The 115,343-nt window shown below is 71.9% G+C and carries 87 protein-coding genes, 7 tRNA genes, 2 pseudogenes and 1 riboswitch (2 of these 97 running past the window's edge); of the genes and pseudogenes, 45 read left to right on the forward strand and 51 right to left on the reverse strand.

Annotation, left to right across the window (positions count from 1 at the left end; genetic code table 11):
* Positions 1–2,100, reverse strand: the 5' portion of a protein-coding gene (locus FQY79_RS04970; protein WP_186759795.1) for a TonB-dependent receptor. Its footprint begins 813 nt before the window's first position; only the first 2,100 of its 2,913 coding nucleotides appear in the window; its start codon is at positions 2,098–2,100; its stop codon lies beyond the left edge, outside the window.
* Positions 2,101–2,463: 363 nt separating this feature from the next.
* Here FQY79_RS04970 and FQY79_RS04975 point away from each other — a divergent pair, with 363 nt between their 5' ends.
* The 5 genes from FQY79_RS04975 to FQY79_RS04995 all read left to right on the forward strand — a co-directional run bounded on the left by FQY79_RS04975 (position 2,464) and on the right by FQY79_RS04995 (position 11,502).
* Positions 2,464–3,747, forward strand: coding sequence for an MFS transporter (locus tag FQY79_RS04975; RefSeq protein WP_146311359.1), 1,284 nt, complete (start codon positions 2,464–2,466; stop codon positions 3,745–3,747).
* Positions 3,748–3,818: 71 nt separating this feature from the next.
* Positions 3,819–6,683 (forward strand): glycosyl hydrolase 115 family protein, encoded by a 2,865-nt coding sequence (locus FQY79_RS04980; protein WP_146311361.1) that lies wholly within the window; start codon positions 3,819–3,821, stop codon positions 6,681–6,683.
* A 297-nt stretch (positions 6,684–6,980) separates the two neighbouring features.
* On the forward strand, positions 6,981–8,402 hold the full coding sequence (uxaC, locus tag FQY79_RS04985) for a glucuronate isomerase (RefSeq protein ID WP_146311363.1): 1,422 nt from the start codon (positions 6,981–6,983) through the stop codon (positions 8,400–8,402).
* A gap of 357 nt (positions 8,403–8,759) precedes the next feature.
* Positions 8,760–9,872 (forward strand): endo-1,4-beta-xylanase, encoded by a 1,113-nt coding sequence (locus FQY79_RS04990; protein ID WP_146311878.1) that lies wholly within the window; start codon positions 8,760–8,762, stop codon positions 9,870–9,872.
* Positions 9,873–9,903: 31 nt separating this feature from the next.
* Positions 9,904–11,502 (forward strand): glycoside hydrolase family 43 protein, encoded by a 1,599-nt coding sequence (locus FQY79_RS04995; RefSeq protein ID WP_146311365.1) that lies wholly within the window; start codon positions 9,904–9,906, stop codon positions 11,500–11,502.
* Between the two features lie 396 nt (positions 11,503–11,898).
* Here the strand turns inward: FQY79_RS04995 and FQY79_RS05000 are convergent, their stop codons facing one another.
* The 4 genes from FQY79_RS05000 to FQY79_RS05015 form a co-directional block, all read right to left on the reverse strand.
* Positions 11,899–13,209 (reverse strand): GntT/GntP/DsdX family permease, encoded by a 1,311-nt coding sequence (locus FQY79_RS05000; protein ID WP_146311367.1) that lies wholly within the window; start codon positions 13,207–13,209, stop codon positions 11,899–11,901.
* 27 nt (positions 13,210–13,236) lie between these two features.
* Positions 13,237–15,267: a YjhG/YagF family D-xylonate dehydratase gene (locus FQY79_RS05005; protein WP_146311370.1), complete on the reverse strand. Its 2,031-nt coding sequence runs from the start codon at positions 15,265–15,267 to the stop codon at positions 13,237–13,239.
* 387 nt (positions 15,268–15,654) lie between these two features.
* On the reverse strand, positions 15,655–17,253 hold the full coding sequence (locus FQY79_RS05010; RefSeq protein WP_146311372.1) for an aldehyde dehydrogenase (NADP(+)): 1,599 nt from the start codon (positions 17,251–17,253) through the stop codon (positions 15,655–15,657).
* Positions 17,250–18,068 carry a fumarylacetoacetate hydrolase family protein gene (locus FQY79_RS05015; protein WP_146311374.1) on the reverse strand — a complete coding sequence of 273 codons (819 nt, stop codon included), beginning with the start codon at positions 18,066–18,068 and terminating at the stop codon, positions 17,250–17,252. The genes FQY79_RS05010 and FQY79_RS05015 overlap by 4 nt, the downstream gene beginning before the upstream one ends.
* Before the next feature lie 215 nt (positions 18,069–18,283).
* Between FQY79_RS05015 and FQY79_RS05020 the strand changes: the two genes are divergently transcribed.
* Entirely contained in the window at positions 18,284–19,366 is a 1,083-nt protein-coding gene (locus tag FQY79_RS05020; protein WP_146311376.1) for an SMP-30/gluconolactonase/LRE family protein, read from the forward strand.
* On the opposite strand, the gene FQY79_RS05025 is transcribed toward FQY79_RS05020, so the two are convergent.
* The 6 genes from FQY79_RS05025 to FQY79_RS05050 are packed head-to-tail and all read right to left on the reverse strand — an operon-like array spanning position 19,363 to position 30,774.
* Positions 19,363–20,880, reverse strand: a complete 1,518-nt coding sequence (locus FQY79_RS05025; protein WP_246123006.1) for a mannitol dehydrogenase family protein — start codon at positions 20,878–20,880, stop codon at positions 19,363–19,365. The two genes, FQY79_RS05020 and FQY79_RS05025, sit on opposite strands and share 4 nt — an antisense overlap.
* Positions 20,877–23,615: a glycoside hydrolase family 3 C-terminal domain-containing protein gene (locus FQY79_RS05030; protein ID WP_146311378.1), complete on the reverse strand. Its 2,739-nt coding sequence runs from the start codon at positions 23,613–23,615 to the stop codon at positions 20,877–20,879. Before FQY79_RS05030 ends, FQY79_RS05025 begins: the two co-directional genes overlap by 4 nt.
* A gap of 25 nt (positions 23,616–23,640) precedes the next feature.
* Positions 23,641–25,383, reverse strand: a complete 1,743-nt coding sequence (locus FQY79_RS05035; RefSeq protein WP_246123007.1) for a glycoside hydrolase family 43 protein — start codon at positions 25,381–25,383, stop codon at positions 23,641–23,643.
* Positions 25,384–25,406: 23 nt separating this feature from the next.
* Positions 25,407–26,654, reverse strand: a complete 1,248-nt coding sequence (gene manD / locus FQY79_RS05040; RefSeq protein ID WP_027072693.1) for a D-mannonate dehydratase ManD — start codon at positions 26,652–26,654, stop codon at positions 25,407–25,409.
* Entirely contained in the window at positions 26,651–28,639 is a 1,989-nt protein-coding gene (locus tag FQY79_RS05045; protein ID WP_146311380.1) for a sialate O-acetylesterase, read from the reverse strand. The genes manD and FQY79_RS05045 overlap by 4 nt, the downstream gene beginning before the upstream one ends.
* Positions 28,636–30,774 carry an alpha-glucuronidase family glycosyl hydrolase gene (locus FQY79_RS05050; protein ID WP_246123025.1) on the reverse strand — a complete coding sequence of 713 codons (2,139 nt, stop codon included), beginning with the start codon at positions 30,772–30,774 and terminating at the stop codon, positions 28,636–28,638. The genes FQY79_RS05045 and FQY79_RS05050 overlap by 4 nt, the downstream gene beginning before the upstream one ends.
* Positions 30,775–30,967: 193 nt before the next feature.
* Between FQY79_RS05050 and FQY79_RS05055 the strand changes: the two genes are divergently transcribed.
* Positions 30,968–32,023, forward strand: coding sequence for a LacI family DNA-binding transcriptional regulator (locus tag FQY79_RS05055; RefSeq protein ID WP_246123008.1), 1,056 nt, complete (start codon positions 30,968–30,970; stop codon positions 32,021–32,023).
* A gap of 203 nt (positions 32,024–32,226) precedes the next feature.
* Here FQY79_RS05055 and xylA read toward each other — a convergent pair whose 3' ends face one another.
* Together xylA and xylB are read right to left on the reverse strand one after the other, a co-directional pair.
* Entirely contained in the window at positions 32,227–33,561 is a 1,335-nt protein-coding gene (xylA, locus tag FQY79_RS05060; RefSeq protein ID WP_146311384.1) for a xylose isomerase, read from the reverse strand.
* 41 nt (positions 33,562–33,602) lie between these two features.
* Entirely contained in the window at positions 33,603–35,096 is a 1,494-nt protein-coding gene (gene xylB, locus FQY79_RS05065) for a xylulokinase (RefSeq protein WP_146311386.1), read from the reverse strand.
* A 457-nt stretch (positions 35,097–35,553) separates the two neighbouring features.
* Between xylB and parC the strand changes: the two genes are divergently transcribed.
* Both parC and FQY79_RS05075 read left to right on the forward strand, forming a co-directional pair.
* A complete protein-coding gene (parC, locus tag FQY79_RS05070; RefSeq protein ID WP_146311388.1) occupies positions 35,554–37,800 on the forward strand; it encodes a DNA topoisomerase IV subunit A in 2,247 nt (748 codons plus the stop codon).
* A gap of 22 nt (positions 37,801–37,822) precedes the next feature.
* Positions 37,823–38,500 (forward strand): thiopurine S-methyltransferase, encoded by a 678-nt coding sequence (locus tag FQY79_RS05075; RefSeq protein WP_146311390.1) that lies wholly within the window; start codon positions 37,823–37,825, stop codon positions 38,498–38,500.
* A gap of 40 nt (positions 38,501–38,540) precedes the next feature.
* Here the strand turns inward: FQY79_RS05075 and bfr are convergent, their stop codons facing one another.
* Both bfr and FQY79_RS05085 read right to left on the reverse strand, forming a co-directional pair.
* Positions 38,541–39,026, reverse strand: coding sequence for a bacterioferritin (bfr, locus tag FQY79_RS05080; RefSeq protein ID WP_146311392.1), 486 nt, complete (start codon positions 39,024–39,026; stop codon positions 38,541–38,543).
* A 106-nt stretch (positions 39,027–39,132) separates the two neighbouring features.
* A complete protein-coding gene (locus FQY79_RS05085; protein WP_146311394.1) occupies positions 39,133–40,947 on the reverse strand; it encodes a Na/Pi cotransporter family protein in 1,815 nt (604 codons plus the stop codon).
* Between the two features lie 127 nt (positions 40,948–41,074).
* Between FQY79_RS05085 and FQY79_RS05090 the strand changes: the two genes are divergently transcribed.
* Positions 41,075–43,537: a penicillin acylase family protein gene (locus FQY79_RS05090; RefSeq protein WP_146311396.1), complete on the forward strand. Its 2,463-nt coding sequence runs from the start codon at positions 41,075–41,077 to the stop codon at positions 43,535–43,537.
* Positions 43,538–43,703: 166 nt separating this feature from the next.
* The gene (locus FQY79_RS05095) at positions 43,704–44,408 is read left to right on the forward strand and encodes a PP2C family protein-serine/threonine phosphatase (protein WP_146311398.1); all 705 of its coding nucleotides are present in this window, start codon (positions 43,704–43,706) and stop codon (positions 44,406–44,408) included.
* Positions 44,409–44,446: 38 nt separating this feature from the next.
* Here FQY79_RS05095 and dnaQ read toward each other — a convergent pair whose 3' ends face one another.
* The 3 genes from dnaQ to FQY79_RS05110 form a co-directional block, all read right to left on the reverse strand.
* Positions 44,447–45,181, reverse strand: a complete 735-nt coding sequence (dnaQ, locus tag FQY79_RS05100) for a DNA polymerase III subunit epsilon (protein ID WP_146311399.1) — start codon at positions 45,179–45,181, stop codon at positions 44,447–44,449.
* Between the two features lie 70 nt (positions 45,182–45,251).
* Positions 45,252–45,698, reverse strand: coding sequence for a ribonuclease HI (gene rnhA / locus FQY79_RS05105; RefSeq protein WP_146311401.1), 447 nt, complete (start codon positions 45,696–45,698; stop codon positions 45,252–45,254).
* The gene (locus FQY79_RS05110; protein WP_146311403.1) at positions 45,695–46,357 is read right to left on the reverse strand and encodes a class I SAM-dependent methyltransferase; all 663 of its coding nucleotides are present in this window, start codon (positions 46,355–46,357) and stop codon (positions 45,695–45,697) included. The genes rnhA and FQY79_RS05110 overlap by 4 nt, the downstream gene beginning before the upstream one ends.
* A gap of 40 nt (positions 46,358–46,397) precedes the next feature.
* On the opposite strand from FQY79_RS05110, the gene gloB reads away from it, so the two are divergent.
* The 3 genes from gloB to FQY79_RS05125 are packed head-to-tail and all read left to right on the forward strand — an operon-like array spanning position 46,398 to position 49,236.
* A complete protein-coding gene (gene gloB, locus FQY79_RS05115) occupies positions 46,398–47,165 on the forward strand; it encodes a hydroxyacylglutathione hydrolase (protein WP_146311405.1) in 768 nt (255 codons plus the stop codon).
* Positions 47,166–47,185: 20 nt separating this feature from the next.
* Positions 47,186–48,415, forward strand: coding sequence for a lytic transglycosylase domain-containing protein (locus FQY79_RS05120; RefSeq protein ID WP_146311886.1), 1,230 nt, complete (start codon positions 47,186–47,188; stop codon positions 48,413–48,415).
* Between the two features lie 26 nt (positions 48,416–48,441).
* Positions 48,442–49,236: an enoyl-ACP reductase FabI gene (locus FQY79_RS05125; protein ID WP_146311407.1), complete on the forward strand. Its 795-nt coding sequence runs from the start codon at positions 48,442–48,444 to the stop codon at positions 49,234–49,236.
* A gap of 83 nt (positions 49,237–49,319) precedes the next feature.
* On the opposite strand, the gene FQY79_RS05130 is transcribed toward FQY79_RS05125, so the two are convergent.
* The 13 genes from FQY79_RS05130 to FQY79_RS05190 all read right to left on the reverse strand — a co-directional run bounded on the left by FQY79_RS05130 (position 49,320) and on the right by FQY79_RS05190 (position 59,293).
* Positions 49,320–51,296 (reverse strand): peptidylprolyl isomerase, encoded by a 1,977-nt coding sequence (locus FQY79_RS05130; protein ID WP_146311409.1) that lies wholly within the window; start codon positions 51,294–51,296, stop codon positions 49,320–49,322.
* Between the two features lie 171 nt (positions 51,297–51,467).
* Positions 51,468–51,544 (reverse strand) — tRNA-Asp (locus FQY79_RS05135).
* Positions 51,545–51,580: 36 nt separating this feature from the next.
* A tRNA-Val gene (locus tag FQY79_RS05140) sits at positions 51,581–51,655 on the reverse strand.
* Between the two features lie 26 nt (positions 51,656–51,681).
* On the reverse strand, positions 51,682–51,969 hold the full coding sequence (locus FQY79_RS05145; protein ID WP_484177362.1) for an HU family DNA-binding protein: 288 nt from the start codon (positions 51,967–51,969) through the stop codon (positions 51,682–51,684).
* A 198-nt stretch (positions 51,970–52,167) separates the two neighbouring features.
* Positions 52,168–54,660, reverse strand: coding sequence for an endopeptidase La (lon, locus tag FQY79_RS05150; RefSeq protein WP_146311411.1), 2,493 nt, complete (start codon positions 54,658–54,660; stop codon positions 52,168–52,170).
* Positions 54,661–54,848: 188 nt separating this feature from the next.
* The gene (gene clpX / locus FQY79_RS05155; RefSeq protein ID WP_146311413.1) at positions 54,849–56,135 is read right to left on the reverse strand and encodes an ATP-dependent Clp protease ATP-binding subunit ClpX; all 1,287 of its coding nucleotides are present in this window, start codon (positions 56,133–56,135) and stop codon (positions 54,849–54,851) included.
* Positions 56,136–56,240: 105 nt separating this feature from the next.
* Positions 56,241–56,867, reverse strand: a complete 627-nt coding sequence (clpP, locus tag FQY79_RS05160; protein ID WP_146311415.1) for an ATP-dependent Clp endopeptidase proteolytic subunit ClpP — start codon at positions 56,865–56,867, stop codon at positions 56,241–56,243.
* A 78-nt stretch (positions 56,868–56,945) separates the two neighbouring features.
* Positions 56,946–58,250, reverse strand: a complete 1,305-nt coding sequence (gene tig / locus FQY79_RS05165; RefSeq protein ID WP_146311416.1) for a trigger factor — start codon at positions 58,248–58,250, stop codon at positions 56,946–56,948.
* 359 nt (positions 58,251–58,609) lie between these two features.
* Positions 58,610–58,695: transfer RNA gene (locus FQY79_RS05170), tRNA-Leu, on the reverse strand.
* Between the two features lie 112 nt (positions 58,696–58,807).
* Positions 58,808–58,883 (reverse strand) — tRNA-Lys (locus FQY79_RS05175).
* A gap of 85 nt (positions 58,884–58,968) precedes the next feature.
* Positions 58,969–59,045: transfer RNA gene (locus tag FQY79_RS05180), tRNA-His, on the reverse strand.
* A 60-nt stretch (positions 59,046–59,105) separates the two neighbouring features.
* Positions 59,106–59,182 (reverse strand) — tRNA-Arg (locus FQY79_RS05185).
* Positions 59,183–59,216: 34 nt separating this feature from the next.
* A tRNA-Pro gene (locus FQY79_RS05190) sits at positions 59,217–59,293 on the reverse strand.
* Between the two features lie 154 nt (positions 59,294–59,447).
* Here FQY79_RS05190 and FQY79_RS05195 point away from each other — a divergent pair.
* Entirely contained in the window at positions 59,448–60,209 is a 762-nt protein-coding gene (locus FQY79_RS05195) for a Bax inhibitor-1/YccA family protein (RefSeq protein ID WP_146311417.1), read from the forward strand.
* A gap of 67 nt (positions 60,210–60,276) precedes the next feature.
* Here the strand turns inward: FQY79_RS05195 and FQY79_RS05200 are convergent, their stop codons facing one another.
* The 3 genes from FQY79_RS05200 to grxC all read right to left on the reverse strand — a co-directional run bounded on the left by FQY79_RS05200 (position 60,277) and on the right by grxC (position 63,298).
* Complete coding sequence (locus FQY79_RS05200) at positions 60,277–61,608, reverse strand: Na+/H+ antiporter NhaC family protein (RefSeq protein WP_146311418.1); 1,332 nt, start codon at positions 61,606–61,608, stop codon at positions 60,277–60,279.
* A gap of 189 nt (positions 61,609–61,797) precedes the next feature.
* A complete protein-coding gene (locus FQY79_RS05205) occupies positions 61,798–62,805 on the reverse strand; it encodes an isocitrate dehydrogenase (protein WP_146311419.1) in 1,008 nt (335 codons plus the stop codon).
* Positions 62,806–63,019: 214 nt separating this feature from the next.
* Complete coding sequence (gene grxC / locus FQY79_RS05210; protein ID WP_146311420.1) at positions 63,020–63,298, reverse strand: glutaredoxin 3; 279 nt, start codon at positions 63,296–63,298, stop codon at positions 63,020–63,022.
* 173 nt (positions 63,299–63,471) lie between these two features.
* Between grxC and FQY79_RS05215 the strand changes: the two genes are divergently transcribed.
* The 6 genes from FQY79_RS05215 (at position 63,472) to FQY79_RS05240 (ending at position 72,257) form a co-directional block, all read left to right on the forward strand.
* A complete protein-coding gene (locus tag FQY79_RS05215) occupies positions 63,472–65,130 on the forward strand; it encodes a M48 family metalloprotease (RefSeq protein ID WP_146311422.1) in 1,659 nt (552 codons plus the stop codon).
* A gap of 90 nt (positions 65,131–65,220) precedes the next feature.
* Complete coding sequence (gene phoB / locus FQY79_RS05220; protein ID WP_146311424.1) at positions 65,221–65,910, forward strand: phosphate regulon transcriptional regulator PhoB; 690 nt, start codon at positions 65,221–65,223, stop codon at positions 65,908–65,910.
* A gap of 122 nt (positions 65,911–66,032) precedes the next feature.
* Positions 66,033–67,355, forward strand: coding sequence for a phosphate regulon sensor histidine kinase PhoR (phoR, locus tag FQY79_RS05225; protein ID WP_146311426.1), 1,323 nt, complete (start codon positions 66,033–66,035; stop codon positions 67,353–67,355).
* Between the two features lie 83 nt (positions 67,356–67,438).
* On the forward strand, positions 67,439–69,487 hold the full coding sequence (ppk1, locus tag FQY79_RS05230) for a polyphosphate kinase 1 (protein ID WP_246123027.1): 2,049 nt from the start codon (positions 67,439–67,441) through the stop codon (positions 69,485–69,487).
* Entirely contained in the window at positions 69,487–71,022 is a 1,536-nt protein-coding gene (locus FQY79_RS05235; protein ID WP_146311892.1) for a Ppx/GppA phosphatase family protein, read from the forward strand. The genes ppk1 and FQY79_RS05235 overlap by 1 nt, the downstream gene beginning before the upstream one ends.
* Before the next feature lie 110 nt (positions 71,023–71,132).
* Complete coding sequence (locus FQY79_RS05240) at positions 71,133–72,257, forward strand: glycosyltransferase (RefSeq protein WP_146311427.1); 1,125 nt, start codon at positions 71,133–71,135, stop codon at positions 72,255–72,257.
* 86 nt (positions 72,258–72,343) lie between these two features.
* Here the strand turns inward: FQY79_RS05240 and FQY79_RS05245 are convergent, their stop codons facing one another.
* Positions 72,344–73,228 carry a carbon-nitrogen hydrolase family protein gene (locus tag FQY79_RS05245; RefSeq protein WP_027072663.1) on the reverse strand — a complete coding sequence of 295 codons (885 nt, stop codon included), beginning with the start codon at positions 73,226–73,228 and terminating at the stop codon, positions 72,344–72,346.
* A complete protein-coding gene (locus FQY79_RS05250; RefSeq protein ID WP_027072662.1) occupies positions 73,225–73,836 on the reverse strand; it encodes a GNAT family N-acetyltransferase in 612 nt (203 codons plus the stop codon). The genes FQY79_RS05245 and FQY79_RS05250 overlap by 4 nt, the downstream gene beginning before the upstream one ends.
* A 300-nt stretch (positions 73,837–74,136) precedes the next feature.
* On the opposite strand from FQY79_RS05250, the gene FQY79_RS05255 reads away from it, so the two are divergent.
* The 5 genes from FQY79_RS05255 to FQY79_RS05275 all read left to right on the forward strand — a co-directional run bounded on the left by FQY79_RS05255 (position 74,137) and on the right by FQY79_RS05275 (position 80,098).
* Positions 74,137–74,994 (forward strand): 23S rRNA (adenine(2030)-N(6))-methyltransferase RlmJ, encoded by an 858-nt coding sequence (locus FQY79_RS05255; RefSeq protein WP_146311429.1) that lies wholly within the window; start codon positions 74,137–74,139, stop codon positions 74,992–74,994.
* A 109-nt stretch (positions 74,995–75,103) separates the two neighbouring features.
* Complete coding sequence (mfd, locus tag FQY79_RS05260) at positions 75,104–78,586, forward strand: transcription-repair coupling factor (protein WP_146311431.1); 3,483 nt, start codon at positions 75,104–75,106, stop codon at positions 78,584–78,586.
* A gap of 87 nt (positions 78,587–78,673) precedes the next feature.
* Entirely contained in the window at positions 78,674–78,907 is a 234-nt protein-coding gene (gene chaB / locus FQY79_RS05265; RefSeq protein WP_146311433.1) for a putative cation transport regulator ChaB, read from the forward strand.
* A 52-nt stretch (positions 78,908–78,959) separates the two neighbouring features.
* Positions 78,960–79,496, forward strand: a complete 537-nt coding sequence (locus FQY79_RS05270; RefSeq protein ID WP_186759803.1) for a SixA phosphatase family protein — start codon at positions 78,960–78,962, stop codon at positions 79,494–79,496.
* Positions 79,497–79,654: 158 nt separating this feature from the next.
* Positions 79,655–80,098 carry a hypothetical protein gene (locus FQY79_RS05275; RefSeq protein WP_146311437.1) on the forward strand — a complete coding sequence of 148 codons (444 nt, stop codon included), beginning with the start codon at positions 79,655–79,657 and terminating at the stop codon, positions 80,096–80,098.
* Positions 80,099–80,131: 33 nt separating this feature from the next.
* On the opposite strand, the gene FQY79_RS05280 is transcribed toward FQY79_RS05275, so the two are convergent.
* The 5 genes from FQY79_RS05280 to FQY79_RS05300 all read right to left on the reverse strand — a co-directional run bounded on the left by FQY79_RS05280 (position 80,132) and on the right by FQY79_RS05300 (position 84,927).
* Positions 80,132–80,578: a hypothetical protein gene (locus tag FQY79_RS05280; RefSeq protein WP_146311438.1), complete on the reverse strand. Its 447-nt coding sequence runs from the start codon at positions 80,576–80,578 to the stop codon at positions 80,132–80,134.
* 250 nt (positions 80,579–80,828) lie between these two features.
* Positions 80,829–81,689 (reverse strand): pirin family protein, encoded by an 861-nt coding sequence (locus FQY79_RS05285; protein WP_146311440.1) that lies wholly within the window; start codon positions 81,687–81,689, stop codon positions 80,829–80,831.
* 102 nt (positions 81,690–81,791) lie between these two features.
* Entirely contained in the window at positions 81,792–83,927 is a 2,136-nt protein-coding gene (gene rlmKL / locus FQY79_RS05290) for a bifunctional 23S rRNA (guanine(2069)-N(7))-methyltransferase RlmK/23S rRNA (guanine(2445)-N(2))-methyltransferase RlmL (protein ID WP_146311442.1), read from the reverse strand.
* Positions 83,924–84,457 (reverse strand): alpha/beta fold hydrolase, encoded by a 534-nt coding sequence (locus tag FQY79_RS05295; RefSeq protein WP_146311444.1) that lies wholly within the window; start codon positions 84,455–84,457, stop codon positions 83,924–83,926. The genes rlmKL and FQY79_RS05295 overlap by 4 nt, the downstream gene beginning before the upstream one ends.
* Positions 84,454–84,927, reverse strand: coding sequence for an MOSC domain-containing protein (locus FQY79_RS05300; RefSeq protein ID WP_425463185.1), 474 nt, complete (start codon positions 84,925–84,927; stop codon positions 84,454–84,456). Before FQY79_RS05300 ends, FQY79_RS05295 begins: the two co-directional genes overlap by 4 nt.
* A 49-nt stretch (positions 84,928–84,976) precedes the next feature.
* Between FQY79_RS05300 and FQY79_RS05305 the strand changes: the two genes are divergently transcribed.
* Genes FQY79_RS05305 through FQY79_RS05320 form a run of 4 tightly spaced genes read left to right on the forward strand, consistent with a single transcriptional unit; the run spans position 84,977 to position 88,490 of the window.
* Entirely contained in the window at positions 84,977–85,549 is a 573-nt protein-coding gene (locus FQY79_RS05305; protein ID WP_146311446.1) for an N-acetylmuramoyl-L-alanine amidase, read from the forward strand.
* A gap of 57 nt (positions 85,550–85,606) precedes the next feature.
* A complete protein-coding gene (gene tesB, locus FQY79_RS05310; protein ID WP_146311447.1) occupies positions 85,607–86,473 on the forward strand; it encodes an acyl-CoA thioesterase II in 867 nt (288 codons plus the stop codon).
* Position 86,474: 1 nt separating this feature from the next.
* Positions 86,475–87,296, forward strand: a complete 822-nt coding sequence (locus FQY79_RS05315) for a putative signal transducing protein (protein ID WP_146311449.1) — start codon at positions 86,475–86,477, stop codon at positions 87,294–87,296.
* 57 nt (positions 87,297–87,353) lie between these two features.
* Positions 87,354–88,490, forward strand: coding sequence for an RNA polymerase sigma factor (locus FQY79_RS05320; RefSeq protein WP_146311451.1), 1,137 nt, complete (start codon positions 87,354–87,356; stop codon positions 88,488–88,490).
* Positions 88,491–88,698: 208 nt separating this feature from the next.
* On the opposite strand, the gene FQY79_RS05325 is transcribed toward FQY79_RS05320, so the two are convergent.
* Positions 88,699–89,367, reverse strand: a complete 669-nt coding sequence (locus tag FQY79_RS05325; RefSeq protein WP_146311453.1) for an EF-hand domain-containing protein — start codon at positions 89,365–89,367, stop codon at positions 88,699–88,701.
* 156 nt (positions 89,368–89,523) lie between these two features.
* Between FQY79_RS05325 and FQY79_RS05330 the strand changes: the two genes are divergently transcribed.
* Positions 89,524–90,246, forward strand: a complete 723-nt coding sequence (locus FQY79_RS05330; RefSeq protein WP_246123010.1) for an arginyltransferase — start codon at positions 89,524–89,526, stop codon at positions 90,244–90,246.
* A complete protein-coding gene (locus tag FQY79_RS05335) occupies positions 90,243–91,484 on the forward strand; it encodes an endonuclease/exonuclease/phosphatase family protein (RefSeq protein ID WP_146311457.1) in 1,242 nt (413 codons plus the stop codon). Before FQY79_RS05330 ends, FQY79_RS05335 begins: the two co-directional genes overlap by 4 nt.
* 13 nt (positions 91,485–91,497) lie before the next feature.
* Here the strand turns inward: FQY79_RS05335 and FQY79_RS05340 are convergent, their stop codons facing one another.
* Both FQY79_RS05340 and purT read right to left on the reverse strand, forming a co-directional pair.
* Positions 91,498–91,800: a hypothetical protein gene (locus FQY79_RS05340; protein WP_146311459.1), complete on the reverse strand. Its 303-nt coding sequence runs from the start codon at positions 91,798–91,800 to the stop codon at positions 91,498–91,500.
* Positions 91,801–91,837: 37 nt separating this feature from the next.
* A complete protein-coding gene (purT, locus tag FQY79_RS05345; RefSeq protein ID WP_146311461.1) occupies positions 91,838–93,040 on the reverse strand; it encodes a formate-dependent phosphoribosylglycinamide formyltransferase in 1,203 nt (400 codons plus the stop codon).
* A 169-nt stretch (positions 93,041–93,209) separates the two neighbouring features.
* Between purT and FQY79_RS05350 the strand changes: the two genes are divergently transcribed.
* The 4 genes from FQY79_RS05350 to FQY79_RS05365 are packed head-to-tail and all read left to right on the forward strand — an operon-like array spanning position 93,210 to position 95,459.
* Entirely contained in the window at positions 93,210–94,058 is an 849-nt protein-coding gene (locus tag FQY79_RS05350; RefSeq protein WP_146311463.1) for an SPFH domain-containing protein, read from the forward strand.
* 8 nt (positions 94,059–94,066) lie between these two features.
* Positions 94,067–94,411, forward strand: a complete 345-nt coding sequence (locus tag FQY79_RS05355; RefSeq protein ID WP_146311465.1) for a hypothetical protein — start codon at positions 94,067–94,069, stop codon at positions 94,409–94,411.
* Positions 94,411–94,596 carry a type II toxin-antitoxin system antitoxin gene (locus tag FQY79_RS05360; RefSeq protein ID WP_146311467.1) on the forward strand — a complete coding sequence of 62 codons (186 nt, stop codon included), beginning with the start codon at positions 94,411–94,413 and terminating at the stop codon, positions 94,594–94,596. Before FQY79_RS05355 ends, FQY79_RS05360 begins: the two co-directional genes overlap by 1 nt.
* Before the next feature lie 53 nt (positions 94,597–94,649).
* Positions 94,650–95,459: a M15 family metallopeptidase gene (locus FQY79_RS05365; RefSeq protein ID WP_146311469.1), complete on the forward strand. Its 810-nt coding sequence runs from the start codon at positions 94,650–94,652 to the stop codon at positions 95,457–95,459.
* Between the two features lie 93 nt (positions 95,460–95,552).
* Here FQY79_RS05365 and FQY79_RS05370 read toward each other — a convergent pair whose 3' ends face one another.
* The 5 genes and pseudogenes from FQY79_RS05370 to FQY79_RS05390 form a co-directional block, all read right to left on the reverse strand.
* Complete coding sequence (locus FQY79_RS05370; protein WP_146311471.1) at positions 95,553–96,224, reverse strand: DNA-3-methyladenine glycosylase family protein; 672 nt, start codon at positions 96,222–96,224, stop codon at positions 95,553–95,555.
* 5 nt (positions 96,225–96,229) lie between these two features.
* Entirely contained in the window at positions 96,230–96,592 is a 363-nt protein-coding gene (locus FQY79_RS05375; RefSeq protein WP_246123011.1) for a DUF423 domain-containing protein, read from the reverse strand.
* Positions 96,593–96,671: 79 nt separating this feature from the next.
* Positions 96,672–97,820 carry a polyketide cyclase gene (locus FQY79_RS05380; protein ID WP_146311473.1) on the reverse strand — a complete coding sequence of 383 codons (1,149 nt, stop codon included), beginning with the start codon at positions 97,818–97,820 and terminating at the stop codon, positions 96,672–96,674.
* A 421-nt stretch (positions 97,821–98,241) separates the two neighbouring features.
* The gene (locus FQY79_RS05385) at positions 98,242–98,883 is read right to left on the reverse strand and encodes a response regulator (RefSeq protein WP_146311475.1); all 642 of its coding nucleotides are present in this window, start codon (positions 98,881–98,883) and stop codon (positions 98,242–98,244) included.
* Between the two features lie 119 nt (positions 98,884–99,002).
* Positions 99,003–100,142 (reverse strand): annotated as a pseudogene (locus FQY79_RS05390) (sensor histidine kinase); the annotation flags it as partial.
* Positions 100,143–100,442: 300 nt separating this feature from the next.
* Here FQY79_RS05390 and FQY79_RS05395 point away from each other — a divergent pair.
* The 7 genes and pseudogenes from FQY79_RS05395 to FQY79_RS05425 all read left to right on the forward strand — a co-directional run bounded on the left by FQY79_RS05395 (position 100,443) and on the right by FQY79_RS05425 (position 107,145).
* Entirely contained in the window at positions 100,443–101,027 is a 585-nt protein-coding gene (locus FQY79_RS05395; RefSeq protein WP_146311479.1) for a GNAT family N-acetyltransferase, read from the forward strand.
* Positions 101,024–101,791 carry a septum site-determining protein MinC gene (gene minC / locus FQY79_RS05400; RefSeq protein ID WP_146311481.1) on the forward strand — a complete coding sequence of 256 codons (768 nt, stop codon included), beginning with the start codon at positions 101,024–101,026 and terminating at the stop codon, positions 101,789–101,791. Before FQY79_RS05395 ends, minC begins: the two co-directional genes overlap by 4 nt.
* Before the next feature lie 25 nt (positions 101,792–101,816).
* Positions 101,817–102,626, forward strand: coding sequence for a septum site-determining protein MinD (gene minD, locus FQY79_RS05405; protein WP_146311483.1), 810 nt, complete (start codon positions 101,817–101,819; stop codon positions 102,624–102,626).
* 2 nt (positions 102,627–102,628) lie between these two features.
* Positions 102,629–102,892, forward strand: coding sequence for a cell division topological specificity factor MinE (gene minE, locus FQY79_RS05410; protein WP_146311485.1), 264 nt, complete (start codon positions 102,629–102,631; stop codon positions 102,890–102,892).
* Positions 102,893–102,990: 98 nt separating this feature from the next.
* Positions 102,991–103,473, forward strand: a pseudogene (locus FQY79_RS05415) (hypothetical protein); the annotation flags it as partial.
* Positions 103,474–103,597: 124 nt separating this feature from the next.
* Positions 103,598–105,598 carry a M2 family metallopeptidase gene (locus FQY79_RS05420; RefSeq protein WP_146311487.1) on the forward strand — a complete coding sequence of 667 codons (2,001 nt, stop codon included), beginning with the start codon at positions 103,598–103,600 and terminating at the stop codon, positions 105,596–105,598.
* 77 nt (positions 105,599–105,675) lie between these two features.
* Positions 105,676–107,145 carry a trypsin-like serine peptidase gene (locus FQY79_RS05425; protein WP_146311489.1) on the forward strand — a complete coding sequence of 490 codons (1,470 nt, stop codon included), beginning with the start codon at positions 105,676–105,678 and terminating at the stop codon, positions 107,143–107,145.
* Between the two features lie 46 nt (positions 107,146–107,191).
* Here the strand turns inward: FQY79_RS05425 and FQY79_RS05430 are convergent, their stop codons facing one another.
* Positions 107,192–108,439, reverse strand: a complete 1,248-nt coding sequence (locus FQY79_RS05430) for a multidrug effflux MFS transporter (protein ID WP_146311491.1) — start codon at positions 108,437–108,439, stop codon at positions 107,192–107,194.
* A gap of 310 nt (positions 108,440–108,749) precedes the next feature.
* Positions 108,750–108,864: riboswitch (glycine riboswitch) on the forward strand.
* A 64-nt stretch (positions 108,865–108,928) separates the two neighbouring features.
* Between FQY79_RS05430 and gcvP the strand changes: the two genes are divergently transcribed.
* The gene (gcvP, locus tag FQY79_RS05435; RefSeq protein WP_146311493.1) at positions 108,929–111,805 is read left to right on the forward strand and encodes an aminomethyl-transferring glycine dehydrogenase; all 2,877 of its coding nucleotides are present in this window, start codon (positions 108,929–108,931) and stop codon (positions 111,803–111,805) included.
* A gap of 35 nt (positions 111,806–111,840) precedes the next feature.
* Here the strand turns inward: gcvP and FQY79_RS05440 are convergent, their stop codons facing one another.
* Positions 111,841–114,750, reverse strand: a complete 2,910-nt coding sequence (locus FQY79_RS05440; RefSeq protein WP_146311495.1) for a bifunctional diguanylate cyclase/phosphodiesterase — start codon at positions 114,748–114,750, stop codon at positions 111,841–111,843.
* A gap of 426 nt (positions 114,751–115,176) precedes the next feature.
* Between FQY79_RS05440 and FQY79_RS05445 the strand changes: the two genes are divergently transcribed.
* Positions 115,177–115,343 carry the 5' end (the start) of an NADPH-dependent FMN reductase gene (locus FQY79_RS05445; RefSeq protein ID WP_146311497.1) on the forward strand. The gene runs 379 nt beyond the window's last position, so only the first 167 of its 546 coding nucleotides appear in the window; the start codon lies at positions 115,177–115,179; its stop codon lies off the right edge, out of view.

Here is a 115,343-nt window from a genome sequence, read left to right on the forward strand (position 1 = left end):
GGTGAGGGTGCGCGAGCTGGACATGCGCAGCACCCAGTCATCGGCCACGTCCCAGCGCAGGCTCATCGAAGGCAGCCACTCGTCGTAGCTTCCCTCCAGCGTCTGCCACTGGCGATCGGCGCCCAGGGTGACCGGGCCGGAGATCTCCTGGTCGGTGTCGACGTAGCGCACGCCGGCGTTGAAGCGCAGGTTGCGATTCCAGACCTCGGTCTCGCCGTTGACCTCGACGTAGGCGGCGAAGTTGCGCTCGTTCACGCCGCCCGACGCCGCGCCCACCGACTGCGAGGAGTTGACCTCGGGCGCCTCGTCGAAGAAGCGCTGGTAGTCGGTGGCACGCATGAACGCGTCGAAATCGACGGTGATGAAGCCGTACGGGCCGGGGCGCAGGAAGTTCGGGATCTGCGCGTCGGGCACGGTCTCGAACACGTTCGCCTGCCACTCGGCGCTGTTGTCGAAGCCGACGATGGTGCGGTAGAAGCGGTCGTGCGCGACGCCGACCTTCAGGTTGTTCACCTCGTCGCCGAAGCGCAGGTCGGCGCGCAGGCGGCCGGCCTCGGTCACGCGCTTTTCGTTGTTGAGGTTCACGCGGCCGCCGCTCCAGCTCCAGCCGGCGTTCGGATCGTTCAGGTCCAGGCCGCTGGTGAACACCGGATGGTCGCCGTCGTTGACGTACTCGACGGTGGTGAACGGCGAGGCGGGCAGGATCGTGGGCGACTCGCGGAAGAACCAGCTGCGGCTCCAGTTGGCCTGTACATCGAGCTGGATGCTCTCGTCCTCGCCGAACCAGAACGTCGCGCCCGGATTGATGTTCCAGTACTGCACCTCGTCGCGGTACGGGCGTGCCTCCAGGAAGAACTGGGCGTTGACCAGGGTGGCGCGGGTGACGACGTTGTTGGCATCGAGCTGCATGTTGGTGGGGATGAAGCCCACCGGCCCGAAGGTGCGCCCGACCAGGTTCATGTCGATGCGGTCGTTCTCGTAGTTCGCCTGCGAGTACAGCGCATCGACGTAGAAGTGCATCCGGTCGTTCGGGCGCCACTCCAGCGAGCCGACCACGGCGTCGCGCTCGCGGTCGCCGGACATGTCCACCGGGCGGGCCAGGCGCGGGAACAGCGCCTCGGTGATCTGGTCGATGGTCAGCCCCGGGTTCTGCGCCATCAGCCACTCGGCATCGATGGTGTCTCCCGGTGTCATCCCGGCCCCGAGGGTCGAGGCGTTGTCCGGGACGGTATTGGGCATCTGCAGGCTGCCGCCTCCGCCGGGGTTGCACTCGGCCGGGCGGTTGTTGAGCGGATCGACGCCTTCGGGCGCGGCCAGGCCGCACTGCTGATAGTTCAGGGCGGGGTTCATCCAGCCGACCGATTCCCAGCCGCGCACCGCCATCCGGGTACGCACCACCGAGGCGCCGACCATCGCGCCGAAGGTGCCCTCGTCGTTGGTCCAGCTGTACATCGCCGAGCCGCGCGGGTTCCACTTCTCGCCGATGGTGTTGTAGTCGAACTGCCCCGAGTAGTTGAAATGGCGGCCGGGGATGTCGAATGGACGCATGACACGCATGTCGACCACGCCCGAGATGCCGCCTTCGGGCAGGCTCGCCTGCGGCGACTTGTAGACCGTGAGCTTGTTGAAGAACTCGGTCGGGAACAGGTTGAGGTCGACCTCGCGGTTCTGGTTGCCGCGGTTGAGGCCGATCGAGGCGGTGGCGGCCTCGCCGCCGTTGATCAGGGTCTTGGTGAAGCTCTGCGGCAGGCCGCGGATGCCGACGTTCAGGCCTTCGCCGTTGACGTCGCGGTCGATCTGGATGCCGGGGATGCGGGCCAGGGACTCGGCGATGTTGGTGTCCGGGAACTTGCCGATGTCCTCGGAAAAGATGCTGTCGGTGAAGCCGGTGGCTTCGCGCTTGGCCTCGGTCGAGTACTGCAGGCTCTGGCGGTAACCGGTGACAACCACCTGGTCCAGATCGACCGGGCTCTGGCGTGCAGCGGCTGGCGCCGGCGCGTCTTGCACGGCCTGCTCCTGGGCAACGGTCGTACCGGCCAACCCGATCAGGGCCAGACCAAGGGCGTGAGACAACGCTGTTCTTGCAATTCGGACTTGCACGGAACTCCCCTCCCGATACATGGCGCACACTTTTCGGTGACACCGGTGGACTTTTGTGCCTCGTGCCCCCGCAGGGGCGCATGCACGACTCGCCCCGTCGGGAGTGGCCGGCGGATGGTAGCGCTATCAGATTCCACGGCACACGCTGCGTCGCAGCATCGGGCGCCGCTCCACTCCGCGCCCCGGAAAGGGTGTCCGGACGGACAGCGTTGTCGTTCCGGTCCCGTGCCCGCCTGGCGCGCGCGCGCGCCCCGAATGTGTTACTGATAGCGCTATCACGAATCGCGAGGGGGAGAGCGATATGAACCCACGTGGTCGCGGCAGGACGACCCGCAACGCGCCCGCGCAGCGGACGCAGGCGCCGTGAACGCGTCTGCCTCCTCCGCGTCCGGCCGGGCCGGCCACTACCGCTGGGTGATCTGCGCGCTGCTGTTCTTCGCCACGACGATCAACTACGTCGACCGCGCGGTGCTGGGCGTGCTCGCGCCTACGCTTTCGGCGGAGTTCGGCTGGAGCGAGCAGCAGTACGGAGTCATCAGCGCCTCGTTCACCCTCGCCTACGCGATCGGCTTCCTGGTCGCGGGATGGTTCATCGATCGGGTGGGCACGCGCGTTGGCTATGGCGTGTACCTGACGGTGTGGTCGCTGGCGGCCGCCGCGCACGCGCTGGCCAGATCGGTGGCCGGTTTCAGCCTCGCGCGCTTCGTGCTGGGCCTGGGTGAATCGGGCAACTTCCCGGCGGCGGTGAAGACCGTCGCGGAGTGGTTCCCGAAACGGGAGCGGGCTTTTGCCACCGGTGTCTTCAATGCCGGATCGAACATCGGCGCCATCGTCGCGCCGCTGTTGGTGCCCTGGCTGGCGCTGACCTGGGGCTGGCGCACCGCGTTCGTCGTCACCGGCCTCGCCGGCCTGGTCTGGCTGGCGTTCTGGCTACCGGTGTACCGCCGCCCCGCCGAGCATCCGAAGGTCTCCACTGCGGAGCTGGAACTGATCCACAGCGATCCGCCGGACCCGCCGGTCAAGGTGTCCTGGCCGCGGTTGCTGCGCTTCCGCCAGACCTGGGCGTTCACCGCCGGCAAGTTCCTCAGCGACTCGGTCTGGTGGTTCTACCTGTTCTGGTTCCCGATGTTCATGGCCGACCGCTTCGGCGTGGACCTGCGCACGATCGGGCTGCCGATGGTCACCGTGTTCCTGCTCGCCGACGTGGGCTCGGTCGGCGGCGGCTGGTTCAGTTCGTTGCTGATGAAGCGTGGCTGGAGCGCGAACGGCGCGCGCAAGACGGCGATGCTGGTGTGCGCGCTGTGCATCCTGCCGGTGGTGTTCGCGCCGCACGTGGAAGGACAGTGGGTGGCGGTGTGGCTGATCGGGCTCGCGGCCGCAGCGCACCAGGGCTTCTCGGCCAACCTGTTCACGCTCACCTCCGACATGTTCCCGCGCGCCGCGGTGGCTTCGGTGGTGGGCATCGGCGGCTTCGCCGGCGCGATGGGCGGCTTCTGCATGAACCTGGGCGCAGGCTGGCTGCGTGAGTCGACCGGCAGCTACGCGGCAATGTTCATGATGGCCGGCGGCGCCTACCTGGCGGCCCTGCTGGCCATCCACGTGCTGGCACCGCGGCTGGCGCCGGCGCAGCTGGAGCCGCAGGCATGAGCGGCCGGCCCAAGCCGTGCGCCCGGCCGCGACCCGCGCGGACCGGTGCCGTGACGCAATGGGGACGATCGATGGGACGAAAGCGTTTGCTGCTTGCCTGCGTACTGGCGCTGCTGGCCGCCCTGCCCTGCGCCGCGCTGGCCCGGTCCGACTGCGCTGCGCCCGCAGCCGTGTGCGAGGCGCGCACCGGCGAGGCGATGCCGCTGGTCGAAACCGGCGTGCCCGTGCGCGTGCTCGTGGACGACGCCGACTTCCCCGCCGTGCACCGCGCGGCCGAAGCGTTGCGCGAGGACCTCGCCGCGGTGTCCGGCGGTACGCCGGATCCGGCATCGCGCACCGCGATCATCGCCGGCACCCTCGGCCGCAGCGCGCGCATCGACCGTATCGTGGCCGCGCACGGCATCGACACCACTGGCGTCGCCGGCGCCTGGGAAGCCTACCTGCTGCAGGTGGTCGAGCGCCCCGAGCCGGGCATCGACCGCGCACTGGTGGTGGTCGGCGCCGACCGGCGTGGCACCGCATTCGGCCTGTACGAGCTCTCGCGCCGCATCGGCGTCTCTCCCTGGACCTGGTGGGCGGATGTGCCGCCACCGCGCCGCCAGCAGCTGTACGTCGCGCCGGGACGCTTCACCGACGCGCCGAAGGTGAGGTACCGCGGCATCTTCATCAACGACGAGGAGCCCGCGCTCGGCGGCTGGACCCGCGCCACCTTCGGCGGCACCAACCACAGGTTCTACGAGCGCGTGTTCCAGCTGATCCTGCGTCACAAGGCCAACTACCTGTGGCCGGCGATGTGGCAGCCGCGCGCGTTCTATGCGGACGATCCGCGCAACGGAGAACTCGCCGACGAGTACGGCGTGGTCATCGCCACCAGCCACCACGAGCCGATGATGCGCGCCCACGACGAGTGGTCGCGGTTCGGCAAGGGCCCGTGGGACTACGCCCGCAACGACAAGGTGCTGCGCGAGTTCTGGCGCGGCGGCATCGAGCGCCTGCAGGGCCGCGAGGCCGTGGTCACGCTGGGCATGCGCGGCGACGGCGACGAGGCGATGACCGAGGGCACCGCGATCGCCCTGCTCGAGCGCATCGTCGCCGACCAGCGCAGGATCATCGCCGAGGTGACCGGCCGTCCCGCGGAGGAAACTCCACAGGTGTGGGCGCTGTACAAGGAAGTGCAGGACTACTACGACAAGGGCATGCGCGTCCCGGACGACGTGACCCTGCTGTTCGCCGACGACAACTGGGGCAACATCCGCCGGCTGCCGGATCCCGCCGACAGGCGCCCCGGCGGCTACGGCGTGTACTACCACTTCGACTACGTCGGCGGCCCGCGCAACTACAAGTGGATCAACACCACCCAGGTCGAGCGCGCCTGGGAGCAGATGCGCCTGGCCTGGGCCCACGGCGTGGACCGGGTGTGGATCGTCAACGTCGGCGACATCAAGCCGATGGAGCTGCCGATCAGCGCCTTCCTCGACCAGGCCTGGGACCCGGACCGCGCCGACCCCGACTGGATCGCGCGCTACCCGGCCGCGTGGGCGGCCGAGCAGTTCGGACCGGCGCATGCGCCGGAGATCGGCGAAATCCTCACCGCCTACACCCGCTACAACGCGCGCCGCAAGCCGGAGCTGGTCGACGCCGACACCTGGAGCCTGCTGCACGACCGCGAGGCCGAGCGCGTGCTCGCCGAATGGGACGCGCTCGAGCAGCGCACCCTGGCCCTCGCCGGCAGGATCCCGGCCAGCCATCGCGACGCCTGGGTGCAGCTGGTGGAATATCCGGTCCTGGCCAGCGCCAACCTCAACCGCCTGCACATCGCCGCCGCGCGCAACAGGCTGTACGCGGCGCAGGGACGCGCCTCGGCCAACCGCTGGGCGGACGAGACCAGGCGCCTGTTCGAACGCGACGCCGAGCTGCAGCGCCTGTACGAGCACGGGATCGCAGGCGGCAAGTGGATCCACATGATGTCGCAGGCGCGCATCGGCTACACCCACTGGCAGCAGCCCGAGCGCAACGTGCTGCCCCCGCTGGCGCAGGTGGACGTGCCCGAGCGCGGCGTCACCGGCGTGGCGGTGGAAGGCGACGCGCGCGGCTGGCCGAGGCCGGCGCAGTCGCCGCGGGTGCCGCCGCTGGACCCGGTCGCCGCGACCACGCGCGCGATCGTGGTCTACAACCGCGGGCGGCAGCCGGTCGGCTTCACCGCGCGTTCCACGGTGCCATGGTTGAAGGTCGCGCCGGAATCCGGCGAGGTGCCGGACGCGCTCGAACTGGATCTGGCCGTGGACTGGTCGAAGCTGTCCGAAGGCGAACACGAGGCGGTGGTGGCGATCCGCGGCAGCGACCGCACCGAGGTCTACGTGCGGGTGCCGGTGCGCAAACCGCCCGCGCATCCTGGCGCGCGCGGATTCGTGGAGGGCGACGGCGTGGTCGCGATCGAGGCTGCCCGCCATGCGCGCGCGGTGCCGCCGCCGGGCGGCGAATGGCAGGAGATCCCGAACCTCGGGCGTACGCTGTCGGGCGTGACCGCGTGGCCGGCGACCGGCCCTGCACTGGAACCGGGCGGCGACGGCGCGCGACTGGAGTATCCGCTGGTGCTCGACGCTGCCGCCGAGGTCGAAGTGCGCGTGGTGGTCTCGCCCACGCTCGATTTCCGCAACCGGGGCGGGCTGCGCTACGCGGTCTCGCTCAACGACGGCGAGCCGCAGCTGGTGAACGTCCGTCTCGACCCGACCCCGGGCGACCGCGACTTCCAGGCCTGGGAGCGCGCGGTGATCGACAGCGTGCACGTGGCCAGGTCGCGGCACGCCGCGACCGCGGGCGCGAACACGCTCAAACTCTGGCTGGTGGATCCGGGCCTGGTGTTCCAACGCATCGAGGTGGTGACCACGCCACGCGAGTGCGGGACGCTGGGGCCGGTGGAAAGCCGGCGGCGCTGAGGGTTGCTGCCATGCCCCGGTGAAGCATTGATCGACACGATCCCCCGCTTGCGGGGGAAGGCCGGGATGGGGGATGGCCGGCGCGACTTCCCTCCCCCACCCCAACCCTCCCCCGCAAGCGGGGGAGGGGGAGCAGGACAACTCCCTCCCCTGCTTGCGGGGGCGGGCGCTTGCAGATGCCTTCCCGTACGCGGGACGGCTGTTTGAACCATGCCTTCCGCGCAGGCGGAAGGCAGACACGCCGCCCCTCGCCGCCTGCGAGCGATGGGCTCCGACACCTCCTCCATTGCCGAATTCATGACCGCCGCAAGACCGCTGAACCTGCACCCGGACCGCCTGTTCCCGTCGGACCCGACCCAGCGCGCCATCGCGCGCCGCCTGTACGCGGAGGTGGCCGGCCTGCCGATCGTCAGCCCGCACGGCCACACCGACCCGGCCTGGTGGGCCGTGGACGCGCCGTTCGCCAACGCCACCGAGCTGCTGCTGGTGCCCGACCACTACGTATTCCGGATGCTCTACAGCCAAGGCATCGACCTCGACGCACTCGGCATCCCGCGCGCCGACGGCTCGCGCGCGCAGGTCGATCCGCGCGAGGCCTGGCGCCTGTTCGCCCGCCACTACCACCTGTTCCGCGGCACCCCTTCCGCACTCTGGCTCGACCACGTCTTCCACGAGGTCTTCGGCCTGCGCGAGCGCCTGTGCGCCGACAGCGCCGACCGCTACTACGACGCGATCACCGATGCCCTGCAGACCGCGCCGTTCCGCCCGCGGGCGCTGTTCGAGCGCTTCAACATCGAGGTCATCGCGACCACCGAGTCGCCGCTCGATCCCCTCGCCCACCACCAGGCGATCCGCGACAGCGGCTGGCGCGGACGCGTGGTCACCGCCTACCGGCCGGACCCGGTGATCGATCCCGAGCACGAGCAGTTCGCCCAGTCCCTCGAGCGCTTCGGCGAGATCACCGGCGAGAACGTCTACGACTGGGACGGCTACCTGCGCGCGCACCGCCAGCGGCGCGCCTTCTTCGCCTCGATGGGCGCGACGTCCACCGACCACGGGCATCCGACCTGCGCCACCGCCGACCTCCCGCCCGACCAGGCCCGCGCCTTGTTCACCCGCGTGGTCACCGGCAAGGCCGACGCCGCCGACGCCGAGCTGTTCCGCGCCCAGATGCTCACCGAGATGGCGGCGATGAGCCTGGACGACGGCCTGGTAATGCAGATCCACCCCGGCTGCTTCCGCAACCACAACCGCGCCCTGTTCGAACGCTACGGCCGCGACAGGGGTGCGGACATCCCGTTGCGCACCGACTACGTGCACGGGCTCAAGCCGCTGCTCGACCGCTTCGGCAACGAGCCGCGCTTCCGCCTGGTCCTGTTCACCCTCGACGAGAGCACCTACTCGCGCGAACTCGCGCCGCTGGCCGGGCACTGGCCCTGCCTGTACCTGGGTCCGGCGTGGTGGTTCCACGACTCGCCCGAGGGCATGTGGCGCTTCCGCGAGCAGACGCTGGGTACCGCCGGCTTCTACAACACCGTCGGCTTCAATGACGACACCCGCGCGTTCCTGTCGATCCCGGCCCGCCACGACGTCGCCCGCCGCATCGACTGCGCGGTGCTGGCCAAGCTGGTGGCCGAACACCGGCTGGAGGAAGACGAAGCCGCCGAGGTCGCCCGCGACCTCGCCTACCGTCTGCCGAAGGAGGCCTACCGGCTGTGAAGCGACCCACCGCACCCTCGCCGCGCGTCCGCCCCCATCCCAACCCTCCCCCGCCAGCGGGGAGGGACTCGGCACGACGCACGATCGGACGCGACGGAGCGGGAATGTTGCGGACACGGCCTTACCCGATACTGCAGGAACGGCACGGCCACGCCCCTTCCCCCGCTTGCGGGGGAAGGCCGGGATGGGGGCAAGGGCCGCGCAGCGGCGGGCTTTTCAGCGGGACTGCCCCCCACCCGCCGCTCCCCCGCAACGGGTGAGGGCGACGCACCTGCCGCCCGTGACGCCCGCAGACCCGATTCGACGGAGATCCCGATGAGCAAGCGCACAATCTTCCACGCAATCGCCGCCATCCTCATGCTCGCGGGCGCCCCGAACACCGTCGCCACCCCGCCGACGACGCTCAAGGACGCCTACGCAGATGCGTTCCTGTTCGGCACCGCGGTGAACGCCGACATCGTCTCCGGCCGCGACGCGCGCGCCCAGGCGCTGGTGCCGCTGCACTTCAACGCGATCACGCCCGAGAACGTGATGAAGGCGGAGGCGCTGCTGCCCGAACCGGGCCAGTGGGACTTCGCCGACGCCGACGCCTTCGTCGAGTTCGGCCAGCGCCACGGCCTGTTCATGGTCGGCCACACCCTGGTCTGGCACAACCAGACGCCGGCCTGGTTCTTCCAGGACGACGACGGCGCGCCCGCCGGACCGGCCGTGATGCGCGAGCGCATGCGCGACTACATCCATACCGTGGCCGGCCGCTATGCCGGCAAGGTGCACGCCTGGGACGTGGTCAACGAACAGATCGGCGAGGACGGGCAGTACCGCGACACGCTGTGGACCCGCGCCTACGGCGGCGACGGCGACGCCCTGCTGCGCGACGCCTTCCGCTTCGCCGCCGAGGCCGCGCCCGACGCCGAGCTCTACTACAACGACTTCAACGCCTGGCGCCCGGAAAAGCGCGACGGCATCGTGCGCATGGTCAGGATGCTGCAGGAGCACGGCATCCGCATCGACGGCGTCGGCATCCAGGGCCACTGGGGCCTGAACTACCCGTCCACCGCGCACATCGAGGCCGCCATCGACGCCTACGCCGCGCTCGGGGTCAAGGTGATGATCACCGAACTCGAGGTGGACGTGCTGCCGCTGACCAGGGAAGGCCAGATCATCGGCCAGGGCCTGATGCACCCGCAGTTCGAGCTGCCCGAGTTCAAGCGCTTCCTCGATCCCTACCGCAACGGCCTCCCCGACGAGGTGCAGCAGCAGCTCGCCGACCGCTACGCCGAGCTGTTCCGCATCTTCCACGGCCGCCGCGACAAGCTGCACCGGGTGACAGTGTGGGGCGTGGAGGACGGCATGTCGTGGAAGAACGGCTACCCGATCCCGAACCGCACCAACCATCCGCTGCTGTTCGACCGACAGGGCCAGGCCAAGCCCGCGCTGCGCGCGGTGCTCGCGGTTCCGTCCGCACCCTGAGGCCTCTTCCACCCGGACAGGCGACGCCACCATGCCCATTGTCCCGAACCCCGTCCTGCGCGGCTTCCATCCCGACCCGTCGATCGTGCGCGTCGGCGACGACTACTACATCGCCACCTCCACTTTCGAATGGTGGCCGGGCGTGGCCATCGCCCACTCGCGCGACCTCGTCCACTGGCGCACCGTGCGCCCGGCGATCACCCGCGCGTCCCAGCTCGACCTGCGCGGCCGCCCGAACTCCGGCGGCGTCTGGGCGCCGGCGCTGAGCCACGCCGACGGCCTGTTCCACCTGATCTACACCGACGTGCGCGGCTGGACCGGCGAGTTCAAGGACGTGCGCAACTACCTCGTTACCGCGTCGGACATCGAGGGCCCGTGGTCGGAGCCGATCCACCTCAACAACTCCGGCTTCGACCCGTCGCTGTTCCACGACGTCGACGGCCGCAAGTGGCTGGTGAACATGGTCTGGGACCACCGCCCGGGCCACAACAGCTTCGGCGGCATCCTGCTGCAGGAGTACGACCCGTCCGCGCGCGCCCTGGTCGGCCCGATCCACAACATCTTCCGCGGCACCCCGCTGGGCCTGGTGGAGGGCCCGCACCTGTACCACGTCGACGGCTGGTACTACCTGCTGGTGGCCGAAGGCGGCACCTTCGCCACCCACGCCGCCACCGTGGCGCGTTCGCGCCGCATCGAAGGCCCGTACCAACCGATGCCCGACGGCCCGCTGCTCACCAGCGCCCACGACCCGTCGCTGCGCCTGCAGTCCGCCGGCCACGGATCGCTGGTGCAGCACGCCGACGGCAGCTGGAGCCTCGCCCACCTGTGCCGGCGCCCGCTGCCCAATGGCCGCTCCATCCTCGGCCGCGAAACCGCGCTGCAGGACATCGCGTGGGTGGACGGCTGGCCGCGCCTCGCCCACGGCACCCGTACCCCCGCGGACCACTTCACCGCGCCCGACCTGCCGCCGCATCCCTGGCCCGCCGTGCCCGAGCGCGACGACTTCGACGCGCCGCGGCTTGGCCCGCATTGGCAGTCGCCGCGCGCCCCGATCGACGAGGCCATGGCCAGCCTCACCGCCCGCCCTGGCTACCTGCGCCTGTACGGCCGCGAGAGCATCGTCTCGCGCTTCGAACAGAGCCTGGTCGCCCGCCGGCAGCAGGCGTTCCGGATCGAGGCCACGACCTGCGTCGAGTTCTCCCCCGAGGACTTCCAGCAGATAGCAGGCCTGGTCGCGTTCTACAGCACCGACAGCTTCTACTACCTGTTCCTCTCGCGCACCGGACACTCGCGCCGCTGCCTGGGCCTGATGCGCTGCGAACGCGGCCAGGTCACCTGGCCGGTGGAGAAGGAATACCCGCTCGACGACTGCGAGCGCGTGTACCTGCGCCTGGCCATCGACTACGACCGCATCCGCTTCGCCTACTCGCGCGATGGCGAGCTGTGGAGCGCCGTGGGCTGGGAACACGACGCCTCGATCCTGGCCGACGAACACGCCGTGCCCTGCGGCTTCACCGGAAACTTCGTCGGCATCGCCTGCCAGGACATCAGCGGCCGGCGCCTGCACGCGGACTTCGACTGGTTCGAGTACCGGGAGTTGGGTGACGCGGCAGAAAGCGGCACGAAATAGGTGCACTCCCACGCATCGGGCCGGAACCGCCCGCGGCGGCAACCGTGCAAGTGCGGCCATCGGGGCCACAAGGGCGCGGCAGGCTGTTCACTTGCCCGGGACTGCACGACAGCAAGGCCAGGCTCGACTCCGGGATGACCGCGGCCTCACTGACCACTGCGGTCCGCCACCGACCAGCGCGCTGCAAAAGGATATGGGGCGCGGGCGCCCCGTTTGCTTCCGTTGACGTCCATCGCTGCGCACAGCTCTGCCAGAGATGCAGTCAAACGGGCGGCCCGGCACGTGTCGTCAAGCGCCTTCGCAGGTTGCCTGGCTCCGGGAGCCAACGGCTTGCTCCAGTGCCGGAAGAGGTTCCCGCGCCTTCCCGTCCTCGCGGGCGGACGCGACTTCCGGATATCACCCCACCACCAGTTCCAGCAGCAACACCCCCGCCAGGCCCACGATCGAGATGGTCGTCTCCATCACCGTCCAGGAAGCAAACGTCTGCTTCATGGACAGGTTGAAGAACTCCTTGAACATCCAGAACGCGGAGTCGTTGACGTGGGAGCCGAACACGCTGCCGGCGCCGACGGCGAGCACCATCAGCTCGGGCGAGGCGCCGGTGGTGGCGATCAGGGGGCCGACGATGCCGGCAGCGGTGATCACGGCGACGGTCGCCGAGCCGATCATCACCCGCAGCAGCGCGGTGGCCAGCCAGGCGAAGATCAGCGGCGGCATGTGCCAGGCTTCGCTCAACGCGGCGATCTCGGCGCCCACGCCGCTGTCCACCAGCACCTGCTTGAACACGCCGCCGGCGGTGATGATGAGCAGGATCACGGCGATCCCGGCGATGGCGGCATTGAGCCACCTGGTCTGCGTCTCCAGGCTTGCCCCGCGGCGCCAGCCCAGCCACCAGAACGCGGCCAGGGTCGAGGTCAGCAGGGCGATGGTCGGGTTGCCGAGGAACAGCAGCGCGGTCCGCGCGGCGCCTTCCGGCAGCAGCGCGTCGGCCAGCACCGAGACGCTGATCAGCAACACCGGGGAGAGCGCGATCAGGAACGAGCTCCAGGCGCCCGGAAGCTCCTTGTGCCCGGTGTTGGAGGCGAACAGGTCGAGCATCGGCGGGTTGATCACCTGCATCCGCCGGCCGAGGAACGGGCCGGCGATCACCACCGCGGGGATCGCCATCACGATGCCATAGAGCAGGGTCTTGCCCATGTCCGCGCCGAAGGCGTTGACCAGGATCACCGGGCCCGGGTGCGGCGGCAGGAAGCAGTGGGTGGTGCTGAGCGAGGCCACGGTGGGGATGGCCAGGTACAGGATCGGCAGGCCGGTGCGGCGCGCCAGCGAGAAGATCAGCGGCAGCAGGATGATGAAGCCGGCGTTGAAGTACAGCGGGATGCCGACCAGGAATCCGGTCAGCAGCAGCGCCCACTGGATGTTCTTCTCGCCGAAGCGCGCGATCAGGGTGTTGGCGATCTTCTCCGCCGCGCCGCTTTCCTCCAGCACCTTGCCGAGGATCGCGCCGAGCACGATCACCAGCGCCAGCCCGGCGAGCGTGCTGCCCACGCCGTTGTCGATGGTCTTGAGCAGCTGTTCGGGCGACATGCCCAGCGCAAGGCCCATCGGGATGGCGACCACCAGCAGCGACAGGAACGGGCTGAGCTTGCGCGAGGTCAGGAAGATCTGCAGCGCGATCGCCACTGCGATGATCAGGAACATGGTCATGCGGTGCGCCCTCCCCGGCGGCTGCCGTCAGTTCTGGTGCGTGTCCGTGCCTGGTGCGTCGTGGTTGCGCGCGCGCAGCGCCTCGCGGCCGGCGCGCAGGGTGTCGAGAATGCGGTCGACGTCGTAGACGCAGCCGCCCCAGGTACCGCCGCTCGCGTCCTGCAGTGCGGCCCACAGGCGGGTGTCGGCAGGCAGCTTCGGATGCGGGGCGATGGCGGGATGCACTTCGCGCGTGGCCAGCAGTGCCGCCGCAACGCCCGGATCGAGCGGTGCCTCGCGGTCGGTGCCGATGAAGTCGAGCCGGCCTTCGAGGCGGTTGCGGTCGATCTTGATCCGGATCACGTCGCCGTCGCGCAGGCGCCCGATCGGGCCGCCGGCCAGCGCTTCCGGGCCCACGTGGCCGATGCAGGCGCCGGTGGACACGCCGGAGAAGCGCGCATCGGTGATCACCGCCACGTGCTTGCCCCACGGCAGGTGCTTGAGCGCGGAGGTGAGCTGGTAGGTCTCCTCCATGCCGGTGCCGGCGGGGCCGCAACCGGCGAGGACGATGATGTCGCCCGCGCGCACGGCGTCGTCGCCTTTCGACTTGATCGCGCGGATCGCGTCGCGCTCGGTGGCGAACACCCTCGCCGGCCCGGTGTGGCGGTAGACGTTGTCGGGATCGACCACCGACGGATCGATCGAGGTGGCCTTGATCACCGAGCCGTCGGGCGCGATGTTGCCGCGCGGGAACACCAGCGCGCTGGTCAGGCCGGCGGCGCGGGCCACGTCAGGCGCCATGATCACGTTGTCGGGGTCGACGCCATCGACCTCGCGCAGGCGTTCGCGGGCGATGCGGCGCGCGTCGCTGTGCTCCCACCAGTCGAGGTTCTCGCCCAGGGTGCGGCCGGTGACGGTGAGTACGTCGAGGTGCAGCAGCCCCATGTGCCGCAGGTGCAGCATCACCTCGGGCACGCCGCCGGCCAGGAACACCTGCACCGTCGGATGGTGGCGAGGGCCGTTTGGCAGCGCGTCCACCAGGCGCGGCGTGGCGCAGTTGGCGCGGATCCAGTCGTCGACCGTGGGGCGCTGGACGCCGGCGGCGTGCGCGATGGCCGGCACGTGCAGCAGCAGGTTGGTCGAGCCGCCGAACGCGGCATGCACCACCAGTGCGTTCTCCACCGCCTCGCGGGTGACGATCGCCGACAGCGGCGTGCCCTGACCCGCCAGCGCCATCAGCGCCAGCGCGGACCGGCGCGCGATGTCGGTCCACGCCGGTTCGCCCGAGGGCGCGAGCGCGCTGTGCGGCAGCGCGATGCCGAGCGCTTCGGCGACCACCTGCGCCGTGGCCGCGGTGCCGAGGAACTGGCAGCCGCCGCCCGGCGATCCGCAGGCGCGGCAGCCCATGGCCGCGGCGTGTTCGAGGTCGATCAGGCCGTGCGAGAAGCGCGCCCCGATGGTCTGCACGATCGCCGTGTCCTCGGCGCCGCGCGCGGGAAGCGTGACCCCGCCGGGCACGACCACGCCCGGCAGGTCGCCGCAGCCTGCCAGCGCCAGCATCATCGCCGGCAGGCCCTTGTCGCAGGTCGCCACGCCGAGCACGCCGCGGCGGACCGGCAGCGAGCGCACCAGGCGCCGCATCACCACCGCCGCGTCGTTGCGGTACGGCAGGCTGTCGAACATCCCCGCGGTGCCCTGGGTGCGGCCGTCGCAGGGATCGGAGCAGGCGACCGCGAACGGCAGCGCGCCGTGCCCGGCGAAGGTGCGCGCGGCGGTGCGCACCATCTGGTCGAGTTCCCAGTGGCCGGTGTGCAGGCCGAGCGCGACCGGCTGGCCGTCCTCGGCGCGCAGGCCGCCCTGGGTGCTGACGATGAGGTACGGATCGCGCCCGACTTCCGACGCGCGCCAACCCATGCCGGCGTTCTGGGTCATGCCGAACAGGTGCCCGCTCGGCGCCTCGCGCAGCATGCGTTCGTCGATCGGCAGCCGACCGGGCGGCCCTTCGCCGGACGTGCGCGAAGCGGCGATCGCCGACCCGTCGCCGAGCAGGACGTCGAGGGCAGGCGGCGTGGGGGTCATGCGCGGCGATCCATGTGGGTGACCGGCCGGCACGCAAGGCGTGCGCAGGCCCCTTCCCCCGCGTGCGGGGGAAGGCTGGGATGGGGGCAAGGGACGCCTGGCGTCACACGCAGCCCCATGCGCCGCGGGGCCCCCACCCCGGCCCTCCCCCGCAAGCGGGGGAGGGAGCAGGCACGGGTGCGATCAGCGGTCAGGGGCCGCGGATCACGCAGTCGCGCTTCCGCAAGCCTGCATGCACGGCGCAGGCGCACCTCTTCCCCCGCGTGCGGGGGAAGGCTGGGATGGGGGCAAGGGACGCCTGGCAGCACACGCAGCCTCATGCGCGCGGGGGCGTCCCCGCCCCGGCCCTCCCCCGCAAGCGGGGGGAGGGAGTGGGCGCGGGCGCCATCAGACGTCACGCGTGGTCCATTCGCCGTCGACCAGCCGCAGCAGGCGGCCGTCAGGGTTCTTGTCCTGGAGCTCGGACGGCAGCCGGTGCGCGCGCACGTTGTCATAGCTGTGCAGCGCGGAGAACCTGACCAGCGACGCGGGAATGCCGACCGAGGTGAACCCCGGGTGGCCGGTGGCGGGGAACGGGCCACCATGGTTCATCGCCGCGCTCACCGCCACGCCGGTGGGCATCTTGTCGTTCAGCAGGCGGCCGACACGGGTGCGCAGGACGGGGGCGATCGTGTCGTAGGCGGCATCGTCGTCGCCGTCGCCGTGGCTGTAGAGGGTGCCGGTGAGGTTGCCTTCCATGGCCTCGGCCACCTGCAGCATCTGGGCGAGGGAACCGGCCACCACCACCAGGTGCACGTGGCCGAAGGCCTCGGACTGCAGCGCATCGGGATTGGCCAGGAACGCCTCGCCCGACACCCGCAGCAGGGTCGGCTGGAACGCGAACCCCGGGACCTCGTCGGCGATGGCGCCGCCGGCGAGCAGCTCCGCGCCCGCCTCACGCAGTTGCGCCACCGTCGCGGCGATGTCCTTCGGCGCCTGCGGCGAGAGCAGCACGCCCGGCCTGGCCGCCTGCGCCAGCCGCCGCAACTCCTCGACGAACGCTTCGGCCTCGTCGCTCTTCTCGACCACGCTGATGCCCGGCTTGGTGCAGAACTGGCCCGCGCCCATCGCACAGGAGCCGTGCAGCTCGGCGGCGATTGCGGCGCCGCGCTCGCGCAGCGCGCCGGGCAGCACGAACACCGGGTTGACGCTCGACATTTCCAGGTAGATCGGCTTGCCCACCGCGTCGGCCGCGGCCTTGAGCTTCATCCCGGTGCCGCGGCCGCCGGTGAACCCGACCGCGCCCACGCGCGGGTCCGCCACCAGACGCAGCCCCAGTTCGCCCGGGCAGCGGAAGAACATCTGCACCGCGCCCGACGGCAGACCCGCGGCCTGCGCCGCCTCCAGCGCGGCTTCGGCCAGCAGCACCGAGGTGCGCGGATGCGACGGATGCGCCTTGGCGACCACCGGGTTGCCGGCCGCGATCGCGGCGGCGAAGTCGCCGCCGGCGATGCCGTTGAACGCGTACGGGAAGTTGTTCGGGCCGAACACCACCACCGGGCCGCCCAGCGGCGCGTGGATCGAGCGCAGGCCGGCGGAGGTGTCGATGGTCGCGCGGCGCCAGCTGCCGTCGCGCGCGGCCTCCGCCGCCTGGCGCAGTTGGCCGGTGGTGCGCGGCAGCTCGGCGTTGCGAAGGCGCGGCTCCACCGGCAGGCCGGTCTCGCGGTGCGCGGCTTCGATCAGCGCTTCGGCGCGCGCCTCGATGGCGTCGGCGTAGCGCTCGAGGAAACCGGCGATGGTGTCGGCCGGCAGGCGGGCCATGTGCGCGGCCGCCTCCCTGCCCGCCTCGAGCATGGCCTCGATGTCGTCCCAACCCGAGATCGGGTAGTGGTGGTCGACGATGGCCTCGCCGGTGGTGGGGTTCCAGGCGTGGAAGCTGCCGGAGGAACGCGACGGGCGCCAGGCGCCGTCGAGCAGGATCGGTTGCAGGTCGGGGGAGGTACTCATGACACGGGGTTCTCCAGGGTGAGTCCGTCGATGTCGATGCGGACGACGTCGCCGGATCGCAGGGTGAAATCTTCGCCCGGCACGATGCCGGTACCGGTGAACAGGAAGGCGCCGTGTGGCTGGTGCAGTTCGCGCAGCAGCCAGCCGGCGAGTTCCTCAAGGCCACGCTTGATCTGCGAGGTACGGGTGGCGCCCGCGAACACAGTGGCGCCGTCGCGCAGGATCTCCAGCGCCACCGCGAGGTCGCGCATCCGGGCCGCATCGCATACGCGGATGCCCGGGCCGATCGCGCAGCTGCCGTCGTAGACCTTGGCCTGCGGCAGGTACAGCGGGTTCTCGCCTTCGATGCTGCGCGAGGACACGTCGTTGCCGGTGGTGTAGCCGACGATGCCGCCGTCGGCGCCGATCACCAGCACCAGTTCCGGTTCCGGCACGTCCCACTGGCTGTCGGCGCGCACGCGGATCGGCGCGCCGTGGCCCACGACGCGCCAGCCGTTGGCCTTGAAGAACAGTTCGGGACGGTCGGCGCCGTACACGCGCTGGTAGACGTCGGCCGTCTGCGACTCGGCTTCGCGCGCCATGCGGCTGCTCAGGTAGGTGACGCCGCTGGCCCACACTTCCTGGTGGTCCTCGACCGGCGCCAGCAGCGGCGCATCCGCGGCTTCCCCCGGCGGCAGGGCGGCAAGCGCGTCGCGCGCGCCGGTGCTGGACCCCGCCAGCCAGCGCGAGAGCGTGAAGTCCTGCGGCAGGTAGCGGCCGTCGAGCGCCCAGCGGGGCCCTTGGGTCGTGGCATGGCGGGTCAGGAGGCTGTGCATGCGGAATGTTCCGTGGCAATGGAGTGGCGGTGCGCGGGGCCCGGGCGGGCGCGCGCGGGCGCGGCGCGGCTGCGCGGGGCGCGGGCGGCGCCTGCCACGATAGTGGATCGGGCGTGGAGTGCGCGGCAGCGGTTGCGCATGCAACCGCGTCCGCGCCGCGTTGCGCCGCACGCAGCGGCTATGATCACGCGGCCGCCACTTCCAAGGACATGCTGATGCGACCGATGCCCACGTTGCTCTCCGCCGCGCTCGCCGCCGCCCTCGCCGCGTGCTCGCCCCAGCCGGGCACGAACGGCGGCCCGGCCGATGCTGCCGCAGGCGCGGATCGCGAAGCCACCGCGCCGCTGGAAGCCGTCGGCCGGCTGACCACGTGGAATGCCGCGTTCGCCGACGTGGTCGAGGGCGATGCGCGCGTCGAGAAGCTCACCGCCGACACGTTCACCTGGTCGGAAGGCCCGGCCTGGGTGGCCGACGGCGGCTACCTGCTGTTCAACGACGTGCCCGAGAACCGGATGTACCGCTGGTCCGAACCGGACGGCCTGTCGGTGTTCCTCGAGCCCTCGGGCTACGACGGCCCGCCGCTGGAGGAGCTGCGCGAGGCCGGGGCCAACGGCCTGTTCGCCGAAAGCGCCGGCAGCGTGCTGCTGGCCGACTCGGGCTCGCGCCTGGTCGCGCGCCTGAAGCCGGGCGACAAGTCGCGCACCACCCTCGCCGACCGCTTCGGCGGCAAGCGCTTCAACAGCCCCAACGACGTGGTCGCGCGCGCCGACGGCGCGGTGTTCTTCACCGATCCGCCGTACGGGCTCAAGGAGTTCGACCAATCGCCGGCGAAGGAGCTGCCGCACAACGGCGTCTACCGGATCGACACGGACGGGGCCGTGCACCTGCTCGACGACAGCCTCACCCGGCCCAACGGCATCGCGCTCTCGCCGGACGGCAACACGCTCTACGTCGCGAACTCCGACCCGGACCACCCGGTCTGGATCGCCTACACGCTCGATGCCGCCGGCGACGTGGTCGAACGCCGCCAGTTCGCCGATGCCTCCGACCTCGTCGGCGACGACGCGCCGGGCCTGCCCGATGGCATTGCCGTGGCGGCCGACGGCACGATCTTCGCCACCGGCCCCGGGGGCGTGCTGGTATTCGCGCCCGACGGCACCCGCCTGGGCCGGATCGAGACCGGCAGCGCGATCGCCAACTGCGCCTTCGGCGACGACGGCCGCACGCTGTACATGACCTCGCACAAGTTCCTCGCGCGGGTGCGGCTGAAGGTGGCGGGCCTGGGCTTCCAAGGCTAGGCCTGTACGGCGGCGGCGAGCGCGCGCGCCACGGCCGCCGGCCCGCCGTCGCCGAGCGCAGCGTAGGCTTCGACCGCGGCCGCGACGAAGCGGGCATCGGTGGCCAGGGCGCCGAACACGGACTCCAGGGCGAGGAAACCGGCGACGTCGTGCGCGGCGTCGCCGGTGGCGGCCGCGCCGATCCGCAGCAGCTGCGCGGACATCGGATCGGACAGCTCCGCCCCCGCACGCGCCTGCCGGACGACGAAGTGCAGCCAGCCGGCCACGACCAGCGCCAGCCGGTCGATGCGCCCGCCCTGCGCCAGTGCGTCGGCCATCGTGCCCAGCACCCGCACCGGCAGCTTCTGCGAGCCGTCCCAGGCGATCTGCGACAGCAGGTGGGCGATGGCGGGGTTGCGGAAGCGCTCGAGCACCGCGCCGATGTAGGCGTCCGGATCGAAGCCGACCGGCAGCGCCAGCGTGGGCAGGATGTCCTCGCGCATGATCCGCTCGATGAACCCGGCCAGCACCGGTTCGCGCATCGCCTCGGCCACCGTGCCCATGCCGGTCAGCAAACCGAGGTAGGCCAGCGCCGAGTGCGGCGCGTTGAGCAGGCGCAACTTGGCCCGGTCCCAGCCCTCGACCTCGCTGCTGATCACCACGCCCACGCGTTCGAACGGGGGACGTCCGGCGCGGAAGTCGTCCTCCACCACCCACTGCGCATACGCTTCGCGCTGCACGGGCCAGGCATCCTCCACGCCGAGCGCGGATGCGACCTGCGCGCGCAGCGCATCGTCGGTGGCCGGCGTGATGCTGTCCACCATCGAGCGCGGGAAGCCGACGTGGTCCTCGATCCAGCCGGCCAGGCCGCGATCGACGCGGCGCGCGTAGTCGAGCACCGCCCGGCGCAGGCGGCCGCCGTTGTCGGCCAGGTTGTCGCAGCTGAGCACGGTGTAGGGTGCCAGTCCGCGCTCGCGGCGCTCGCGCAGGCCGGCGACCAGCCAGCCGATGGCGGTGATCGGCTGCTCGGGCTGGACCAGGTCGCGGCTGACGTCGGGGTGCGCCGCGTCGATGCCGTCGGCCGACAGGCAGTAGCCCTTCTCGGTGATGGTGAGCGTCACCAGGCGCACGTCGGGATCGACCAGCCGCGACATCACCGCGCGGCGCTGCTGCGGCGCGCACAGCACCTCCCGGATCGAGCCGATCACCCGCAGCGAGGGGCGCTCGCCCAGCAGCGCGAGCGTGTACAGGCCGTCCTGCGGCTGCAGCGCGTCGCGCACGTCGGGGCTGCGCAGCGACACCGCGCAGACCGCCCAGCCCGGGTCGTGCGCCAGCAGGTCGTCGACGTACACCGCCTGGTGGGCGCGGTGGAACGCGCCGGGGCCGAAATGGACGATGCCGATGCGGGTGGCGTCGCGGTCGTACCCGGGTCGCTGCACGGAGGCCGGCAGGCCCGGAAGGGTGGCCGGCGACAGCCGCGCCGCCGGCCCGGTCGCGGCTCCGCCGTCGTGCGCGATGGGCCACACGCTGTTCACGGCGCGCGCACCTCCACCTCGGCGCTGGCGCGGATGTCGGCGCTGGAGGCGCCCACTTCCACCAGGTAGCGGCCCGGATCGACGGCGTAGGCGCCGGCCTGCTCGTCGTAGTGGCGCAGGTCCTTCTCCGGCGCAAAGGTGAAGGTGACCTCGCGCGACTCGCCCGGCGCCAGGTGGATCCGCTCGAACCCGCGCAGTTCACGGATCGCGCGCGGACGCTTCGGTTCCAGCGCCCGCAGGTACAGCTGCACCACTTCGTCGCCGGCGCGCGTGCCGCCGTTGCGCACGCTGACGGTGGCGGTGACCCGGCCACCGGCATCGACCGTCGCACGGTCGAGCCGCACGTCACCGTACTCGAACGTCGTGTACGACAGGCCATGGCCGAACGGATACAGCGGCTCGCCGCGGAAGTACCGGTAGGTCCGGCCCTCCATGGCGTAGTCGTCGAACGCGGGCAGCGGTTCGTCGGCCTTGTAGAAGGTCACCGGCAGGCGGCCGGCCGGGTTGTGGTCGCCGAACAGGACGTCGGCCACGGCATTGCCGCCGCGCTGCCCCGGATACCAGGCGACGAGGATCGCGGGCAGGTGGTCCTTCGCCCAGTCGATGCCCAGCGCGGAGCCGGTGGTCAGCACCAGCACCACCGGCTTGCCGGTGGCGTGCAGCGCCTCGAGCAGCCGCTGCTGCGTCGCGGGCAGGCGGATGTCGGTGCGGTCGCCGCCGGCGAAGCCCGGGAAGTCGACCTTCATCTCCTCGCCCTCGACGTCGCCGGTCAGCCCGCCGACGAAGACGATCGCATCGGCGCTGCGCGCGGCCTCCATCGCCTCCTCGAACGGCGGCTTCGCGCCGGGCAGGTCCCAGGCCAGGCGCACCGCCGCGTCGCGCTCGTGCTCGTAGTACTCCAGGCGGATGTCGTAGGCCCGGCCGCCCTCGAGCTCCACCTCGACCGAGTCCGCGCGCAGGCGCTCGGCGTCCTCCCAGCGGTCGAGCAGCAGCTCGCCGTCCAGGTAGAGGCGGAAGCCGTCGTTGGCGCCGGCCTCGAGGCGATAGCGTCCGCTCACCGGCGGCAGCAGCTGGCCACTCCAGCGGATGCTGAAGCCGTCGTTGGGCACCGCGTTGTCCGGACCGGCCTCGCCGCGCGCCATCAGGTTGTCGGTGGGCGAGCCGCGGTCCCAGCGGAAGCCGATCTGCGCATCCACGCGCACCAGCACCGGTTCGCCGGCCAGGTCCTTGTTGCGGAAGTACTCGCCGCGCAGGCCGCGCTCGTTGGTGCCGGTGCCGGGGCGCAGGTACTGCGGCTCGATCAGCGGCGTGGCCGCCGGGTCCTCGCGTCCTTCCACCAGGTCCACGCCGCGCGCGTACACCACCTCCACGCCCGGCACCGCTTCGCGGATGCCGCGCAGCACCGTGACCGGATCGGCCGGGGTGCCGTAGTAGTTGCCGAGCAGGGCCATGGTGTCGTCCGCGGTCGGACCGATCACGGCCAGCCGGCGGATGTCCTTCGACAGCGGCAGCACGCCGTCGTTCTTCAGCAGCACGATGGACTCCTGCGCCACGCGCCGCGCCAGCGCGTCGTGTTCCGGCGCCTGGTTGACCTCGTACGGGATGTCCGCCCAGCGCACGGACCCGGGCGGGTCGAACATGCCCAGCTCCATGCGCGTGGTCATCAGCCGGGTCAGCGCGTCGTCCAGCTCGGCTTCGCTGATCAGGCCCTTGCGCACCGCCACCGGCAGGTGCTCGGCATAGGTGCTGCCGCAGTTGAGCTCGGTGCCGTTCTTCACCGCCAGCGCTGCCGCCTCTTCGGGCGTGGCGACGATCCTGTGGTTCTCCCAGATGTCCACGATCGCCCAGCAGTCGGACATCACGTAGCCCTTGAAGCCCCACTGCTCGCGCAGGATGTCGCGCAGCAGCAGCTTGCTGGCACTCGCCGATTCGCCGTAGACGCGGTTGTAGGCGCCCATCACCGCCTGGACGCGCCCTTCCCTCACCAGTGCCTCGAACGCCGGCAGGTAGGTCTCCCACAGGTCGCGCGGGCTGGGATGGACGTCGAAGGTGTGGCGGTCGGCCTCGGGCCCGCTGTGGACGGCGAAATGCTTGGCGGTGGCGTCGAGCTTGCGGTGCACCGGGTCGAGCGGCTCGCCGGTGCGCGGATCCATGCCCTGCAGGCCGCGCACGAACGACACGCCCATGCGCGCGGTGAGGAACGGGTCCTCGCCGTAGGTCTCCTGGCCGCGGCCCCAGCGCGGGTCGCGGAAGATGTTGATGTTCGGCGACCAGAAGGTCAGGCCCTGGTAGCGGCCGTGCTGGCCGTTGCGCAGGGCCTCGTGGTGCTTGGCGCGGGCCTCGTCGCTGATGGTCCTGGCGACCTGGTCCATCAGCGGCACGTCGAAGGTCGCGGCCATGCCAATCGCCTGCGGGAACACGGTGGCGGCGCCGGCGCGGGCCACGCCGTGCAGGGCCTCGTTCCACCATTCGTACTCCGGCACCCCGAGGCGTTCGATCGCCGGGGAGTCGTTCTGCATCTGCGCGGCCTTCTCCTCCAACGTCATCCGTGACACCAGCGCGGCGGCGCGTTCCTCGAATCCGAGCGAGGTGTCGAGCCAGGGGCGGTCGCCGTCGTCGGCCTGGAGCGCAACGACCGGGATCGCGGCGAGGAGCGTGGCGGCGCACGCGCGCGCCAGCCGGCGCAGGGCCGGTCCGGTGCGGCGAGCGGATGCCTGTGGCGGGTGTACCTGCATGTCCGTGTCCCTCCCGCGGGTCATGTCACTGCGCGGCGCGTTCGTCGCGCGCGTAGGGGCCGAGCGTGGCGCCGATGAAGCCGCCGGCCACGTCGGTGCTCAGGATCGTGCCGTCGGCGTCGCGCACCAGCCACTGCACGCCCTCGCCGCCGTCGAAGCCGAAGCCGTAGCGGCCTTCGTCGCCCTCGATGTGCAGGACGAGCTGGCCGGGGGCTGCGATCGACTGCGTGGCCACCACCTCCGGATCGCCCTCGCCCGCCTTCTTCTCGAGGAACACCTCGAGCCGGTCGCCGTCGCGGCGCGCGCCCAGGAAGTACCAGTGGTCGTCGCCCTGGAACGCGGCCAGGCCGGCGGCCACGCCCGGCGCCGGCGGCTCCAGCGCGGTGGAGGCCTCGAACACGAGGTGCTGCTGGCGGCGGGCGTAGAAGGACATGTTGACCTTGGCGTCCAGGCGTTCGCGCAGCGGATGGATGGTCAGCCAGCCCGGGCGCGAGCTGCCGTCGTACCACTGGGTCTTCGGCACCCGCGGCGTCATCCAGCCCTTGCCGAGCTCGACCACGTCGAACTCGTCGCGCCAGGTGAAGTTGCCGGTCATCGGCGCCTGGTCGGCCGGCGTCTTCATCCACGACGGACCCGGCAGCACGTACGGGATCTTCTCGCCGCGCGGCAGGATCACCGGCCAGCCGTCCTTCCAGGTCACCGGCAGCAGGAAGGTCTCGCGGCCGGTGTTGTAGTGGTCGCGGCCGTAGTTGCGGCTGGCCAGGAAGGTGGCCCACCAGGTGCCGTCCGGCCCCTGCACCATGTCGGCATGGCCGGCGTTGGTCACCGGCAGCGGGCGGTCGGGGTCGAGGTCGCGCTGGGTGAGGATCGGGTTGTGCTCGTAGGGCTCGTACGGCCCCCACACGTCGCGGCTGCGCAGGACCACCTGCGAGTGCTGCGGGCCGGTGCCGCCTTCGGCGTCGCTGAGGTAGTACCAGCCGTCGACCTTGTAGATGTGCGGGCCTTCGATCCAGATCGGGTTCTCTTCCGGCTTCACTCCGCCGTCGATCAGCACCTTGCGCGGGCCGAACGGCTTGCCGCTGGCGATGTCGATCTCCTGCAGCCAGATCGCGCGGTGGCCGTCGTAGCGCACCGGCACTTCCGGCTCGTCGTTGTTGAGGATGTAGACCTTGCCGTCGTCGTCGAAGAACAGCGACGGATCGATGCCGCCGATGGTCGGCAGCCAGATCGGGTCGGACCAGGGGCCGGCCGGATCCTTGGCGGTGACCATGAAGTTGCCACCGGCGTCGACCGAGGTGTTGACCACGTAGAAGGTGCCGTCGTGGTACTCGATCGCCGGCGCGAACACGCCGCGCGACATGCCCAGGCCGTCGAAGTCCAGCTGCCCGGGGCGATGGATGGCGTTTCCGACCTGCGTCCAGTGCACCAGGTCCTCGCTCTCGAACACCGGGATGCCGGGGAAGAACGAGAAGGTCGAGGCCACGAGGTAGAACTTGCCGTTGGCCGCGGTGATGCTGGGGTCGGAATGGAAGCCGGCCAGGATGGGGTTGCGGAAGTGTCCTTCCGGCAGCGGTTCCTCGAACGCAGCGTCGCGGCCGGTGTACTCGAACCAGTCGAAGTGGACCGGCGGCGCCGGGTCGGCGCTCGCCTCCCCGGCCGCCTGCCCGGCCGCCGGGGTCGAAGGCTGCCCGCTGCACGCGGCGAGCGCGAGCGCGGCCAGGGCGGCGAGCATGCCGGCCGCCAGGCGGCGTGGTTGCGTGATGGTCATGTTCCGTCCTCTCCGTCCAGTGTTCACCAGTCCCACATCGAGCCGTCTTCCAGGCGCGCGATCGGCAGCTGCCTGGGCGAGTACGGATACTTCGCCGCCAGCTTCTCGTCGATGTCGACGCCGATGCCAGGGGTGTCGCCCACGTGCAGGCGCCCGTCGCGCAGCGCGTAGTCGTGCGGGAACACCGCGTCGGTTTCGTCGGTGTGGAACATGTACTCCTGGATGCCGAAGTTCGGAACCCAGGTATCGAAGTGCAGCGCCGCGCCCATGGTCACCGGCGACAGGTCGGTGGCGCCGTGGAAGCCCGTGCGCACCTGGTGCAGGGCGGCGAAGTCGGCCAGCCGGCGGATGTGGGTGATGCCGCCGCCGTGCACGATGGTGGTGCGGATGTAGTCGATCAGCTGGTGCTCGATCAGGTGCTTGCAGTCCCAGATCGAATTGAACACTTCGCCCACCGCCAGCGGGGTGACCGAGTGCCTGCGGATCAGCTCGAACGACTTCTGGTGCTCCGCCGGGGTCGCGTCCTCGAGCCAGAACAGCCGGTAGGGCTCGAGCGCCTTGGCCAGGCGCGCGGCCTCGATCGGAGTCAGGCGGTGGTGCACGTCGTGCAGCAGCTCCACCTCGTCGCCGTGGTCCTTGCGCAGCTGCTCGAACAGCTTCGGCGCGACCTCCAGGTAGCGCGGCGTGTTCCATTCGGTCTCGACCGGCAGCTCGCTCTCGGCCGGCTCGTAGGCACGGCCTGAGGACACGCCGTAGGGCTTCTTCACGCCCGGGACGCCGCACTGCGCGCGCACCGCGAGGAAGCCCTGCTCGATGAAGCGGCCGACCGCGTCGGACGCCTCGGCGATGTCGCGCCCGTTGGCGTGGCCGTAGACCAGCGCGCCTTCGCGCGAGCGCCCGCCCAGCAGCTGGTACACCGGCATCCCGGCCATCTTGCCCAGGATGTCCCACAGCGCCACGTCGACCGCGGCGATCGCGCTCATGGTGACCGGGCCGCGGCGCCAGTACGCGCCGCGATAGAGGAACTGCCAGGTGTCCTCGATCCGGCCGGCGTCGCGGCCGATCAGGTTCGGCACCACGTGGTCCTGCAGGTACGAGGCCACGGCCAGTTCGCGGCCGTTGAGGGTGGCGTCGCCGAGGCCGTACACGCCCGAGCGCGTGGTGATCTTCAGGGTGACGAAGTTGCGCCCCGGGCAGGTGACGATGACCCTGGCGTCGACGATCTCGCGATCGTTCCTCGAACCGTGGGCGGGAGTGTCGTTGGTGTTCATCGGGCGTGGTCGTCGTCGATCATCGGGGGAACGGGCAGTTCGAACGGACCGGCCGGCAGGCCGGCACCGTCGAACAGGGTGCAGACGGGGCTGTCGGCCCAGCAGTAGCGCACGCGCGTGGCGGCATGCGCGCCGGGGGCCTGCAGGGTGACGCGGTCGAAGCGGATCGAGGCCGTGGCGTAGCGGCAGCTGTCCTGGGTCTGGCCGCACAGCTCGAAGCCGATCGGGCCGTCCGCGCCATAGGCGACGAGGCCGTCGCTGGCGTCGCCGAACTCCACCACTACCGCGTCGCCGTTGCGCGCGACCGAGCGCGGCACCGGACCGGAGGGCGGGATCGCCTCGCCGTACACCACGTGGCGGGCGTTGCGCGCCAGGCGCCGCGCCAGCTCCTGCTTGTTGGTCGGGTGGATGTCGTAGCGGTCGCCGATGTCGATGGTGACCACGAGGCCGGTGGCGTCGTCCTCGGCGGCGACCGCACGCTGGGCCTCGCGCATCCGCGCCCAGTCGCTCTCGGTGGGACGGGTCGGCGGCGCGCCGAAGTTCGGCAGCTGCACCACCAGCAGCGGCAGGCCGGCGCCGAAACGCTCGCGCCAGTCGCTGCGCAGCGTGCGCAACAGGTCGCCGTAGAACGCATGCTCGAAGGTGTTGGACTCGCCCTGGTACCAGAGCGCGCCGCGCAGGCCGTAGCGACCGATCGGCGCGATCATCCCGTTGTACAGGGTCGACAGTCCCGCCGCGCTCTGCCACGGCGCGCGGGGCGGATCGCCCAGGTCCGGCGGCACCACCCGGTAGCGCCAGCCGCGGTCGAGCGGGATCCGGGTGCCGTCGGCCAGGCGCAGGGCATGCGCCGACGCGGGGCCGGCGAGGCCACCGTCGCGCCAGGTGTCGAGCACGTTCACCGACACGGTGTTGGCACCGGCGCGCAGCAGGCCCGCCGGCAGCGGATACTCGCGCCCGGCGCCGGCGCCGTAGGTGCTGCCGACGCCCACGCCGTTCACCCAGGTCATGTCGATCTCGTCGGCCGGCCCGAGTTCCAGCACCGCCTCCTGCGCCGCCTGCGCGGCGTCGAGCTCCACCGTGGTGAGGTACCAGACCATGCCATTGAAGTCGGCGAGTTCCGGCACGCCCCAGTGCTCCCAGGCGCCGAGCTGCGCCGGCGCGTCGCGCCACTGGCCGCCGCCCTCGCCCTCCCACGGGCGGTCGTCGGCGGCGATGCCCTCCAGGCCGCTCCACCACGCCTGCCAGAGTTCGCCCCAGGCACCGACGGCACCGACCGGATCGACGGCATAGCGGTCGAGCACGTCGAGTTCGCCGTCGTAGCGGCCAAGGCGGCGCAGCGCCGGCGCGCTGGTCCAGGCCTGGATCCGCGAACCGCCCCAGGCGGCCTCGACCAGGCCCATCGGCACGTCCACGTGCTTCTGCAGCTCACGCGCGAAGAAATAGCAGGCCGCGGAGAACTCGCGCACCGACTCGGGGCTCACCGGCTGCCACTCCACCGGCTGGTCGAAGGTCGCGCGCGGCGCCACGGCGGCCACCTGCGGCACGGTGAACAGGCGGATGCGGTCGTTGCCGGCGCCGGCGATCTCGGCCCGCGCGTCGAGCGCGCGCCAGACCTGCAGTTCCATGTTCGACTGGCCCGAACACAACCACACGTCGCCGACCAGCACGTCGCGCACACGCTGGCTGCGGTCGCCGGCCGTCGCCACCAGCTCGTAAGGACCACCGGCGCGCAGCGCGGGCACCGTGGCCTCCCAGTGTCCATCGCCGTCGGCGCGCGCGCGGACCCGGCGGCCGGCCAGTTCCACCCGCACGCTCGCGCCCGGCGGCGCCTCGCCGTACACGCGGATCGGCCGGTCGCGCTGCAGCACCGCGTGGTCGGAGAACATCGCGTGCAGCAACGGCGGTGCCTCCTGGGCCGTGGCGACGACGGGAAGCAGGACCGCGGCGATGGCCGCGAGCCATGCGTGGAGTGGCCTTCGGATCATTGCGTGTCCCCCGGCGCGTGCGGGAACTCCAGCGCCTTGTAGTACTCGAGCGGATGTTCGGGCGGGGCCTCGCCCTCGGGCAGCGGCAGCCGCGAGAACGTCTGGAAATAGGCGATGCTCGCATCGCGCCACCACTGCGCCTCCTTGCGCTGGATCGCCAGGAAACGCTCGATCTGGTGGTGGCGTTCGGCATCCACATGCCCGCGCAGGCCGTCCCAGGTGCGCTGCATCCACTCCACCTGGGCCACGCCGCGCGAATAGCGGTGCACCAGTTCGTCCCACAGGCTGCGGCCGGAAGAGACGCGGCTGGTCCATGGCCGGTGGTGGAACCAGAGCAGGAAGTCCTCGGGCACGCGCTCCGGATCGTTGAACACCTCCGCCACCGGCGGCGCGTACTGCGACACCGCGTCGCTGCCGGACGTGGTGCGGTCGAAGCCGATGCCCTCGCGGGTGGCACGGTGGTAGTACACCGAGGTCCAGTCCGCGCGCGGGCCGCCCTCCACCCAGGGACCGGGCCCGTAGTGGTGGCCGCGCCCCATCAGGTGGTGCAGGCCCAGCGGTGTCATGTAGTCCACGGCGGCCTGGTGCGAACCCATCATCATCGCCACCACGGGCTCGACGAACGCGGGGTCGGCGCTGAAGGTCATGCGCACCCACTCCTCGGCCACCGTGCGCGAATCCAGGTAGGGGTCCCAGGCCAGGCGCCCGAATACGTACCAGTTGGCCTGGTCGAAGTGGGAGCCGCTCCAGTTGCGGTCGGTGCCGATGTTGGCCACCCCGGCGATGCCGCTGATCGCGTGGCCGTCGAGGGAGCCGTCCACGACCTTCGCCACCGTCGAACCCGGGCCGGCGGCGTGGGTGTCGGCACGCAGCACCTCCTCGTACATCGGTCCCAGGTACACCAGGTGGGTGGCGAAGCCCAGGTATTCCTTGGTGATCTGGAACTCCATCATCAGCGGCGTCTTCGGCATCGCGCCGAACAGCGGATGGAACGGTTCGCGCGGCTGGAAGTCGATCGCGCCGTTCTTCACCTGCACCAGCACGTTGTCGCGGAAGCTGCCATCGAGCGGCACAAACTCGGTGTAGGCCTGCTTGTGGCGGTCGTCGGGTTCCTCGTGGGAATAGACGAAGGCACGCCACATCACCACGCCGCCGTGCGGGGCGAGCACCTCGGCAAGCATGTTCGCGCCGTCGGCGTGGGTGCGGCCGAAGTCCTGCGGGCCGGGCTGGCCTTCCGAATTGGCCTTGACCAGGAAGCCGCCGAAGTCGGGGATGCGCGCGTAGATCTCCGCGGCCTTGTCCTTCCACCAGCGCTGCACCGCCGGATCCAGCGGATCGGCCGTGTCCATCCCGCCGATCTCCATCGGCGCGCTGAAGCGCGCGCTCAGGTACACCCTGATCCCGTACGGCCGCAGCACGCCGGCCAGCGCCGCGACCTTGGCCAGGTACATCGGCGTGAGGATCTGCGCGTTGGCGTTGACGTTGTTGAGCACGGCGCCGTTGATGCCGATCGAGGCGTTCGCGCGGGCGTAGTCGGTGTAGCGCGGGTCGAGCCAGTCGGGCAGCAGGTGCCAGTTCCAGATCGACTGGCCGGAGTAGCCGCGCTCGACGTAGCGGTCGAGGTCGTCCCAGTGGTTGAGGACGCGCAGCTTGACCTTCGGCGCCTGGCGCAGGTCCAGCGCATCGAGCGGCTGCCGTGTCTGCAGCAGCCGCAGCAGGTGGAAGCTGCCGTAGAGCGCGCCGACATCGCTGTTGGCGGCCACCACCGTGGCCGGGCGCCCGTCCAGCTCGACGCTGCGGATCAGGTAGCCCTCGTCGCCGAGCCCCTCCAGGTCCAGCCCGAGCCCCGCCAGCGCCGGCAGCGACGCCGGCGTGCCCACCAGCACCGCGCCCGCGGCCGAGGGCGCGTCGGCCACGGCCGGCGCCTGGCCCAGCAGGCCGCCCAGGCCGCGCAGCAGCTCTTCGCGGGCCACGCGCTGGGTGGGCGTGGACGCCGGCGCCACCAGCTGCGCCAGGTGCGGCCGGTAACGCAGCTGCTGCCCGGCCTCCAGCGGGCGGTAGCGCAGCCACAGCTCGTAACCATCCTCGGCCTGCGCCACGGGCAGCAGAGCCAGCGCCAGCAGCGCCACGGACATCCGGCGCAGCCAGCGCCCGAAACGGCCCCCCGTGCCGGGGCGCGGGTGCTGCCGGCCGTTGACGGTTGTGTGTAACATTCCGCAAGCCCTCATGTCAGGTCGTGTCGCGAAGGACGTCGCGTCCATCCAGCGCACCGTGCCGCGCATGCCGGCTCGATCCACAGACGGCCGCGGCGCGGCAAGGGAAACCACAGTGCAAAAGCCGAGGAAAGCTGCCCGCCGCAAGGGACAGGCGGTCACCCTGGACGAGGTCGCCGCGCTGGCGAAGGTCTCGCCGATGACGGTCTCGCGCGTGGTCAACGGGCAGGGCAAGGTCCGCGACAGCACCCGCGACCGGGTGATGCGTGCGGTGCGCGAACTCGGCTACACGCCCAACCTCGCCGCCAGCGCGCTGGCCACCGCGCAGGACACGCGGGTGGCGATGATCTACACCAACCCCAGCTCTGCCTACCTGCGCGAGCTGCTGGTGGGCGCGCTGCGCGGGTCCACGCGCACCGCCGCCCAGCTGGTCATCGACACCTGGGAGACGCTGGGCGCCGCCGCCCAGCGCCAGGCCGCGCGCACCCTGGCCCGGCGCGTGGCCGGGGTGATCCTGCCGCCGCCGCTGTGCGAGTCCAAGGGCATCGTGTCCGAGTTCCTGGAAGCGGAGGTACCGGTGGTAGCGATCGCCTCGGGCCGCTTCCACCAGGACATCTCCTGCGTGCGGATCGACGACTTCCGCGCCAGCAAGGACATCACCCAGCACCTGATCGCCGCCGGCCACCGCCGCATCGGCTACATCAAGGGCAACCCGAACCAGACCGCGAGCGTGCGCCGTTTCGAGGGCTTCCAGTCGGCGCTGGCGCAGGCCGGCATCGAACTGGACGAAAGCCTGGTCCAGGGCGGCTTCTTCACCTACCGCTCGGGCCTGGAGGCCAGCGAGAAGCTGTTGGCGCACGCCAATCCGCCCACCGCGATCTGCGCGGCCAACGACGACATGGCCGCGGCCGCGGTGTCGGTGGCCCACCGGCGCGGCATGGAAGTGCCGCGCGACCTGTCGATCGTCGGCTTCGACGACACTTCGGCCGCGACCACGGTCTGGCCGGAGCTCACCACCATCCGCCAGCCGATCGCAGCGATGGCCGACTCGGCGATCGACATCCTGCTGCGCAACGTCCGGCGCAAGGACAAGAGCACCCGCACCGTGGTCGACCACCTGGTGCCGCACGAGCTGGTCGAACGCGACTCGGTGGCGCCGCCGGCGCGCTGACGCGCCGACGCCCGCCAGGCCGGCCCGGCGCGCGCCCGACGCGCGCCGGATCCACGGGTCCCGCCTCCCGGCCGTCTCCCGCTCCCGCTCGCGGCGCGCGGGACGCGCGAGCGGGCGTGCGACGCCCCGGCCATGCCGGCAGGGGCGCGCCGGACCGGCAGGCAGGGGCGGCTTCGCTCCCATGACGACCGGCCGCCGCCTCCTCAGCGACGCAGGAGGTACTGGTTGAGCAGGTTCTCGTAGCGCTCCTGCTTGCCGCTGATCTGCTGCGGCTCGCCGTTCTTCGCCGCGAGCGCCACCAGGTCGGCGAGGCCGAGCTTGCCGGCCTCGAAGTCGGCGCCGGGCCCGCTGTCGAAGCTGGCGTAGCGTTCCTTGCGCCACTGCTCCCAGGGCGAATCATTGAGCAGCGCGTGGGCCACTTCCAGGCCGCGGGCGAACGCGTCCATGCCGCCGATGTGGGCCAGGAACAGGTCCTCCATGTCGGTCGACTCGCGGCGCGGCTTGGCGTCGAAATTCAGGCCGCCCGGCAGGCCGCCCTGGCGCAGCACCACCATCATCGCGCCCACGGTGTCGTAGAGGTCGGTCGGGAACTGGTCGGTGTCCCAGCCGTTCTGCGGGTTGCCGCGGTTGGCGTCGATGCTGCCCAGCAGCCCGTGGTCGGCCGCCACCTGCAGGTCGTGCTCGAAGGTGTGGCCCGACAGCGTGGCGTGGTTGGCCTCGATGTTGAGCGAGAAGTCCTTCTCCAGGCCGTGCTCCTTGAGGAAGCCGGCGACGGTGGCGCTGTCGAAGTCGTACTGGTGCTTCATCGGCTCCATCGGCTTGGGCTCGATGAAGAACTGGCCCTTGAAGCCGATGCTGCGGCCGTAGTCGCGGGCCATGGTGAGGAAGCGGGCGAAGTGCGCCAGCTCGCGCTTCATGTCGGTGTTGTGCAGGCTGGCATAGCCTTCGCGCCCGCCCCAGAACACGTAGTGCTCGCCGTCGAGCTCCACCACGGCATCGAGCACGGCCTTCACCTGCACCGCCGCGCGGGCGACGACGGCGAAGTCCGGGTTGGTGGCGGCGCCGTTCATGTAGCGCGGGTGCGAGAACAGGTTGGCGGTACCCCACAGCAGCTTCACGCCGGTGGCCTGCTGGCGCTCCTTGGCCAGGGCCACCATGTGCCTGAGGTTCTTCTCGTAGGTGGCGATGTCGTCGGCGTCGGGCGCCAGGTCGACGTCGTGGAAGCAGTAGTACGGCACGCCGAGCTTGGAGAAGAACTCGAACGCGGCGTCGACCTTGGCCTCGGCCGTGGCCATCGCATCGCCCTTTTCCCACGGGAAGCGGCGGGTGCCCGGGCCGAACGGGTCGGCGCCGGCGTTGCAGAAGGTGTGCCAGTAGCAGACCGCGAAGCGCAGGTGTTCGCGCATGGTCTTGCCGCCGATCTTCCTGTCCGCGTCGTAGACCTTGAACGCCAGCGGGTTGTCCGAGTCGGGGCCCTCGTACGGGATCCGGCCGATGCCGGGGAAGTATTCCTTCGCGCCGATGAATGGATTGCTCATTGCTGTGGTGTCCGTGGAGTCGTGAGTGGTAGGGGGCGCGCTCAATCCGCGTAGAGCGGGCGGATCGCGTCGAGGTGGGTGAGGAACCGCTGGTAGTGGGCTTGGTAGGCCGAGGTCGCCTCGGCGTGCGGCTGCGCGGACAGGCGCGGGTCGGGCTGCACGTGGGCCGCGGCCAGCGCACTGAGGTCGGCATCGCCGCCCGACGCGCGCTCCACCGCCCACATCGCCTGCAGCGCCGCGCCGAACGCCGCGCCCTCGGCCTGCTCGGGCACGTCGACCGGGAGGCCGAACATGTCGGCGGCCATCTGCCGCCACACCGCGCTCTGGCTGCCGCCGCCGGTCAGGCGGACGGCCTCGAAGCGCAGGCCGGCGTCGACCAGCCCGTCGTAGCCGTACTTGAGGCTGTACATCGCGCCTTCCATCGCCGCGCGGTAGAGGTTGGCGCGGCTCAGGTTGGTCGCGGTCATGCCGAACAGGCTGCCGCGCCCGTGCGGCAGGTCGGGCGTGCGCTCGCCGTTGAGGAACGGCAGCATCAGCAGCCCGTCGGCGCCAGGCCGGGTGTTGGCCAGCAGCGCGTCGCCGTCGCGCGTGGAGAAGCCGCACAGGCGGGCGACCGACTCGGTCGCCACGGTGCAGTTCATGGTGCAGATCAGCGGCAGCCAGCCGCCGGTGGAGTCGCAGAACGCGGCCCAGCGGCCCTGGTCGTCGACCACCGCGCGGTCGGCGTAGGTGAAGATCGTGCCCGAGGTGCCCAGGCTCATGCTGAGCACGCCCGGGACCACGTTGCCGGTGCCGATCGCGGCCATCATGTTGTCGCCGCCGCCGGCCGAGACCCGGACCGAGTGCGGCAGGCCGAGTTCGTCGGCCAGCGCGGGCCGGATCTTCGCCAGGTGGTCGGCCGGGACCAGCGGCGGCAGGCACTCGCGCAGGTCGCGGTCGGGATCGGTGGCGGCCAGCATCTCCGGCGACCAGTCGCGGCGGCGCACGTCGAGCCAGCCGGTGCCCGAGGCATCGCCGTGCTCCATCCACAGCTCGCCGGTGAGCCAGTAGTTGATGTAGTCGTGCGGCAGCAGGATCGTCGCCATGCGCGCATAGGCCTGCGAGCGGTGCTTGCGCGTCCACGGCAGCTTGGAGGCGGTGTAGCCGGCCAGGATCGGGTTGCCGGCCAGTTCGATGCAGCGCGCGGGGCCGCCGACCGCGTCCATGATCTCGTCGCACTCGGCGGTGGTGCTGGTGTCGTTCCAGAGCTTGGCCGGCGCCAGCACGCTGCCGCTGCGGTCGAGCGGAACGAAGCCGTGCTGCTGGCCGGACACGCCGATCGCCACCACCCGCGCACGGACCGCCGGGTCGATGCGCGAGAAGCAGACGCGCACCGCGTCCACCCACCAGTCGGCGCGCTGCTCGCGGCTGCCGTCGTCGCCCGCCGCGAGGTCGAGTGGCTGGCCTGCGGTGGCCACGATCTGCCGTGCGTCGGGATCGTAGGCCACCAGCTTGACGCTCTGGGTGCCCACATCCAGTCCTACGAACAGGCCCATCTTCCAGTCCCCGAAAAAGTTAGCGCTACCAAAATATCCGTACGTCGTCCCCTGCAGCGCGAACAGCGGCACGCCGGGGGCGCGGGCGGTGCAGCCCGGCGGCGTGTGGGCGACTGTACACATCCGGAGGGGAAATGCCTTGCTGCAGTGCGCAATCGCCCCCGAGGGGACGCGGCGGCGAAAGTTAGCGTTAACATTTTCTTTCGTTTTCAGGTGCGCTACGGCACAGTTGCGGGCCTGGTCTCGCAGTTCATTGAGACAACCCTTCGCCGCGAAGCCGGGAGGCAGGCCGCGCCCTGCCGGAGTATCGGGATGCCCGTCTGCCGACTGCGGTCGCGCCCATGGCAATCCGGCCGCGCCCCTTCCCGGCTTCCGTCTTCCTGCCGTCTCGCCCCGCGAGACGCGGCCGGGGTGTCCTGCACGGGTAGAATCCCCCGGTTTCCCCGAGCAGTTCCCGATGTCCGAGTCCGTCCGCCCCGTTTTCCACGGTTACGAGCAGATCCCGCTGCGCGAATACGCCGAGCGCGCCTACCTCGACTACTCGATGTACGTGGTGCTCGACCGCGCCCTGCCCTTCATCGGCGACGGCCTCAAGCCCGTGCAGCGCCGGATCATCTACGCGATGAGCGAGCTGGGCCTGTCGGCCACCGCCAAGCCCAAGAAGTCGGCGCGCACCATCGGCGACGTGATCGGCAAGTTCCACCCCCACGGCGACAGTGCCTGCTACGAGGCGATGGTGCTGATGGCGCAGCCGTTCTCCTACCGCTACCCGCTGGTGGACGGCCAGGGCAACTTTGGCTCGGCCGACGATCCCAAGTCGTTCGCGGCCATGCGCTACACCGAGTCGCGCCTGACCCCGGTGGCCGAGGTGCTGCTGGGCGAGCTGGCGCACGGCACCGTGGACTGGGCGCCCAACTTCGACGGCACGCTTGAGGAACCGAGCTGGCTGCCGGCGCGGCTGCCGCACCTGCTGCTCAACGGTACCACCGGCATCGCGGTGGGCATGGCCACCGACGTGCCGCCGCACAACCTCAACGAAGTGGTCAGCGCCTGCGTGCGCCTGCTCGAGGATCCGGACGCGACCGTGGCCGACCTGTGCGAGCACGTGCGCGGTCCCGACTACCCGACCCCGGCCGAGATCATTACCCCCGCGGCCGAGCTGCGGGCGGTGTACGAGACCGGCAACGGCAGCGTGCGCGCGCGCGCCACCTACACGCGCGAAGGCACCAACATCATCGTCACGGCCCTGCCCTACCAGGTCTCGCCGTCGAAGGTGATCGAGCAGATCGCCGCGCAGATGCGGGCCAGGAAGCTGCCGTGGCTGGAGGACATCCGCGACGAGTCCGACCACGCCAACCCGGTGCGCATCGCCCTGGTGCCGCGCTCCAACCGGGTGGACGTCGAGCAGCTGATGGGCCACCTCTTTGCCACCACCGACCTGGAGAAGAGCTACCGGGTCAACCTCAACGTGATCGGCCTGGACGGCAAGCCCGCGGTCAAGAACCTGCGCACGCTGCTGGACGAGTGGCTGACCTTCCGCACCGATACCGTGGTGCGCCGGCTCCGGCACCGCCAGGAAAGGGTCGAGCGGCGCCTGCACCTGCTCGAGGGACTCCTGGTCGCCTTCCTCAATCTCGACGAGGTGATCCGGATCATCCGCACTGAAGACGAGCCCAGGCCGGTGCTGATGGCCCGCTTCAGGCTCACCGAAGAGCAGGCCGACTACATCCTCGAGACCAGGCTGCGCCAGCTTGCGCGGCTGGAGGAGATGAAGATCCGCGGCGAGCAGGAGGAGCTGTCGAAGGAACTCGAGCGAATCGTCGCCACCCTCGGCAGCCGGGCGAAGCTGCGCAAGCTGGTCAAGGACGAACTGCTGGCCGACGCGAAGAAGTACGGCGACGCGCGCCGTTCGCCCCTGATTGCGCGCGGCGCCGCGCAGGCGCTGGACGAGACCGAACTGGTGCCCAGCGAGCCGGTGACCGTGGTGCTCAGCCAGAAGGGCTGGGTGCGCGCGGCCAAGGGCCACGACGTCGATGCCGCCGGCCTGTCCTACCGCGAGGGCGACGGGCTGCTGGCCGCGGTGAAGGGCCGCACCACGCAGCAGGTCGCGTTCCTCGACAGCAACGGCCGCAGCTATTCGACCATCGCCCATTCGCTGCCGTCCGCGCGCGGCAACGGCGAGCCGCTGACCGGGCGCTTCTCGCCGGCCGCCGGTGCCGCGTTCGTGGCCCTGGCCAGCGGCGCGCCCGGGGACCGATTCGTGCTCGCGTCCTCGCACGGCTACGGTTTTGTCACCCGCTTCGAGAACCTCACCGGCCGCAACAAGGCCGGCAAGGCGATGCTGAGCCTGTCGGAAGGCGCGAAGGTGCTGCAGCCGGCCCCGGTGGCGAGCGTGGCCGACGACCGCCTGGTCGTGGTCACCAGCGCCGGCCACCTGCTCGCCTTCCCGGTGGCCGAGCTGCCAGAGCTCGACAAGGGCAAGGGCAACAAGCTGATCGAGATCCCCAAGGCCAGGCGCGGCACCGAGCGCGTGGTCGCGGTGGCCGTGGTGCCGCCGGGCGGCATCCTGGCGGTGAAGTCGGGCGCGCGCACGATGAGCCTGTCGTTCAAGGACCTGGGCGACTACCTTGGGGCCCGCGCGAGCCGGGGCGGGCTGCTGCCGAGGGGGTGGCAGAAGGTGGATGGCCTGTCGATCGAACCGTAGGGTTCGCGGCGCGGCGACGGCCATGCACCCTGACTTCTGGCTCGACCGCTGGCGGGCCAACCGAATCGGCTTCCATCGCGACACGCCACTGCCGCTGCTGGTCCGGCACTGGCCCGGGCTCGGCCTGCCCGCCGGCAGCCGCGTGTGCGTGCCGCTGTGCGGGAAGTCGCTGGACATGGTGTGGCTGGCCGAACAGGGCCACCGCGTGCTCGGGATCGAACTGGCGACGCTGGCCATCGAACAGTTCTTCGACGAACGCGGGCTGTCGCCGCACGTGCGTCCGGGGCCTGGCGGCATCCATTACCGCGCAGGCCCGTGGGAGCTGGTGGCCGGCGACGCCTTCGCGATTCCCGCCGACCTGCTCGCCGACTGCGCCGGCGTCTACGATCGCGGCGCGTTGATCGCGCTGCCGTCCGACATGCGCGCGACCTACGCCCGCACCACCTGGCGGCGACTGCCCGCCGGCTGCCGCGGGCTGCTGGTCACGCTCAAGTACCCGCCGCACGAAAAGCAGGGTCCGCCGTTCCCGGTCGACGAGGACGAGGTGCGCGTGCGCTTCGGGCCGGAGTGGGAGGTCGCCCTGCTCGAACGCCGCGACATCCTCGCCGGCGAGCCGTCGTTCCAGGCCGAAGGCGTGACCGCGCTGTCCACGGCCGCCTACCGCCTGCAGCGCACGCCGGGCAACCCGCCGCCACGGTAGACCCGGCTTCTGCCGCGCGCGGACGGCGCGCCCGCGCACCTCAGTCGTGCGGGGGCGCCTCGCCCATCTGCGCCTGCTGGTAGTTCTCCAGCCCCATCATCTCGATCAGCCTCAGCTGCTGCTCCAGCCAGCGGGCGTGGTCTTCCTCGGTGTCGGCCAGCTGCGCGACGAGGATGTCGCGGCTGACGTAGTCGCCGTGCCGTTCGCACAGCGCCACGCCCCTGGCGAGGTTCCCGCGCACCTGGTACTCCAGGTCGAGATCCTTGCGCAGCATCTCGGGCACCGTGCGGCCGGGCTCGAACGGATCCGGGCGCATGTCCGGGTCGCCCTCCAGGAACAGGATCCGCCGCAGCAGCGCGTCGGCGTGCTGGGTTTCCTCCTCCATCTCGTGGTTGATCCGCGCGTACAGCGCATGCAACCCGAAGTCCTCGTAGCGGCGCGAGTGCAGGAAATACTGGTCGCGCGCGGCCAGCTCGCCGCGCAGCAGGAAGTTCAGGTAGTCGACGACCTCGGGATGGCCCTTCATGGCAATCGGCTCCAGACGGGGGACTGCGGACAGTATGCCCGCGCCGCCGCACGCGCGCCGGATGGAAGCGATGGCGGTTCGCATTCGCAGCCGGCGGCGACGCCGGTCAGCCTGCCGTGTCCTCCTGGCGCGAGAGCCGCCGCAGTTCGCGCAGCGAACCCGGTTCCTCGGTGGCGGCCGGCGCGCGCAGGCCCTGCCCGATCCGGTCCACGTAGCCCAGGTCGTTGAGCAGCGAACCGGCCTGCAGGCCGTCGATCCGGCCTTCGCGCAGCAGCGCCAGCACCTGCGCGCGGAACTGCGCCTCGAACCGGTCCGCATCCTCCTCCATGGCCTGCAGCCGCTGCACCCGGGCGCCGTTGTCCAACGGCTCGCGGTCCAGCGCGTGCAGCGCGCGCATCTGCGCGAACAGGTGCCGGCGCAGGGCGAGGTAGGCCTCGCGCTGCGGCGAAGGCGGTCCGGCCAGGCGCGCGAGCATGTTCTTCTGCAGGTGCTTGGCGCCCTTCACCGCCTCCACCGCCTGCATCGCGGCCATCTGCGCCGCGGTCCAGTAGCGCTGGTGCTCCTCGTCCATCGGTGCCTCGACCCGGCCCATGAAGGCCAGCAGGTCGGCGTACACGCCCTTGACCCGCTGCCGGTAGAGCGCGTCGGCATCCGCCGCTTCGCGCGGCGCCCGGGCCAGGCGCGCCTCGTCGGGCCCGGGGCCGGACAGCGCTTCGGCGGGCAGGTCGAGCGCGTGGCAGACCACTTCCGCGCACAGCTCGCGCAGATGGCGCAGCTCGAGCGCGACCGCGGCCGCCGCGGCGTCGGCAGAGTCCAGCGCCTGGCCGCTGAGGTAGCGGGCGCGCACCACCCCGGCCGCGGCCGGGACCACGGCGTCCGGCGCGAGCACCGGGTCCGCGCGGTCGGGCAGCCAGGCTTGCAGCCAGCGCGCCAGCCGCGCCTGCCAGGGCCAGAACACCGCCACCCCCGTCACGTTGAACAGGGTATGGAACAGCGCCAGCTGCAGCAGCGCGTTGTCGCCGAACCCCAGCAGTCCGCTGGCGGCCACCACCAGCCAGGTGAGCGGCGCCAGCAGCGTCAGCGCCAGTCCCGCGCTCACCAGGTTGAACAGCACGTGCGCCAGCGCCAGCCGCTGGCCGCTGCGGTTGCCGCCCAGCGCCCCCACCACCCCGGTGCTCACGCTGCTGCCGACGTTGGACCCGATCGCCAGCGCCAGGGCGTGGCCCAGTTCGAGCTGGCCGGCCGCCTGCGCGGCCAGGATCAGCATCAAGGTCGCGTGGCTGGACTGCAGCACCACGGTGGCGCCCACGCCGGCAAGCACCAGCAGCAGCACCCCGGACGCGCCGCCCGATGGCAGCACCGACGGATCGAAGCCGCCGCCGACGGCGTCGAACCCGGCCTTCACCTGGTCGATGCCAAGGAATACGAACGCGATCCCGAGCACCACCCGCCCCGCCGCGCGGCCCTTCGGCCCGGCCACGCCGCCGAGCACGCCGAACACCAGCATCGGCAGCGCCAGCGGGGACAGGCTGAAACCCTGCCCGGCCAACGCCAGCAGCCAGATGCCGCTGGTCGCGCCGAGGTTGGCGCCGAAGATGATCGCCAGCCCGCCCGCCAGCTGGATCAGCCCCGAACTGATGAAGGCGATGGTCAGCAACGAGACCAGGGTGCTCGACTGCAGGAGCACCGTGCCGCCGACGCCGAACAGCAGGCCGCGCAACGGCGTTCCGGTGCTGCGCGCGAGCAACTGTTCCAGGCGCCCCCCGGCCAGCTGCCGCAGGCCCTCCTCCAGGCACTGCATGCCGAACAGGAAGATCGCCAGGCCCGCGCACAGCTGCAGCCAGCCCGCATCGCGCCAGAATGACCAGGACAGCGCCGCGGCGGCGGCGACCAGCAGGAGGATACGCAGTTTGGGACCCAAGCCCTTGCTCCATGGAAGGCGCGCCAATTAGACCCCGTCGGCCGGCGTGCGCCTACCCGGGCGGTCCGGCCGCCACTGGCGCGGCGGGGATCGGTTAGAGTCGCCGCCAGGGGGCGAAGGAACGACGATGCTGCGATGGTTCTGGCGGATCGCGCTGCTGCTCGCCGCGCTGGTGGCGCTGCTGGCGCTCCTGGGTTGGTGGCTGCTGTGCGGCAGCCTGCCCGCGCTTGACGGCAGGCTCGCCCTCGCCGGCCTGTCGGCACCGGTGGAGGTACAGCGCGACGCGCTGGGCGTGGTCACGATCGAGGCCACCGACGAGACCGACGCGATGCGCGCGCTCGGATTCGTGCACGCGCAGGAACGCTACTTCGAGATGGACCTGCTGCGACGCACGTCGGCCGGGGAACTGGCGGCGCTGTTCGGCCCGGTCGCGCTCGACGTCGACCGCCGCCACCGCGTACACCGCATGCGCGCGCGTGCGCAGGCGCGGCTCGACGGGATCGCCGGCGACCGCATGCCGCAGCTGCTGGCCTATGTCGAAGGCGTCAACGCCGGCCTGGCGGCGCTGCGCGTGCGCCCGTGGCCCTACCTGCTGCTGCGCAGGCAGCCCGAGCCGTGGCGCCCCGCGGACACGGTGCTGGCCGGCTTCGCGATGTACTTCGACCTGCAGGACGCCGCCAACGCGGACGAACTGGCGCTGTGGAAGCTCAGGCCGCACCTGCCCGGGCCGCTGTTTGCGCTGCTGACCCATCCGGGCAGTCGCTGGGACGCGCCGCTGCTGGGCGAGTCGTTCGGCGACGCGCCGCTGCCCGGCCCGGATACGCTCGACCTGCGGCGCCTGCCGGCTCCCGGCGATGGGGACCAGGGCGGCGCGGCCACCGTCGCGCAGCGCTCGGCCGCCGCGCCGTGGGTGCCGTGGGCGCGCCCCGATCCGGCCGACGGCCTGCTCCCGGGCAGCAACAACTTCGCCGTCTCCGGCGCCCTGACCGGCGATGGCCGGGCCATCGTCGCCAATGACATGCACCTGGGCCTGCGCGTGCCCAACATCTGGTTCCGGGCCCGCCTGCGCTGGCCCGACCCGGCCGCGCCCGGCGGCCAGGTCGACGTCCAGGGCGTCACCCTGCCGGGGCTGCCAGCGGTCATCGTGGGCAGCAACGGCCACGTCGCCTGGGGCTACACCAACAGCTACGGCGACTACGCCGACTGGGCCGTGGAGACGCCGTGCGCGGTATCGGGCGCCGCGCGCCCGGGCGCCACCGCCTGCAGTCCGGTCGAGATCCATCGCGAGCGCGTCGAGGTCGCCGGCAGCGAAGCGGTGGAACTGCAGGTGCGCGAAACCGCATGGGGACCGGTGCTGCACGAACTCGAAGACGGCCGCCTGCTCAGCCTGCGCTGGACCGCGCACCTGCCCGGCGCGCTGGACCTGGGCCTGGCGGGCATGGCCACCGTGGCCGGCCTCGACCAGGCGCTGGCGCTCGCCGACCGCACCGCGATCCCCACCCAGAACCTGGTGGCTGGCGACCGCCATGGCCGGATCGCCTGGCGCCTGCTCGGCCCGCTTCCGGTCCGCGCGCCCGGCTGCGACCCCGTCGCACCCACGCCGCTGGCGACGACCGGTCGCTCGCCCGGGCAGGCACCGGATCCTGCCGAACCGGTCCCCTGCCGGCCTTGGCCGGTCGCCAGCGACCTGTCCCCGCTGGCCACCTCGCCCGCACATGAACGCCTGTGGACCGCCAATGCACGCACCACCAGCGGCCCCGAACTGGCCCGGATCGGCGACGGCGGCTACGACCTGGGCGCGCGCGCCGCCCGGATCCGCGATGCGCTGCTGGCCCGCGACCGGTTCAGCGAGGCCGACCTGCTGGCGATCCAGCTCGACGACCGCGCCGTCCTGATGACGCGCTGGTGGCGGCTGCTGCGCTCGCTCGAAGGCGAGGGCCCCGCCCTGCGCACCCTCGCCGGCGCCGCCCGTGACTGGGAGGGACGCGCCAGTCCCGGCTCGACGAGCTACCGGATCGTCCGCGCCTGGCGGCTCGCCGTGCACCGGCGCCTGAAGGACGGCTTGCTCGCCCCTGCCCGCGCCGCCCTGGGCGGGGAGTTCGACGTCCCCGCCCTGCGCCAGTTCGAGGGCGTGGCCTGGCCGCTGGTCAGCGAGCGGCCGGCGCACCTGCTGCCCAGGGGCCACGCCAGCTGGCCCGCGCTGTTCGAGGAAGCCGCCCGCGAGGTCCGCGACGAGCTGGCCGCGCAGGGACCGCTGCCCGAGCGCACCTGGGGCGAGCGCAACACCGCCGCTATCTGCCACCCGCTGGCCGGCGCGGTGCCGCTGGGGCGCCGGCTGCTGTGCATGCCCGCCGACCCGCTGCCCGGCGATGCGCTGGTGCCGCGGGTGCAGGGTTCGGCGTTCGGCGCTTCCGAGCGCATGGTGGTCGCCCCAGGACGCGAGGCCGACGGGATCCTGCACATGCCGGGCGGGCAGTCGGGCCATCCGCTCTCGCCGCACTGGGGCGCCGGCCACGAGGACTGGGTGCGCGGTCGGGCCGCGCCGTTCCTGCCCGGCCCGGCGCGGTACGTCCTGGTCCTGCAGCCATGACCGTGCCGGGGGCCGGCGCGTATTCCGCGTTCATCCCCCGGCTGATAGCGTTCGGGGTTGGTCTCTCCCGCTTCGCCCCCCACGTGCCCGCCACTGACCTGCCCGCCCCGCTTTTCGCGTACTCCCTCCCGAGAGCCACCCCCTGCCCGCTGCCGCCGGGTCGCGCATGATCGAGTTCGGACACCTCACCCACGTCGGCCTGCGGCGCGAGCTGAACGAGGACACCTATTACGGGGACAGCGAGCTGGGCCTCTGGCTTGTGGCCGACGGCATGGGCGGCCACGAGTACGGCGAAGTCGCCAGCGCGCTGGCGCGCGAGACGATCGTGCGCGAGATCCGGCAGGGCACCCCGCTGCCCGACGCCATCCGGATCGCCGACGAGGAGATCATCCGCGCCTCGCGCCAGCGCAACGATGCACTGCCCATGGGCACCACGGTGGTGGCCGCGCGCGTGCTCGGCCGCCGCTTCGAGGTGGCCTGGGTCGGCGACAGCCGCGCCTACCTGTGGCGCGACGGCAAGCTCGCCCAACTCTCGCACGACCACAGCTACGTGCAGGAACTCATCGCCCAGGGCGCGATCAGCCTCGACCAGGCGCGCAGCCACCCGCACCGCAACGTGGTCACCCAGGCCCTGGGGGTCACCGAGCCCAACGCGCTGAACGTGGAGACGCTTTCGGGCGACCTCGTGCCCGGCTCGCAGCTGCTGCTGTGCAGCGACGGGCTCACCGAGGAGGTGGACGACGAGGCGATTTCGCGGGTGCTCTCGCACATGGAGTGCAGCGCCCAGGAATGCGTGGACGGGCTGGTCGCGGCCGCGCTCGACGGCGGCGGCTCGGACAACGTCACCGTGGTGCTGGTGCGCAGCCACTGAGCCGCGTCCACGACGGCGGCCCGGTCACGGCCGCGCGCTCAGCTGCCGGCGGCGACCGCCTCCGCGATCTCGTCGACCGCGTCCCAAAGGCTGTGCCCGGCGCGCTTGCGGATCGCCTCCAGCCGCGCCCGGTGCAGGGCCAGGTCCTCGTCCGGCACCACCAGGGCCGGGCGCGGGCCGGTCGCGGCCGCCGGCACCACTACCCGCCCGCGTCCGGTCGCAGGCGCCTCGGGCGCGGTGAACCCGATCTCGCTCTGGCCCGACGTCAGCGCCAGCCAGACCTCGGCCAGCAGCTGGGCGTCGAGCAGCGCGCCGTGCAGCTGCCGGTGCGAGTTGTCCACGCCCAGGCGCCGGCACAGTGCGTCGAGCGAGTTGCGCTGCCCGGGATAGCGCTGGCGGGCCAGTTCCAGCGAGTCGGTGACCCGGACCCGGTCGCGCAGCCGCCCCAGGCGGCCGCCGAGGCGTTCGAGTTCGTACTCGAGGAAGCCCATGTCGAAGGCGGCGTTGTGGATCACCAGTTCGGCGCCGTCGACGAACTCGATGAACTCGTCCGCGATCTCGGCGAACCTGGGCTTGTCGGCCAGGAACTCCAGGGTCAGCCCGGTGACTTCCTGCGCGCCGGCCTCGAACTCGCGCTCGGGATTGATGTAACGGTGGAAGGTGCGCCCCGTCGGGCGGCGCTCGACGAGCTCGACGCAACCGATCTCGACGATGCGGTTGTCCTTGCGCCATTCCAGGCCGGTGGTTTCGGTGTCGAGGACGATGTGGCGCATGGGGTCGGTCGGTGGGGCTTGGTCGGTGCGGAACGGGGAAAAGGGGGAAAGGGGAACGGGGGGGCGGGCGCTAGGCGATGGCGGCGCGCTGGCGCATGGCCGCCTCGCGCGCCAGCGCGTCCACGCGTTCGTTGTCGGGGTCGCCGCTGTGGCCCTTCACCCAGCGCCAGTCGATCGTGTGCCGGCCGCAGGCCTGGTGCAGGCGTTCCCACAGGTCGCGGTTCTTCACCGGATCGCCGCCAGCGGTCTTCCACCCCTTGCGCACCCAGTTCGGCAGCCACAGGGTGATGCCCTGGCGCACGTACTGCGAGTCGGTGTGCAGGACCACGTCGCACGGCCGGGTGAGCGTTTCCAGGGCGACGATCGCCGCCATCAGCTCCATGCGGTTGTTGGTGGTGGCCGGTTCGCCGCCGACCAGCTCGCGTTCCCGGTCGCCGTAGCGCAGCAGCGCCGCCCAGCCGCCGGGACCCGGATTGCCGAGGCAGGCCCCGTCGGTATGGATCACCACTTCGCTCATGCTGCTGCCCCCTTGGCCATCGACACCACCCGGCGCGCGCGCACCGGGGTCAGGGGGATCGCCCGCTTCTCCGCGCGCAGCAGATAGGCCGCGCGCAGCCCGGGGCCCTGCTGCGGCAGCGGCGAGGGCTGCAGCGACCAGGCCGGACCCAGGCCCTGCGAGACCGGCTCGGGCACCAGCCCGGCCTCGCGCAGCCGCCGCCGCCAGGACAGGGGCTCGGAGGCGCTGAAACCGCTGCCGCGCCACCGCCAGCGGAAGGGCGCGAGCGGGTTGAGCACCAGCAGCGACAGCCGGCCGCCGTTCACCAGCAGCCGCGCGGCCTCCTCGAGCAGCGGCGTCCCGCATTCGCCGGCGGGCCGCGCCACGTGCTGCAGGACCACCGAGCCGAACGACTCGCTGGGCAGGGGCAACGGCAGGCCGCAGGCGACCGGCCCCGACCAGCGGCCCTCGCCGGCCGGATGCAGGTACAGGCCCCGGCCGGCGCCCTCGGGCAGCGCGCGCGGCAGCGGTCCGAGCCAGAGCCAGGGCAGCCCCGGGCGATCGCCCAGGGCGTGCAGCACCACGTCCTCCTCGCTGCCGAGGATGGCCTGCCCCGCCTCGGAGCCGAACCAGTCGTGGACGTGGGGGCCGGTTTGACGGGCCGGGAGCGGAACGGGCATGGTCGCCATTCTATAGGCTCCCGGGAGGCCACCCCCGCCGATGCAGCCGAGGCCGATCCCCGCGCTCGCGGACAACTACATCTGGATGCTCGCCGATCCCTCCGGGGACTGGCTGCTGGTGGACCCGGGCGAGGCCGACGCGGTCCTAGCCACCGCGGGCGGGCGGCCGCCGCCGCGGGCGATCCTGCTTACCCACCACCACCACGACCACGTCGGCGGGGTGTCCGCCCTGCTCCGGCGCTGGCCCGGCGTCCCCGTGCACGGGCCGGCGGATCCGCGGCTGGCCGGGGTCGTGCAGCATCCGGTCGGCGACGGGGACGTGGTCGCCGCCGGCCCCTGGCGGTTCGACGTGCTGGCCGTGCCGGGGCATACCGTGAGCCACATCGCATTCCACGGCCATGGCCTCCTGTTCTGCGGCGATACCCTGTTCAGCCTTGGCTGTGGCCGACTGTTCGAAGGTTCGCCCGGCGACATGCTGGGTTCCCTCGACCGGCTGTCCGCCCTGCCCGACGCGACCCTGGTTTGCTGCGGGCACGAGTACACGCTGGCCAACGCCGCCTTCGCGCGCGTGGTCGATCCCGACAACGCGGCGCTGCAGCGCCGCCACGAAGAGGCCGCCACCATGCGAGCACAAGGAGTCCCCACCCTGCCTTCCACCCTGGGCCAGGAGCGCGACTGCAACCCGTTCCTGCGCATCGACGCGCCCGCCGTGCGCGCGGCGCTGGCGGCGCGCCGCCCGGCCGCGGCCTCGGACCGGGTCGAGGCCTTCGCCGAACTGCGGCGCTGGAAAGACGGATTCGGCGCGTGAGCGCGCGCACCGCCGCGGCCATGCTGCTCCTGCTGGGCAGCCTGGCCGCCCCGTGCCGCGCGGATGGACCGGACGACGCCGCGGCCACCGCGGCGCCGGAGGACGCCAGGGCCGACCCCGCGCCGGACGGGGCCGCGTCCGCGCTCCCGCCCGGGACCCGCAGCGGCCTGGACATCTATCGCGACTTCCGCGCAGGCCTGGCCGAACCGGTCTGCACGCCCGACGCCAGCGCCCGCTGGCGCGCCCATTTCGCCGACGCGCCGCAGCGCCTGGCCGAACCGGCCAGCGACGTCCTGCCGCTGTTCGGGTTCGTGGTCGAGCGCCTGCGCGAGGCGCACCTGCCCACCGAGTTCGCGCTGATCCCGTTCGTCGAGAGCGGCTTCCGCCCCGGTGCGCGCTCGCGCCAGGGCCCGGCAGGCCTGTGGCAGTTCATCGCCCTGACCGCACGCAACCACAAGGTGCCGGTGCAGGCCGGCTACGACGGCCGGCTCTCGCCGGTGGACTCCACCGAAGCCGCGGTGCGCTACCTCAAGACCCTGCACGGGATGTTCGCCGGCGACTGGCGGCTGGCCGCGATGGCCTACAACGCCGGGGAGTACCGCCTGCTGGGCGCCCTGCGCCGGGCCGGCCAGCAGCCGGCCAATGCCGACCCGCACAGCCTGCCGATGCCGGCGACCACCCACGCCTACGTGCGCAAGCTGCACGCGCTGGCCTGTCTGCTTGAGGAGGCCGAAGACCGGGAGGCATGGCTGCAGGCGCTCGACCGCCCGGTGCCGGTGCTGACCGCGGCCGAGGTGCCGCCCAGCATCCGCAGCCTCGACGCGCTGGCCAGCCGCCACGGCGCCGACGCCACGCGGCTGCGACGCCTGAACCCGGTGTTCGCCGATGGCCGCCTCGCACGCCCCGGCGGGCCGGTGCGGGTGCTGCTGCCGGCCGGACCGGCCGCCAGCCTGCTCGCCGCGCACCCGCCGACCCGGCCCGGCGGGCCGCCCTCGGCCCGCAGCCTGGTGGTCGACGACATTTCCGATGCGATGGCCGACGCGTCGGCCCTGGTCGCGACCGGGCCACGCAGCCACATCGTCGTCCGCGGCGATTCGCCGTGGAGCATCGCCCGCCGCTACGGGGTCCGCCTGGACGAACTGCTCGAACGCAACGGCCTCGACGCACGCGCGGTCCTGCGCCCGGGAATGGTCCTGGCGATCGATGCGGGCGGCCCCGGGGCCGGGACCGCGACGGGCATGGCAGAATAGCGCCCGGTCCATACCACGAGTCGTCCATGGGTTTCCTGCAGGGCAAGCGTGCACTGATCACCGGCATCGCCAGCCAGCGATCGATCGCCAACGGCATCGCCGAGGCCATGCACCGCGAGGGTGCGGAGCTGGCGTTCACCTACCAGAACGACAAGCTCAAGGGTCGCGTCGAGGAGGTGGCGGCGAAGCTCGGTGGCGGTCCGTCGTATCCGCTCGACGTCACCGACGACGCCCAGATCGCGGCGCTGTTCGAGCAGCTCGGCAAGCACTGGAGCGACGGCTTCGACATCCTGGTGCACGCGATCGCCTACGCCCCGCGCGAGGCCATCGCCGGGGAGTTCCTCGACGGTCTGACCCGCGAGAGCTTCGCCATGGCCAACGACATTTCGGCGTACTCGCTTTCGGCCCTGGCCAAGGGTGCGCGGCCGCTGATGCAGGGCCGCAAGGGCGCGATCCTGACCCTGAGCTACCTCGGCGCGGTGCGCTCGCTGCCCAGCTACAACGTGATGGGCGTGGCCAAGGCCGCGCTCGAGGCCAGCGTGCGCTACCTGGCGCTGAACCTCGGCCCCGAGGGCATCCGGGTCAACGCGATCTCGGCCGGCCCGATCAAGACCCTGGCCGCGGCCGGCATCGGCGGGTTCCGCAAGATCCTCGGCCACGTCGAGGCCAACGCCCCGATCCGCCGCACCGTCACCATCGAGGACGTGGGCAACGCCGCCGCGTTCCTGTGCTCGGACCTGGCCTTGGGCATCACCGGCGAGGTCACCTATGTCGATGGCGGCTACAACATCATCGGCATGGCGGGGATCGACGGGGACTAGGCCGATGGCCCACGGCCCACACACGAAGAAGCCCGGCTCGCGCCGGGCTTTTTCGTGGCTGGGCCGGGCGCGGACGGCCGCCGCTAGAGCTGCGCCTCCGACACCGTGATCCGCATCTGCCGGCGCAGTTCGCGCAGCAGGGTGTCTGCATCCTCGCGCCCGAGCAGGCCGGCCATCTGCTGGCGGAACATCTGGCGTTCGGCCTCCTGGGCCTCTGCGGGGTCGCCGGGCGTCACCTTCTCCACTGCGAACACCACGACCGCACCGTCCTCCAGCACCACCTTGCCGGTGGAGACCTCGCCCTCCGCGGGCTCGGGCGCCTTGAAATAGGCTTCGGCCGCGGCCGCCGTGGGCACCGGCGCTCCGCGCGGCATGCCCTTGATGTCCTGCAGCTGCAGCGACCGGGCGTCGGCCACCTCCTGCAGCGTCTTGCCGCCGGCGATCTGCGCGAGCATCGCGTCGGCCTCCGCCTCCACCGCCTTGCGCGCGCGATCGGCGCGGATCGCGGCCACGATCGCGTCCCGGGCCTCGGCGACGGTGAGCGCGCGCTCGGGCTCGTGGCTGGTCACGCGGATCACCACGCTGCGGTCCTGGTCGATCTCGATCGGATCGCTGGCGGTCCCGTCCTGGACCAGGCTCTCGGAGAACGCCGCACGCTGGACCGCCGGCGTGGCCACCAGCCCTTCGCCCTCGCCGCGCGCGAACGGCCCGGCGGTGTGCACCTCCAGGTTCGCCTGCCGCGCGGCCGACGCCAGCTCGGTGGGGTTGCGGTAGACCTGGTCGACGAACGCACCGACCAGGTCGCCGAAGGCGCGCTCGCGCTCGGCCTGCACCACCTCGGCCACCAGCGTGTCGCGCACTTCCTCGAAGGCGGCCTGGTGGCCGCTGCGGACCTCGCGCACGTGCAGCACGTGCCAGCCGAACTCGCTGCGGACCGGATCGCTGATGCTGCCCTCGGCAGCGGCGAACGCCGCGTCCTCGAACGGCTTGACCATGCTGCCGTCCTGGCGGATCCAGCCCAGGTCGCCGCCATTCTCGGCCGAGCCCGGGTCGCCCGGGTTGGCCCGGGCCAGGGCGGCGAAATCGGCGCCGGGTTCGCGCGCCTGGGCGGCGATCTGGCGGGCCTTTTCCTCGGCCGCCTGCTGCGCGGCCGCGTCGGCGCCCGGCTCCACCGGGACCAGGATGTGGGACACGAGCCGCTGCTCGGGCTCGACGAAGCGCGCCTTCTCCTGCTCGTAGCGACGCCGCAGCGTGTCCTCGTCCGGCTCGGAGATCGGCGGCAGGTCGCTGGCATCGAGCACCACGTATTCGATCGAGACCCGCTCAGGGGCGCGGTACCGGTCGCGGTGGGCGTCGTACCAGGCCTGGATCTCCTGCGCCTCGACCGCGCCCGTGTCGGGTTCGGGTGCGGGCAGAACCACGAACGAGACGTCGCGCCGCTCGGCCAGCAGGCGCAGCATGCGCTCGGCCTCGCCATCGGTGGTGAACGCCGAACGCGCCACCTGGCCAGCCAGCAGCGTGGCCTGCAGGTCGTCGCGCACCAGCTGTTCGAACATGCGCGGCGTGTAGCCCTGCGCCTGCAGGCTGATCAGGTAGCGCTGCTGGTCGAACACGCCGTCCACCTGGAACGCCGGGATCGCGTTGATCGCTTCGCGCACGCGGCCGTCGCCCACGACCATGCCCTCGCGCTGCGCGGCCAGCTGCAGCACCCTGCGGTCGATCAGGGCCTCGAGCACCTCGCGCTTGGCCTCGGGCGACTCGAACGCCCGGGCGTCGAACGCCTCGCCCTCGAGTTCGCGCCGGCGCCGGCGCTCGTTCTCGAACGCCTCGCGGAACTCCTCGGCGGTGACCTCGGCGGACTTCCACACCAGCTTGCGCACCGGCCACAGGTCCGGGGCCGAGCGCCACCACGACGGCTGCACTTCGATCTTCGCCGGCTGGCCGGCGCCGGTCTGGAACAGGTACTGCTCCATGCCGAAGAAGGCGAACGGAATGCACAGGAGCGCGACGATGACGATCGCGATCCAGCCGGACATCTTTTCTCGCAGGGTCTGCAGCATGGGCCGACGGGGTCTGGACGTAGCCGCGCAGTTTAACCGTTCACGGCGGCGGACGCGCCGTGCGGCCCCGGCGGCGTGGCGCCCGGGCCGCGCGCGCGGACGGCGGCACGCGTCTTTCGCCAGGCGCAAACGAACGGACCCCGCATCGCTGCGGGGTCCGTCGGGAAAGGATGGCGGAGCGGACGGGACTCGAACCCGCGACCTCCGGCGTGACAGGCCAGCATTCTAACCAGCTGAACTACCGCTCCGCGCCTTGAAACCAGTTGTCGGCTCCAGCGTCCCCGTGGTGGGTGCTGAGGGTTTCGAACCCCCGACCCTCTCCGTGTAAAGGAGACGCTCTACCGCTGAGCTAAGCACCCGATCAGGGAACGAACTCAGGAGCCGCTCAGTTTACTGCATCCTTGAGCGCCTTGCCAGCCTTGAACACCGGATTGTTGGAGGCCGGGATCTGGAGCGGCTCCTTGGTGCGCGGGTTCAGGCCGGTCCGCGCGGCCCGCGCCTTGACCGAGAAGGAACCGAAGCCGACCAGGTTCACCGAATCGCCGCGCTTGAGGGCCGCGGTGATGGCGTCGATCACCGCGTCGAGCGCGCGGCCCGCGTCGGCCTTGGACAGCCCCGCCTTGTCGGCGACCTGGTCGATCAATTCACTCTTGTTCACTGGCATGTTGGACACTCCGTGTGCGGACCGGCGGCCCGCCTTGTGGGAAACCGGGCGGTCCGCGGAGCTACCGCGACGCCTTCCGGCCTGAGGATGAGAATGCGCGAATCCGCGGCATTTTACGCGCTGGCGCGGTCGAATACGACATTGACACGCGCCCGGTCCGCCGGTCCGGCGCCCCGGGCGCGGTTCGTGAGCACGGCGTGAAGCCGGTCAGTGCTTGACGGCCGGGCGGGCGGGCGCGTCCTTGCGCCGGCGCACCACCGCGCGCCGGCTGGCCTTGAGTCGGGGCTCGCCGCGCGGCGACCCGGATCCGGTCAGGGGCCGCTCCAGCGCCAGATCCAGGACCTCGTCGATCCATTTCACCGGGACGATCTCCAGGTGCTCGGTGACGTTGGCCGGGATGTCGGCCAGGTCCTTGCGGTTCTCTTCCGGGATGATGACCGTGGAGATGCCGCCGCGCAGCGCGGCGAGCAGCTTCTCCTTGAGCCCGCCGATCGCGGTGACCTTGCCGCGCAGGGTGATCTCGCCGGTCATCGCCACGTCGGCGCGCACCGGGATCCTGGTCAACGCCGACACCAGCGCGGTGGTCATGGCGATGCCCGCGCTCGGGCCGTCCTTGGGCGTGGCGCCGTCGGGCACGTGCACGTGCACGTCATGCTTCTGCAGGAAGTCCACCTCGATCCCGAGCCGTTCGGTGCGCGCGCGCACCACGCTCAGGGCGGCCGAGGCCGACTCCTTCATCACGTCGCCGAGCTGCCCGGTCAGGATCAGGTTGCCCTTGCCCGGCACCAGGGTGGACTCGATCTGCAGCAGGTCGCCGCCGACCTCGGTCCAGGCCAGACCGGTGACCATGCCGATCTCGTTGTCCTCCTCGGCGCGGCCGAAGTCGTAGCGGCGCACGCCCAGGTAGGCGTCGAGGTTGGCCGAGTCGATCTTCACCGGCTTGGGCTTGCGCCGCGACTTGCCCTTGGCCGCCTTCGCGGCCTTGCCCGTCCCGGCCGGCTGCTCCGGCCCAGCCAGCGCGATCTGCCTGACCACCTTGCGGCAGATCTTGGCGATCTCGCGCTCGAGGTTGCGCACGCCCGACTCGCGCGTGTAGTAGCGCACGATGTCCTGGATCGCCTCGGTGGTGATGGTGATCTCCTCGGGCCGCAGGCCGTTGGCCTTGACCTGCTTGGGCACGAGGTAGCGCGTGGCGATGCTGATCTTCTCGTCTTCGGTGTAGCCGGGGATCCGGATCACCTCCATGCGGTCGAGCAGCGGGCCGGGGATGTTGAGCGAGTTGGAGGTGGCGACGAACATCACCTCCGACAGGTCGAGGTCGACCTCGAGGTAATGGTCGTTGAAGGCGTGGTTCTGCTCGGGGTCGAGCACCTCGAGCAGCGCCGAGGACGGATCGCCGCGGAAGTCCATCGACATCTTGTCGATCTCGTCGAGGACGAACAGCGGGTTCCTGGTGCCGGCCTTGTTGAGGTTCTGCACGATCCGCCCGGGCATCGAGCCGACGTAGGTGCGGCGATGGCCGCGGATCTCGGCCTCGTCGCGCACGCCGCCCAGGCTCATGCGCACGAACTTGCGGTTGGTGGCCTTGGCGATCGACTGGCCCAGCGAGGTCTTGCCCACGCCCGGCGGGCCGACCAGGCACAGGATCGGGCCCTTCATCTTGCGCACGCGCGCCTGCACCGCGAGGTACTCGAGGATGCGCTCCTTGACCTTCTCCAGGCCGTAGTGGTCGGCGTCGAGCGTGTCCTGGGCGACCTTGAGGTCCTTGCGCACCTTGCTGCGCTTGCTCCACGGCACGCCCAGCAGCCAGTCGAGGTAGTTGCGCACCACCGCGGCCTCGGCCGACATCGGCGACATCTGCTTGAGCTTGTTCAGCTCGCTCCTGGCCTTGGCCTCGACGGCCTTGGGCATGCGGGCCTCGGAGATCCTGCGCGCGAGCTCGTCCAGGTCGTTGGGCGTGTCGTCGATCTCGCCCAGCTCCTTCTGGATCGCCTTCATCTGCTCGTTGAGGTAGTACTCGCGCTGCGACTTCTCCATCTGCGACTTGACCCGGCCGCGGATGCGCTTCTCCATCTGCTGCACGTCGATCTCGCCGTCGACCAGGCCGATCAGCAATTCGAGCCGGTCGGCGATGTCCACGGTCTCGAGCAACCGCTGCTTCTCGGCCAGGCGCACGGTCAGGTGCGCGGAGACGATGTCGGCCAGGCGGCCGGGCTCGTCGATCCCGGCGAGCGTCTGCATCAGTTCCGGCGGCAGCTTGCGGTTGGTCTTGACGTACTGCTCGAACAGCGAGACCAGCGAGCGGGCGATCGCCTCGACCTCGCGCGCGTCGCGGGTGGTGGATGACTCCACCACCTCGCCCACGCCGGCCAGGGTACCGTCGACCTCGCGCACCTGCGAGACGGTCACCCGCGACACGCCCTCGACCAGCACCTTGATCGTGCCGTCGGGCAGCTTGAGCAGCTGCAGCACCTGGGCCAGGGTGCCCATCTGGTGCAGGTCTGAGCCTTCCGGGTCGTCGATCTCGGCCGACTTCTGCGCCACCAGCAGGATGCGCTTGTCGCCCTCCATGGCGATGTCGAGCGCGCGGATCGACTTGTCCCGCCCCACGAAGAGCGGAATCACCATGTGCGGGAACACCACCACGTCGCGCAGGGGCAGCACGGGCAGTTCCAGCGATTCGCTACGGTCATGGGTCATTTGTACTGTTCCAGGCTGCAGGTGGGCCGGGCGCGCCGCCGGCGGCGCCCTGGTGGGGTCCGTTATGGGGCCCGCCGGCGGTCGATGCAAGCATTCGGGGGCCAACGCAGCATTCCGCCGGCCGGGCGGCGGCCCGGCCGGCGTTCAGGAGGCATGGCGGGCGGCGCGGGGGCGCCGCGGGGACGTCGCTATTCGGCCGAAGCGACCTTGGCCGAGGGCGGCGGGGTCTGGTAGATCAGGTACGGCTCGGACTTGTGCTCGATCACCGACTCGTCCACCACCACCTTGCTGACGTTCTCCATTGACGGCAGCTCGTACATGGTGTCGAGCAGGACCGCCTCGACGATGGTGCGCAGGCCGCGCGCGCCGGTCTTGCGCTTGATCGCCTTGCGCGCGATCGCGGTCAGGGCGTCGGGGCGGAACTCCAGCTCCACGCCCTCCATCTCGAACAGCTTCTTGAACTGCTTGGTGATGGCGTTCTTGGGCTCGGTGAGGATCTTGACCAGCGCCGCCTCGTCCAGCTCCTCGAGGGTGGCGACCACCGGCAGGCGGCCGACGAACTCGGGGATCAGGCCGAACTTGATCAGGTCCTCGGGCTCGACCCCGGCCAGCACCTTGCCCACGTCCGCCTTGCGTTCGGAACTCTTGACCTTGGCGCTGAAGCCGATGCCGCCGGCCTCGGTGGACCGCTGCTGGATGATCTTGTCCAGGCCGGCGAAGGCGCCGCCGACGATGAACAGGATGTTCTTGGTGTCGACCTGCAGGAACTCCTGCTGCGGGTGCTTGCGCCCGCCCTGCGGCGGCACGCTGGCGGTGGTGCCCTCGATCAGCTTGAGCAGCGCCTGCTGCACACCCTCGCCGGACACGTCGCGGGTGATCGACGGGTTTTCGCTCTTGCGCGAGATCTTGTCGATCTCGTCGATGTAGACGATGCCCTGCTGCGCCTTCTCGACGTCGTAGTCGCACTTCTGCAGCAGCTTCTGGATGATGTTCTCGACGTCCTCGCCCACGTAGCCCGCCTCGGTCAGCGTGGTGGCGTCGGCGATCGTGAACGGCACGTTGAGCAGGCGCGCCAGGGTCTCGGCCAGCAGGGTCTTGCCCGAGCCGGTCGGGCCGATCAGCAGGATGTTCGACTTGGCCAGCTCGACGTCGTCGTTCTTGCTGCGGCTCTCGATCCGCTTGTAGTGGTTGTAGACCGCCACCGCGAGCGTGCGCTTGGCCCGGTTCTGCCCGATCACGTACTGGTCCAGGACCTCGAGGATCTCCTTCGGCTTGGGCAGCGAGCTGCGCGCCGACTGGGCCTTCTCCTCGAGTTCCTCGCGGATGATGTCGTTGCACAACTCGACGCATTCGTCGCAGATGTACACGCTCGGACCCGCGATCAGCTTGCGGACCTCGTGCTGGCTCTTCCCGCAGAACGAGCAATAGAGGATCTTGCTGCTGTCGCCGGAACGGCCCTGACGGTCTTCGGTCATGAACGGATCTGTCTTGCTGGTGCGGTCACGGGGCGAGAATAGCACAGCGCCCGGCGCTGCAACGGTCGCAGCACCGGCGCACAATTCCCGATTATAATCAATGCCTTAGGCTGGCTGGATCGACTCTTCCGGGCGCCGCTCGAGCACCTGGTCGACCAGCCCGTACTCGCGCGCGGCCTCCGCGCTCTTGAAGTTGTCGCGCTCGGTGTCGGCGGTGATGGTCTCGATCGACTGGCCGGTGTGGCGGGCCAGGATCTCGTTCAGCCGCTGCTTCATCGACAGGATCTCGCGGGCGTGGATGTCGATGTCGGTCGCCTGGCCCTGGAAGCCGCCCAGCGGCTGGTGGATCATCACCCGCGAATTGGGCAGTGCGTAGCGCTTGCCGGCCGCGCCGGCAGCGAGCAGCAGGGCGCCCATGCTGGCCGCCTGGCCCACGCAGATCGTGCTCACGTCGGGCTTGATGAACTGCATGGTGTCGTAGATCGCCATGCCGGCGGTGACGATGCCGCCCGGCGAGTTGATGTACAGGTGGATGTCCTTCTCGGGGTTCTCTGCCTCGAGGAAGAGCATCTGGGCCACGATCACGTTGGCGACGTGGTCATCGATGCCGCCGACCAGGAAGATCACCCGTTCCTTGAGCAGCCGCGAGTAGATGTCGTAGGCGCGCTCGCCGCGGCTGGTCTGTTCGACCACCATCGGCACGAGGTTCAGGGCCTTGGTCTCGTAGCTCATCGATTCGTTTCTCGCTCGGGTCGTGGGCGCCCGACGTGCGGGCCCCGGAGTGGCGCGGACGCCGGCCGGACGGACCGGCTAGGGCGTGATCGCTTCCTGGAACGTGAGCTGCTTCTCGGTGTGCTGGGCGCGCTCGGCGATCCAGTCGATCACCTGCTCTTCCATCACCCGGTTCTGCAGTCCCGACATGAGTTGGGGGTCGTTGCGGTACAACTCAATGACCTGCTCGGGCTGCTCGTAGGTGGAGGCGATCAGGCGCAGGTGCTCGTTCAGGCGCGCCGGGTCCAGCTTCAGCTGGTTGCGGCGGGCCACCTCGCCCACCAGCAGCCCCACCAGCACGCGCTTGCGCGCCGTCTCCATGAAGCCCAGGTGGGCGTCGGCCGGGACTTCGCCCGGGTCGCGGCCGCTGCGGCGGGCCTGGTCGACCTGCTGGGCCAGCAGCGCGCGGGCCTCGGTCTCCACCAGCCGCGGCGGCAGCTCGACGTCGGCGTAGGCGGCCACCAGCTGCTCGCCGACCTCGCGCCGCAGGCGGTTCATCAGCGCGCCCTTGAGCTCGCGCTCGAGGTTGGTGCGGATGTCGGCGCGGAACTGCTCGAGCTCGCCACTGCGCACGCCGAAGCTGCGGATGAACGCGGCATCGACCTCGGGCAGGTGCTGCTCGGACACGCGCACCGCCTTCAGGTGCACGGTCGCGGCCTTGCCGGCCAGCGCGGCCACGCGCCAGTCGGCCGGGAACTCGACCTGGACGCTCTTCTCGCTGCCGGCCTCGATCCCGACCAGGGCGTCCTCGACCGCCTTGATCATCCCGCCCGAGCCGAGCACGGTGGTGCCGCGCTCGACGCCCTCGGCGGGCAGCCGCGTGCCGTCCAGTTCGGTCCAGGTCTCCACCTCGACCGCGTCGCCGGCCTGCGCCGGGCGCGTCACCGCGTTCCAGCTGCGGCGCTGCTGGCGCAGGTTGTCGATCATCCGGTCGATGTCTTCCTCGGTGACCTCGGCCGTGTGGCGGACCACCTGCAGCTTGGACATGTCGAGGTCACCGAAATCGGGCACGACCTCGAACGTGGCCACGTAGGCCAGCTCGCCCTCGGCCTTGTCCTCGCTGGGCTCGATGACCGGCTTGCCGGCCAGGCGCAGTTCCTGGTCGCGCACGACCTCGTCGAAGCCTTCGCGCAGCAGCCCGTCCAGCACCTCGGCCCGGACCTGCTCGCCAAAGCGCTGCTCGATCACCCTGGTCGGCACCTTGCCGGGGCGGAACCCCTTGATCCTGGCGGTCCGCGCGATCTCGCGCAGGCGCCCGCCAACCCGGGTTTCGAGCCGCTCGGACGGCAGGCGCAACGTCAGGCGGCGCCCGAGGTTGCCGACGGATTCGACGGACACTTGCATGGGATTGGACTCCTGCCTCGCGGCCATGGCCGCTGCTCTCTCTTGAGAAATTCTGAACCGGATGGGGACCGGCGCCCGGGCCTGCCGTGGCAGGCCGGCGGCGGCCGGCGGAACGGGATATTTTGGCGGAATCGGGGGGCGGCCGCCAGTGGCGGGGCGGATGCGACGGCCGGGCCGGTAGCGGCCCGCGGCAAGACAGGCCGGTGGTCGCGGCAGGCGCGGCGGCTGCCCTCGCCGATGCCCGCGAACCGCAGGGCCGCTGCCGCACGGGCCGGATGGAGCGCGGGCGCGGTGGCGGGATGCCCTGCCCTCGCCAGCGCTCGCGGTCTTCCGCCCCCGCGAGGGGCAGCAAGGAAGGCTGGTGCGAAAGGCGGGATTCGAACCCGCACGACACAAGGTCACTGGAACCTAAATCCAGGGCGTCTACCAATTCCGCCACTTTCGCGCCGGTGCATCTTAGCCCCGGGCCCGGCCGGCTGGCCGGCGCAGCCGCTGCGCGGTCCCGGACGCGGCCCCGGAAACGACAACGCCCGGCGGGGCCGGGCGCTGTTCGACACTGGTGGGCCGTCTAGGATTCGAACCTAGGACCTACTGATTAAGAGTCAGCTGCTCTACCAACTGAGCTAACGGCCCGGGAAAAAAGCGGGCGCGCAGTGTATCCGGAACACGCGCCTTCCGGCAATGCCCTTCCCGCAGGAAGGAAGTCGCCGCGAATGGATGGGGTGGCTGAGGGGACTCGAACCCCCGACATCTGGAATCACAATCCAGGACTCTAACCAACTGAGCTACAGCCACCACTGGAACCACACAGGATACCCGAGTCGGTGCCCGGATGCCCCTCGCCGGGACCGGCGCTGGCGCGCCCGGCAGGACTCGAACCTGCAACCACCGGCTTAGAAGGCCGGTGCTCTATCCGGTTGAGCTACGGGCGCGTGGGCGCATGATAGCCGTCCCGGGAGGAGACGATGGTCGGGGTAGAGGGATTCGAACCCCCGACATCCTGCTCCCAAAGCAGGCGCGCTACCAGGCTGCGCTATACCCCGGCCGGTGACAGGCGGTCCTGCCGCCGGGGCCGGCTGCCCCGGCGGAGCCGGACATTGTCCGGGAGCACGCCGAGCGCTGTCAACGCGCCCGCCCCGGGCCGGCGGACTCCCGTGTATCCTGAGGCCGGATCCAATCCAACGGAACAGGCGACCCATGCGAAGCGGCAACCCCGTACTCAAAGAATCGACCTTCCTGGATCTTGGCAGCGGCGCGGTGGTCACGCGTGACGGCGAGGTCATGACCCTCAACGGCACCGTCAACAAGACCGGCATCCTGCTGCTGTTGACCGTGCTCACGGCGGCGTTCGCCTGGAACCAGGCCATCGGGCCGGACGGCAGCGTGGCCCCCGGGTTCTCGGTCTATGTCTGGGGCGGCGCGATCGGCGGCCTGGTGCTGGCCATCGTCACCGCGTTCAAGAAGGAGTGGTCCCCGGTCACCGCGCCGCTTTACGCGCTGGTGGAGGGCTTCTTCCTCGGCGCGATCTCGGCGCTGTTCAACCACCTGTACGAAGGCATCGTGATGCAGGCGGTGATGCTGACCTTCGGCACCCTGTTCGCGCTGCTGCTGGCCTACCGCAGCGGCCTGATCAAGGCCACCGAGAACTTCAAGCTCGGCGTGGTCGCGGCCACCGGCGGCATCGCCCTGGTGTACCTGGCCACGATCGTGCTGCGGATGTTCGGCAAGGACATCCCGATGATCCACGACAACGGGATCATCGGCATCGGCTTCAGCCTGTTCGTGATCGTGGTCGCGGCGCTGAACCTGGTGCTGGACTTCGACTTCATCGAGAGCGGGGTCGAGCACGGCGCGCCCAAGTACATGGAGTGGTACGGCGCGTTCGGCCTGATGGTCACCCTGGTCTGGCTGTACATCGAGTTCCTGCGCCTGCTGGCCAAGCTGCAATCGCGCGACTGACGCACCCCCGATCGCGGACGGAAGAAGGCGCCCCGCGGGGCGCCTTTTTTCGTGCCGGCCGCGACGCTCACGGCATCGGCGCCGGCGCCACGGCCGGGACCGGCCCGGGACGCCGCGGCCAGGCGATGAACCCGATCGCGACCAGCGCAAGCAGCCAGCAGTACCAGACCCGTCCCGCCAGCGCGATCGGCGGGACTGCCGCCAGCGACGAGGCCAGCAGCAGCTGCGCGCCATAGGGCAGCAGGCCCTGCGGCACGCAGGCGAAGATGTCGAGCACGCTGGCCGCACGGCGCGGGCTGATCCCGTGGCGGACCGCGATGTCGCGGGCCACGCTGCCACCGACAAGGATCGCGACGGTGTTGTTGGCGGTGAACACGTCGGCGGCGGTGGCCAGCGCGGCGATGCTGAACTCGCCGGTGCGGCGGCCCACGTGGCCGCGTGCCGGGCGGGCGATTGCCTGCGCCAGCCAGGCCAGGCCGCCGCTGGCCTTCATCAGCGCCGCCAGTCCGCCCACCAGCAGCGCCAGCAGCAGGATCTCGACCATGCCCTCGAATCCGGTCCAGATGTCCCCGGCGTAGCGTTGCAGGCCGTAGCCCTCCGCCGCCAGCAGGCCGAAGGCCCCGGACAGCGCCAGGCCGATGCCGAGCACCAGCAGCACGTCCAGCCCCGCCAGCGCCAGCATCAGCACCACCAGGTATGGCAGGGCCAGCCACGCCGGCGCGGCCGGCGGCGACTGCACCGGCGCCGGCTCGCCGGCGAAGGCCAGCAGGACCATGGTCACAAGCGCCGCCGGCAGCGCGATGCGGAAGTTCTCGCGGAACTTGTCGCGCATCTGCGCGCCCTGGGTGCGGGTGGCGGCGATGGTGGTGTCGGAGATCACCGACAGGTTGTCCCCGAGCATCGCGCCGCCGACGACGGCGCCGGCCACCAACGCCCGGTCCAGCCCGGCGGCATCGGCCACCCCGACCGCGATCGGCATGACCGCGGCAATCGTGCCCATCGAGGTGCCGATCGCCAGCGACACCGCGCAGCCGATCGCGAACAGCCCCGGCAACAGCAGCGACGGATGGAGCACCTCCACGCCGAGCGAGACCACCGCGTCCACCGCCCCGATCGCCCTGGAGACCTGTGCGAAGGCACCGGCCAGCAGGAAGATCAGGCACATCAGCACGATGTTGGGGTCGCCCATGCCCTGGAGCAGGGTGTCGCCCGGACGGATCCCGCGGCGCCGGGCGATCCAGGCCGCCAGCGCCAGCGCCGGCAGGATCGCGACCGGGGCGCGCAGCTGGTAGAAGCCCATCGGCTCGCCGGCGGCGGTGTAGTACAGGCCGGCGCCGAAGAACACCGCCAGGAACAGCAGCAACGGAGTGAGCGCGAGCGCGCCGGGGCGGAGGGTCATCGCGGGGGTCCGGCAAAATGTCGATTGTGCGGTGTTTGCGCCGGGCGCGTCATGCGCCGGGCGAGACGCTGTATCCGGACGCCTGGCGCCGGCCGGCATCCATGCCCCGCGCCGGGGAACCGGAACGGCTGGAACGGAACGGGGCGCCGAAGCGCCCCGTTCCCACGACCATCGGCAAGCCGCCGCGGATCAGATCCTGGAGGCGATGGCCTTCGCGAACGCCATCGTATTGCCGCTGCCGCCCAGGTCCGGGGTCAGGTTGTCCTGCGCCTCCAGCGTGGCCACGATCGCCCCGCGCAGCCGCGTGGCCTGCTCGGGCTGGCCGATGTGGTCAAGCATCTGCGCCGCGCCCAGCATCAGCGCGCAGGGATTGGCCTTGCCCTGGCCGGCGATATCCGGGGCGGTGCCGTGCACGGCCTCGAAGATCGCCGCGTCCTTGCCGATGTTGGCGCCGGGGGCCAGGCCCAGGCCGCCGACCAGGCCGGCGCACAGGTCGGAGATGATGTCGCCGAACAGGTTGGTGGTCACGATGACGTCGAACTGCTCCGGCCGCATGACCAGCTGCATGCAGGTGTTGTCGACGATCATCTCGGTGCACTCGATCTGCGGATACTGCGCCGCGACCTCGCGCGCCACCTTCAGGAACAGGCCAGACGTGGTCTTGAGGATGTTGGCCTTGTGCACCACGGTGACCTTCTTGCGGCCGGTGCGCACGGCCAGGTCGAACGCGTAGCGCACGATGCGCTCGGAGCCCTTGCGGGTGATCTTCTGCACCAGGGTGGCAGTCTCGCCATCCTCGGTGATCGACTGGCCCTCGCCGATGTAGGCGCCCTCGGTGTTCTCGCGCACCGTGATCAGGTCCACGTTGCCGGGGAAGCGCGCGCGGGTGTTCGGGTACGAGCGCGCGGGGCGCACGTTCGCGTACAGGTCGAAACGCTTGCGCAGTTCGACGTTGATCGAGGAGAAGCCCTCGCCCACCGGCGTGGTGAGCGGGCTCTTGAGCGCGATCCGGTTGCGGCTGATGGAATCGAGCGTGGCCTGCGGCAGCAGTTCGCCGTGCTTCTCGAGCGCGACCAGGCCCGCGTCGGCCTCCTCGTAGGCGAGCCCGACCTGCATCGCGTCGAGCACGTGCAGGGTCGCGTCCATGATCTCCGGGCCAATGCCGTCGCCGCGGATGACCGTGATTGTCTGGGTCATTGGTGGGGGGTGTCCGTGCAGAAAGCGCCGCGCGCGAAGGCGCGGCGTGGGGATTGGTTGAAGATGAAATTATGCCCGAAAGCCGCCGGCCGCCCCAAGCCGACCCGGGTCGGCGACCCCGGCGCGGACGCCCGGCAGCGGCCTGCCTGCGCCGCCGCGGCCGCGCAGGCAGGCCGCGCTGGACCGGCCCATGGCGGCCGGCCCGGGGGTGGGCTCAGCGTCCCAGCAGCGGCTCGAACCCGCCCTGGCGATGCAGCGCCATCATGTCGTCGTAGCCGCCCACGTGGACGTCGCCAACGAAGATCTGCGGCACCGAGGTCCGGCCGGTGCGCGCGACCATGCGTTCGCGCTCGGCCGGGTCGAGGTCGATCCGGACTTCGTTCCATTCCAGCCCGCGGCTGCGCAGGAACGACTTGGCCGCCATGCAGTAGCTGCAGATGGCGCTGGTGTAGAGGGTGATCGGCGGCTGCGCGCCCTGTGCGGAGGCATCCATCGCGGGAACCTGGGATTGCGGGACTGGGTCGAATCTTGGGCGCCGCGTCGCGGCTTTTCCACCGCCCGCGATGGAACGCTGCAAACGATTAACATCGGATTCACTCCCCGCGCGGGACGCCCCGGCATGCTTGCCAGGGGCGGTCCCCGCCCGCCGTGCCCTCCTGGACTTCCATGCGCGCCTGCCTGATCCGCCTCAGCACCCTGTTCGCCACCGCCCTGCTGGTGCTGGTGGGCGCTGCCGGCGCCCGGGCGCAGGAGAACCGCCTGCCGGACATCGGCTCCTCCGCCGGCAGCGTGCTCGGCCCGGCGCAGCAGGCCGAATACGGGCGGATGCTGCTGGCACAGCTGCGCCACTACGGCTACGTGCTCGAGGACCCCCTGGTCGACGGCTGGCTCCAGGCCACCGGCAACCGCCTGGCCGCCGCCAGCGACGACCCCGGGCAGAAGTTCACCTTCTTCATGATGAAGGACCGCAGCATCAACGCCTTCGCCACCCTGGGCGGCTACATCGGCGTGAACGCCGGGCTGGTGCTGGCGGCCGAGACCGAGGACGAGGTGGCCGCGGTGCTGGGCCACGAGGTCGCGCACGTCACCCAGCTGCACGTGCTGCGCGGGGTGGAGCGGGCACAGCGCGACAGCATCCCGCTGCTGCTGGCGATGCTCGGCGCGATCGCGATCGCGCAGTCGGCCGGCGGCAATTCGTCGGACGACGCGGCGATGGCCGCCATCGCCACCGCCCAGGGCCTGGCCGCGCAGCGCCAGATCAACTACACCCGCTCCAACGAGTCCGAGGCCGATCGCATCGGCATCCGCACGCTGGCCCGCAGCGGATACGACCCGGGCGCCATGGCCAGCATGTTCGAGCGCATGCACGCGGTCTCGCGCACCAACCAGGGCGGCGAGCGCGAGCGGCTGCCCGACTACCTCAAGACCCACCCGGTCACCACCATCCGCATCAGCGAGGCCAAGGACCGGGCCGAGCGCCTGGCCGGGCAGTCGGTCCAGGGCACGGTGTCCACGCCCGACGCCAGCATCACCCAGCGCATCCCGGTCACGGGCGCGGCGCTGCCCGAGGGCCTGCGGCTGGGCGACAACCCGCTGCTGCCCGCCGGCCTGGCGCTGGAGGGCGGCCTGGAGGCGACGCGACGCAACGAGTTCGGCTGGGCCCGCGAACGCCTCCGGGTGCTCAGCGCCAATACCCCCGAAGCGGCGGTGCGCGAATACGAGCGCATGGGCAGCGCGCGCGGGCTCGACGACGCGCAGCGCTACGGACTGGCGATCGCGCAGCTTCGCGCCGGCCGCGCCGAGCAGGCGGCCACCTCCCTGGCGGCGCTCCTGGAGCGGCACCCGGGCGACGTGTGGCTCTCCATCGGCCTGGCCGAAGCCGAGGCCCATGCCGGCCGCCACGATGCGGCCGACCGCCGGTTCCAGGCGCTGCTCGAGCGCATGCCGCGCAACCCGGCGATCGCCATGTCCTACGCCGAGGTGCTGGTGGCGCGCAATACGCCCGAAGCCGGGCGCCGGGCCCGCGACGTGCTGCGTCCGCTGCTGGCCACCAGCGGCTCGGACCCCGCGTTCCAGCGGACCTTCGCCCGCGCCAGCGAGATCGCCGGCGACCCGGTGCGCGCCGGCGAAGCCTGGGCGGAGGCGGCCTTCCTCAGCGGCCGCGAGGAGCAGGCCCTGGTGCAGCTCAACACGCTCAAGAAGCGTGACGACCTGGACTACTACGCCCGGGCGCGGATCGATGCGCGCATTTCCCAGATCACGCCGGTGGTGCTGGAGCTGCGCCGCCAGGGCGTGCGCGACCCTGACCTGAACCGGCGCCGCTGAGACCACGCGCCGGCTGTCACAATACGGTCATGGAACTGTCGTCCAATGCTGGCGTCGGCCGCCGTGGCCGGGCCTGGGCTGGAGCCTGAGGTGCAGAAGCGCATCCTGATCATCGACGATGAACCCGCCATCCGCGAGATGGTGGCCTTCGCCCTGCGCAAGGGCGACTTCGAGCCGGCCCACGCCGGCGATGCCCTCGAGGCGCAATCGGCCATCGCCGAACGCGTGCCCGACCTGATCCTGCTGGACTGGATGCTGCCCGGGACCAGCGGCCTGGAACTGGCCCGCCGCTGGCGCCGCGAGGACCCCACGCGCGAGGTGCCGATCATCATGCTCACCGCACGCGGCGAGGAGAACGACCGCGTCGGCGGCCTCGAGGCGGGAGTCGACGACTACGTGGTCAAGCCGTTCTCGGCGCGCGAACTGCTGGCGCGGATCCGCGCGGTGATGCGCCGCACCCGCGGCGAGGACGAGGACGGCAACGTCAGCGTCGGCGAACTGCGCATCGACGGCGCCGCCCACCGCGTGTTCGCCCGCGGCGAACCGCTGGCCATCGGCCCGACCGAGTACCGGCTGCTGCACTTCTTCATGACCCACCCCGAGCGCGTGTACAGCCGCGCACAGCTGCTCGACCACGTTTGGGGCGGCAGCGTGTACGTGGAGGAGCGCACGGTGGACGTGCACATCCGCCGCCTGCGCCGGACGCTCGAACCCTCGGGGCTGGACGGCATGGTGCAGACCGTACGCGGCGCCGGCTACCGCTTCTCGGCGGCGGCCTGACCCGGGCCGCGACGCCTTTCCGCGGCGGACGCCGGCCCGGGCCGGCGGAGCGACCGGGCTAAGATCAGCTGGCCCCGATCCGCCTTCCCCCCGCCACGCGCCCTTCCGCCCACGATCCCGCCATGTCCGTCCCGACCCGACCCGCATGGAGCCGCACCCTGGGCCACCAGGCCCTGGCGCTGGCGGCCGCGCTGGCGGTGGGATGGCCGCTGGGCCATCCGTGGCCGGCGCTGGCGATGGCCGCGCTGGGCGTGGCGGCCTGGCACTGCTGGCGCCTGCACGGCGTGCTGGCGCGGCTGCAGTCGCACCAGTGGCCGCCGTCCGCCACCGGGCGCGGCGCGTGGGAAGAACTGGAGCGGCAGCTGCGGCTGAACCAGGACGGCATGCGCGCACGCAACCGGCGGCTGGTGGCGATGCTGCGCGCCTATGGCGCGGTCGCCGCCGCCCTGCCCGACGCGGTGGTGGTGATCGAGCGCAACAGCCAGCGGGTGCAGTGGTTCAACGATGCCGCCACCGCCCTGCTGGGACTGGAATACCCGCGCGACATGGGCGAGCCGCTCGGCGAACGCCTGCAGGGGCTGCGCATCGCGCACTGGCTGGCCGCCGGCCGCAACGCCGAGCCGCTGCTCGACGTGGCGTCGCCGGCATCGCCGGAGGTGCGGCTGAACCTGCGCCTGATCCCCTATTCCGAGGACATGTGGCTGGTGGTCGCCCGCGACGTGACCAAGATGATGCGGCTCGAGCAGGTCCGCCGCGACTTCGTGGCCAACGTCTCGCACGAGCTGCGCACGCCGCTGACCGTGGTCCACGGCTACCTGGACATGCTCGAGCCCGACGACCAGCCGGAATGGGCGCCGATGCTGCGCGAGATGCAGCGCCAGTCGCAGCGGATGACCCGGCTGGTGGAAGACCTGCTGACGCTATCGCGGCTCGAGGCGCAGGAAGGCGTGGAAGACGCAACGGTGGCGATGGAACCCATGCTGTCCACGCTGCGGCGCGAAGCCGAGGCCTTGAGCCAGGGCCGGCACCGGGTGGTCGTGGAGGACGCGGCCGGCGTCGACCTGGCCGGCTCCACGCGCGAGCTGCACAGCGCGTTCTCCAACCTGGTGAGCAACGCGGTGCGCTACACCCCGGCCGGCGGCACGATCACGATCCGCTTCGCGCGCGAAGGCGGCGGGGCGGTGCTGCAGGTCGCCGACACCGGCTACGGCATCCCGGCCCAGCACCTGCCGCGGCTCACCGAGCGCTTCTACCGGGTGTCCACCAGCCGCTCGCGCGAATCGGGCGGCACCGGGCTGGGCCTGGCGATCGTCAAGCACGTCCTCAACCTGCACCACGCCCGGCTCGGGATCGAAAGCGAGGTCGGCCGCGGCAGCACCTTTTCCTGCCACTTCGGCGCCGAGCGGATCCAGCCGCGCCAGGCCCCTCCGGGAGCAGCGCCTTGAACCGACCCGTGCCACGCCCGGAGCGTCCACCGCCGGGCCCGGGCGGGGAACCGGCCGCGCCCGCGGCCAAGGGGGGCGATCCGCTGCGCGACCCGGCGCTGTACTTCAACCGCGAACTGTCGCAGCTGGACTTCAACTTCCGCGTGCTCGCCCAGGCGCTGGACGAGTCGGTGCCGCTGCTCGAGCGGCTGCGCTACCTGTGCATCTCCTGCACCAATCTCGACGAGTTCTTCGAGATCCGCGCCGCCACCGTGCGCCACGCGCAGGACTTCGGCGCCGTACCCGCCCCGCCCGACGGGCTGGCGCCGGCCACCGTGCTGCGGCGCATCCACGAACGCGCGGCGGAACTGGTCCGGGCCCAGTACGAGTGCTGGAACAAGGTACTGCGGCCCGAGCTCGCCCGGGCGGGCGTGCGCGTGCTCGCCCGCAGCCAGTGGAACGCGCGCCAGGCGCGCTGGCTGCGCGCCTACTTCCGCGACGAGATCATGCCGGTGCTCTCGCCGCTGGGCCTGGACCCGGCGCATCCGTTCCCCAGGATCCTGAACAAGTCGCTCAACATCGTGGTGGTGCTCGAGGGCCGCGACGCGTTCGGCCGGGTCGGCCACCTCGCCATCGTGCGCGCGCCGCGTTCGCTGCCACGGATCATCCAGTTGCCGGAACAGGCCTCGGGCGGCGAGCACGACTTCGTGTTCCTCTCGGCGGTCCTGTCGGAGTTCGTGCACGAACTGTTCCCCGGGATGCAGGTCAAGGGCGCCTACCAGTTCCGGGTCACCCGCAATTCCGAGGTCATCGTCGACGAGGACGAGGTGGAGAACCTGGCCCTGGCGCTGCGCGACGAGCTGGCCGGGCGCGGCTACCTGCGCGCGATGCGGCTGGAGATCGCCGCCGACTGCCCGCGGCCGATCGTGCGCACCCTGCTGCAGAACTTCGAGTTGCCCGGCAACGCGGTTTACCGCATCGACGGGCCGGTCAACCTCAACCGCGTGATCCAGGTCTACGACCTGGTGCAGCGGCCGGACCTGAAGTTCCCGCCGTTCCAGCCGCGGCTGCCGAAGAACACCGAGGCCATGTTCGACCTGGTGTCGGGCGGCGACCTGCTGCTGCACCATCCCTTCGACTCGTTCGCGCCGGTGCTGGAGCTGATCAAGCAGGCGGCCGAGGATCCGAACGTGCTCGCGATCAAGCAGACGCTGTACCGGACCGGGAAGGACTCGCCGATCGTTGAGCACCTCGTCCAGGCCGCGCGCAACGGCAAGGATGTCACCGTGGTCGTCGAGTTGCGGGCGCGCTTCGACGAGGAGGCCAACCTCGGCCTGGCCGACCGCCTGCAGGAAGCGGGAGTGCAGGTGGTCTACGGCGTGGTCGGCTTCAAGACCCACGCCAAGATGCTGCTGGTGGTGCGGCGCGAAGGACGCAAGCTGCGGCGCTACGTGCACCTGGGCACCGGCAACTACCATTCCGGCACCGCCCGCGCCTACACCGACATCGGCCTGGTCACCGCCGATCCGGACATCGGCAACGACGTGCACCTGATCTTCCAGCAGCTCTCGGGCCTCGCCCCGGCGACCTCGCTCAGCCGCCTGCTGCAGGCGCCGTTCACCCTGCACGCGGGGATCCTGGCGCGGATCGAGCGCGAGGCAGAACACGCACGCAACGGCCGTCCCGGGCGGATCATCGCCAAGATGAACGCGCTCAACGAACCACAGGTGATGCGCGCGCTGTACGCGGCCTCGCAGGCCGGGGTCTCGATCGACCTGATCGTGCGTGGCGCCTGCTCGCTGCGGCCCGGCGTCCCGGGGGTGTCGGACAACATCCGCGTGCGCTCGATCGTGGGCCGGTTCCTCGAGCACCATCGCGTGTACTGGTTCGGCAACGACGGTCAGCCGGAGCTGTACTGCGCCAGCGCCGACTGGCTCGAGCGCAACCTGCTGCGCCGGGTGGAGACCTGCTTCCCGATCCTCGACCCGGCACTGGCGGCGCGGGTCAAGCGGGAGGCGCTCGACAACTACCTGGCCGACAACCTCAACGCCTGGGAACTGCACGCCGACGGCGTCTACCGCAAGGTGGTGCCGGCCGACGGCGATCCCCCGCATTCGGCGCAGTCGGCGCTGCTGGCCGGGATCTGCGGATGATGGACGCGCTCGCCCGGGCCGGTTCGCTGTCCACGCCGCTGCGCGACGGCGACATGCTGGCCGCGATCGACCTGGGCTCCAACAGCTTCCACATGGTGGTGGCCGCCTATACCCTGGGCCAGTTGCGGATCGTCGACCGCCTGCGCGAGCCGGTGCGCATGGCCGTGGGCCTGGACGCCAGGGGCGGCCTCGACCGCGCGGTCCGCGACCGGGCGCTCGCCTGCCTGGCGCGCTTCGGCCAGCGCATCCGCGACATCCCGCCCCAGCGTGTGCGCGCGCTGGCGACCAACACGGTGCGACTGATGGCCGCGCCGCAATCGTTCCTGGTCCCCGCCGAGACCGCGCTGGGGCACGGCATCGAAGTGATCTCGGGCCGCGAAGAGGCGCGCCTGATCTACCTCGGGGTCGCCCACGCCCAGCCGCCCAAGCCGGGCAGTCTGCGGCTGGTGATCGACATCGGCGGCGGCTCGACCGAGTGCATCATCGGCCGCGGTTTCCAGACCATCGAACGCGAAAGCCTGCAGGTCGGCTGTATCGCGACCACCCGCCGCTTCTTCGGCGACGGCAGGCTCTCGCCGAAGAAGTGGCGGGAGGCGGTGATCGAGGTGGGCGCGGAGTTCCAGCAGTTCGCCAATGCCTACCGCGCGCTGGGCTGGAGCGAGGCGATCGGCGCGTCGGGCACCAACAAGGAGATCGGCGGGATCTGCGCGGCGATGGGGTTGACCAAGGGCGCGGTGACCGCCGCGGCCCTGCCCCGGGTGCGCGACCGCCTGCTGGAGGCCGGGCGCATCGACGCCATCGACCTCCCGGGCCTGTCCGCCGAACGCCGCAGTACGATCGCCGGCGGCGTGCTGGTGCTGGAGGCCGCGTTCGACGCCCTGGGCCTGGAACGGATGGCGGTGAGCAAGGCGGCGATGCGCGAAGGCGTGCTGTACGACATGCTCGGCCGCGGCAGCGGCCACGACCCGCGCGAGGCCTCGATCCTCGCCCTCACCCAGCGCTACGGCATCGACGAGGGCCAGGCCGCGCGCGTGGAAGGCACCGCCATGCGCCTGTTCGAACAGGCCGCGCCGGCGTGGAAGCTCGATCCCGACGATCTGCTGATGCTGGCCTGGGGCGCGCGCCTGCACGAACTGGGGCTGGCGATCGCGCACAGCCAGTACCAGGTCCACGGCGCGTACGTGATCGAGCACTCGGACATCGCCGGCTTCTCGCGCCAGGAACAACAGTTCCTTGCCGCCCTGGTGCGTACCCACCGGCGCAAGATCCCCAAGTCAGCGTTCGACGCGCTGCCCGACCGCCTGCTGCCGTCGGCGCGCCGGACGGCCGCGCTGCTGCGCATCGCGGCCCTGCTGCACCGTTCGCGCGACTCGGAGGAGATCCCGCGGCTGGACCTGCTGGTCGACGGCCCGCGCATGGTGCTGGGCCTGGACCGGCGCTGGCTGCACAACCGCCCCCTGCTGCGCGCCGACCTGGAAGGCGAGCCCCCGCAGATCGCGGCGCTGGGCGTGCAGCTGGAGATCGCCACCACCTGAGCCGACGCGCAGCCAGGCCGTCGGCACCGTGCGTCATGGGCGGGTCATGCATGCGCCATATGCGCGTCATCGTCTGTGTCTAGCATGAATGGGCCGGAGCGGAGGCCCGCATGCACTACGCCATCGTCACCGACACCTGCCCTGCTTCCCCCGGCCGGGCGGGCGAGACCGTCGAGTTGCTCCATCGTGGGCTGCGGCAACGGGGCCATCGCGTCTCCTGCGTCGAGCCGGGACAGGGAACTGCCGCGCGCAGCCATGCGCCCCGCGCCTTCTGGCCGCGGAACCGCATCCCTTCCCTGGCTGGACGACGCCTGATGGAGGCGTGGACACGCGCGCGCCCCGATGCGGTCTATGTCGCCACCGAGGGACCCTTGGGCTGGTCGGCCGTGCACGTCGCCCGCCGCCTGCGCCTGCCGGTCGCCACGGATTTCCACGCCTGGCCGGATGGCCGACTCCAAGGTGCCGACGCGTGCGCCCGCCTCCCATCGGCCCTGGCGAGGCTTCGCCGCTTCCATGAACAGGGCGACGCCACCCTCGTCCCGACCCGGGTGGCGTGGACGGCGCTCCATGCCGCGGGCTTCCCGCGGCCGTGCCTGCTGCAGCGAGCCGTCGATCCCGACCATTTCCACCCGTGCAAGCGCAGCCCCGAACTGCGCGCGGCCCTGGGCGCGTCGCCCGAGGCCCCGCTCCTGATCCACGTGGGACGGCTTGCACCGGGGCGGAACGTACGGCTGGCCTTGCAGGCATACCGGGTGCTCCGCGGATCGTGTCCGGGCGCCCGCATGGTCGTGGCCGGCGACGGTCCCATGCGTCGCGACCTGGAGCGGGAATTCCCCGAGTGCACCTTCACCGGCTTCCTGGGGCGCGACGCCCTGGCGCGACTCCTGGCCAGCGCCGACCTGTGCATACAACCCTGCCTGGACACCATTTTCGGCAACGTCACCCTGGAGGCCATGGCCAGCGGGGTCGCGGTGGTCGCGTTCGATCGTGGCGCTGCGCGCGAACACCTCGTCGACGGCAGGCAGGGCGTCCTGGTCGATCCGGGCGACCCGTTCGGGTTCCTGGCCGCCACGGCGGAGCTTGGCGGCGACCTGCCGCGTCTGCGCGCGATGGGCGTCGCGGCCCGCAACGCGGTCCGGGCGCTGTCGCCACAGCAGATGACCGCGGAACTGGACCGGCTGCTGGCCAGGATATGCATGCGGCATGCATGGGCCGGTGAGGGGATCGCCGCCTGAGGTGGCCTCCGGCCTGCGTCCTCCCGTCCGGCGGGTCCCCGCCTGCGCCTGCGCATCGGCCCGCTGGCGCCGTGCCCCGGCGCGCCTCAATCCAACCGCTCGACCCGTGCGCCCGCCAGCGGCGGCAGCAGCTGCCCCGGCCAGTCGCGGTCGTTCGCCACCTGCGCATCTTCGCGCGAGGCCTCCAGCGCGAGCGGGTCGATGTCGGCAAGCGCCCACTCCCCCTCGCCGCTCGTGGACGCGAGTACCCCGTCGGCCGGGAAGCCTGCGTCCATCGGCGCGAACACCGCCGCCTCGCCGGTGTTGACGTCGAGCGCGGGGCTCCACGGCGCCTCGCCGGCGGTCACCGACTGGGCGACGAAGAAGCGGTTCTCCAGCGCCCGTGCCAGGCAGCCCACCCGCACCCGGGTCGCGCCGGCGGCGTTGTCGGTGCAGCTGGGCACCAGCAGCAGCCGCGCACCGGCCTCGTACTGCGCACGCACCGGCAGCGGGAACTCGCTGTCGTAGCAGACCGCCACCGCCAACCGCAGGCCGCGGTGCTCGAACACCTTGAGTGCGTCGCCCCCGTCGATCATGCCCGCGCGCTTCTCGAAGCCGGTCAGCTGCAGCTTGTCCTGCCAGCCGTGGCCGCCGTCGGGCGCGAACAGGTCACAGCGATTGCGGTAGCGCCCACCGCCCACATCGAGCAGGAAGGTCCCCGCCGCAACCAGCATGCCGGTGTCGCGGGCGATGCCCGAGAACAGGGCCAGCCAGTCGTCGCGGTAGCGCTGGATGGCGGCCAGCGATGCGGCAAGGTCACCGGCCACGGCAGGCTCGAAGCTGGCGCCCAGCTCCAGCGACAGGTACTCCGGCAGCACCGCGATCTCCGCGCCCTGCGCGGCCACGTCCCCAAGCAGGCGCCGCTGCCTGCGCGCGAACTCGTCGAACGAGCCGGGCGCGCCGATGGCATGGCGGGCGACGGCGATCTTCACCCCGCCGGCTCCAGCGGACGGGTCCAGAACGTGAGCGCGTGGGTCGTCGGACCCACACCCACCTCGTCCCAGTCCAGCGCCATGGTCAGCCCGGGCTGGCGCACGTAGCCACGGCCCCGCCAGAACGCCTCGTTGTCGCGGTGGCCGGCCGGGCGCCTGGGGTCGTCCGGATCGCGGTCGACCGCGGCGAAGGCGGTGGTGGTGAATCCGCCCAGCGCCCGCGCGTGCGCCTCGCGGGCATCGAAGAACGCGTGCCCGACGCCGCGACCGCGATACTCCGGCAGCAGCACCGACTCGCCGAAGTAGAACACCGGGGCCGGATCGAGGCCGCGATCGAGGAACGGGGCCTGGAACGCGGCCGCTTCATCGACCAGGGGCAGCCCGGTGGACGCGCCGACCACGCGCTCGCCGTCCAGGGCCAGCACGAACACGGCGCGTGGCGAGGCGGCGTAGGCGGCCAGATAGTCCTGCTCGTAGTCCAGGTCGCCGGCGTAGAGGTACGGCCAATCCGCGAACACGCGGATGCGCAGCGCGGCGACATCGGCCAGATGCCGCCGCGCGCGATCACCGGTCATGCGGTGGAGGACGAGGCCGCCGAGCGCTTGCATGGCGGCGATTCTACCGCCCGTCGGCGCCGGGACCTGGAACGGCAACACCACGCCGAGCGGCCGCGCATCGTCCTCCGGCCGTCGCGGCCGGCCTGGCAGCGCCGGGCCTGGCGCCCTCCCTGCGCGATGCGCATGGCACGTGCGACGATGGCAGGCCCGCTCGCGACCAGGGGTCGCAGGCATGGAACCCGGGCGGAGTGCGCGGGCGGGGAGCTGACCGTGGACGGCGCGCGATGCCATCATGCCCGCAACGCCGGCGCTCGTCCGCCGCGCCGCACGCCTTTTCGAGTCTGCGCCCCGATGAACTACCGCCACGCCTTCCACGCCGGCAACCACGCGGATGTGTTCAAGCACAGCGTGCTGCTGGCGCTGTGCGAGGCGCTGGCGTCCAAGCCGGCGCCGTGCTTCGCACTCGATACCCATGCCGGGCGCGGGCTGTACTTCCTCGACGACGAGGCCTCGCGCCGGACCGGCGAAGCCAACGAGGGCGTGGAGGCCCTGCTCGGCCACGATGCGCGGCCCCCGGCCCTCGAGCCCTACCGCGCCGCGATCGCCGCCTGCCGCGCAGCCCACGGCGGCAGCGCCTACCCGGGTTCGCCCTGGCTGCTGGCCCACGCGTTGCGCCCGCAGGACGCGATCGCGTGCTGCGAAGTGCAGCCGGAGGAGGCCGCCGCGCTGCGGCGCTGCTTCGCCGGCGACCGCCGCATCGGCGTGCACCAGCGCGACGGCTATGCCGCGGTCGGCGCCCTGCTGCCGCCCAGGCACGGCGGACGGCGGATCGGTCGCGGCCTGGTGCTGGTCGATCCGCCGTACGAAGCCCAGCGCGGGGAGTTCGACCCGGTGCTGGCCGCCCTGCGCGAAGGCCTGGCCCGCTGGCCGCAGGGCATGTTCATGCTCTGGTACCCGGTCAAGCAGCGCGCGGCGCTCGGGCCGTTCCTGCGCCGCGCGGCGCAGCTGCCGGCGAAATCGGTGCTGCTGGCCGAACTGATGGTGCGGGCCGAGGAATCGGTGCTGCGCATGAACGGCAGCGGCGTGCTGGTGTGCAATCCGCCCTGGCGCCTGGACGCCACGCTCCAGGCCCTGCTGCCCGCGCTGCAGGCCGCGCTGGCGCCCGGGCGCGGCGCGCACCGCCTGCAGTGGCTGCGCGAGGAAACGTGACGACCGGGCGGACATGCCCTGACCCCCACGCCCGGGCACGGTAAAATCCGCGCTTTCGCACGCTGGCAACGCCGTTGCCGGCGCAGTCGTGCTTGTCCGGATTCCATTGATGCCCGCGAAGTCCCCCGCCCCGCCGTTGCCCCGCAGCGGCCAGCCCCGCGCCTGGTGGCGCGTTCCCGCCAGCCGCAGCGCCCTGGCCTGGCACGCGGCGCGCGCGGCGCGGGCCCACGGCGCGCCACTGCTGCTGGTCGCGCGCGATACCCATGCCGCGCACCAGCTCGAAGCCGACCTGCACACCCTGCTCGGCCGCGACGCGGACCTGCCGGTGGTGCTGTTCCCCGACTGGGAAACCCTGCCCTGGGACCGCTTCAGCCCGCATCCTGACATCGTCTCGCAGCGCCTGGCCACGCTGCTGCGGCTGCCGTCGCTCGACCGCGCCGCGGTCGTGATCGTCCCGGTGCAGACCCTGCTCCAGCGCCTGCCGCCGCTGCGCTACGCGGTCGGCGGCGCGTTCGACATGAAGGTGGGCCAGACCCTCGACCTCGATGCGGAGAAGCGGCGGCTCGAGGGCGCCGGCTACCGCAACGTGCCGCAGGTCTACGACCCGGGCGACTTCGCGGTGCGCGGCGGACTGCTCGACGTGTACCCGATGGGCGCCGCGGGCCCGTTCCGGATCGAGCTGTTCGACCAGGAGATCGAATCGATCCGCGCCTTCGATCCCGAGACCCAGCGCTCGCTCGACCGGGTCGAGGCGATCCGCATGCTGCCCGGCCGCGAGGTCCCGACCGACGCCGAGGCGCTCGGCGACGTGCTCGACGTGCTGCGCGAACGCTTCGACATCGACACCCGCCGCAGCGCCCTCGCCCAGGACCTGCGCGCCGGAATCGCGCCGGCGGGCATCGAGTACTACCTGCCGCTGTTCTTCGACGACACCGCCACCCTGTTCGACTACCTGCCCGATGGCGCCCTGCCCCTCGTCGACGAGGGCGCGCTGGAGGCGGCGGACGCGTTCTGGACCCAGGCCGGCGAGCGCCACGAGCAGCTGCGCCACGACATCGAGCGCCCGATCCTGCCGCCCAACGAGCTGTGGATGCCGCCTGACGCGCTGCGCGAGCGGCTCAACCAGGGCAGCCGCATCGAGCTGTGCGGCGCCGGCCATCCGCGGCATGCGCAGGCAGCCGCGCCCGGCGACCAGCCCGCGCCCACCCTGCCGCTGGCACTGCGCGAGTCCGCGCCCGGCACCGCCCTGAAGGATTTCCTCGCCAGCTATCCGGGCCGCACGCTGGTGGCCGCCGATTCCGCGGGCCGCCGCGAGGCGCTGCTTGAAATGCTCGACGCCGCCGGGCTCAAGCCGGACGTCGTTCCCGACTTCACGGCATTCGTGGCCGGCGGTGGAGCGTCGCGCTTCGCGATCGCGGTCGCGCCGCTCGACGACGGCTTCGCACTGGACGATCCGCTGCTGGCGATCCTCACCGAGCGCCAGCTGTTCCCCGAACGCGCCGCGCAACCGCGTCGCCGGCGCCGCGCCGGCCGCGAGCCGGAAGCCATCATCCGCGACCTGGGCGAGCTCGCCGAGGGCGCGCCGATCGTGCACGAGGACCACGGCGTCGGCCGCTACCGCGGCCTGGTGACGCTGGAGGCCGGCGGCCAGCCCGGCGAATACCTCGACATCGAGTACGCCAAGGGCGACCGCCTCTACGTGCCGGTGGCGCAGCTGCACCTGGTCAGCCGCTACTCCGGCGCCTCGCCCGAGACCGCACCGCTGCACAACCTCGGCGGCGAGCAGTGGAGCAAGGCCAAGCGCAAGGCGCAGGAGAAGGTACGCGACGTCGCCGCCGAGCTGCTCGAGATCCAGGCCAGGCGCCAGGCCCGCGCCGGCCTCGCGCTGCCGCTCGACCGCGCCATGTACGAACCCTTCGCCGCGGCCTTCCCGTTCGAGGAAACGCCCGACCAGCACGCCGCGATCGAGGCGGTGATCCGCGACCTGGGTTCCAGCCAGCCGATGGACCGAGTGGTCTGCGGCGACGTCGGCTTCGGCAAGACCGAGGTCGCGGTGCGCGCGGCCTTCGTCGCCGCGGCGGCCGGCAGGCAGGTCGCGGTGCTGGTGCCAACCACCCTGCTCGCCGAGCAGCACTACCGCAACTTCCGCGACCGCTTCGCCGACTGGCCGATCCGGGTCGAGGTGCTGTCGCGGTTCAAGAGCACGAAGGAGATCAAGGCCGAACTCGACAAGCTGGCGGAAGGGAAGATCGACGTGATCGTCGGCACCCACCGCCTGCTGCAGAAGGACGTGCGGTTCAAGGACCTGGGCCTGGTGATCGTCGACGAGGAGCAGCGCTTCGGCGTGCGCCAGAAGGAAGCGCTCAAGGCGCTGCGCGCCAACGTCCACCTGCTCACCCTCACCGCCACGCCGATCCCGCGTACGCTCAACATGGCCATGGCCGGGCTGCGCGACCTGTCGATCATCGCCACCCCGCCCGCACACCGGCTGGCGGTGCAGACCTTCGTCCACGCCTGGGACGACGCGATGCTGCGCGAGGCCTTCCAGCGCGAGCTGGCGCGCGGCGGCCAGGTCTACTTCCTGCACAACGACGTCGAGAGCATCGGCCGCATGCAGCGCCAGCTGCAGGAACTGGTGCCGGACGCGCGCATCGGCATCGCCCACGGCCAGATGCCCGAGCGCGAGCTGGAGAAGGTGATGCTCGACTTCCACAAGCAGCGCTTCAACGTGCTGCTGTGCTCGACCATCATCGAGTCGGGCATCGACATCCCCAACGCCAACACCATCATCATCAACCGCGCCGACAAGTTCGGCCTGGCCCAGCTGCACCAGCTGCGCGGCCGCGTCGGCCGTTCGCACCACCGCGCCTACGCCTACCTGGTGGTGCCCGACGGGCGCTCGATCACCAGCGATGCGCAGAAGCGCCTGGACGCGATCGCCTCGATGGACGAGCTCGGCGCCGGCTTCACCCTGGCCACCCACGACCTCGAGATCCGCGGCGCCGGCGAGCTGCTGGGCGAAGAGCAGAGCGGGCAGATGGCCGAGGTGGGCTTCAGCCTCTACACCGAGCTGCTCGAACGCGCGGTGCGCTCGATCCGCCAGGGCAAGCTGCCCGACGTCGACGAGCCCGTGGACCGCGGCGCCGAGGTCGAACTGCACGTCCCGGCCCTGATCCCCGAGGACTACCTGCCCGACGTGCACACCCGCCTGACCCTGTACAAGCGGATCAGCTCGGCCCGCGACGAGGGCGAGCTGCGCGAACTGCAGGTGGAGATGATCGACCGCTTCGGCCTGCTGCCGCAGCCGGCCAGGCAGCTGTTCGCGATCGCCGAGCTCAAGCTGCAGGCCACGCGCCTGGGCATCCGCAAGCTCGACCTGGGCGAATCGGGCGGACGGCTGCAGTTCGTCGAAAAGCCGGCGATCGACCCGATGGCCGTGATCCGTCTGATCCAGGGCCAGCCCCGCCACTACCGGATGGACGGGCCCGACAAGCTGCGCATCAGCCTGGAACTGCCGGACTTCGACACCCGGCTCAAGGCCGCGCGCGGGCTGCTGGTCGCGCTCGACCCCGGCGCCGCGGCCGCCGCCTGACGCCCCGCGCCGCGGCGCGGCGGGCCACGCTCACCGGGCCTCGACCGCCCCGGAGCGAGACTCGCAGGCCCGCCCGGAGCCAGTGCCATGCCCTACAAGCAGCTCGGCGACCTGCCCGACTCGGTGCGCGACAACGTGCCCAGGCACGCCCAGGAAATCTATCTCGAAGCCTTCAACAGCGCCTGGGACCAGTACGCCGATCCCGACGAACGCCGCGGCGACGCCAGCCGGGAGGAGACCGCGCACCGCGTCGCCTGTGCGGCGGTCAAGCAGAAGTACGAGAAGGGCGACGACGGTCGCTGGCACCGCAAGGACGATTGAGCGGGCGGCGGGCACGGCGCCGCGCGGGCGCACCATGCCGCACAATGCCGGGATGGCACCGCTCCGCCCCCTCATCCCGCTGGCCCTCTCCGCGCTGCTGGCGGCGTGCGCCGGCATGCCGGCCACGCCCGGCGACGCCACGGGCGCCACCTACATCGTCGTCCGCCACGCCGAGAAGGAGGACGCACCCGGGCCGGATCCCGCCCTGTCCTCCGAAGGGCAGGCACGGGCCGAACGGCTCGCACGCCGGCTGGCGGGCGAACCGCTGGTGGCGGTGTACGCCACCGGCTACCGCCGCACCCGCGACACCGTCGCGCCGGCCGCGCGCCGGCATGGCCTGGCGCCGCGGACCTACGATCCGCACCAGACGCCGGCCGCCTTCGCCGCCGCACTCCGGGCCGCGCATCCGGCCGGCACCGTGCTGGTCGCCGGCCACAGCAATACCGTCCCGGCCATCGTCGCGGCGCTGTGCGCCTGCGAGACCGGAGCGATGGACGAGTCGGAGTTCGACCGGCTCAGCATCGTGCGCATCGACCGCGACGGGCGGCCCACGCTCTCGGTCACGCGCCAGGACGACGCCGGCCGCTGACGCGGGCGCACGCCGGACGCAGGCCTGACGCACGCGGTCGGTTTGCGCCCTTCCCGGACTGGCACGACAGCGCCGGACAGTGACGGGCTTCAAGTTTTGTGCATTGCGTCATGCCCCCCGCCATGGCAAGGTCGGAACATCACTCAAGGAAGATCCCCATGAGCATCCGACGACTTCTTTTCCTGTACATCGCGGCCCTGCTGCCGCTTCCCGCCCTTGCCCAGGCGCCGGCCACCTGTCCGGAGCTGCCTGCGTCCAGCGGCCTGAGCTGGGAGTCGACCCAGGGCGACGACTTCCTGTTCTGCAAGGCGGTGCGCGAGGACGGTTTCCAGGCCTTCTCGGTGATGTTGCGCGAGGAGTCGACGTTCCGCGAACGCTTCGGCCTGCGCGAGGAGAAGGGCGTGATCGACGGCCACAAGGTGCGCTGGTACCGCGGCCAGCTGCCGAACAGGGACGCCATCGTTCGCGAGACCCTGATCGAGCTCGACGACGGCCTCACCGCCCACATCATGCTGCGCGTGGAGGACGAGCGGCAGCTGGCCGACAGCCTGCGGCTGGCCGGGATGCTGCGGTTCAACGATACCCGCGTCGGCAGCAACTGAGCATTGCCCGCCGCCGCGCGTGGTGGCGGGCCGTCAGTCGCCGCCCATGGCGGTGGCGCGGAACCGCACCCGTTCGGCCAGCATGCGGTTCTCCGCGAGCCGGGCTTCCGAATCCGCGCGCACCACGATGTGCGCCGTGTGCCGGCGGCCCAGCTCGACCAGCGTCTCGCGCACGTGCACGTCGCCGCCGGTCGCCACCTCGCCCCGGTACCAGCGCACCTTGTGGCCATCGATCCGGCCGTCTTCCTCGCGCAGGCTGCGGTCGGCGCGGAAGCTGGAGTCGCGCCCGAGCATTACCGAAAACGCCTGGGAACCGTCGTCGATCCGGATCGCGCGGCAGAACAGGAAGTCGGGACCGTTGACCACGTCCCAGGTCAGTTCCGCCCCGGACGGAAGTTCAGGGCAATTCTCCGCCGCGCCCTGCGCAAGCGCATGGCCCGACCACAACAGGCCGGCCAGCAACAGCCACTTCGATTTCATCGGAACTCACTCCATGTAGCGAAGGGACCACGAGGTCACAGCTCTGCATGGGGGACGTGCTGCACCGCAACAGCATCGTGGCGATCATCGTCCAGCAGGGGGATGAATTCCGTTTCACGATCCACTATACCCCAACGTCCGGTGCGGCCAAGGCGGTGGCGCGCGCCCTTATGCACCCCGCATCCCGCAATTTCCGTGCCCGCGCGCGGGGGCGGCGCGCGGTCGCTCCCGCGCCGCCACCGTGGGCGCATCAGAACCGGCCCTGCTGGTAGTCCACGAAGGCCTGCATGAGTTCCTCGCGCGTGTTCATCACGAAGGGGCCGTGGCGGGCCACCGGTTCGCGCAGCGGACGGCCGGCGACCAGGAGCAGGCGCGCCCCTTGCGCGTCGCCCGCCAGCACCAGGCGCTCGCCGCCGCCGAGCACCGCCAGTTCGCCGGCGGACACCGGGCGCGCGTCCTCGCCCTCGCCCACCGCGAGCGCGCCTTCGAACACGTAGGCGAAGGCGTTGTGCCCGGACGGCAGCCCATGCGTCCAGCGCACACCCGGTGCGAGGCTGACGTCCAGGTACAGCGGATCGGTCGCCGGCTGCACGATCGGGCCGCGGACGCCCTCGACCTCGCCAGCGATCAGCTTCACCCCAACGCCCTCGGCCGGCGCCACCACCGGCAACTGCTCCGGCGGGAATTCCTGGTAGCGCGGCGCGGTCATCTTGTCCTTCGCTGGCAGGTTCACCCACAGCTGGAAGCCGCGCATGCGGCCTTCCTGCTGCTCGGGCATCTCCGAGTGCACCAGGCCCCGGCCGGCGGTCATCCACTGCACGGATCCGGGGACCAGCAGGCCCTCGTTGCCGTGGTTGTCGCGGTGGCGCATGCGCCCGTCGAGCATGTAGGTCACGGTCTCGAAGCCGCGGTGCGGATGGTCGGGGAAGCCGGCCAGGTAATCCTCGGGCCGGTCGGTGCCGAACTCGTCGAGCAGCAGGAACGGATCGAGATCCGGCAGCATGCCGCCGCCGATCACCCGGGTCAGCTTCACCCCGGCGCCGTCGGAGGCGGGAATGCCGCGGACCTTGCGGAGCACGCGGGCGTCGCTGGCAGGCACGGATGCGTTCATGGTGGCTCCCTCGGGAAGGTGGCGACCGATATGGGTACCGCCGCCCGCGGGCGGAACGCTCGCCGGTGGAACGGTACTTGCCAGCCGTGCGGCGCGCCAGCCTCAGCGCGCGACCAGACGCCAGGCGCGGTGGATGCGCGGGTTGCGGGCGAAGTCGGGCGGGATGGTGGCGGCGCTGATGTCCTCGACCTCGGCGAAGGCGGATACCGCGTCGTGGGCGAGCCGGAAGCGGCGGAAGTTGTTGGAGAAATACAGCACCCCGCCCGGCGCCAGCCGCGCGACCGCCAGCCGCAGCAGCTCCACGTGCGAGCGCTGCACGTCGAAATCGCCGGCGCGGGCGGAGTTGGAGAAGGTCGGCGGGTCGCAGAACACCAGGTCGTACTGGCCCCGGTCGGCGCGCAGCCAGGCCATGGCGTCGGCCTGGGCGATGCGGTGGCGGGTACCGCCGATGCGGTTGCCACGCAGGTTGTCGGCCAGCCATTCGAGGTAGGTCGCCGACAGGTCGACACTGGTGGTCTGCGCCGCGCCGCCGACCGCGGCATGCACGGTCACCGCGCCGGTGTAGCAGAACAGGTTGAGGAAGCGCTTGCCGCGCGCCTCGGCCGCCAGGCGCAGGCGCAGCGGGCGGTGGTCGAGGAACAGGCCGGTGTCGAGGTAGTCGAACAGGTTCACCTGCAGCCGCACGTCGCCCTCGCGCACGGTGATGAACTCGCCGCGGTGGGCCATGTGGCCGTACTTGCTGCCGCCCTTGCCGCGGGCGCGGGTCTTCACCGCGATCCGCTCGCGCGGCACCTCCAGCGCATCGGCGGCGCCGGCGAGCAGCTCGCCGAAGCGCCGGCGGGCGACCGCCTCCGGGATCTCCGGCGGCGCGGCGTACTCCTGCACGTGCAGCCAGCGCGCGCGCGAATCGGCCTCGGTGTACACGTCGACCGCGGCCGCGTACTCGGGGATGTCGGCGTCGTAGGCACGGAAGCAGTCGATGCCATCGCGCTCGCGCCAGGCGCGGGAGGCGCGCAGCGTCTTGCGCAGGCGGTTGGCGACCATGCGCGCGCCCTCGGACAGCTCGCGCGGGGCGGCCTGCGTGCGCTCGGGCTGCACCGGATCGCACACGACCAGCGTGCACTCGAGTGCGCCATTGAACATCGCGTACGTCTTCTTCGCGCGCAGGCCGGTGGCGAAGGCCAGTTCGCGGTCGCCGCACAGCAGGCTGGCGCGCCAGCCCGGAACGGCGCGGCGCAGCGCGACGCCGAGGCTGCGGTACAGCGCGGGGTCCGCGGCCAGGCGCGCGTCGTAGGGCGGGTTGCAGGCGACCAGGCCGCGCGGCGCGGCGCCGACGTCTCCCGCACCGAGGCTGGCCACGTCGCGCACCTGCCAGCGGATCGCGTCCCGCAGGCCGGCCGCGGTCGCGTTCTCGCGCGCCGCGCGGATCGCCGCCGGATCGGCGTCGCTGCCGTCGAACACCGGCTTCAACGCTGCGCGGCCGGCGCGCTCGCGCGCCAGCGCCTCGTCGACCAGCGCCTCCCAGCCCGCGACATCGAAGCCGTGCCAGCGCGTGGGCGCGCGGCCGTCGTAGCGCAACAGCCCGGGCGCCACGTCGGCCGCCATCAGCGCCCCTTCGATGAGCAGGGTGCCGCTGCCGCACATCGGATCGAGCAGCGCGCCACCCTCGTGGTACAGCCGCGGCCAGCCGCCACGCAGCAGCACGGCCGCGGCCAGGGTCTCCTTGAGCGGCGCGTCGCCCTGGGCGATGCGCCAGCCGCGGCGGTGCAGCGGGCCGCCGAGGTCGACCGACACGATCGCGCGGCCCTTGCGCACCACCAGGTTCAGCCGCAGGTCGGGCGCCCCGACGTCGACGTCGGGGCGCGCGCCCGAATGCGCGCGCAGCGCATCGACCACCGCGTCCTTGAGCCGTTGCGCCGCAAAGCGCGCATGGGTGATCGCCCCGCCGGAGACGTGCGCGTCCACGGCCAGCGTCATGCCCGCATCGAGGTGCTCGTGCCAGGGCAGCGCGCGGGCGCCGTCGTACAGCGCCTGATCGCCGTCGCAGTCGTACTCGGCCAGCGGCCACAACACGCGGCTGGCCAGGCGCGACCACAGCACCGCGCGCTGGGCGTTCGCGAGCTCGCCCTCGGCGTTGACCCCGGCCACCGCGGCGGTGGCGCGGCGGCAGCCCAGCGCGGCCAGCTCGTCGGCGAGCAGGTACTCCAGGCCCTTGGCGCAGGAGGCGAAGAACCTCATGGCAGGCGTTCGAGCAGGCGCGCGAAGGCCTGCGCGGAGGTCTCCACGTTCGCCTCAAGGCGATGGCTGTCGTCCACCAGCAACAGGGTCGCGCGGCGCGCGCGCGCCCATTCGACCACGTGCATCGCGTCGATCAGTTCGTCGCGCCAGCCGTGCACGATCGAGGTCGGCACCTCCGCGGCCTGCAGCGGCGGCGCCTCGCCCATGCGCGTCGGCGGCGCCATCAGGAACAGCGCGCGCACCGGCACGCGCAGCGACACCTGGCCCGAGATCCAGGCGCCGAGGCTGGAACCGGCCAGCACCAGCGGCCCGCGCGCGGCGGCGGCCTGCGCCAGCGCCTGCAGGCGCGCCACGCGCGCGGCCACGTCGCCGAGGCGGCTGACGTCGGTCCTGGCGTCGAGGTCGGTGTAGTCGGGGCGCTCGTGGGACCAGCCCAGGCGTTCGGCGACCTTGGCCAGGGCGGTGACCTTGGTGGCGTCGGGACCGCTTTCGAAACCGTGCGAGAGGATGCAGTGGCCGCGCGCGCTCATGCCCCCACCCACGCCACCGCATCGCCGATCCGCAGCGTGCCGCCCTCGAGCACGCGCGCACACAGGCCGCCCATGCCGCCCGGGGCGTTGTAGCCGCCCGGGCCGAGCGCCTGCTCCATGCGCGAACACGGGTCGCAGCTGTCGGTCCCTTCCAGCAGCACCCCGCCGACGCGGAAGCGCTGGCCACGCAGCGCCACCAGCGCGATGCCGGAGACGACCAGGTTGCGGCGCAGGATCGCCGGCGCGACCGCGTCGCGTCCGGCCAGCGCCGCGATCGCCGGCAGGTGTTCGGCCTGGATCAGGGTCACGCCGCGCTTGCCGCTGCCGCCGGCGTAGCGGTCGCCGACCAGTCCGGCGCCGGTACGCGCCTCGGCCGATGGCACCTCGCGCATCGGCACGTCGCGCGCCGGACGCAGCCCGATCCAGCGCAACTGCCCCTCGCGCGGGAACCGGGTCATCAAGGCGTGCATCGCGGTTCCGGGAGGCGGGATCTGCATCGCGCAATGCTAGCATCGCGGCATGCCGCAACCGACCGGCGTCCCGCCGATCCACGTCGACCACCTGCCCTACGCAACGCGGCTCCAGGCCCGTGGCCTCGACGCCGTGGACCTGGTGGTCGTCCACTGCACGGAACTGCCCGACCTCGCCACCGCGCGCGCCTTCGGCGAGCAGGTGCGCTACCCCGGCAGCGGCACCGGCAACAGCGGCCACTGGTACATCGACCGCGACGGCCGCATCGTCGAGTACGTGCCACCCGAACGCGTCGCCCACCACGTGCGCGGCCACAACGCGCGCTCGGTCGGGATCGAACTGGTGAACCGCGGCCGCTGGCCGGACTGGCTGGCCGTGGCCCACCAGGCGATGGACGAGCCCTACCCCGACGCCCAGGTCGAGGCGCTGCTGGCGCTGCTCGGCCACCTGCGCGCCACCCTGCCCGCGCTGCGCCACATCGCCGGCCACGAGGACCTCGACACCGAACGGGTGCCGGCCAGCGACGATCCCGCGGTAACGGTGGCGCGCAAGCGCGATCCGGGGCCGCTGTTCCCGTGGCCACGCGTGCTGGCGGGCTGCGGACTGCAGCGCATTCCCTGAACCGGCCCGGCGCGGGGCGGCCCGTATAATCGCGGGCGATTTCCCGCCGGACCCGCCATGGATTCGCCCGTTTCCGAACTGATCGACCTGCTCTCGCTCGAACGCCTGGAAGAAGACCTGTTCCGCGGCCAGAGCCGCGACATCGGGACCCGCTACGTGTTCGGCGGCCAGGTACTGGGCCAGGCGCTGTCGGCGGCGCAGGCGACCATGCCGCAGCCGCGACCGGCGCATTCGTTGCACGCCTACTTCCTGCGCGCGGGCGACATCGAGCACCCGATCGTGTACCACGTCGACCGCACCCGCGACGGCGGCAGCTTCTCGGTGCGCCGGGTCACCGCGATCCAGCACGGCAAGGTGATCTTCTTCTGCGCCGCGTCGTTCCAGGCCGAGGAAGAGGGCGTCGAGCACCAGCCGCCGATGCCGCAGGTGCCGGGCCCGGGCGATGTCGAGCCGGCGCCGCGGATCGATCCCGGGGTGCTGGCGTCGCTGCCGACCAAGGTGCGGCGCTGGCTGGACCGCACCGGCCCGTTCGAATTCCGCCCGGTGCACCCGCGCAACGAACTGCGCCCGGCGCGCAGGCCGCCATTCGACCAGGTCTGGTTCCGGCTCGGCGAGCGCGTCGGCGACGCGCCCGAGCTGCACCGCTCGCTGCTCGCCTACGCCTCCGATTTCCACCTGCTCGGCACCGCCACCTACCCGCACGGGATCAGCTACTACCAGCCCGACGTGCAGATGGCCTCGCTCGACCACGCGCTGTGGTTCCACCGTCCGTTCCGCGCCGACGAGTGGCTGCTGTACTCCATCGACAGCCCCAGCGCGCAGGGCGCGCGCGGGCTGGCCCGCGGCCAGGTGTTCTCGCAGGACGGCCGCCTGGTCGCCAGCACCGCGCAGGAAGGCATGATCCGGGTCAAGGGAACCGGCTGAGATGCGCCAGGTCTTCAGCAGCGCGCGGATCGAGAATGCCCAGGCGGTGGCGAAGCTGCTCGCCGACCAGGGCATCGAAGTGCGGCTGGACAACCCCCGCGGCCTGCGCAGCTCGATCCGCGGCAATTTCAGCTATCGCGACCACCACCAGCCCGCGCCGCGCGCCACGGTCTGGGTGATCCGTTCCGACGACCAGCCCCGCGCACGCCAGCTGCTGCGCGAGGCCGGCCTGCTGGAGGCCTCGCCCGCCAATCCGTCCAGCTTCCTGCCATCCGTCGGCCACGACGCGCGGCTGCGCACGCAGTCGCCGACGCGGCGCGCACGCATGCGGCTCGGCCTGCTGGTCCTGGCCGCCGTGGCGCTGGCGCTGTGGCTCAACCAGTTCCGCAATCCCGGCTGGGACCTGCCCGAACCGGCCCGCACGCCCGCCGCGGCCCCCGCCTTCGACCCGGCGCTGCAGCCGATCGCCGTGGACGCCGACGCGATCCACCGCATCCCCACTCCGCCGGCGCTGGCCGCGACCCTCGCGGCGATGGAGCTGGCCACGGTTCCCGCCGCCACGTTGTGCCTCTCGCTGGACGGCGAAGAGGCGGACACGGCGGCGCTGGCGGTGGCGCGCGCGGCCGGCCTCGACCCGCAGCCGTCCGCGGCCTGCGCCGGACCCGGCCCCTGGCTGCGCGTGGCAGTCGACGATTACCGCACCGACGGCTCGGGCACGGGCACCGTCGCCCTGGCCACCACCCGTGCCGACACCGCCACCACGCAGCGGCGGCTGGACGTCCGCCGCGACGGGGATGAATGGCAGGTGGCGGACGGCCGCTGAGCGGTCACGTTCCGGCGCCCGTCCCGTCACGTCAGCAAGCCAACGCCGCGAGCCGCCATGTCTACCGACGCCATCGACCTGCTGATCAAACGTGAACTGCCCGCCGCCGTGGGCGGCGACCGCGACGCCTACGGCCGCATCGTGGCCGCAAGCCAGAACGTGGTGACGGCGGTGGCCCTGGCGATCACCCGCGACGTGGCCACCAGCGAGGACATCGCCCAGGAGGCCTTCCTGTCGGCCTGGCACAACCTGCGGCGGCTGAAGAATCCCTCCAGCTTCCTGCCCTGGCTGCGCCAGATCACCCGCAACTTGGCCCACGACCACCTGCGCGGCCGCCGAAACCGCATGCTCCAGGGCGAGGCGGCGGACCTGGCGATCCAGCACGCGGCCGACCCCGACGGCTGTCCGCTGGAGCAGGCGCTCGACGCCGAGCGCGAGGCGGTGGCGGCCGACCTGATCTCCGAACTGCCCGAGGACAGCCGCGAGGTGCTGCTGCTGTTCTACCGCGAGGGGCAGAGTTCGAAGCAGGTGGCGTCGCTGCTGGGGTTGTCCGACGCGGCCGTGCGCAAGCGCCTGTCACGCGCGCGCCAGAGCGTGCGCGAGGACCTGCTCAAGCGCTTCGGCGAGTTCGCCCGCTCCAGCGCGCCCTCGGCCGCGTTCGCGGTCGGCGTCACCGCCGCGCTGGGGATCAGCAAGCCGGCGGCGGCCGCCGGCCTGGGCCTGGCCACCCGCTCGATCGCCGGCAGCATGGCCGCCCGCTTCGCCCTGGGCATGGCCGGCGCCGCCGCAGGCGGTCTGCTCGGCGGGCTGGTGGCGGCCTGGTTCGCGCGCGGGATCATCCTGGATTTCGCCGACGACGACGCGGAGCGCGCGATGCTGCTCCGCTTCTCGCGTCGCTACATGCTGTTCTCGCTGGTGATGGTGGCCCTGATCGTCGCCACCCACCTCGCCTTCCACGACCCCGGCCGCACCTTCATCGTCATCGCGGTCGCGCTACTGGCGATGAACTGGCAGCTGCTGGTCACGCTGCCGCGGATGATGGCGCCCATGTTCGAGCGCGACGCGCGGCGCGACCCGGTCGGCGCCAGGCAGCGCCTGCTCGCGTACCGCCTGACCTGGGGCCGCGCCGGGCTGATGGTGAACAACATCATCGTGATCGGCTCGCTGGTGATCGCACGCCTGCATTTCGGCTGACGGCGCTCCTTCGCCTTGCGTCCGGGAAGGTGGCCGGAGGCGCGGCAGGCGTCCTGTGCCGGAAGGGCGCGAGCGGTACGGGGATGTGCCGCGGCCGCGCGCCCGACACCATGTCCGGCCGACCTGGGCGGGCCGGCCGCCGCACGAGGCAAGGCAGAAAAAAGCCCGCATCCGGGGATGCGGGCTGCAATCGCCATGCAACCGGGGATCAGCGGCGCGCCGGGCGCAACTCGTCGCGGCTCAGGAAGCCGTCGCGGTTGTCGTCCATCCAGGCGAAGCGCGGGGACAGGCGCGGCATCTTCTCGTCGACCTCGACCCGGCTGAGCTTGCCGTCGCCGTTGAGGTCGGCCGCGGCGAAACGCTCCTCGAAGCGCTTCTCCATGGCAGCCTTGCGCTGCTTCATCTGCTGCGCGTGCCACGCGCGGATCTCGCTGCGGACCAGGTAGCCGTCGCGGTTCGCGTCGATCGCGTCGAACTGCTCGAGCATCCGGTTGCCACGCTTGCCGCGGCCCTGGCCGGCGGCCTCGACCTCCGCCTTCGACAGGCGGCCGTCGTTGTCCGTGTCCAGGCGGGCCGGATCCTGGAAGTGGCCGAAGTGGCCACCGCGGTGGCCGCCGCGGCCGTGGCGCATGCCGTGGCCGTGGCGCGGACGCTCGCTGGCATCGAGGCGGTCGTCGCCGTTGCGGTCGAGCTGGTCGAAACGCGCCGCCAAGCGCGGGAACCTCGCCGCTTCGGCGCGATCGATCACGCCGTCGCCGTTGGCGTCGAGGGTGGGCTTGGTCCCGCGCTGCGGGGCGTTCGCCGGCTCCGCGGCGCTGGCGCCGGCGGCGGCCATCAGGGCGATCGCGAGCGCGGTGAACAGGGTCCTGTGCTTCATGTGCGGGTTCCTCGGGGACTGCGGCTCCAGCGCCGCCGTGCCCCCGTCAACGCCCCCGCCGCGGCCCGCGTTGACCCGCGCCCGGTCCGGTTCAGCGGGCAGACACCCGCCGGCTCGCGCCGCCTGCGACCGCGGCGCAGTATGCTGGCCCCCGCGATGCGCGAGGACGAACACCTGCGGCTGTTCCATACCGGCGACCACCCCTGTGGCTACTGGCCCGGGCGCGTCGCCCGCGACCTGGTGTTCGACCCGCACGACGAGCGCCTGGCCGGCTTCTACCCGCAGGCGCTGGAGTGGGGCTTCCGCCGCTCCGGCGACATCGTTTACCGCCCACACTGCGTCGGCTGCCGCGCCTGCGTGGCGGTGCGCATCCCGGTCGACGGATTTCGCCCCGACCGCAGCCAGCGCCGCTGCCTGCAGCGCAACCACGCGGTCGAGGCGCGGGTGCTGCCGGCCGAGCGCAACGCCGAGCGCCTGGCGCTCTACCGGCGTTACCTCTGCACGCGCCACCCCGGCGGCGGCATGGACGACCACGGCGCGCACGAGTTCGACCAGTTCCTGGTCGGCAGCTGGGCCAATACCCGCTTCCTCGAACTGCGCGAGGACGGCCGCCTGCTGGCGGTGGCGGTGACCGACATCGACGAGCGGGCGATGTCCGCCGTGTACACCTTCTACGACCCCGACCAGTCCGCGCGCGGCCTGGGGACGCTCGCGATCCTGCGCCAGGTCGAATGGGCGCGGCGCGACGGACGCCGCCACCTCTACCTGGGCTACTGGATCGCCGGCCACGGCAAGATGGACTACAAGCGCAGGTTCCGTCCGCTCGAAGGGTTCGACGGCCGCCGCTGGCGCCCGTTCGAGGAGATCGCGCCCGCATGAACCGCCAGCACGCCATTGCCGCGCTCGCCGTGCTGGCGGTGATCGCCCTCGGCGCCTGCGTCCGCGTCAACGTCCACGGCCGTGCGCCCCAGTCCGGACCCCACATGCCCGCAACCGCCCCGCTCCGCGTCGCCACCTACAACGTCTCGCTGCACGACGAGGATCCCGGCGGGCTGGTGGCGCGGCTGGAACTGGGCAGCACCCAGGCCCAGCGCATCGCCGCGGTGCTGCAGCGGATCCGCCCGGACATCGTCCTGCTCAACGAGTTCGACCACGATCCCGACGGCCGCGCCGCGGACCTGTTCCAGCACCGCTACTTGGAGCAGCCGCAACCCGGCGGCGGCGAACCCCTGCACTACCCGCACCGCTACCTCGCGCCGGCCAACACCGGCGAGCCCAGCGGGCTGGACCTGGATGGCGACGGCAGCGTCGGCGGCGAGGGCCGCGAGCGCGGCAACGACGCCTGGGGCTACGGCCTGCACCCGGGCCAGTACGGCATGCTGCTGCTGTCGCGCCACCCCATCGACGCGGACGCGGCGCGCACCTTCCGCCTGCTGAAGTGGAGCGCGATGCCCGGCGCGCGGCGACCGGTCGATCCGGACACCGGGGCGCCGTTCCATCGCGACGATGTCTGGGAGCAGCTGCGGCTGTCGTCCAAGTCGCACTGGGACGTGCCGGTCGACACCCCGCTGGGCCGCATCCACGTGCTCGCCTCGCACCCCACGCCACCGGCATTCGACGGTCCGGAGCAGCGCAACCTGCTGCGCAACCACGACGAAATCCGGTTCTGGCTCGAGTACCTGACGCCGGCCCCGGGCCAGGAGGCCTGGCTGTGCGACGACGCGGGGCGTTGCGGTCCGCTGGCGCCGGGCGCGCGCTTCGTGGTCCTGGGCGACCTCAACAACGATCCGCACGACGGCGCCGGCGACCATGCCGTGATCGAGGCGCTCATCCGGCATCCGCGCATGCTCGCCCACGCGCCGCCGCGCAGCGCCGGCGCGGAAGCAGCGGCGCTGCTCGATGGCGGCGAGAACGCCGGGCACCGTGGCCCGCATGCGCACGACACCGGCCGCTTCGGGCCGCGGGTGGGCAACCTGCGGGTGGACTACGTCCTGCCCTCGACCGGCTTCCGGCTCGCCGGCTCGGGCGTGTTCTGGCCACCGCCGGAGCATCCGGACGAAGTGCTGGCCGCGGCCAGCGACCACCACGCGGTGTGGGTGGACCTGCTGCCCGAGTAGCCGGCCGGCGCGCTCAGGCCTTGGCGCCCGGCAGCGAAGGCGTGTGCGGCCGGAAGCCGAAGTCCCCGCTCTGCTGGCTGGACACGATCATTCGCACCATGCCGCTGGGGACCAGCAGCTCGAGGCTGGCCTCGCGGCCGTCGGGCGTGCGGCCGGCGATGGTCATCTCGACGAAGGCGCCGGCGGTGTCGATCTCGCTGCACACCACGTGCGGGTCCGGGCCATCGCCGCTCTGCAGGTAGGGCCGGATCGGGTCGCCAAGCGCCTCGAGCGCCTGCGGGAAGAAAAACACGGCGTAGCCGTTGCTGCCTTTCATGCCTGCTCCGTTTGCGGGGCCCGGGGGTCGGGGGCGGTCACTGCAGTTCGATGGCGATGGCCCCGGCCGCGTCGCGCGCGGCCGCGCGCGCGGCATCGACCGACTCCGCACGCGCCAGGGTCACGCCGACCCGGCGCTGGCCCTCCACCCGCGGCTTGCCGAACAGGCGCAAGGCGGTCCGCGGCGCACGCAGGGCCGCGTCGACGTTCCCGAACACCGGCACGCCGTGGCCCTCGGCCAGCAGCGCGCACGAGGCCGAGGGCCCGCGCTGCGGCACGAAGCCCCCATCCTCCGCACCGACCGGCAGGCCGAGGATGGCGCGCGCGTGCAGCGCGAACTCGCTCAGCTCCTGGGAGACCAGCGTGACCAGGCCGGTGTCGTGCGGACGCGGCGAGACCTCGCTGAACCAGACCTCGTCCCCCTTCACGAACAGCTCCACGCCGAACACGCCCCGGCCGCCGAGGTCGTCGGTGATCGCGCGCGCGACCTGCATCGCCCGCTCCAGCGCGCGCGGCCGCATCGACTGCGGCTGCCAGCTCTCACGGTAGTCGCCGTCGCGCTGCAGGTGGCCGATCGGAGCGCAGAACGAGGTGCCGCCGGCATGGCGCACGGTGAGCAGGGTGATCTCGTAATCGAAGTCGATGAAGCCCTCGACGATGCAGCGGCCGGCGCCGGTGCGCCCGCCGGTCTGCGCATACGCCCACGCCGGCGCGATGTCTTCCTCGCGGCGCACCGTGCTCTGTCCCTTGCCCGAGGACGACATCACCGGCTTGACCACGCACGGCAGGCCGATGGCGGCGACGGCCTCGCGGTACTCATCTTCCGTGTCGACGAACCGATAGGGCGAGGTCGGCAGGCCGAGCGTTTCGGCGGCGAGGCGGCGGATGCCCTCGCGGTCCATGGTCAGCCAGGCCGCGCGCGCGGTGGGGATGACGCGCTGGCCGTGGTCGCGTTCCAGTTCCACCAGGGTGCGGGTGTGGATGGCCTCGATCTCCGGCACCACCAGGTGCGGGCGCTCGCGCTTGATCAGGGCCGCCAGCGCGGCGCCGTCGAGCATGTCCAGCACGTGGCTGCGATGGGCGACCTGCATCGCCGGGGCGTCGGCATAGCGGTCGGCGGCGATCACCTCGACGCCCAGCCGCTGCAATTCGATCGCGACCTCCTTGCCCAGTTCGCCCGCCCCCAGCAGCAGCACGCGGGTGGCGGAGGACGAAAGCGGAGTGCCGAGGTTGCAGGGCATGGGGACGGCTCGGGGCGGTGGGGTGGGCATTCTAGCCAGCCGTGGGGCGGTCGGCCCGCCGCCGGCCTTGGCATTTCGATATCATTCTGATATCAATCACCATGAGGCGGTTGCCGCCCACCACCGGGCCCCACCGCGGGGGCCCCGCTTCCACGCCAGGACACACCCCATGAAAGAGAATCCGATCCGTTCCCTGCCCGGCATCCCGGTCCTGCTGATCCTGCTGCTGCTCGACGTGGTCGCCATCGCCCTGCCGCTCACCCATGGCGTGCATCCGGGGCCGGCCTGGATCGCGGCCACGGTGGTCACGTTCCTGATGGCGGGTGTCTACAAGGTCGAACCCAACCAGGCGGCGGTGCTGAGCCTGTTCGGCAAGTACGTGGGCACGGTCAAGCAGGACGGCCTGCGCTGGAACAACCCCTTCTACGCCAAGCGCAAGATCTCGCTGCGGGTGCGCAATTTCGAGAGCGGCCGGCTCAAGGTCAACGAGCTCGACGGCTCGCCGATCGAGATCGCGGCGGTGATCGTCTGGCGGGTGGTCGATTCGGCCGAGGCGGTGTTCAACGTGGACGACTACGAAAGCTTCGTCCACATCCAGTCCGAGGCCGCGCTGCGCGCGATGGCGACCAGCTATCCCTACGACCAGCACGAGGAAGGCGACATCTCCCTGCGCAGCCACCCGGCGGAGATCTCCGACCGGCTGAAGGAGCACCTCGACGAGCGCCTGACCGCGGCCGGCGTGGAAGTGCTCGAGGCACGCATCAGCCACCTCGCCTACGCCCCGGAGATCGCCCAGGCGATGCTGCAGCGCCAGCAGGCCAACGCGGTGATCGCCGCCCGCACCCGAATCGTCGCCGGCGCGGTGGGCATGGTGGAGATGGCGCTGGCCGAGCTGGAGAAGAACGGCACCGTGCGCCTGGACGAGGAGCGCCGGGCGGCAATGGTCAGCAACCTGCTGGTGGTGCTGTGCGGCGACCGCAGCACCCAGCCGATCGTCAACGCCGGCTCCCTGTACTGAGCGCATCGATGCAGCCGCACCATCTCGCCGCCGCCGTCTTCGCCCTGCTCGCGCTGCCGGCCTTCCTCAGCGCCGGCTGGCTGCGCGACGGCCGCGTGCCAGTGGCGCGCGGTGCCCGCGGCATGACCGGACGCCGGCGCCGCGCGCTCGACAACCGGCTGGCGCGGCTGATGCACATGGTCGGCGTGGCCATGCTGGCAATGGCCGCCGGCCTGGCCACCTGGGGCGGCGACCAGGCCCGGGTGGCGGCACTGGCGGTGGTGCTGGTGGTGGTGGTCAACGGCCTGGCGGTGGCGATGCTGCTGTCGGTGCTGCGCGCGCGCCGCGGCGACTGGCCCGGGGATGGCGACTGATGGCGGGGAAGAAGGCCTATCCGCTGCGCATCGGCGCCCCCGTGCTGGAGGCGATGCAGAAATGGGCCGACGACGAACTGCGCAGCGTCAATGCGCAGATCGAATACGTGCTGCGCGAGGCCCTGCGCAAGGCCGGGCGCCTGCCGGGCAACCCCCCGCCCGGCGAAGACCGGGACGAGCCCTGACCGCCCGGCCGCCCGCGATGGCCCGGGCCGTGGCCGGCCGCTAAGCTTCGCCGATGCGCGTCCACTCCCGCTTCCTGCTCAACACCCCCCGGATCGAACTCTGGCCCGCCTGGCTGCTGCGCGCGCGCGCCAGCGCCGACGCCCGGATCCTGGCCCGCGCCAGCCGCGTGCTGCGGCGCAAGCGCGACGGCCGCTACCTGGCCGCGGTGCTGGGCGAGGGCCTGATGCCGCTGCAGCCGCGCCTGGCGCGCGAACCGGGCATCGACGAGGCGCTGGACCTGCTCGACGCCCCGCCCCGCCTGTCGGGCGCGCTGGAGCCAGGCGGACTCCCGCCCACGCTGCTGCAGGCGCGGCTGGACGCACTCGGGCTGGACGCGGAGGCCTATGCCCGGCGCACCGGCCTGGCCACCATCGCCGAACCCGAAGTGCTGGCGCTGGCCGGATTCGACCGCTACCGCCGGCCGTTGTGGCTGCGGCCCGACGCCGCGCGGGCCTGGGAGCGGATGCGCGCAGCGGCCGCACGCGACGGCGTGGTGCTCGAGGCGATCTCCGGCTACCGCAGCCACGACTACCAGCTCGGGATCTTCGAGCGGAAGCTGGCGCGCGGACTGGCGGTGGCCGACATCCTCGCGGTGAACGCGGCGCCGGGCTTCAGCGAGCACCATGGCGGCGACGCACTGGACATCGGCACCCCCGACGAGCCGCCGGCGGAGGCATCGTTCGAGGCCACGCCCGCCTTCGACTGGCTGTCGCGGCACGCGGGCGGGCACGGCTTCACGATGAGCTATCCGCGCGGCAATCCGCACGGGATCGTGTACGAGCCGTGGCACTGGCGGTTCCGCGGGCCGGCCGCGGAGCGCTGAGGACGACCGCGGCGGCGCGGCGGACCCCGATACCGCAGCGACCGCCGATGCCGCCGCCGCGGGCCCTCGCCCGCCCCTTGCGCCGCCCGCCGCCTAGTCCTGCGAGCGGTTGGTCGGGGCCGCGCCGGCGGCCAGGTCGGCGATGCGCCACAGGTAGAGCGAGGCGTAGGTGCGGTAGGGACCCCAGCGCTCGCCGCGTTCGGCCAGTTCGCGCGGGGTCGGCATCGCCTCGAGTCCGTCCACCCGCTGGGCGCCCTTGCGCACGCCCAGGTCGTCGACCGGCAGCACGTCCGGCCGGCCGAGGCGGAACATCAGCATCATTTCCACGGTCCAGCGGCCGATGCCGCGGATCGGGACCAGCGCGGCCACGATCTCGTCCTCGCGCATGGTCGACATGCGACGCAGGGTCGGGATCTCGCCGCGCGCCTCGCGCGCGGCCAGGTCGCGCAGGGCCAGGGTCTTGTTGCCCGAGACGCCGCAGGCACGCAGGGTGGCATCGTCGATCCGGCCCAGGGTGTCGGCGTGCAGGCGGCGGCTGCCGATCGCGGCCTCCACCCGCGCCACGATCGTCGATGCGGCCTTGCCGCTGAGCTGCTGGAACAGGATCGCCCGCGCCAGCGCGTCCACCGGGTCGAACGGGCGGCGCCAGCGCGGCTCGGGCGGGATCGGGCCCAGCCGCCGCATCCACTTGGCCAGCCTGCGGTCGCGGCGCAGCAGGTGCTCCCAGGCGGCGGCGGTGTCGAACCCGCGTGCGTGCCGTGGCATCGGCGTCAGTCCTCCAGCGGCGAGGCGGCGTACAGCAGCCACCCCAGGATCATCATCCCGCCCCCGAACGGGGCCGCGGCGGAACTGCCGCCACCCAGCACCCGCCATGCCAGGGCGCCCGCGAACACCAGGCTGCCAGCCAGCAGCAATCCGACCGCCAGCGCGGCCACGCGCGGCATCCGTGGCCGTGCCAGGGCCGCGATCGCGACGCCGTGGCCGAAGGCCATCACCGCCGCGGCCTGCAGCACGGCACGGTCCGCGTCGGCGGCGGCATGGGAGGCATACGCGGCCAGCGCGACCCCGGCGCCGGCCATCAGCGCGCCCTTGGCGCGCAGCCAGCGCACCAGCGGTGCGGGCGCGGCCCTCACCGCGGGCGCTCCCCGAACGCAGCGCGCCGCACCCCCGGGGGGATGCGGCGCGTGGCGAACGCATGCATGGCGGCGCGGATTACTCGCGAAGCCTCCAGAACACCTCGAACTCGCCGTCCGCGGTGAACGCGTTGTCGATGCCGTTCTTGTAGAACTCGAACGGACGGTCGGTGACGTCGTGGCCATGGGTCAACGCCCAGGCGCGGACCGCGTTGCGCACGTTCTCCAGCTCGGCCATGTAGCCCTTGTACTCGCCGTGCGCGAACCGGCCCGGCTCGGTCCGGATGTACTCGACCGGCGCGCCCTCGGGGATCTCGACCTCCAGCTCGCCCTCGTCCACCGCGGGCGCCTGGGCCATCGCCTCGGCCTCGGCTTCAGCCTCGTCGCCGCCATTGGCGGCGTTGGCCTCGTCCGAGCCCTTGCGGCGCACCGGCTGGACCACGTCGAAGGTGTAGTTCTCGCGGCCCAGCTCGGTGGAGACGATGCGCATCGGGCCGGCCGCGACCAGGTCGTTGGCGTCCATCGTGCGCTTGATCCACTCGCTGTTGGACCGCATCGAGCGCTTGATGGCCTCGTTGTTGCGCTCGATCGCACCGGCCGAAACCGACAGCAGGTTCTCGGCGGGCAGCTCGACCACGCCCAGGTTGGTCAGCGGCACGCCCTCGGCGCGGTAGTCCACGTTCGGCACCGCGGCCAGGATGCTGGTGAGCTTGGCCAGGCCGATCTTCATGTCCTCGCCCACGTGGCCGCGCACGTACATGCCGGCGTAGCGCCCGAGCAGGTTCCAGCCGTAGTCCACGTTGTAGGTCTGGCTGATCTCGACGTTGCGCCCGCCGCGGCCGGTCGGACGCAGCGTGAAGGTCATCCGCTTGTTCTCGCCGCGGTCGGGGGTGTCGAGGGCGTAGACCACGCGCGAGTCGGGCTCGCTCTCGATGATCTCCCAACTGCCCTTGCCCAGCGAGCGCTCCTTGGACTCGTAGTCCAGGCGCGCGCCCACGCCCGAGTCCGGGCCGGAACGGGTGATCCGGATGGCCGGGTCGCGCAGGGCGAGCGCGTTCCACTCGTGGAACCTGTGCAGGCTGTTGAGCGTATCGAACACGATCGCCGGTCGCCGGTTGGTCTCGACCTTCTCGGTGATCGTGCGGCTCGACGGCAGGAAGACACCCACGAGCACGAACAGCACGGCGACGATCGCCATTGAAATCAGGATCTCGAGCAAACGGGTCATTCAGGGTTCTCCGGGACCAATTCCCGCCGTCGCGGGCGCAAGTGGCCAATCCTATCAAGAAGTTTGCGCGCGCTGCGACCCATCGGCGCGTCGAAAAGCCGATCCGGCCATCCTCGGCAGGATCATGCGGGAAACGGCACACAGGCAGCGCCGGTCCGGCCCGCCGGGCCGTCTCGACGGGGGTGCCCGCGCCGCCGACGGCGGCCAGGACGCCTGGACCGGGCCGTGGGTTGCCGCACGGCGCAGGGCCGGTCGGCACCCCCGCGCCCGCGCGACCGCCCAGGCGGCGCGGCCGCTGCCGCCCACGCTGCCGGGACGAGCGCGCCGACCGGGTCCGGGCCGGAAGATGCCCCGGCAGGCATCGCCCCGCGCCGCCGGCGGACGCCCGCCGCGCCGCGGCGGGCCGGGCATCGGGTCCGCGTCAGACCAGCTGCAGCTCGAAGGCCTTGAGCACCGCGCGGGTGCGGTCGCGCACGCCGAGCTTGCTGAGGATGTTCGAGACGTGGTTCTTGATCGTGCCCTCGGCCACGCCCAGGGAGTTGGCGATCTCCTTGTTGGAGAAGCCCCCCGCCATCAGGCGCAAGATTTCGGTCTCGCGGTCGGTCAGCGGGTCGGGGCGGTCGAGGCTGACGAACTCGTTGCGCATGTGCTCCAGGCCCGAAAGCAGGCGCTGGGTCACCACCGGCTGCACCAGCGAGCCGCCGGCGGCCACGGTCCGGATCGCGCCGACCAGCTGCTCGAGCGACACATCCTTGAGCAGGTAGCCGCGGGCGCCGGCCTTCATGCCGGCCAGCACCAGCTGGTCGTCGTCGAAGGTGGTCAGGATGATGGTCGGCGGCAGCTGGCCGGCGCGCGAGAGCGCCTGCAGCGCCTCCAGCCCGGACATCACCGGCATCCGCATGTCCATCAGCACCACGTCGGGGCGCACCTCGGGGATCAGTTCCACCGCCTGCTTGCCGTCGCCGGCCTCGGCGACGACCTCGATGCCGTCGTCGAGCGCCAGCAGCGAGCGGATGCCCTGCCTTACGAGGGTCTGGTCGTCGACCAGGCAGACACGGATCATGGGACCTCCAGCGGATGGTGTCGGGGGGCGCCGCCCTCGCCGGGGGCGCGATCCTGGGGCGGCGCGGTGGCCGGACCGGCGTCGGCGCCTTCGTCGTGCGCCAGCACCGCACCGTCCATCGGCAGCCGCAGGCGCACGGTGAAGCCGCTGCCGGGCGCGGTCTCGATCTCCAGCACGCCACCGTACGCCGCCAGCCGCTCGCGCATGCCGCGCAGGCCATTGCCGGCAACCGCGACCTCGGCCCCGCGGCCGTCGTCGCGCGCCTCCAGGGTCACGGCGTCGCCGTCGAAACTGTAGCGCAGCCGCAGCAGGGTGGCCTCGGCGTGGCGCACGGCGTTGGTGATGATTTCCTGTGTGCAGCGCAGCAGGACGTGGGCCCGCTCCGGGTCGTCGACCAGGAAGGTGAGCGGCATGTCCATGTCGATCCGCAGCCCGGGCACGTTGTCGGCCAGCGGCAGCAGGGTGGCGCGCATGTCGATGGCGTCGTCCTCGCGCAGCCGGCTCACCGCCTCGCGCACGTCGCTCAGCAGCAGCTTGGCCAGGGTGTGGGCCTGGGTGACGTGCTCCTGGGCCTGGCCGCTGACCAGGTGGTGGGCGACCTCCAGGTTCAGGCTCAGGGCGGTCAGGTGGTGGCCGAGCAGGTCATGCAGCTCGCGCGAAATGCGCGTCCGCTCGTTGACCCGCACGCTCTCGGCCAGCAGGGCCCGGGTGGCCCGGAGCTCGGCATTCAGCCGCCGTTGCTCGTCCCGGGCCAGCACCTGCTGCCGGGCCACGTAGCCGGTGGCGAACACGAAGCAGGTGAAGCCGGCGTACAGCACCGACTGCATCACCGCCTCGAACCACATGAAGCCCAGCGCCCGGGTATAGACCGGGATCACCACGATCTCGCTCAGGACCAGGACCGCGATGCTCGCCGGCAGCGGCAGCAGCCAGGGCAGCACGCAGGCCGCCACCATCAGCAACAGCACGCCCAGGCCGCTGTTGCTGTAGTAGCTCAGGGCCACCGCCGAGCCGATCATCAGCGCCAGCAGGACGTAGTCGGCCAGGTTGACCCGGCGCGAGTCGAGCGCGCGGCTGAGCCAGGCGAAGCCGAAGCCGAAGATCGCCCACGCGATCCAGGCCGGCCAGCCGGCGCCGATGCTGGCCGCCTCGCCGTCCTCCACCGGCCGCGAGATCAGCCACAGCGGCAGCACGATCACCGCCCAGGTGAACAGGCCGGCGTAGCGCAGCAGGCGGGCGTGGTCCAGGCGCGACAGCATGGCGCCATGGTAGGCGCATTCGGGCGCCGCGGCGCCCCCAACAAGTCATGCGCCCGGCGGCGGGCGCGGTCGCGGCCCGGCGGGGGCCGTGCGATAATCGCGACCGGTGCCGCATGGCCGTCGCACGGCGTTCGCGCCGTCGTCGGTTCGGCGGCGCCGGCGGGCATTCCCGCGCCGCGAGGCGCTGCCGGCGCGCCGGGCTCGCCAGGCGGCGAAGCGGCGGGCCGGCGCGCACCTGGCGCCCCGGTGCCCGCGGCCCCCCCGCCACGCCCGCGCACCCGCAGTCTTCTGGAGTCTGGAATGTCGATCGTCATCCGCGACGTGCAGGAGCACGAGCTGGATTCAATCCTCGCCCTCAACAACGCCGCCGGCCCGACGATCCTGCCGCTGGATGCGGCGCGCATCCGCAAGTTCTACGACAGCGCCGAATACTTCCGCGTCGCCGAGCGCGACGGAACCCTGGCCGGGTTCCTCGTGGGCATGGGCTCGGACGCCGACCACGACAGCAGCAACTTCCACTGGTTCCGCGCCCACTGCGAGCGGTTCTTCTACATCGACCGGATCGTGGTCAGCAGCCGCCGCCGCGGCGGCGGCGTGGGCCGCGCCTTCTACGCCGACGCCCAGAGCCACGCCGAGCTGCGCTACCCGCTGCTCACCTGCGAGGTGTTCCTCGAGCACGACGCCGATCCGGTGCGCCTGTTCCATGGCAGCTTCGGCTTCCACGAGATCGGCCAGCACGTGATGCCCGAGAACGGGATCCGCGCCTCGATGATGGCCAAGGACATGTGCAGCTACCCCTGGGTACGCGATACCTACGGCGACGACCTGCCCGACGTGCCCTGGATCTCGCGCCCCCGCGTGCCGGCCGCGGTGGCGAACGCATGAGCGCGGCGATGGATTTCGAGCAGGCCGGCGAACTCAAGATCGGCCAGGTCGGGATCGCCAACCTGCGCGTGCGCACCCTCGACGTCGCACGCCTGGCGGCCGAAATGCGCGAACGGGTGGAGCGCGCGCCGCGGCTGTTCGCGCGCGCGGCGGTGATCCTGGACTTCGGCGGCCTGCCGGCGACCCCGGACGCGGCCACCGCCCGGTCGCTGATCGAGGCGCTGCGCGGCGCCGGCGTGCTGCCGGTGGCACTGGCCTGGGGCAGCAGCGACAACGAGGCCCTGGCGGTCGAGCTCGGGCTGCCGTTGCTGGCCAAGTTCAGGGCCCAGTACGAGCCCGTCGCAGGAGCCACCGAGACGGCCGCCCGGCCGGCGCCGCCTCCCCGGCAGGCGGCCGAACCCCCGCCGGCGCCGCCGCCCGCGCGGGCCGTGTCCGCCCCTGGCCTGGTCCAGGCCGCCCCGGTGCGCTCGGGCCAGCAGCTGTACGCCGAGAACCGGGACCTGACCGTGCTCTCCCAGGTAGGCGCCGGCGCGGAAGTGATCGCCGACGGCTCGATCCACATCTACGGCCCGCTGCGCGGGCGCGCGCTGGCCGGCGCCCAGGGCAACGCCACGGCGCGCATCTTCTGCCGCGCCTTCCACGCCGAACTGGTCGCCGTGGCCGGGCACTACAAAGTGCTGGAAGATATCCCGAAGGAGCTGCACGGCAAGCCGGTGCAGGTCTGGCTGGAGAACGAAGAACTCAAGATCGCCGCACTCGACTGACGGCGGCCCACACAGGAGACGTGTTTTGGCAGAAATCATCGTGGTCACCTCGGGCAAGGGAGGCGTTGGCAAGACCACCAGCAGCGCCAGCCTGGCCAACGGCCTCGCGCGTCGCGGCAAGAAGGTCGTGGTCATCGACTTCGACGTCGGCCTGCGCAACCTCGACCTCATCATGGGCTGCGAACGCCGCGTGGTGTACGACTTCGTCAACGTCGTCCAGGGCGAGGCGTCGCTGCGGCAGGCGCTGATCAAGGACAAGCGCTTCGACAACCTGTTCGTGCTGGCCGCCTCGCAGACCCGCGACAAGGACGCGCTGACCAGGGAAGGCGTGGAGAAGGTGCTCAAGGACCTGGCCGACGACGGCTTCGAGTACATCCTGTGCGACTCCCCGGCCGGGATCGAGAAGGGCGCGTTCCTGGCCATGTACTTCGCCGACCAGGCGATCGTGGTGGTCAACCCCGAGGTGTCCTCGGTGCGCGACTCCGACCGCATCCTCGGCCTGCTCGCCTCCAAGACCCGCAAGGCCGAGGCCGGCGAGCGCGTCCGGGAGCACCTGCTGCTCACCCGCTACAACCCCGACCGGGTGGAGAAGGGCGAGATGCTGTCGATCGCCGACGTCGAGGAGGTGCTGGGCATCAAGACGCTCGGCGTGATCCCCGAATCGAGCGACGTGCTCGACGCCTCCAACAAGGGCGAGCCCGTGATCCTGGCGGCCGAGTCCAGCGCCGGCCAGGCCTACGACGACGCGGTTGCGCGACTGCTCGGCGAAGACCGGCCGATGCGATTCACCCAGGCCGAGAAGAAGGGCTTCTTCAGCAAGCTCTTCGGAGGTTGACGATGGGACTGTTCGATTTCCTCAAGCCGAGGCAGAACTCGGCGGCGATCGCCAAGGACCGCCTGCGCATCATCGTGGCGCAGGAGCGCACCAGCCGCGGCGCCCCCGACTACCTGCCCCTGCTGCAGCGCGAGCTGCTGGAGGTGATCCGCAAGTACGTGAGCGTGGACGTGGACGCGGTCAAGGTCGACCTGGTCAAGGACGGCGAACACGACGTGCTCGACATCTCGGTGGCGTTGCCCGAAGACCGCCCCGCCACCGCCTGACGCGGCCCGCGCCGCGCAGTCCGCCCCCCGCGCCGCGGGGAGTTCCCACGGGGGACCGGGCCACGCGCCACGGTCCGTGCCCCCGCCCACAGGCCCCGATGCACCCGCCCGCCCCCGCCGCCCCGCATGCCGTCCTGCTGCTGCGGGACATCGCCGAAGCCGACGTCGCGGCCCTGCTCGCGCGCTTCGGGCTGGAGCTGCGGCGGGTCGCCGACGGCGCGCCGATCCCGGGCAGCTACTGGGGCGAGCCGGAGGCGGGGATCATCGGCCACGTGGTCCACGCCCGCGGCGACACGCCCGTGCACTCGCTGCTGCACGAGGCCTGCCACCTGGTCGTGCTGCCGCCCGAGCGGCGCGCGGCCGTGCACACCGACGCCACCGACTCGGTGGTCGAGGAGGACGCGGTGTGCGTGCTGCAGGTGCTGCTCGGCGACGCGCTGCCCGGCGTGGGCGGCGACCGCGTGCTCGCCGACATGGACGCCTGGGGCTACACCTTCCGCCTGGGCAGCGCGCGCGCCTACTTCGAGCGCGACGCCGACGCGGCCTGGGCCTGGCTGCAGGCGCGCGGGCTGGTGGACGCGGGGCGCCGCCTGCTGTTGCCGCGCGGCGAGCACGCCACCGCCGCCGGCCGGCGACCGGCCGCACTTGCGGAGCCCCCACGCGCGCCCTAGCCTGCGCGCAACGCCCATCCTGCGGGAACAGATCGTGAACCACCGACACCTCATCCTCGTGCTGGCCATCGGCGCCGGCCTCGCCCTGTCCGCGTGCAAGCGCGAACCCACGCCCGCGGAGACGGCTGCGCCGGGCACGCAGCAAGCCGCGCCGCAGGACGAGACCGCCGACGAGTTCATCGCCCGGGTCAACGCCGAACTCAAGGCGATGTACCCGGAACTGACCGCCGCGCAGTGGCTGTCGAGCACCTACATCATCGACGACAGCCAGCTGCTCGCGGCGAAGGCCAACGAGAAGTTCCTGACCTCGCTCAACGCGTGGATCGAGCAGGCGCGGCGGTTCGAGGGCCAGGAGATGTCGCCCGAGACCGCGCGCGCGATCAACCTGCTCAAGCTCGGCACCGCGATGCCGGCGCCGCGCGACCCGCAGAAGCTGGCCGAACTGACCCGCATCGCCACCCGCATGGAGGGCATGTACGGCTCCGGCACCTACTGCTCCAACCCGGAGGATCCGTCCAGCTGCCGCCAGCTCGGCGCGCTGGAGGACGTGCTGGCCAAGGACCGCAGCTACGAGGCCCAGCTCGACGCGTGGCAGGGCTGGCATTCGATCTCGCGGCCGATGCGCCAGGACTACGTGCGCTTCGTGGAACTGGTGAACGAGGGCGCGCGCGAGCTGGGCTACGCCGACGCCGGCGAGATGTGGCGCTCGGGCTACGACATGTCGCCGGTCGAGCTCGCCGCCGAGACCGACCGTCTCTGGGGCCAGGTCAAGCCGCTGTACGAGCAGCTCCACTGCTACGCGCGCGCGCGGCTGGAAGCACAGTACCCGGGCCGCGGCTCGGTCGACGGGCTGCTGCCGGCGCACCTGATGGGCAACATGTGGCAGCAGGACTGGGGCAACCTGTGGGACGTGCTGGCGCCCTACGGCGAGCAGCAGGCCGGCGCGCTCGACGTGAGCGCGGCCCTGGAGCGCCGCTACCAGGCCGAACTCAACGCCCAGCTGTCGCGCGAAAGCGCCCTCATCGACATCGAGCGCCGGGTGGAGGTGGTGCGCGCCGCGCAGCTGGAGAACGCGAAGCGCATGACCCGCCAGGCCGAGGAGTTCTACGTCTCGCTCGGCATGCCGAAGCTGCCGGAGAGCTACTGGGAGAAAACCCAGTTCATCAAGCCGCGCGACCGCGACGTGGTCTGCCACGCCAGCGCCTGGGACATGAACATGGGTGGCGGGGACGGCAAGTCGCCGGACGTGCGCACCAAGATGTGCATCAAGCCCAACGAAGAGGATTTCTTCACCATCTACCACGAACTGGGCCACGTGTACTACTACCTGGCCTACAACCACCTGCCGCCGCTGTTCCAGGGCGGCGCCCACGACGGCTTCCACGAAGCGATCGGCGACACGATCGAGCTGGCCATGACCCCGGCCTACCTGAAGTCGATCGGTCTGGTCGGCGACCAGCGGCCCAGCCGGGAGGCGCTGGTCAACGCGCAGATGCGCATGGCCCTGGCCAAGGTAGCGTTCATGCCCTTCGGCCTGATGATCGATCGCTGGCGCTGGGGCGTGTTCGACGGCTCGATCACCCCGGAAAACTACAACGCCGCCTGGTGGGAGCTGAAGGCGAAGTACCAGGGCGTGGCGCCGGTGGCGCCGCGCGGCGAGGAGTTCTTCGACCCGGGCGCCAAGTACCACGTGCCGGGCAATACCCCCTACACCCGCTACTTCCTGTCGCACGTGCTGCAGTTCCAGTTCTACAAGGCGCTGTGCGACGCGGCCGGCCACCAGGGCCCGCTGTACGAGTGCACCTTCGCCGGCAACAAGGCCGCGGGCGAGAAGTTCTGGGCGATGCTGTCCAAGGGCGCCAGCCAGCCGTGGCAGCAGACGCTGAAGGAGCTGACCGGCGGCGAGACCATGGATGCCTCGGCGGTGCTCGAGTACTTCGCGCCGCTGCAGGAGTGGCTCAGGCAGCAGAACGAAGGCCGTTCCTGCGGCTGGCAGGTGCCGGCGCCCGCGCCGGCGCCGGCTGGGAACGGCTGACCCGCCGCCGCGGGGCGCGACGGCGTCCGTCCCGCAAGCCGGCACCTTTTCCACCTGCGTCCCGCCCAAGGGGCCCCATGTCCAGACTCCTGCTTGCGCTCTGCCTGGCCGCCTGCGCAGCCCCGTCGCCGGCCGCCGGCCCGGCGCGGGTGGACGGCGAACGCAGCCGGACCGCGCCACCGGCGAAGCTGGCCTGGCGCGACCCCGCCTTCGATGCGCCAATGGCCACGCGGGTGCGCTACCCGGAGGTCCCGCTGGCGCGGTTGGTGGCGCTGGATGACGCCAACCGCGCCCGCGACCCGCGCCGTCCGGCCCCGCTGCAGATCGGCGTGGGCCGCGCGGCTCCGGCGGGCACGGCCGCCGCGCTGGACCTGCAGTGGCGCCTGGTCCCCGGCGGCCGGGTGGCGCACTTCGAGGTGACCTCGCCGGTGGCCATGGGCCTGCGGGTCGGGCTGTCGCTGCACGGCCTGCCTGCCAGCGCCGAGCTGCGCATCCGCGGCTCGGAGCTGCCGCTGGGCGACATCGTCCGGGTGCCGGCCGCCGAGGCGCTGCGCGCGCTCGACCCCAAGGGCCTCTACTGGACCCCGGCGACCGACGGCGAGACCCAGGCCGTCGAGGTGTTCGTCCCGACCGGCGCGGACGCCTCCGCGCTGCGGGTGGCCGCCCCGGAACTGGTCCATCTGGTCACCAACGGCCGGCGCGACTTCAAGATCCTCGAGAAGATCGGCGAATCGGGCACGTGCAACGTCGACACCGCTTGCCGGGCCGGCGAACTCGGCGTCGGCTTCGTCGAGGCCAAGGACGCCGTCGCCCACATGGTGTTCAACCTCTACCGCAGCGACGGTTCGACGTACGGCACCTACATCTGCACCGGCACCCTGCTCAACGACACCGATCCGGCCACCCAGGTCCCGTACTTCTACAGCGCCCGGCACTGCTTCGCCGGCGATGCCGGCGGCATTCCCCCGCAGGACTTGCCGCGCGTGGCCGCGGGCCTGGTGACCTACTGGCGCTACGAGGCGACTTCCTGCGGCAGTGGCGCGCCGGCCAGCCGCGTCGCCCTGGGCGGCGGCGCCGACCTGCTGTTCGCGGACGAAGGCACCGACGCGATGCTGCTGCGCCTGCGCAACCCGGCGCCGGCGGGCGCCACCTTCGCCGGCTGGGACGCGGGCGGCCTGCCCACGGGCGGGGACGTGGTGGCGATCCACCATCCCTCCGGCGACGCCAAGAAGGTCTCGCTCGGCCGCCACGTGCCGGCCGACGACGATCCGGGCATGCGCGCGGTCGGCTGGCTGTCGGGCACCACCGAGGGCGGCAGCAGCGGTTCGGGCCTGTTCGTCCGCGGCGGCGACGGCCGCTATCGGCTGCATGGCGGCCTGTACGGCGGATACGCGGCGTGCTCGAACAGCGGCAACCTCGCCGCCACGCAGAACCGCGACTGGTACTCGCGCCTGGACCTGGTGTTCCCGCGGATCGAACAGTACCTGGCGCCCGTGGCCGCACCGCGGCGCCGCAACGGCGCCCACCCGCTCGACCCGCGCCGCTGACCCGCGGCCGGAACGCGCCGGCGCACGGCCTGCCGGCGCTGCCGGGCTAGAGCTGTCCGGTCGGCTCCAGCTCGGCCGCGGGCGCCTGCCCCGGCGGCGGGGTGCCGCCGCGCCGCGCCTCCCAGCACCAGAATCCCCAGCCCAGCAGCACGAACGCCGCCGCCGGCACCGCCAGCAGCACCGGATCGTGGCTGACCAGCGGCGAGACCACCCCGGCCAGCACCGCGTTGAGGACCAGCCCGGTGAACGCCTGCAGCGACGAGGCCGAACCGCGCTGGCGCGGGTACATGTCGAGGATGGCCAGGGTCACGATCGGGAAGACCAGCGCGATGCCGAACGCGTTGGCGACCATTGGCAGCACCGCCCACGGCAGCGCGGGCTGCGCGGCAAGCGCGCTGTAGGCGATGTTGCCCAGCAGGGCCACGGTGCTGCAGGCGAAGCCGATCTCCACCAGCCGCGCGCCGCGCACCCGGCCGGCGGTGCGTCCCGAGACGTAGGCGCCGACCATCATTCCGCTGATCATCGGGATGAAGAACCAGCCGAAGCTGCGCTCGTCCAGCCGCATCAGGTCGAGCACGAACGCTGGCGCCGAGGCGATATACAGGAACAGCGCGCCGAAGTTGAACGCACCGGCCGCGGCCAGGCGCTGGAAGCGCGGATTGAGCGCGATCCAGGCGTAGTCGCGCAGCAGCCGGCGCGGCGACGGCGCCAGCCGCGCCTGCGGCGGCAGGGTCTCGGGCAGCCAGCGCCAGGTGGCCAGCCACAGCAGCACGGTGAAGCCGACCAGGAACCAGAAGATCAGCGGCCAGCGCCCCCAGCCCAGCAGCCAGCCGCCGATGATTGGCGCGATCGCCGGCGCCGCGCCGAAGATCATCGACACCTGGCTCATCAGGCGCTGCGCATCGTCGCCGTGCAGCACGTCACGGATCACGGCGCGGCCCACGATCAGGCCCACCCCCGCCGACAGCCCCTGCAGGCCGCGGAAGGCGAGCAGCGTGGGCATGTCGGTGGCCAGCGCGCAGCCGGTGGAGGCCAGCGCGAACACCACCAGCCCCGACAGGATCACCCGCCGCCGCCCGAGCAGGTCCGACAGCGGCCCGTGGACCAGGCTCATCAGCGCGTAGGCGACGAGGTAGACGCTGATCGTCTGCTGCATTGCCAGCTTGTCGGCGCCCAGGTCCGCGCCCATCGCCGGGAACGCGGGGAAGATGGTGTCGATCGAGAACGGGCCGAACATCGCCAGCCCCGCCAGCAGCAGCGCCAGCGTGCGCAGGCCGGGGATGCGCGCGCTCACCGGCCAGCTCCTCCGGCAGGCGCAGGGCCCGGGCGCGCGGCCACGCGCGCGCCGCGACGGCGGGGGCACGGCGACGGGCACCTGCGGGGGGCGCCGGGTTGGACGGAAGGAAGCACGACGGAACTCACGGGGGGCCGCGACGGCGGGGGGCGGACAAGGTTAACAACCTTCGCGGCCAGGCCCCGCATGCGCCGGCCCCGCCCGGCCGCCGGGCTATAATCGCCCCGCTCCGGTGGGAGAAGCGCGGGCCCGCCCGCGCTGCCGAAGGCGCAAACGCCCGTAATCGCTCAGGCCCGATACCACCGCAGGCGACCAACACTCTGGAGAGACCGCCCGGCATTGCCGGAACCGGCGCCGAAGGGGCACGAACCGCGCGGCCCGCCGCGGGGTTCCAAACTCTCAGGCAGAAGGACAGAGGGGCACCACCGCAAAGGACCGCCTGCGCCATGGCGCGCGCGGTCGCGTGTCCCCGACCCCAGGTGCCCTGCCATGTCCAAGCCCAGCCTGCGCGAACTCGAACACCACGACGCCTTCATCGAGCGCCACATCGGCCCCGACGACGCCGAGATCGCGCGCATGCTCGAAGTCGTCGGCCACGACTCGCTCGAGTCGATGACCGCCGCCATCGTGCCCACCAGCATCAAGTCCGGCGACGGACTCGACCTGCCGGCCCCGCAGTCGGAGGAAGAGGCGCTGGCCCGGATCCGCGCGATCGCGGGCAGGAACGACGTCTTCCGCAGCTTCATCGGCCAAGGCTACTACGGCACCCGCACCCCGCCGGTGATCCTGCGCAACATCCTCGAAAACCCCGCCTGGTACACCGCCTACACCCCGTATCAGGCGGAGATCTCCCAGGGCCGGATGGAGGCGCTGGTCAACTTCCAGCAGATGTGCGCCGACCTCACCGGCATGGACATCGCCAACGCCTCGCTGCTGGACGAGGCCACCGCGGCCGGCGAGGCCATGGCCCTGGCCCGGCGCGCGTCGAAGGCGAAGTCGAACGTGTTCTTCGTCGCCGACCACGTCCACCCGCAGACCCTGGAGGTGGTGCGCACCCGCGCCGACGGCCTCGGCATCAAGCTGGTGGTGGGCCCGGCCGCGGACGCGGCCACGGTCGACAGTTTCGGTGTCCTGCTGCAGTACCCCGACACCTGGGGCCACGTCGGCGACCACGCGGCGGTGGCGCAAGCCGTGCACGCGCGCGGCGGCCTGGTCGCGGTGGCCACCGACCTGCTCGCGCTCACCCTGCTCAAGCCGCCGGGCGAATGGGGCGCCGACATCGTGGTCGGCAACACCCAGCGCTTCGGCGTGCCGTTCGGCTTCGGCGGCCCGCATGCCGCGTTCATGGCCTGCCGCGATGCGTTCAAGCGCTCGATCCCCGGCCGCCTGATCGGGGTGTCGGTGGACGCCGAGGGCAACCCGGCCTACCGTTTGACCCTGCAGACCCGCGAGCAGCACATCCGCCGCGAGAAGGCCACCAGCAACATCTGCACCGCGCAGGTGCTGCTGGCGGTGATGGCTTCGATGTACGCGGTCTACCACGGCCCCGACGGGCTGGTGCGGATCGCGCGCCGCGTGCACCGCCAGGCCGTGATCCTGGCCGAAGCCCTGCGCCGGGCCGGGGTGCAGGTGGACGAGGGCTTCTTCGACACCCTGCACGTCACCGGGGTGGACGCCGCGCAGGTGCACACCTACGCCAGCCACCAGCGCATCAACCTGCGCAAGATCGACGCCGGCCGGGTCGGGATCAGCCTCGACGAGACCGTGACCCGCACCGACCTGGCGGCGCTGGCCAAGGTGTTCGGCGCCGACCTGGCCGACTCGACGATCGACGCGATCGACGCCGGGGCGCCCGACGCGTTGCCGGCGAGCCTGCTGCGCGAATCGAAGTTCCTGCAGCACCCGGTGTTCAACACCCATCACAGCGAGCACGAGCTGCTGCGCTACATGCGCAGCCTGGCCGACAAGGACCTGGCCATGGACCGGACCATGATCCCGCTCGGCTCGTGCACGATGAAGCTCAACGCCACCGCGGAGATGATCCCGATCACGTGGCCCGGGTTCGCGGACATCCACCCGCTGGCGCCGCCGTCGCAGACCCGCGGCTACCAGGAGCTGATCGACTCGCTGGAGGCGATGCTGGTGGAGATCACCGGCTACGACGCGGTCAGCTTCCAGCCCAACTCCGGCGCCCAGGGCGAGTACGCCGGGCTGCTCGCGATCCGCGCCTACCACGCCTCGCGCGGCGAGGGCCACCGCAACATCTGCCTGATTCCCGAGTCCGCGCACGGCACCAACCCGGCCAGCGCGCAGATGGCGGGCATGAAGGTCGTGGTCACCAAGTGCGACGCCAACGGCAACATCGACGTCGGGGACATCCGCGCCAAGGCCGAGCAGCACTCGGCCAACCTGGCCGCGATCATGATGACCTACCCGTCCACCCACGGCGTGTTCGAGGAGGACGTGGTCGAGATCTGCGAGATCGTCCACGCCCACGGCGGCCAGGTGTACACCGACGGCGCCAACATGAACGCGCTGGTCGGCCTGGCCAAGCCGGGCAAGTGGGGCTCGGACGTCTCCCACCTCAACCTGCACAAGACGTTCTGCATCCCGCACGGCGGCGGCGGCCCGGGCGTGGGCCCGTGCGCGGTCAAGGCGCACCTGGCGCCGTTCCTGCCGCGCGGCCACAGGGACGCGGGCGGCGCGGTCGGCAAGGTCTCGGCCGCGGCCCACGGCAGCGCGTCGATCCTGCCGATCAGCTGGATGTACATCGCGATGATGGGCGCGGCCGGCCTGCGCAAGGCCACCCAGGTGGCGCTGCTCAGCGCCAACTACATCTCGAAGCGGCTGGCGCCGCACTACCGCACGCTCTACAGCGGCCGCAACGGGCTGGTGGCACACGAGTGCATCCTCGACCTGCGCCCGCTGGAGAAGGCCACCGGCGTCACCGCCGAGGACGTGGCCAAGCGGCTGATCGACTTCGGCTTCCACGCCCCGACGCTGAGCTTCCCGGTGGCCGGCACGCTGATGGTCGAGCCGACCGAGAGCGAGTCGCTGCACGAGCTGGACCGTTTCATCGACGCGATGATCCAGATCCGCGAGGAGATCCGCGCGATCGAGGACGGGCGCCTGGACCGCGAGGACAACCCGCTCAAGAACGCGCCGCACACCGCCAGCATGGCCACCGCCGGCGAGTGGACCCACGCCTACCCGCGCGAGCTGGCGGTGTTCCCGCTGCCGGTGCTGCGCCGGCAGAAGTACTGGCCGCCGGTGGCGCGGGTGGACAACGTGTACGGCGACAAGAACGTGTTCTGCGCCTGCATCCCGGTGGATGCATGGAACGAGGAGGCGCCCGCGGGGGCCTGAGGCGCCCGGGGCCCGGCGCACGCGGGGCCACGGGCTCAGGCCGCGGCCTGGATCAGGCCGATCACCTGTTCCAGCGGCACCGGGCGGCCGATGTGGTAGCCCTGGGCCTGGTCGCAGCCGTTGGCGCGCAGCCAGGCCAGTTCCTCCGCCGATTCCACGCCCTCGGCGATCGTGCCCAGGTCGAGGCCGCGCGCCAGCGAGATCAGGGCGCGGCAGATCGACGCGTTGCGCTGGTCGATATGCACCTCGCGCACGAAGGCGCGGTCGATCTTGACGTAGTCCAGCGGCAGGTTGCGCAGGTAGGCCATGCTCGAGAAGCCGGTGCCGAAGTCGTCGATCGAGATCCGCACCCCGGCCACGCGCAGCTCCAGCATGCGCATGCGCGCGACCTGCGGCCTGCGCATCAGCACGCTCTCGGTCAGCTCCACGTGCAGCGCGCCGCGCGGCACCGAATAGCGTTCGCGCAGTTCGCCGATCGCCTCCAGCACGTCGTCGGCCAGCAACTGGACCGGCGAGACGTTCACCGCGATCGCCACGTCGCCCAGGCCGCGCTCGGCCAGCCGCACGTGGGCGCGCGCCGCCTGCTCCAGGGTCCAGCGCCCGATCGGCACGATCAGGCCCGACGCCTCCGCCAGCGGGATGAACAGGTCCGGCGGCACGTAGCCCTCGCCCTGGCGCCAGCGCAGCAGCGCCTCCAGCGCCACGATGCGGCCGTCCGACAGGCGCTGGATCGGCTGGTAGTGCAGCTCGAATTCCTCGCGGTCGAGCGCCCTGCGGATGCGCCGCGCCAGCACCAGGCGCTCGGCCGCCTGCACCGCCATGACCCGGTCGTAGGCCAGGGTGGGCACCTGTTCCTGCCAGGCCTGGATCGCGGCCAGCGCCGCGTGCCCGACCACCTGCTCGGCGGTCTCGCCGGGCTCCGGCCCCTCGGCGATGCCGATCGACGCCTCGATCGGATGGGCGCCGCCCTCGAGCTCGACCGGTGTGTTGACCATCTTCTCCAGCGCTTCCATCAGCGCCGGCAAGCGCGCCGGCTCGAGCGCCACCACCACGAACGACTGTCCCGGCCAGTAGCCGGCCATGCCGTACTCCCGGCCCAGCGCCTCGACCCGCACGGCGACCTCGCGCAGCAGCATGTCGCTGACGCGCTGGCCCAGGGTCGGTGCCAGCTGCTCCATCTCGCGCAGGCGCACGAAGGCGACCGCATAGCGGGCATGGCGGTCGTCGATCGACAGCGCATCGAGTTCGCCGGTCAGCGCGGCCACCGTGACCAGGCCAGTGGTCTGGTCGTGGCTGGCGCGCCAGGCCAGCTCGCGCTCGTAGGCGACGCGGTCGCTGATGTCCTCGGCCAGCACCAGCCGCGCCGGGCGGTCGTTGAACTCGATGCCGCTGCTGAACACGCGCGCCTTGAAGCGGCTGCCGTCGCGGCGCTGGTGGGTCCAGACGCCGTCGGCCTCGGCCGGGTGCGCGCGCGCCTGGACCGCCTCGCCGGCCTGCCGGCCCTCTTCCTTGGGACGGATGTCGAGGATCGTCATCGACAGGAACTCGTCGACGCTGTAGCCGTACGCGGCGACCGCGGCGTCGTTGACCGCGAGGAAGCGCAGGGTTTCTTCGTCGAACACCCAGAAGGGCAACGGATTGCGCTCGAACAGTGCGCGGAACTGGGCTTCCGCGCGCGCCACCCGCGCCCGCGCCTGGTGGCGGTCGGTGACGTCGACCACGGTGCCGGTGAAACGCGGCGCCCCGCGCCCTTCGCCGCCCGCCAGGCCACCGCGCGCGGTGACCCAGCGCACGCCACCGTCGGGCAGCACGATGCGGTGCTCGGACAGGTAGGGCGCCCCGGTGTCCCGCGCGCGCATGAACTCGGCCTGCACGCGCTCGCGGTCGTCGTCGTGCACGCGGCGGAAGATCTCCTCCAGCGGATATACCGCCTCCTCCGGCGCCAGGCCGTACATCATCGCGGTGTGCGCGGAGACGCGCCCGTGCTCGCCATCGGCCTCGATGCGCCAGACGCCGGTGCGCGCGGCGCGCTGCGCCTGGTCGAGCCAGTCGGCCTGGGCCTCGAGTTCCTCCACCAGCTCCGCGTGCGCCTGCTCGGCCTGCCCCAGCCGGCGCACCAGGTAGGCGAGGCCGACCCAGTACAGCAGCGACAGGATCGCCGCGATCACCGCCAGCCGGTGCCATCCGGCCAGGATCCGGTCGAGGCTGATGCCGGCCACCACCACCATGTCGAACCCGCTGGTGGTGCTGAACCCGCGCGCGCGCTCCACGCCGTCGAACGGACTGGTGCCGCGCGCCAGTCCCTGCGTGGCGCCGTCGCCCAGGAACGGCGGCAACTGCGCGCGCTGCCCCACGAACGGGCCGGTCCTGCTGGCCGGCGCCCGCGTCAGCAGCACGCCGCTGGCATCGAGGATGGTGACGTGGCCTCCCGGCCCGCTGTCGAGGCCCTCGACCATGCGCGCCAGTTCGGTGGTGCGCAGGCGGGCCAGCAGCCACCGCCCCGGCTCGTGGCGCACGGCCAGGCTCAGCCACCAGCCGCCCTCGCCGTCCTCGCTCAGCGGCCCGACCAGCAGTCCATCGCCATCGCCCGCCTGCGCCCGCCAGCGCGCGAACCCCGGATCGCCCTCGCCGTCGGTCAGGGCCCGGCCGTCGGCGTCGACCAGCACGATTGAGTGCAGTTCCGGCTGGCGCTCGGCCACGCCTTCGATCGCGGCCGCGAGCAGCACGTCGCGCCGCTCGGGCGCGGCCGTGGCCCAGGTCGCCGCGTCGGAGGCGATGCCCTTGAGCGCCCGTTCGAGGTTGCGCAGGCCGTAGTACAGCAGCTTGTCGACGCCCGTGGCCACGGCGAGCGCCTGCCGGTGCGCGGCGTCGATCCGGGCCTGGCGGTCCTGCTGGAGCAGCATCGCCAGACCCGCCATCAGCAGCAGCCCCACCGCGATCCCCACGCGGCGTACGGTTGCGGCCGACCCTCCCCCCCGAAGCTGCAGGTCGTCTGCCATTACGGTCACGTTCCTCGCAACACCGGGCCACCATGCCAAGCGCGGCCAGCCGGCGCAAGCGCGCGGTGGCACGGGCGGTGCCGGCGCGCACGCGCGGGACCGGGCATCGGCGGCTGTCCGGATGGTTCGTGCATACGGGCTTGATCGGCCGCCAAGCGCCACGCCTTGAATCCCCGCGCCGCCGGGGTCGCGCGGGCGGGGACGGACGCCGGGGCGACGGACACTTTGCAGGAATCGTGCCGTCACGCGCCCGGACCGGTGTAACAACGCCTCGCGGCCGCCCAGACGTGGCGTTCACGCCCGCCGCCGCATCTTGGACCGGCGCGACCACCGGCCTCCCCGGACCGGGTGACGCCGCCAGGAGGAACTACCATGTCCCTGAACATCGCCGTGATCGTCGGCAGCCTGCGCGCCGATTCGTTCAACGCGCGCCTTGCCGATGCGCTGCAGACGCTCGCGCCCGGAGACGTGGAGTTCCGTCGCCTGCGCATCGACGACCTGCCGCTGTACAACCAGGACGACGACGACTCCCCGCCCGC

It is taken from the genome of Luteimonas wenzhouensis (assembly GCF_007859305.1).
GTDB classification, from domain to species: domain Bacteria; phylum Pseudomonadota; class Gammaproteobacteria; order Xanthomonadales; family Xanthomonadaceae; genus Luteimonas; species Luteimonas wenzhouensis.

What these genes read in the sequence shown, in the direction of transcription:
- FQY79_RS04980 (WP_146311361.1), top strand. Translation starts at nt 3,819, where the DNA reads ATGGGACGAAAGCGTTTGCTGCTTGCCTGCGTACTGGCGCTGCTGGCC.
- uxaC (WP_146311363.1), top strand. Translation starts at nt 6,981, where the DNA reads ATGACCGCCGCAAGACCGCTGAACCTGCACCCGGACCGCCTGTTCCCG.
- FQY79_RS04990 (WP_146311878.1), top strand. Translation starts at nt 8,760, where the DNA reads ATGCTCGCGGGCGCCCCGAACACCGTCGCCACCCCGCCGACGACGCTC.
- FQY79_RS04995 (WP_146311365.1), top strand. Translation starts at nt 9,904, where the DNA reads ATGCCCATTGTCCCGAACCCCGTCCTGCGCGGCTTCCATCCCGACCCG.
- FQY79_RS05000 (WP_146311367.1), bottom strand. Translation starts at nt 13,209, where the DNA reads ATGACCATGTTCCTGATCATCGCAGTGGCGATCGCGCTGCAGATCTTC.
- FQY79_RS05005 (WP_146311370.1), bottom strand. Translation starts at nt 15,267, where the DNA reads ATGACCCCCACGCCGCCTGCCCTCGACGTCCTGCTCGGCGACGGGTCG.
- FQY79_RS05010 (WP_146311372.1), bottom strand. Translation starts at nt 17,253, where the DNA reads ATGAGTACCTCCCCCGACCTGCAACCGATCCTGCTCGACGGCGCCTGG.
- FQY79_RS05015 (WP_146311374.1), bottom strand. Translation starts at nt 18,068, where the DNA reads ATGCACAGCCTCCTGACCCGCCATGCCACGACCCAAGGGCCCCGCTGG.
- FQY79_RS05020 (WP_146311376.1), top strand. Translation starts at nt 18,284, where the DNA reads ATGCGACCGATGCCCACGTTGCTCTCCGCCGCGCTCGCCGCCGCCCTC.
- FQY79_RS05030 (WP_146311378.1), bottom strand. Translation starts at nt 23,615, where the DNA reads ATGCAGGTACACCCGCCACAGGCATCCGCTCGCCGCACCGGACCGGCC.
- FQY79_RS05035 (WP_246123007.1), bottom strand. Translation starts at nt 25,383, where the DNA reads ATGACCATCACGCAACCACGCCGCCTGGCGGCCGGCATGCTCGCCGCC.
- manD (WP_027072693.1), bottom strand. Translation starts at nt 26,654, where the DNA reads ATGAACACCAACGACACTCCCGCCCACGGTTCGAGGAACGATCGCGAG.
- FQY79_RS05045 (WP_146311380.1), bottom strand. Translation starts at nt 28,639, where the DNA reads ATGATCCGAAGGCCACTCCACGCATGGCTCGCGGCCATCGCCGCGGTC.
- FQY79_RS05050 (WP_246123025.1), bottom strand. Translation starts at nt 30,774, where the DNA reads ATGTCCGTGGCGCTGCTGGCGCTGGCTCTGCTGCCCGTGGCGCAGGCC.
- xylA (WP_146311384.1), bottom strand. Translation starts at nt 33,561, where the DNA reads ATGAGCAATCCATTCATCGGCGCGAAGGAATACTTCCCCGGCATCGGC.
- xylB (WP_146311386.1), bottom strand. Translation starts at nt 35,096, where the DNA reads ATGGGCCTGTTCGTAGGACTGGATGTGGGCACCCAGAGCGTCAAGCTG.
- parC (WP_146311388.1), top strand. Translation starts at nt 35,554, where the DNA reads ATGTCCGAGTCCGTCCGCCCCGTTTTCCACGGTTACGAGCAGATCCCG.
- FQY79_RS05075 (WP_146311390.1), top strand. Translation starts at nt 37,823, where the DNA reads ATGCACCCTGACTTCTGGCTCGACCGCTGGCGGGCCAACCGAATCGGC.
- bfr (WP_146311392.1), bottom strand. Translation starts at nt 39,026, where the DNA reads ATGAAGGGCCATCCCGAGGTCGTCGACTACCTGAACTTCCTGCTGCGC.
- FQY79_RS05090 (WP_146311396.1), top strand. Translation starts at nt 41,075, where the DNA reads ATGCTGCGATGGTTCTGGCGGATCGCGCTGCTGCTCGCCGCGCTGGTG.
- FQY79_RS05095 (WP_146311398.1), top strand. Translation starts at nt 43,704, where the DNA reads ATGATCGAGTTCGGACACCTCACCCACGTCGGCCTGCGGCGCGAGCTG.
- dnaQ (WP_146311399.1), bottom strand. Translation starts at nt 45,181, where the DNA reads ATGCGCCACATCGTCCTCGACACCGAAACCACCGGCCTGGAATGGCGC.
- rnhA (WP_146311401.1), bottom strand. Translation starts at nt 45,698, where the DNA reads ATGAGCGAAGTGGTGATCCATACCGACGGGGCCTGCCTCGGCAATCCG.
- FQY79_RS05110 (WP_146311403.1), bottom strand. Translation starts at nt 46,357, where the DNA reads ATGCCCGTTCCGCTCCCGGCCCGTCAAACCGGCCCCCACGTCCACGAC.
- gloB (WP_146311405.1), top strand. Translation starts at nt 46,398, where the DNA reads ATGCAGCCGAGGCCGATCCCCGCGCTCGCGGACAACTACATCTGGATG.
- FQY79_RS05120 (WP_146311886.1), top strand. Translation starts at nt 47,186, where the DNA reads ATGCTGCTCCTGCTGGGCAGCCTGGCCGCCCCGTGCCGCGCGGATGGA.
- FQY79_RS05125 (WP_146311407.1), top strand. Translation starts at nt 48,442, where the DNA reads ATGGGTTTCCTGCAGGGCAAGCGTGCACTGATCACCGGCATCGCCAGC.
- FQY79_RS05130 (WP_146311409.1), bottom strand. Translation starts at nt 51,296, where the DNA reads ATGCTGCAGACCCTGCGAGAAAAGATGTCCGGCTGGATCGCGATCGTC.
- lon (WP_146311411.1), bottom strand. Translation starts at nt 54,660, where the DNA reads ATGACCCATGACCGTAGCGAATCGCTGGAACTGCCCGTGCTGCCCCTG.
- clpX (WP_146311413.1), bottom strand. Translation starts at nt 56,135, where the DNA reads ATGACCGAAGACCGTCAGGGCCGTTCCGGCGACAGCAGCAAGATCCTC.
- clpP (WP_146311415.1), bottom strand. Translation starts at nt 56,867, where the DNA reads ATGAGCTACGAGACCAAGGCCCTGAACCTCGTGCCGATGGTGGTCGAA.
- tig (WP_146311416.1), bottom strand. Translation starts at nt 58,250, where the DNA reads ATGCAAGTGTCCGTCGAATCCGTCGGCAACCTCGGGCGCCGCCTGACG.
- FQY79_RS05195 (WP_146311417.1), top strand. Translation starts at nt 59,448, where the DNA reads ATGCGAAGCGGCAACCCCGTACTCAAAGAATCGACCTTCCTGGATCTT.
- FQY79_RS05200 (WP_146311418.1), bottom strand. Translation starts at nt 61,608, where the DNA reads ATGACCCTCCGCCCCGGCGCGCTCGCGCTCACTCCGTTGCTGCTGTTC.
- FQY79_RS05205 (WP_146311419.1), bottom strand. Translation starts at nt 62,805, where the DNA reads ATGACCCAGACAATCACGGTCATCCGCGGCGACGGCATTGGCCCGGAG.
- grxC (WP_146311420.1), bottom strand. Translation starts at nt 63,298, where the DNA reads ATGGATGCCTCCGCACAGGGCGCGCAGCCGCCGATCACCCTCTACACC.
- FQY79_RS05215 (WP_146311422.1), top strand. Translation starts at nt 63,472, where the DNA reads ATGCGCGCCTGCCTGATCCGCCTCAGCACCCTGTTCGCCACCGCCCTG.
- phoR (WP_146311426.1), top strand. Translation starts at nt 66,033, where the DNA reads ATGTCCGTCCCGACCCGACCCGCATGGAGCCGCACCCTGGGCCACCAG.
- FQY79_RS05235 (WP_146311892.1), top strand. Translation starts at nt 69,487, where the DNA reads ATGGACGCGCTCGCCCGGGCCGGTTCGCTGTCCACGCCGCTGCGCGAC.
- FQY79_RS05240 (WP_146311427.1), top strand. Translation starts at nt 71,133, where the DNA reads ATGCACTACGCCATCGTCACCGACACCTGCCCTGCTTCCCCCGGCCGG.
- FQY79_RS05250 (WP_027072662.1), bottom strand. Translation starts at nt 73,836, where the DNA reads ATGCAAGCGCTCGGCGGCCTCGTCCTCCACCGCATGACCGGTGATCGC.
- FQY79_RS05255 (WP_146311429.1), top strand. Translation starts at nt 74,137, where the DNA reads ATGAACTACCGCCACGCCTTCCACGCCGGCAACCACGCGGATGTGTTC.
- mfd (WP_146311431.1), top strand. Translation starts at nt 75,104, where the DNA reads ATGCCCGCGAAGTCCCCCGCCCCGCCGTTGCCCCGCAGCGGCCAGCCC.
- chaB (WP_146311433.1), top strand. Translation starts at nt 78,674, where the DNA reads ATGCCCTACAAGCAGCTCGGCGACCTGCCCGACTCGGTGCGCGACAAC.
- FQY79_RS05270 (WP_186759803.1), top strand. Translation starts at nt 78,960, where the DNA reads ATGGCACCGCTCCGCCCCCTCATCCCGCTGGCCCTCTCCGCGCTGCTG.
- FQY79_RS05275 (WP_146311437.1), top strand. Translation starts at nt 79,655, where the DNA reads ATGAGCATCCGACGACTTCTTTTCCTGTACATCGCGGCCCTGCTGCCG.
- FQY79_RS05280 (WP_146311438.1), bottom strand. Translation starts at nt 80,578, where the DNA reads ATGAAATCGAAGTGGCTGTTGCTGGCCGGCCTGTTGTGGTCGGGCCAT.
- FQY79_RS05285 (WP_146311440.1), bottom strand. Translation starts at nt 81,689, where the DNA reads ATGAACGCATCCGTGCCTGCCAGCGACGCCCGCGTGCTCCGCAAGGTC.
- rlmKL (WP_146311442.1), bottom strand. Translation starts at nt 83,927, where the DNA reads ATGAGGTTCTTCGCCTCCTGCGCCAAGGGCCTGGAGTACCTGCTCGCC.
- FQY79_RS05295 (WP_146311444.1), bottom strand. Translation starts at nt 84,457, where the DNA reads ATGAGCGCGCGCGGCCACTGCATCCTCTCGCACGGTTTCGAAAGCGGT.
- FQY79_RS05300 (WP_425463185.1), bottom strand. Translation starts at nt 84,927, where the DNA reads ATGCACGCCTTGATGACCCGGTTCCCGCGCGAGGGGCAGTTGCGCTGG.
- FQY79_RS05305 (WP_146311446.1), top strand. Translation starts at nt 84,977, where the DNA reads ATGCCGCAACCGACCGGCGTCCCGCCGATCCACGTCGACCACCTGCCC.
- tesB (WP_146311447.1), top strand. Translation starts at nt 85,607, where the DNA reads ATGGATTCGCCCGTTTCCGAACTGATCGACCTGCTCTCGCTCGAACGC.
- FQY79_RS05315 (WP_146311449.1), top strand. Translation starts at nt 86,475, where the DNA reads ATGCGCCAGGTCTTCAGCAGCGCGCGGATCGAGAATGCCCAGGCGGTG.
- FQY79_RS05320 (WP_146311451.1), top strand. Translation starts at nt 87,354, where the DNA reads ATGTCTACCGACGCCATCGACCTGCTGATCAAACGTGAACTGCCCGCC.
- FQY79_RS05325 (WP_146311453.1), bottom strand. Translation starts at nt 89,367, where the DNA reads ATGAAGCACAGGACCCTGTTCACCGCGCTCGCGATCGCCCTGATGGCC.
- FQY79_RS05330 (WP_246123010.1), top strand. Translation starts at nt 89,524, where the DNA reads ATGCGCGAGGACGAACACCTGCGGCTGTTCCATACCGGCGACCACCCC.
- FQY79_RS05335 (WP_146311457.1), top strand. Translation starts at nt 90,243, where the DNA reads ATGAACCGCCAGCACGCCATTGCCGCGCTCGCCGTGCTGGCGGTGATC.
- FQY79_RS05340 (WP_146311459.1), bottom strand. Translation starts at nt 91,800, where the DNA reads ATGAAAGGCAGCAACGGCTACGCCGTGTTTTTCTTCCCGCAGGCGCTC.
- purT (WP_146311461.1), bottom strand. Translation starts at nt 93,040, where the DNA reads ATGCCCTGCAACCTCGGCACTCCGCTTTCGTCCTCCGCCACCCGCGTG.
- FQY79_RS05350 (WP_146311463.1), top strand. Translation starts at nt 93,210, where the DNA reads ATGAAAGAGAATCCGATCCGTTCCCTGCCCGGCATCCCGGTCCTGCTG.
- FQY79_RS05355 (WP_146311465.1), top strand. Translation starts at nt 94,067, where the DNA reads ATGCAGCCGCACCATCTCGCCGCCGCCGTCTTCGCCCTGCTCGCGCTG.
- FQY79_RS05360 (WP_146311467.1), top strand. Translation starts at nt 94,411, where the DNA reads ATGGCGGGGAAGAAGGCCTATCCGCTGCGCATCGGCGCCCCCGTGCTG.
- FQY79_RS05365 (WP_146311469.1), top strand. Translation starts at nt 94,650, where the DNA reads ATGCGCGTCCACTCCCGCTTCCTGCTCAACACCCCCCGGATCGAACTC.
- FQY79_RS05370 (WP_146311471.1), bottom strand. Translation starts at nt 96,224, where the DNA reads ATGCCACGGCACGCACGCGGGTTCGACACCGCCGCCGCCTGGGAGCAC.
- FQY79_RS05380 (WP_146311473.1), bottom strand. Translation starts at nt 97,820, where the DNA reads ATGACCCGTTTGCTCGAGATCCTGATTTCAATGGCGATCGTCGCCGTG.
- FQY79_RS05385 (WP_146311475.1), bottom strand. Translation starts at nt 98,883, where the DNA reads ATGATCCGTGTCTGCCTGGTCGACGACCAGACCCTCGTAAGGCAGGGC.
- FQY79_RS05395 (WP_146311479.1), top strand. Translation starts at nt 100,443, where the DNA reads ATGTCGATCGTCATCCGCGACGTGCAGGAGCACGAGCTGGATTCAATC.
- minC (WP_146311481.1), top strand. Translation starts at nt 101,024, where the DNA reads ATGAGCGCGGCGATGGATTTCGAGCAGGCCGGCGAACTCAAGATCGGC.
- minE (WP_146311485.1), top strand. Translation starts at nt 102,629, where the DNA reads ATGGGACTGTTCGATTTCCTCAAGCCGAGGCAGAACTCGGCGGCGATC.
- FQY79_RS05425 (WP_146311489.1), top strand. Translation starts at nt 105,676, where the DNA reads ATGTCCAGACTCCTGCTTGCGCTCTGCCTGGCCGCCTGCGCAGCCCCG.
- gcvP (WP_146311493.1), top strand. Translation starts at nt 108,929, where the DNA reads ATGTCCAAGCCCAGCCTGCGCGAACTCGAACACCACGACGCCTTCATC.